Source organism: Arthrobacter yangruifuii, assembly GCF_009192775.1.
Taxonomy (GTDB): domain Bacteria; phylum Actinomycetota; class Actinomycetes; order Actinomycetales; family Micrococcaceae; genus Arthrobacter_B; species Arthrobacter_B yangruifuii.
Genome location: NZ_VTFX01000003.1, coordinates 170,341 through 273,608 on the forward strand (window position 1 = coordinate 170,341; position 103,268 = coordinate 273,608).

Consider the following 103,268-nt stretch of genomic DNA (forward strand, 5'->3'; position numbering starts at 1 on the left):
CTGGACCTGCGCTCCCGCCTGGGCAGCGAACCGGCCGTCGTGGCCGTGGCCGGTGCCTCCAACAACCGTCCCGTCGTCATTGTGGCGACCAACGAAGGTGCCCGCAGTGCCGGCGTCAAGGCCGGCGCTCTCGTCAAGGTCGCCGCCGGTGTGCTCGGCGGCGGCGGCGGCGGCAAGGATGACGTTGCCCAGGGCGGCGGCTCCGACACCGGCAAAATCGCGGAGGCCCTGACGGCCATCCGCGGAGCCGTGGCCGGGCGGGCCTAGCTTGGCCGGTCTGCGCGGCGTGAAGCTGGGCGTCGACGTCGGCCTGGTTCGGGTCGGCCTCGCCGCCAGCGACCCCGACGGCGTCCTGGCCATGCCGGTGAAGACGCTGAAACGGGACGCGAAGAAAAACAGTGACATCCGCGTGGTGGTCCGTGAAGCTGCGGAACGGGAGGCCGTTGAAATTTTCGTCGGCCTCCCGCGCAGCCTGAGCGGCGGAGAAACCGCCTCCACCCGGATGGCGCGCGACTACGCGCAGACGCTGGTCCGTGCCCTGGCCGACGCCGGGCAGGACCAGCAGGTGCGGCTCGTGGATGAACGCCTGACTACGGTTTCCGCGCACCGATCACTGCGTGAAGCTGGAATGAACAGCAGAAACCACCGTACAGTGGTGGATCAAGCGGCAGCGGTGGCCATTCTGCAGCAGTCTATTGACACACAGCGGTCCCTGAACCGGGACGTAGGGGAGCTGGTTACACTTAGCCGGCCGCACCGCCCAGGCGGAACGCCGGCCCCGACCGAGGAGTTCGACATTTCGCAGGACATCGAGCGTGAAGGCGGTATCACGCCGTGAGCCATAGACATTCCGAGTATCCGACCGCGGAGCCGGAACCCGGGCAGTCCAGCGTGGAGAACCTGCCCGTGGGCCGGTTCTTCGAAGAGACGTCCGAGCTGCCCGGCCGCGGGCTGCGGCCCGGCGAGGACAAGCAGCGGCGCCGCCGGCGCCGCACCGTCGTGATGCTCACGGTGCTGGTCGTCTTCGCCGGCGTGGTCTTCGGTCTCATCATGTTCCTGCGGGACCTGCTGGGCATGAACGAGGCCCAGGACTACGAGGGTGCAGGCAGCGGCACCGTGGCTTTTACCGTTGCAGAAGGTGACGGGCCGCTGCTGATCGGCGGCAAACTCGAGTCCGAAGACATCGTCGCCACGTCCAAGAAATTCGTGGACGCCTTCACGGCACAGTCCGACGGCCGGGAGATCCAGCCCGGCACGTACGAAATGAAGTACCAGATGTCCTCTTCGGCCGCCGTGGACGCCCTGCTGGGAGACGGCGAAAACCAGGTGCATTACGCGGCGGTGGCCCGGGACCTGCGCCAGAACGAGGTTTTCGAAGTCTTGAACACCTCCACCCGCATTCCTCTGTCCGAGTTCCAGGCGCTGGCCGCCAGTCCCCAGCAGTTCGGTCTGCCCGCCGAAGCAGTGAGCCTTGAGGGCTACCTGCACCCGGGCGAATACCGTTTCGACGTGGACAAAACCGCCACCGAAATCATCACCGAGATGGTGGACAACACCTTCGCCCAGCTCGAAGACGCCGGCATCATCGACCCCGCCGAGCAGTACCGGGTCCTGACCAAGGCCAGCATCATCCAGGCCGAAGCCGGGGAAGCCGACTACGGTTCGGTTGCCGGTTCCATTGAGAACCGCCTGGGTCCGGACAATAAGGAAACCAGCGGGCTGATCCAGTCCGATGCCACGGTGACCTACGGCCTGGGACGCAAGAGCTACGAACTCACCCCCGAGGAAAAGGACGACAAGTCCAACCCGTACAACACGTACGCGAACCCCGGCCTGCCCGTCGGCCCCATCGGCTCGCCGAGCCGTGAGGCCATCGACGCGGCAGCCAACCCGGACGACGTCCCGTACTTCTACTGGGTGACCGTCAACCTGGATACCGGCGAAACCAAGTTCTCCACCACGTACGCGGAGCACCTCGAATACGTGGAGGAATACCAGAACTGGTGCAGCAAGCAAAAACCCGGGCGGTGCGGATAAGTGGATGATCAGGCCCTGAGGCGCGCAGCCGTCCTGGGACACCCGATCGGCCATTCCAAGTCCCCCCTCCTGCACCGGGCTGCGTACGCCCATCTGGGGTTCGCCTGCAGCTACGAGGCCATAGACGTCCGCGAAGAGGAAGCCGCCGGGTTGACGGCTTCCCTCCGCGGCCAGGCGGGCTGGACCGGCCTGTCGGTGACCATGCCGCTGAAGGCCGTCATGGTGGCCCTCATGGATGAGGTTGGGCCGCTGGTGCAGGCCCTCGGGGTGCTCAATACCGTAACGTTCAGCCGCCGGAGTTCCCGCACGGTGCTGACCGGACACAACACCGATGTGGCCGGCATCGTCGGGGCCCTGCGGCACGCCGGCGCCGTGAGCCGGCCGCGCGCCGTCATTCTGGGCGCCGGCGGAACCGCGTGCGCAGCCGTGGCGGCGCTGGCCCAGCTCGACGCCGCCGGCGTGGACGTCTGCGCCCGGCGCATCCCGGAAGCGGCCGCCGGCCGGGCCGGAGTGCGTGAAGCCGGCCGGGCCACCGGAGTCACGGTGCGCACACGCCCGTGGGAGGACGCCGCGGCCGCCTGCTCCGACGCCGACGTCGTCATCTGCACGCTGCCCCCGCACGGTGCCGACACGCTGGCGGAGGCCGTCTCCGCGGTGCGCCCGGGCGCGGTTCTTCTGGACGTCGCCTACGATCCCTGGCCCAGCCGGCTCGCGGCAGCCTGGGCCGGTCTGGGCGGCACGGTGGCCCCCGGCATCGAAATGCTGCTGTACCAGGCAGTGGAGCAGGTCAAACTGTTCACCGGGGAAGCCTTTACCGATGAACCCGGCGTCACAAACGTGATGTGTGACGCCGTCGGAATCCCCCGGCGCTGAACGCCCGCGCCGGGCATGGCAGTATTGAAAGCATGTTGCGTTGGTTGACTGCCGGTGAATCCCACGGCCCTGCCCTGGTTGGAATTATTGAAGGCGTGCCCGCCGGAGTGGAAGTGGACAGCACTCTCATCTCCGAGGCCCTGAGCCGCCGGCGGCTCGGCTACGGCCGCGGCGCCCGGATGAAGTTTGAACAGGATGCCGTCCGCATCCTCGGCGGCGTCCGCCACGGTACAACCCAGGGCGGCCCCGTGGCCGTTGAAATCGGCAACACCGAGTGGCCCAAGTGGGAGCAGGTGATGGCAGCCGATCCCGTGGACCCGGAGGTCCTCGCCGATTCCGCGCGCAACGCGCCCCTCACCCGTCCCCGTCCGGGGCACGCCGACTTCACCGGCATGCAGAAATACGGCTTTGACGAGGCCCGCCCCGTCCTTGAACGCGCCAGCGCCCGGGAGACCGCCACCCGCGTGGCGCTCGGCGCGGTAGCGTCCGCCTTCCTGAAACAGCTGGGCATTGAACTGGTCAGCCACACCGTCGGCATAGCCGGCGTCATGACCCCCGGGGACGCGGCCCTGCCGCTGCCCGCCGACGTCGACGCCCTCGACGCCGACCCTCTGCGCTGCTTCGACGCGGCCGTGTCCGCGGCCATGGTGGCCGAAGTGGATGCCGCCCACAAGGAAGGCGAAACGCTCGGGGGAGTGGTGGAAGTGCTGGCGTACGGGCTGCCGCCCGGACTGGGCAGCTATGTGCACTGGGACCGCCGGCTGGACGCCCGGATTGCCGGCGCCCTGATGGGCATCCAGGCCATCAAGGGCGTGGAAGTGGGGGACGGGTTCCTCACCGCCACCCGCCGCGGTTCCGCCGCTCACGATGAAATCCTGCAGGACGCCTCCGGCCGGGTGGTCCGTTCGGGCAACCGCGCCGGCGGAATCGAAGGCGGCATGAGCATCGGCGAGCTGCTGCGGGTGCGGGCTGCCATGAAGCCCATTGCCACCGTGCCGCGGGCGCTGCGCACCGTGGACATCCGCACGTCCGAGCCGGCGCGCGCCCACCACCAGCGGTCCGACGTCTGCGCGGTCCCTGCGGCAGGAGTCGTGGCCGAAGCGATGGTGGCCCTGGTCCTGGCCGAGGCCGTGCTGGAGAAGTTCGGCGGGGACTCGGTGCCGGAGACCGCACGGAACCTGAACGCGTACCTGGCTGCCATCCCGCAGCCTCTGGAATCCACCGGTACCGATGTCCCCTAACCGCGGACGCAGGTGGAGCCCCGAAGGGCACCTGGTCCTGATGGGTTTTATGGCGGCAGGGAAGTCTGTGGTGGGACGCGGGTTCGCCAGCCGGCAGGGAATGCCGTTCGTGGACACGGATGAAGCCGTCGTGGCACGCTACGGACCCATTGCCGGCATCTTCAGCGCCTACGGCGAACACTATTTCCGGGAGGTCGAGGCGAGGACCGTTGCCGCAGCGCTTGAGGCACGGGTTCCCGCCGTGATTTCGCTGGGCGGCGGCGCGGTCCTGGACTCCGGTACCCAGCAGCTGCTGGGCCGGGCCACGGTAGTGTTTCTGGATACGGACCTTGCCACGGTGCTGCCGCGCATCACCCGTTCGGGCCACCGCCCGCTGCTGGCACCGGACCCGGTCCGGCGCTGGCAGGAGCTGGCGGACATCCGCCGTCCCATATACGAATCCCTGGCCGACATCACCATCGACACCAGGGGACTCACTGTTCCGGCCATCATTGACCGGCTGACTTCCGTCCTCACTAAAGGAGAAGACTAGATGCCCTCCGAACCGACGATCATCCCGGTGACCGGCTCCGCCCCCGCAGACAACTACGACGTGGTGGTGGGGAACGGCCTGCTGGGCCGGCTGCCGGAGATGCTCGGTGAACGCGTGCGCCGCGTCCTGGTCATCCATCCCCGCGCCCTGCGCACCACCGGAGACACCGTCCGCGATGAACTCGCCGCCACCGGGCTGGCGGCAGTGACCGCCGAGATCCCGGATGCGGAAGAGGGCAAGCACATCCAGGTGGCGTCCTTCTGCTGGCAGGTCCTGGGGCAGAACGACTTCACCCGGTCCGACGCCATTGTGGCCGTGGGCGGCGGCGCCGTCACCGACCTGGCCGGCTTTGTTGCCGCCACCTGGCTGCGCGGCATCAAGGTGGTGCACATCCCCACCTCCCTGCTCGGGATGGTGGACGCCGCCGTGGGCGGCAAGACCGGTATCAACACCGCCGAAGGCAAGAACCTGGTGGGCGCGTTCCACCCGCCGGCCGGAGTCCTGGCCGATCTTGACGCCCTGGCCACGCTGCCGAAGAACGAGCTGCTCAGCGGTATGGCCGAGGTCATCAAATGCGGTTTCATTGCCGACCCCGCCATCCTGGACCTGGTGGAAGCGAACCCGGAGGCCGTGGCGGACGGCGGCTCCGACGTCGTCCGCGAACTCGTGGAACGCTCCATCCGCGTCAAAGCGGAAATCGTCTCCGCGGACCTGCGCGAATCCGGCCGCCGTGAATTCCTGAATTACGGACACACCCTGGGCCACTCCATCGAACTGGCCGAGCGCTACCAGTGGCGCCACGGTGCGGCGGTGTCCGTGGGGCTGGTGTTCGCGGCCGAGCTGGGCCGTATGGTCGGCCGGCTCGACGACGCAACGGCGGACCGGCACAAGGAGATCCTCACCTCGCTGGGCCTGCCCGTCACGTACCGGAAGGACCGATGGTCCGCCCTGCTGGACGGCATGCGGCGGGACAAGAAATCCCGGGGCGACCTGCTGCGTTTCGTGGTCCTGGACGGGCTGGCGAAGCCCTCCATGCTCGAGGTGCCGGATACCTCGCTGCTCTTCGCCGCGTATCAGGAAATCGCCTCGGAGCCGCAGGGCGGAATCCGCCTCAGCCTGTAGGCTCCGCGCGAGCGGGTAGAATAGTCGACGGACTTGAATAAAACAGTCGACGGACCGGTTTAGAACGTGCTTCGACTAACGACTGACGGACAACGGAAGAGAAACTGTGGCGACGACCAACGACATCAAGAACGGCACCGTGCTGAAGCTTGAAGGCAACCTCTGGAGCATCATCGAGTTCCAGCACGTGAAGCCGGGCAAGGGTGGTGCGTTCGTCCGTACCAAGATGCGCAACGTGACCTCGGGCAAGGTAGTGGACAAGACGTTCAACGCCGGCATCAAGATTGAAACCGCGACGGTGGACCGCCGCGATTACCAGTACCTGTACCAGGACGGCGAAGACTACGTCTTCATGGATACCTCCGACTTCGACCAGCTCACGGTTCCGGGCAAGATTGTCGGCGACAACGCCAACTTCATGCTCGAGTCCATGATGGTCACCATCGCGATCCACGAAGGTTCGCCGCTGTACATCGAACTGCCGCCGTCGGTCACCATGGAAATCACCTACACCGAGCCGGGCCTGCAGGGCGACCGCTCCACCGGCGGCACCAAGCCGGCCACGATCGAGACCGGCTACGAGATCCAGGTGCCCCTGTTCCTGGAGCAGGGCACCAAGGTCAAGGTTGACACCCGCACCGGCGACTACCTGGGACGCGTTAACGAGTGAGCGCACGCAGTAAAGCACGGACCCGGGCACTGGAGGTCCTTTTCGAAGCCGAACAGCGTTCGGTTTCGGCCTTCGATGCCATCCGGGCCCGCCGCGAAAAGACCGACCAGACCATCAACCCCTACACCATGGACCTGGTGGAAGGCGTGGTCGCGATGCAGGAGCAGATTGACGAGTTCCTGAGCACGTATTCGCAGGGCTGGACGCTTGATCGCATGCCTTCGGTGGACCGCATCATTCTCCGCCTGGGCACGTGGGAACTTCTCTACAATGACGAGGTTCCCGACAAGGTGGCCATCAGCGAAGCCGTGGAATTGGCGAAAGCGCTCTCCACGGATGAATCCCCGGCCTTCATCAACGGACTGCTGGGACGGCTGCAGGAACTGAAGCCCTCCCTCCTGGCTTAGCCGGGACCCGCACTTTCCGGAAAAGACCGGCCCTCTGGGCCGGTCTTTTCTGCGTTGACGCCGGTCTTTTCTGCGTTGACGCCGGTACTGCCCTGCGTTGACCTCGGTACTGCCTTCGTCGCATGCGGCTGGTCAGGGCTGCCCGGCCAGCATGGCCGCCCGGATTCCGGTGACTTCTCCGAGCAGGGTCCGCTCGTATTCCTGGTTGGCGGGGACGTCACGGCCGGCGGCAATCTGCTGGCGGGTCAGCGCCAGACGGGTGGCACGCCGGATGAATTCCTTCATGGCCGGCGCCGTTCCGGTGGCCCGTGCCCACCGCATCGCCTGCCGGCGGCCGGCACCGGTGGCCAGCATCGCCACTTCAGCGGGGGCAAACCAGCCTGCAGCGGCGTATTCCTGCAGCCGGCGCAGGGTCAGGCGCTGTTCAGCACGGCGCAGCAGCCACACGCCGGTCACCGCCGCGGCGAAGAACGGAACCTGGAGCAGGAAGTAGAAGACGAAGAAGTTTCCGAACAGGAACGCGGGGCCGCCGTTCCACAGCATGTGCCCCAGAATCGCGGGAATCAGGCCGAGCACGAAGGCCGGCAGGATCCACGCGTTGCCGGCGCGGCGTGCGGCCAGGCCGAGGGCCAGCCCGGTACAGGCAGTGAACAGCACGTGGGCGAAGGGAGAGAGCAGCCCGCGGAGAATGAAGGTGAAACCGAGCTGATACACGGTCTCGGTTCCGGCAGCGAGCAGCGCCGAGCCGAAATACAGAATGTTCTCCGTAAACGCGAATCCGGCAGCCACCGCGGCCGCGAAGACTATGCCGTCCACCGGCCCGTCGAAAATCCGCCTCCGCACCACCAGAAGCAGCAGGATGCCGAGGCCCTTCGCGGTTTCCTCCACCACCGGTGCCTGGATCACCGCACCCAGAGCATCCGCGGATCCGTACGGCACCAGCTCCAGCAGGGCGAACGTGAAGTACGGCCCCACCAGCAGGGCAATCGCCACCGAAACGCCGGCACCCCAGAGGAAAGAGAACACCAGGGTGCTGCGCGGTTCAGGCTCCCACCGGTCCACCCACCAGATACCCAGCACGCAGATGCCCAGCGGCACCAGGGCCAGGAGCCCGCAGACAATGAAGGCCGGCGGGCCCAGGCTGTCCAGCAGGAACATTCCCACCCAGGCCAGGGCCGCCGCAGACAGCACAATCAGCACCACCGTGGCCACCAGCCCCTTGTCGCGGCGCAGTGCCGGAGGCGGCGTCCAGAACGCCTGCACGGGTGCCGAACCGTAGCCCGGAGGCGCGGGATGGTGCTGGCCTGGGGCAATCCGGGGTGTGCTCATGCGCTCGGTCTGTCCATAGTTGTCAGGATAGTTCCACCCCTGTCATATCCCCGTCACGGAACAGGGCCGCGGCGAGCCCTGTGATAGCTTGGTGCGGCATTCAACCTTTAAGTTCCGTCCTGTGAGGCGGGGAAGGAGGAAGCGAATATGACGGCTTCTGGTGCAGTTTCCAGCCGTACTGTTTTGTCTTCAGCTGACATTGACCGCGCCCTGACGCGTATTGCCTACGAGATCCTCGAGGCTAACAAGGGCCCCGAAGACCTGGTCCTGATGGGCATTCCCCTCCGGGGCTATCCACTGGCCCGGCGGCTCGCGGAGAAAATCGCCGCCGCGGCCCCCGGCGTCGATCCGGCGGCCATCACCGGGCAGCTCGACGTCACCATGTTCCGGGACGATCTTGCCCGCCGGCCCACCCGGCCGCCCTACGCCACACGGGTTCCGGTGACCGGCATCGATGACAAGGTCGTGGTGCTCGTGGATGACGTCCTGTACTCCGGCCGGACCATCCGCTCGGCACTGGATGCCCTCGTTGACCTCGGCCGTCCCCGCATTGTCCGGCTGGCGGTGCTGGTGGACCGCGGCCACCGGGAGCTGCCGATCCGGGCGGACCACGTGGGCAAGAACCTGCCCACCTCCTCCGCAGAACAGGTCCGGGTCCGGCTGGCCGAGTGTGACACCCCGGCAACGGATGAAGTAGTCATCGAGGGCACTGCATGAGGCACCTGCTCTCCACCGCGGACCTCAGTCACCGGGACGCCCTCGCCATTCTGGACACCGCCGAGCAGATGGCCGCGGTAGGGGAGCGGGAAGTGAAGAAGCTCCCCGCCCTGCGCGGCCGCACCGTCGTCAACCTGTTCTTCGAAGACTCCACCCGCACCCGGATTTCCTTCGAAGCCGCCGCCAAACGGCTGTCCGCCGACGTCATCAACTTCTCCGCCAAGGGCTCCTCGGTCTCCAAAGGCGAATCGCTGAAGGACACCGCGCAGACCCTGGCGGCCATGGGCGCCGACGCCGTGGTGATCCGGCACGGCTCCTCCGGGGCGCCGGCGCGACTGGCGTCCTCCGGCTGGATAGATGCCGCCGTGCTCAATGCCGGCGACGGCACCCATGAACACCCCACCCAGGCACTGCTGGATGCCTTCACCATGCGCCGGCACTGGGCACGCCTGCACGGCACCGAGTCCACCGGCACCGACCTGGCGGGCATGAAAGTACTGATTGCCGGGGACGTCCTGCATTCCCGGGTGGCCCGCTCGGACCTGTGGCTGCTGCGGACGCTGGGTGCGGAAGTCACCCTGGTGGCCCCGCCCACCCTGCTGCCGTTCGGCGTCGGGTCCTGGCCGTGCACCGTCAGCTACGACCTGGACGACGCCCTGGCCGCCCGCCCGGACGCGGTGATGATGCTGCGGGTGCAGGGGGAGCGGATGGACTCGGCCTTCTTCCCCTCCGTCCGCGAGTATTCCCGCCGGTGGGGACTGGACGATGTCCGCCTGGACCGGCTGGACACCCTGGGCCTGAAAGACACCATCATCATGCATCCGGGACCGATGAACCGCGGGCTGGAAATCTCCGCCCGGGCCGCGGATTCACCCCGGTCCACCGTGCTGGACCAGGTCCGCAACGGCGTTTCCGTCCGCATGGCTTCCCTTTACCTGCTGCTCTCCGGGGAGAACAGCACCGACCGTACAGCGCAGGAGCAGAAGCGATGAGCACCACCGGTACCTATCTGATCCGCGGAGCCGCCGTGCTCGGCGCCGAGCCCGCGGACATCCGCATCGAGAACGGCGTCATCACCGCCGTTGCGCCCGGCCTGCCGGTGCCCGGGGACGCCCAGCTGATCGAGGCGGAGGGCCTGATTGCCCTGCCCGGCATGGTGGACCTGCACACCCACCTGCGCGAACCCGGCCGCGAGGACGCCGAAACAGTCGAAACCGGAACCCGGGCTGCGGCGCTGGGCGGCTTTACGGCCGTGCACGCCATGGCCAACAGCATGCCGGTGGCGGACACGGCCGGCGTGGTGGAGCAGGTCCTTAGCCTGGGGGAACGGGCCGGGTGGGTGGATGTGCGTCCGGTGGGCGCGGTCACCGTGGGACTGGCCGGCGAAAAACTGGCTGAACTCGGCGCCATGGCCGATTCCCGCGCCCGGGTCCGCGTCTTTTCCGACGACGGCAAGTGCGTCTGGGACCCGGTGCTGATGCGCCGCGCCCTGGAATACGTCAAGGCGTTCGACGGCGTCATCGCCCAGCATGCGCAGGAACCCCGCCTGACCGAGGGTGCACAGATGAACGAAGGCGAAGTCAGCGCCGTCCTCGGGCTCGCCGGCTGGCCCGCCGTCGCCGAAGAATCCATCATTGCCCGCGACGTCCTGCTGGCCCGGCACACCGGCTCCCGCCTGCATGTCTGCCATGTTTCGACCGCCGGGTCCGTGGAGATTCTCCGCTGGGCAAAGGAACTCGGCATCCGGGTCACGGCCGAGGTCACCCCGCACCATCTGCTGCTGACCGATGAACTGGTGCGTACCTATGACCCGGTCTATAAGGTGAACCCGCCGCTGCGCACCGCCGCCGATGTGCAGGCCGTCCGCCTCGGCCTGGCTGACGGCACCATCGACATTGTCGGCACCGACCATGCCCCGCACCCCAGTGAACACAAGGAAGGGGAGTGGGCAGGCGCGGCCATGGGCATGACGGGCCTGGAAACCGCCCTGTCCGTGGTGCAGCACGCCATGATCGACACCGGGCTGATGGACTGGGCCGGTTTTGCCCGCGTCACTTCCCGGACGCCCGCCCTGATCGGACAGCTGCCGGATCAGGGCAGGCCGATCGCCGCCGGTGAACCGGCGAACGTCATATTGGTGAACCCGACTGCGTCGCGGCGGGTCGACCCTTCTAAGATGGCAACCAAGGGACGCAACAGTCCGTTCGCCGGACTGGACCTGCCCGGCGGGGTCGAAGCGGTGTTTTACGCCGGCCACCCCACCGTCCTGAACGGCAGACTGAACACGCCCCACCCCGCTGCCTCAAAGGAATTTTAGATGGAACTGGTCTTTTTCTTCGTGGGCCTGGCCGCCCTGATCATTGTTGTCCTGGGCCTGTTTGCCCTGGGCTGGCGCGGGCGGCGACGACGACAGCAGGACACGCCCCGCCCCCGGCCCCTGCCGGACACCCTGGCCGAACCGACCTTCCAGGCACTGGGCCAGTACGTGGCCACCACCACGGCCGGCGACTGGCTGGACCGCGTGGCGCTCTACGGTCTGGGCGTCAAGTCCAATGCCACCGCAGCCATCTTCCCCGAAGGCGTGCTGTTCGCCCGCTCCGGGGCAGAGGACCTCTGGATCCCGTGCGGGGACCTGCATGACGTCCGGCTGGAACGCGGCATGGCCGGAAAATTCGTCGAAAAGGACGGACTGGTCATCGTGACCTGGCAGCTGGGCCCCAAACGCGTGGACACCGGCTTCCGGACCCGCTCCGCGGATGACAAGACACCCCTTGTCCGCGCCATTAAAGAACTCCTGCCGGAATCGGCCACCCCAAGCGAGGAACAACTGTGACAGTGCACGAGATCATCAACCCCACACCGGCCGTCCTCATGCTCGAGGACGGGCGCAGCTTCCGCGGACGTGCCTACGGTGCGCAGGGGACCGCGTTGGGCGAAGCGGTGTTCGCCACCGGCATGACCGGATACCAGGAAACCATCACCGACCCCTCCTACGCCCGGCAGCTGGTGGTGCAGACGGCACCACACATCGGCAACACCGGCGTCAACGGTGACGACGCCGAGTCCCGGCGGATCTGGGTGGCCGGGTACATTGTGCGCGACGCCGCCCGCCGCCCTTCCAGCTGGCGCTCCGAACGGACCCTGGACGAGCAGCTGGCGGAACAGGGAGTGGTCGGCATCTCCGGCGTCGATACCCGCGCCGTGACCCGCCACCTGCGTGAACGCGGTGCCATGAAGGCCGGCATCTTCTCCGGCTCCGACGCCGAACGCCCTGATTCCGAACTCCTCGCCGCCGTCCAGGCCCAGCAGGGCATGGAGGGAGCCCGGCTGGCCGAAGAGGTCAGCGTGGACGACGCCTATGTAATAGACCCCGCGGACCACGGCTGGCAGGGCGAGCCGCTGGCCACCGTCGCCGCCATCGACCTGGGCATCAAATCCATGACCCCGGTACGCCTCGCCGAGCGGGGGGTGCGCACGCATGTGCTGCCCGCCGCCACCACCTTCGAGGACCTGCGGGCACTGGATCCGGACGGCGTCTTTATGTCCAACGGACCCGGCGACCCCGCCACCGCGGACGTGCAGGTGGCTCTGCTGCGCGAGGTGCTGGACGCGCGGATCCCGTTCTTTGGCATCTGCTTCGGCAACCAGATCCTCGGCCGTGCCCTGGGCTTCGGCACCTACAAGCTGCGCTACGGCCACCGCGGGATCAACCAGCCGGTCCTGGACCGCCGCACCGGCAAGGTGGAAATCACCAGCCAGAACCACGGCTTCGCCGTTGACGCCCCGCTGGACGGACCCGTCACCGCACCGGAAGCCCGCTACGGCCGGGTCGAAGTCAGCCACGTGTCCCTCAATGACGACGTCGTGGAAGGCCTCGCCTGCCTGGACATCCCCGCGTTCTCCGTGCAGTACCACCCGGAAGCGGCCGCCGGCCCGCACGATTCCGCCTACCTCTTCGACCGCTTCGTGGACCTGATGGCCGCCAGCAAGACCAAGGAAAGCCTCTAATGCCCCGCAGAACAGATCTCAAATCCGTCCTGGTCATCGGCTCCGGTCCGATCGTCATCGGCCAGGCAGCGGAATTCGACTACTCCGGCACGCAGGCCCTGCGGGTGCTCAAGGAAGAAGGCCTGCGGGTCATCCTCGTGAACTCCAACCCGGCCACCATCATGACCGATCCGGAATTTGCCGACGCCACCTACGTGGAGCCGATCACCCCCGAGGTGGTCGAAAAGATCATTGCCAAGGAACGCCCCGATGCGATCCTGCCGACCCTGGGCGGGCAGACCGCACTGAACACCGCCATTGCGCTGGATAAGAACGGCGTGCTGGAGAAGTACAACGTGGAGCTCATCGGCGCGAACATCGCGGCCATTGAGCTGGGCGAGGACCGCGAAAAGTTCAAGGGCGTCGTCGAGCGCTGCGGCGCCGAATCCGCTGATTCCATCATTGTGCACAGCATGGACGAGGCCTTCGCCGCGGCGGAGAAGCTGGGCTACCCGATGGTGGTCCGTCCCTCCTTCACCATGGGCGGACTCGGCTCCGGCCTGGCCTACAACGCCGAGGACCTGCGCCGCATCGCCGGCGCCGGCATCCAGTACAGCCCCACCTCCGAGGTATTGCTCGAAGAGAGCATCCTGGGGTGGAAGGAATACGAACTGGAAATGATGCGGGACAAGAATGACAACGTGGTGGTTGTCTGTTCCATCGAAAACTTCGATCCGGTGGGCGTGCACACCGGCGACTCCATCACCGTGGCCCCCGCCATGACCCTGACGGACCGCGAATACCAGAAGCTGCGCAACATCGCGATCGCCGTCATCCGCGAAGTCGGTGTGGACACCGGCGGCTGCAACATCCAGTTCGCGATCGAACCGGACACCGGCCGCGTGGTCGTCATTGAAATGAACCCGCGCGTCTCCCGCTCCTCGGCGCTGGCCTCCAAGGCCACCGGCTTCGCCATCGCCAAGATCGCCACCAAGCTCTCCCTGGGCTACACGCTGGACGAAATCCCCAACGACATCACCAAGAAGACCCCGGCGTCCTTCGAACCCACCCTGGACTACGTCGTGGTGAAGGTGCCGCGGTTCGCGTTCGAGAAGTTCCCGGCCGCCGACCCCACCCTCACCACCACCATGAAATCCGTGGGCGAGGCCATGGCCATCGGCCGCAACTTCACCGAAGCGCTGCAGAAGGCGCTGCGCTCCCTGGAACAGAAGGGCGCCTCCCTGTCCTTCGACCCGGTGGACGCCGCCGATGTACCCGGTCTCGTTGAAGCGTCCAAGCGTCCGACGACGGCGCGGCTGCAGCAGGTGCAGCAGGCACTGCTGGGCGGGGCGTCCATCGAGGAACTCTTCGACGCCACCGGCATCGACCCCTGGTACCTGGACCAGCTGGTGCTGATCAACGAAACGGCTGAACAGATCCGCGCCACGCCCTCCGTCAACGAGGACATCCTGCGCCTGGCCAAGCGCCACGGTTTCTCCGACGAGCAGATCGGGGCACTGACCAATACCCCCGAAGCCGTGGTGCGCGGCGTCCGGCATGCCCTGAACGTGCGCCCGGTCTACAAGACCGTGGACACCTGCGCCGCAGAATTCGCCGCCTACACCCCGTACCACTACTCCTCCTATGACGAGGAGGACGAAGTGGCCGAACACGCCAAGCCGTCCATCATCATCCTCGGCTCTGGACCCAACCGCATCGGCCAGGGCATCGAGTTCGACTACTCCTGCGTCCACGCGACCATGGCCCTGCGCGAAGCCGGCCACGAGACCGTCATGATCAACTGCAACCCGGAAACCGTGTCCACCGACTACGACATCTCGGACCGGCTCTACTTCGAGCCGCTGACCCTGGAGGATGTCCTCGAGGTGATCGCCGCGGAGCAGCGCACCGGCGGTGTCCTGGGCGTCTTCGTCCAGCTCGGCGGGCAGACGCCGCTGAAGCTGGCCCAGGCCCTGGCCGACGCCGGCGTCCCGATCCTGGGCACCTCGCCCGCGGCGATCGATTTGGCCGAACACCGCGGCGCGTTCCAGCAGGTACTGGACGAGGGCGGGCTGACCGCCCCGAAGAACGGCACCGCCGTCTCCTTCGAAGACGCCAAGCGGGTCGCGGACGAGATCGGCTACCCCGTCCTGGTCCGCCCGTCCTACGTGCTCGGCGGCCGCGGCATGGAAATCGTCTACGACGAAGCCAACCTCTCCCGCTACATCACCAACGCCACCGAGATCACCCCGGACCATCCCGTCCTGGTGGACCGGTTCCTCGAAGACGCCATCGAGATCGACGTCGATGCGCTCTTCGACGGCACCGAGCTCTACGTGGGCGGCATCATGGAGCACATTGAGGAAGCCGGCATCCATTCCGGCGACTCCGCCTGCGTGCTGCCGCCCATCACCTTCGGCACCGACGTCATCGACCGGGTCCGCGAGGCCACCCGGGTGATTGCCTCCGGCGTCGGCGTCCGCGGCCTGATCAACATCCAGTTCGCCCTGGCCTCGGACGTCCTCTACGTCATCGAAGCCAACCCGCGGGCCTCCCGCACCGTGCCGTTTGTCTCCAAGGCCACCGGCGTCCAGCTGGCCAAGGCCGCCGCCCTGATCGGCACCGGGGCCAGCATCGCCGAGCTGCGGGCCGCCGGCAAACTGACCGCCGTCGGCGACGGGTCCACCCTGCCGCTGGACGCTCCCGTGGCGGTGAAGGAAGCGGTGCTGCCGTTCAGCCGGTTCCGCACTCCCGAAGGCACCGTGGTGGACTCGCTGCTCGGCCCGGAAATGCGTTCCACAGGTGAAGTGATGGGCATCGACAAGTACTTCGACACGGCCTTTGCCAAGTCCCAGGCCGCCGCCAACAGTGCCCTGCCCACCGCCGGAAAGGTGTTTGTGTCGGTGGCGAACCGGGACAAGCGCTCCATCATCATGCCGGTGAAGCTGATGAGCGATCTCGGGTTCGAGATCCTCTCCACCGGCGGCACCGCCGAGGTGCTGCGCCGCAACGGCATCGCCGCCACGGTGGTCCGCAAGGTCGCCGAAGGAGCCGGGCCGGACGGGGAAGGAACCGTCGTCGACCTGATTACCGCCGGCGAGATCAACCTGGTGGTCAACACGCCGTCGGGCGGCCAGGCCCGCGGCGACGGCTACGAAATACGGGCCGCGGCGACCTCCATCGGCTGCCCGGTGGTCACCACCGTGTCCGAGTTCGGCGCCGCGGTGCAGGCCATCGAGGCCATGCGGTCCTACGAATGGGACGTGACCTCCCTGCAGGAACACGCAGCCCGGCTGAAGGCCGCCACCGGTGCCTGAATCCCGTCAGCCGGAACGTCCCGGTTTCGGGACCCGCCTGGCCGCGGCGATGGACCGCCGCGGCCAGCTGTGCGTCGGCATCGATCCGCACCCGGCCCTGCTGGCGCAGTGGGGGCTTAACGACGACGCCGCCGGGCTGGAGCGGTTCTCCCTCACCGTCCTGGAGGCGGCGGGGGAGCAGGCCGCAGCGCTGAAGCCGCAGGTGGCCCTGTATGAGCGGCACGGCTCCGCCGGGATGGCAGTGCTGGAACGCCTGCTGGCCGCCTGTGCGGAGGCCGGTGTCCTGAGCATTGCCGATGCCAAGCGCGGGGACATCGGTTCCACCATGGCCGCCTATGCCGACGCCTGGCTGCGGAACGGCTCGCCTTTGGCGGCCGATGCGGTGACGCTGAGTCCCTATCTCGGGTTCGAGTCCCTGCGACCTGCCCTGGACCTGGCCCGGGACACCGGGCGGGGAGTGTTTGTCCTGGCACTGACGTCGAACCCTGAAGGTGCGTCGGTGCAGCATGCCGGCGGTCCGGCCGGACGTTCCGTGGCGGCCCGGATTGTGGATGCCGCGGCGGCCGAGAATGCCGGTGCGGGGGACAGGCTGGGGTCCGTGGGGTTGGTGGTCGGCGCCACCGTAGGCACCGCACTCACTGACCTGGAAATCGGCCTGGCAGCTTCCCGGGCACCGCTGCTGGCTCCCGGCCTGGGGGCACAGGGAGCCACGGCCGCCGATCTGCGGAAAACCTTCGCCGCTGCCTATCCCCAGGTCCTGGCCACCTCCAGCCGCGGGATCCTCCGGGCCGGGCCGGATCCGCGGTCCCTGCGGGAGGCTGCGGCCCGGGCGTCGGGGGAGCTGGCAGCCGAACGGTAGCTGCGGAACGGGGTCCGCATTGCAATTCCGCTTCCATTGCGGATAGGTTCGGATCTACCAGCAGAGCCGCTGACCGCGGTCCGTCGTCGTCCGGGAGTCCGTTTTGAACCTCAAGCCCCTGACCGAAGCCGAGCGTACGCGGGCCCGCGAAAAAGCGACTGCCGCCCGGGCGTCCCGTGCAGAGGTGAAGTCACGAATCAAGTCCGGCGATCTCACCATTGAAGAGGTCATCCTGTCCCGTTCAGGGGAGGAAGCCATAGGCCGGCTGAAGGTCATGGACCTGCTCCGTGCCCTGCCTGGTGTCGGGGAGCGCCGCGCAGCTGGAATAATGGCTACCGTAGGCATTGCGCCCACCCGCCGTGTCCGGGGGCTGGGCGTCCATCAGCGCAAGGCGCTGATTGAACTGCTGGACGGCCATTGAAGGCAACGAAGTCAATAACGAGTGAATGAGGTTTACGTGTCGCAACCGCGGCTGACAGTTCTCGCAGGTCCAACCGCAGTTGGAAAAGGCACTGTATCCACCTATATCCGGGACAACTATCCCGAGGTCTGGCTTTCCGTATCCGCCACCACCCGTCCTCCCCGCCCGGGTGAAGAAGACGGCGTGCACTACTTCTTCGTCAGCGCTGAAGAGTTCGATGCCATGGTCGAACAGGACCAGATGCTGGAGTGGGCAGTAGTCCACGGCCGCAACCGGTACGGCACACTGCGCCGCACCGTGGAAGCAGCCATGGCCGAGGGGCGCAGCGTCCTGCTGGAGATCGATCTGCAGGGCGCGCGGCAGGTCAAGAAGTCCATGCCGGAGGCCAATTTCGTGTTCCTGGCCCCGCCTACGTGGGAGGAAATGGTCCGCCGTCTGGTCGGGCGCGGCACCGAAACACCCGAAGAGCAGCAGCAACGGCTGGAAACCGCTAAACTGGAACTTGCTGCCGAGTCCGAGTTCGATCACACCGTCATTAATGATGACGTCCAGCGGGCTGCAGCTGAGCTTGTATCACTCATGGGAATCAGTCCGCGCACGCGCTGACAAACCGCGAATCCCGTTCAAGAATTTTGGAGAACCCTGTGTCTGAAGGCATCATCAACCCGCCGATCGACGACCTGCTCGAAGCAGCAGATTCCAAGTACGCGCTGGTCATCTACGGTGCCAAGCGCGCCCGCCAGATCAACGCCTACTACTCCCAGCTGCACGAGGGCCTGTTCGAGTACGTCGGCCCGCTGGTGGAAACCAAGCTGAACGAAAAGCCGCTGTCCATCGCCCTGCGCGAAATCAATGACGGCATGCTCGTGGTGCGCCCGAACGAGACCGCCGAATAAGCAGCAAGGCATAACGGGGGAGCGGCAGCGTGCGCATAGTTCTGGGCGTCGGCGGCGGCATTGCCGCCTACAAGGCTGCGTCGCTGCTGCGGCTCTTCACGGAGGCCGGGCACAACGTCACCGTTGTGCCCACGGAATCCTCGAAGCAGTTTGTCGGGCCTGCCACCTGGGAGGCTCTCTCCGGCAACCCCGTCTCCTCCTCAGTCTTTGACGAGGTGGAGAAGGTCAATCACGTGCGGCTGGGCCACGACGCGGATCTGATCGTGGTGGCCCCTGCCACTGCCGACCTTTTGGCCCGGGCAGCTTCGGGTCAGGCCAACGACCTGCTGACCAACACGCTGCTCATGGCCCGTGGCCCGGTGGTGTTTGCACCGGCCATGCACACGGAAATGTGGGCCCATCCCGCCACGGTCGCCAACGTTGCCACGCTGCGCAGCCGCGGCGCCGTTGTCATTGAACCCGCCGTAGGCCGGCTCACCGGCAAGGATACCGGCCCCGGCAGGCTGCCGGACCCGGAAACCATTTTCACCGCCGCGCTGGACGCCGTTGACTCAGCCGGACCCGCAGGCCCGGGCGCGCTGGCCGGCACCACGGTCACCATTACCGCCGGCGGCACCCGTGAGCCGCTGGATCCGGTGCGGTTCCTCGGCAACCGCTCTTCCGGCAAACAGGGAACGGCCCTGGCCGCGGCTGCCTTGGCCGCCGGCGCCCGGGTACGGCTCATTGCGGCGCACATGGACGTTCCGGCACCGGAGGGTGTGGAACTGATCCGCGTCGAAACAGCCCTGGAACTTCGAGCCGCCGTGCATCGGGCCGCGGCGGACTCCGACGTCGTCATCATGGCCGCCGCCGTGGCGGACTTCCGTCCCGCCCAGGTGGTGGAGACCAAAATCAAGAAGCGCGACGACGAAGCGGATCCCGTCATCACGCTGGTCCGCAACCCGGACATCCTGCAGGAACTCGTCCGCGCCCGGGACGAGGCAGGCACCGGCACTCCAACGCTCATTGTCGGCTTCGCCGCCGAAACCGGTGATGACACCTCCGACGTACTCGAGTACGGCCGCAGCAAGCTGGCCCGTAAAGGCTGCGACCTGCTGGTCCTGAACCGCGTCGGCAGGTCTTTGGTCTTCGGCCAGGACGAAACCGAGGTGAGGATTCTCTCACCTGACGATTCCCCCGAGGCCGCGCTCGAAAGCGCCGCAGGCACCAAAGCCGAGGTCTCGGCACGCATCCTCGCGCGGATTACCGCCGAACTCGCTGCCCGCCGCTCCTGACGCGGCCCACACGGTGCCCGTGCAGGATGGTGGGTGCGGCCCGGTAGAGTAAACCCCGTGACTTCTACTTCTTCCCCCTCTAAGCCGCAGTCGAACCTGCGCCTTTTCACATCGGAATCCGTCACTGAGGGACACCCGGACAAGATCTGCGACCAGATCAGTGACGCTATCCTCGACGGCCTGCTCAAGGTTGACCCCGAGTCCCGGGTAGCCGTTGAAACCCTGGTGACCACAGGCCTCGTGCATGTAGCCGGTGAAGTGACCACCGAGGGCTACGTGGAAATTCCGCAGCTGGTCCGCGACACCATCCTCGACATCGGCTACGACTCCTCGGCCAACGGCTTCGACGGTGCCCGCTGCGGTGTGTCCGTCTCCATCGGCCAACAGTCCCCGGAAATCGCTTCCGGCGTGTTCAACTCCCTGGAAAACCGGACCGGGAAGGTCGTGGATCCCTACGACGCCCAGGGTGCGGGGGATCAGGGCATTATGTTCGGCTATGCCAGCGATGAAACCTCGGTGCTGATGCCCACGCCCATCTGGCTGGCACACCGCCTCTCCGAACGCCTCACCACGGTCCGCAAGGACGGCACCCTGCCGTACCTGCGTCCGGACGGCAAAACGCAGGTCACCATCGGCTACGACGGCGACCGCCCCGTGTCCGTTGACTCCGTGGTCGTCTCCACGCAGCACGCCGCCGAGCTGGACCTGGAGCAGCTGCGCGCCGACATGGTCCAGTACGTGGTCAACCCGGTCCTGGCCGGCACCGACCTGGACGTCTCCGCCGTCGAACACATCATCAACCCGGGCGGCCCGTTCGTTATCGGCGGTCCCGTGGGGGACGCCGGCCTCACCGGCCGCAAGATCATCGTTGACACCTATGGCGGATTCGCCCGCCACGGCGGCGGTGCCTTCAGCGGCAAGGATCCGAGCAAGGTGGACCGTTCCGCGGCCTACGCCATGCGCTGGGTGGCGAAGAACGTCGTAGCCGCCGGCCTGGCGCGGCGCGCCGAAATCCAGATCGCCTATGCCATCGGCATGGCCCGCCCGGTGGGCATCTACGTTGAAACCTTCGGCACCGAGACGGTAGATCCGGCACGGATTGCCACGGCCATCCAGGAAGTGTTCGACCTGCGTCCGCTGGGTATCATCAACGGCCTGGACCTCAAGCGCCCCATCTACCAGCGCACTGCCGCCCACGGCCACTTCGGCCGCGAGGACGAAGGCTTCACCTGGGAGCGCAAGGACAAGGTCGAGGACCTCCGCAGCTACTTCAACGTGTAGCCGCAGGCCATGGGGGAACATTCCGGAGAGGCCGTGCAGCTGTCCCTGCTGCACGGCTTCACGCCGTCGGCCAAACCGGCGGGCAAGGCACAGCCGGCGTCTTCCCTGCCGATAGCCCGTGTGCTCCTGGATTCCCCGTTGCCGCATCTGGACCGGCCCTTCGATTATCTGGTTCCCCGGGATCTGGAGGCCGACGCCGTTGCGGGCGCCCGGGTTAGGGTCCGGTTCGGGGGCCAGGAACTTCCCGGATTCATCACCGAACGGGTGGCCGAAGCGGAGACCGCCGCACGCCTGATGCCGCTGGGCAAGGTGATTTCCCCGCAGCCGGTTCTTTCGCCCCGGATCCTGCGTCTGGCCGAAGCGGTGGCGGCCCGTTATGCGGGCACGGTGCATGACGTTCTGCGGGTGGCCATTCCCCCGCGTGCGGCCCGTGTGGACAAGGAATTTACTCCGGAGGCTCGGACTGCTGCAGCTGCCGGTCCGGGTCTGCCCGGCTCCGAGGTGGCCGGGGATACTGTCCCTGGCCCCGCACTGCCCGGACCCGAAGGTGCCGGAGCCAATCCGCTGGCACGTTATCCGCACGGTCCCCGTTTCCTCACCCACCTTGCCGCCGGGCACAGCCCCCGCGCGGTTCTGTCTTCGCTCGGTGGGTACGGGCCGCAGGACTGGCCGGCCGAAATTGCCGAAGCTGTCCGCTCCACATTGATTTCCGGCCGCGGCGCCGTCGTCGTTGTTCCCGATAACAAAGACCTGGCCCGGCTGCAGTCGGCGCTGACCTCCCGGATCGGAGCCGATGCCTTTGTCCGGTTGACCGCAGAGGACGGCCCCACTCCGCGTTACCGCAGTTTTCTGCAGCTGCTCCACGGTGACGTGCGCGTGGCTATCGGGACACGCTCGGCCGCGTATGCACCCGTGCAGGATCTGGGCCTCGCGGTCATCTGGGACGATGCCGATGACCTGCATGCCGAACAGCGGGCCCCCTACCAGCATGCCCGGGACGTGCTGCTGCTGCGTGCCGAACTGGAGGATGCCGCGCTGCTTCTGGCCTCGCATTCCCGGAGCACGGAGGCGCAGCGGCTGGTGGCCAGCGGCTGGGCGGCCGGCATTGCCGCGGAACGTTCCACCGTCCGCGCGCACGCCCCGCGGGTGGTCAGCACTACGGATTCCTTCACGATGGAACGCGATCCGCTGGCCGCCCGTGCCCGGATTCCGCATGCCGCGTGGAAGGCCGCCCAGGACGGACTGACCCGTGGGCCGGTGCTGGTCCAGGTGGCCCGTACCGGTTTTTCGCCGGCCCTGTCCTGCCAGGACTGCCGCGAACCTGCCCGCTGCCGGAACTGCTCCGGACCGCTCGGGCTGGCGAGCCGCAACGGCATTCCAGCCTGCCGCTGGTGCGGCCGCCCGGAGCCGATGTGGCACTGCGGCAACTGCGGCGGAACCCATCTGCGCGGGTCCACGGCAGGTGCGGGCCGCACCGCGGAAGAGCTGGGACGGGCCTTCCCGTCCACCACGGTGATTTCCTCTGCCGGCGACCACATCAGGACCGAGGTCCCGGATGCTCCGGCGCTGGTGGTTGCCACTCCCGGCGCCGAACCCGTGGCGGCCGGCGGCTACGCTGCGGCCATCCTGCTCGACGGCAACGCGATGCTGTCACGTGAATCGCTGCGGGCAGGGGAGGACACCCTCCGCCGCTGGTTCACTGCGGCAGCACTGGTGCGCCCTGCTGCCGAAAAGGGACTGGTGGTGGTCACAGCCGACGACTCGTCCACGGTGGGGCATCTGCTGAGGTGGGACCCGGCGTCGGCAGCGGAACGGGAACTGGAGCTGCGGCGGGAACTGGGGCTGCCGCCCGCCGTCCGGTATGCCGAACTCACCGGTTCCCGTGAGGGGCTGGACGCCTTTATTACCAGGCTGGGGCTTCCCGAGGGGGTTCGGGCAGTAGGACCTGCCCCGCTTGCGGATCCCTCGGTTGCACCGCCGGGCGCCGGCGGCACCCGCCGTGACGGGCCGCCTTCGGAGGGCCAGCTCGGCGGCGCGGGCGGACGTTTCCGGACGCTGCTGTTTTTCCCCTACGCGGCAGCTCCGGGGATTACCGCGGCGCTGCGCTCCACCAAAGCTGCTGCCTCCGCGCGCCGGACCGGCGATCCCGTCTACATCCGGGTGGACGGAACCGACGTTCTGTAACCGGTGGACCTCAAGCAGTTCGACCAGGAGGGCGTAGGCAACGGGCAGGGACAGCTGCAGTCTGCTGCCCACATGACTGCCCACATGACGAAGGGCTCCGGAAATCCGGAGCCCTTCGCTAATGGCGGACGTGTTCAACTAGGCCGAAACGGCTTCCTGCTCACCGTCTTCGGAGGCTTCGCCGACGACAGCCGCATCGTCAGTTGATGTCTGGACCGCGATCTTCCGAGGCTTTGCCCGTTCAACCACCGGAATGATGACGCTCAGGACACCGTTCTCATACTGTGCGGAGATCTTTTCGGTGTCGATTCCCTGGCCCAGGTTCAACTGGCGCAGGAAGGAGCCGCTTTCACGTTCGCGGGTCAGCCACTTGACCCCGTCTGCATTCAGCAGCGTGCGCTGGGCCCGGATGGTCAGCAGCTGGCCGTCAACGTCAATGTCGATGGACCCGGGATCGATCCCGGGGAGGTCTGCTGCGAGGATGTACTGGTCGCCCTGCCGGTAGAGATCCATGGGCATGGCGCGCAGTGTTCCTTCGCCGCGCAGTGCCTGAGTCATGCGGTCCAGTTCCTGGAACGGATCAAACTTCATAGCCATGGTGGTACCAACTCCTTCAACGTGATCGCCCGTCTCCGGGCGGTGCTGAGATTCAGTTCCAAAGTTGAGTCGGTGTCACTCAACTTGCAGAAAGAGATTAGCACTCTCATGTGGCGAGTGCCAACTACTTTTTCTTCTGTGGAAGTTGTTCTCCCGCCCGGCGGACGAGGTCCTGGACGTCGCCGGGATTTCCCCGCCATGGAGCTCCGTGTCCGGGAAGCAGCCAGCCGGCCTTTATCCCCGCGAGCCGGGCCAGGGAATCCAGTGCAGCCTCCGGATCATCGGTGAACGGAGCGGGCTGGATTCCCCAGCGGCCGGTCAATACGTGGCGCGTGGTGAGTGCGTCGCCGACGAAGACGGCATCCGCGGCGGGTACATGCACGGCGATGCTGCCCGGGGAGTGGCCGGGCAGGGCTATCACCCGTGGTGCTCCCGGCAGGGGGAGGATGTCTCCGTCTGCCACTTCGTTTACCTCAGTGAGGTACTGGGTGCGCCAGCCGCGCTTACGGAGCCCGTAGAAAACGAACTGCAGCAGGGGGAAAACGCGCATGGAACCCATGGCGGCTTGAGGCTTGCTGCCGCCACGTGCCCGATCGGCATCAAGCTTGTGCACGTAGACCGGCGTGCCGCACTCGCGCCGCAGCTTTTCTGCGAAGCCAATGTGGTCGCTGTCGCCGTGCGTGAGCACTAGGCCGCGCACATCGTGGAGGGAGCGGCCTGCGGCCTGCAGTTCCGTGAGCAGGTCATCCCAGTGCCCGGGCAGTCCAGCGTCGATGACGGTAATGCCATCCTCAGTGTCGACGAAGTAGGCGGCTACTATGTCGTTGCCGATGCGGTGCAGATGCGGTCCGAGTCTCATCAGAGCTCCTTGTGCTGGTGTCCGGTTGTTGGTGCCGCCAATAGCCCCGGTGCGGGGAGGGGGATCGACCACCCGGATCGACAACCAGAATCGACAACCAGGGTCACGCTGCCCGGATCAGGTCCGCAAAAAAGGCTTCGGTGGGGGAGTCTTCTTCTCTCTTCTTCGGCATGCTAGCCGCCGGAGGATTTCCAGGTAAGGGCGGCGGATTGGATCGATAAGTGTGCCCGGTAGGAGTGCAGGTCAGAACCGCGGGGGAGACTCCGGTCCCGCCGTCGGGCCCTTCCATCCCCTTGTCAGATCCGTCCATCCCAATTCCGTCAGGCTTCATTTCCTCCGGCTTCACCGTTCGTGCGCTCCAACCGGGTGCTTGCTTCGCATGGTTGCAGGCTTCGCACAGCCCCTGACCGTTCCCTGCGCTGGTTGGTCCGCCGCGGCTGTGGGGGTGGATATGGTCCAGGTGCCGGATCGGAGCTCCACACCAGGGCATCCTGCACGTCTGGTCGCGGACGGCAACGAACCGCGCCAGGGGACGGGGAAATAAGCGTGACCGGGAATCCATCGCCACCAGCTCCCCGGTTTCCGGCGCAGTGTAAAGCCTCCGGATCCAGCGTTCGGCATGTCGATCTGATCCGCCGCGGCTGCCACCGCCGGCGTCGGCAAGAAGATCGCGTGCCCACTGGGCCGGAACCGGACCGTAGCCCAAAATGAGGGCGGGCTCCGAGTCCCCTGCCAACAGGGTGCGGTCGGTCATCACCAACTGGACTTCGACTTTCAGCTGGCCCGCTTCAGCCTGACCGGTGACGCGTTCCACCAGGGTGTCCGCCATGATCTGGCCGCGGCCCCGGGCATCGCCGGCGGCACGAAGGCGGTCTGCCTCGCGGGAAAGCGCCGCATAGACCCCCACACCTTGGGCTACGGGCAGCAGGCCCGTCAGATAAGCCATGGTGTCCGGTGCCGGACGGCAGGAAACAAAGCGTTCGGAGGCGGCCTTGGAGGAACGGTTGGCCGCTGCCCGAGGGTCCAGCCGATAGGCGGCAGCCTTGGTGCGGGCAACAATCTGACGGTCCCCGAGGGTCTCCAGAAGCAGGAGATCACCGGCCACTTCCGCGTCTACCCGCCGGCGGTCCTTGGCGGACAGGCAGGCAGTCTCGCGGACCAGCAGTGTTGCACGCCATTCGCTGATCTTTCCCATCGTCAGCGCCCGAAGCGTGTAAGGCATTTCCGTGGTGAGCGCTTTTGCGAACCCCAGCAACCGTCCGCCCTTATGAGGGGATTCCCTCCGGGCCAATGCAACCTGCGATGCCACCCCGCGCCCCAGGAGATCGGTCCGCTCACCCGAGCGCGCCTGCAGGCGGCGCTGCGAGGCATCGAAGGCAGCTGCAATCCGCGCCTGCGCAGCAGCAGCGGCGCCCTTGAGTTCCTCCAGTGCCCTGAGCTGATCGATCAGTTCCGCATCAGACAGGGTCTCCGATGTTGAGCCCGTTGAGCCCATCCTGCTGGCATAGCCCGCTGCGCCTACTGAGACTACTGAGCCTACTGAGCCCGCGGAGGACAGGCCCGATTCGGGATAAGGGCGCCCGGCTTCCGTGTCCTGCAGGGTTCCGGAAACGTCCTCGAGATACTGCACCCACGCCCCAAAAACCGCGGATCGGACCTCCGGAGGTCCTTCACGACGGTGACCGGCAGGCGGTATGTATTCGAACATGTATTCGAATATATCGGCCCGGAACCCTGCTGCGGAAGACAAAATTTACGCAATTGACTACTTGTTTTTGCCTCACGCCCACGGCGGATCGGTTCATGCATTGCCCGTGGCGCGTGACGAAGGCGGCCCACAGGAAGGCGGCCTGCAGGAAAGCCGCCTAGAGGAAAGCCGCCTACAGCAGTTCGAGCAGCACAGCCGCGGCAGCCAGCAGGCAGAGCAGCGACACCTGGGCCGCGGTGCCCAGGCGGGAAACCTTGCCCAGGAGCCCGCGCGGCACCCCATGGATCATCCTGCCGTTGCGGTTGACGGTTGGCATTCTCACCGGTTATCCCTCTCCCTTCCCCGAGGTCCTTTCCCCGTGGCGAAAAAACTCGATTACCCTCAGTTTCCCGCCGGGGGGACAGAGGTTTCGAACCGGATTCGGGTGATGTTGGCCACCAGGCCGGTCAGGGCTGCGGCTGGTCCCATCGGCTGAGTACCCACTCGAAGATCAGCCGCGCGGTATGGCGGCCGTGGCTGCGCAGCTGCGGGCTTGCCCCAACCTCCGGCGCATTGCCGGAGTTGACCATGTAGGCCAGCAGAGCGGCAAGGAATGCGTCAATATGCTCCGGCGGCACGTCACACGTGAGGGTGGACCGCCGGAGCCAGGCCTCGACGTCGATCCCTCCGCCCCGGGCGTAGGGAAGGACACCAACCCAGTCGATCCAGGCAGCTCCGGTGCCCAGGAAATTCCAGTCGCAGAACAGGGCGCGGCCGGACCGGATCAGGATGTTGTCCGGTCTGAGATCCCCGTGCAGGACGGAGGTCCCCGCCAGGGCCCGGGGGCTGTCCTCCAGGCACTGCTGGAAGCGACGTGCCCGCGCAGCAGTCATGCCGGGCAGGAACCAGGGCGCGGGGCCGCCGTCGGCCACCTCGAGGAAGGGTGAGGGGGTCGAGAGGATGTCCTCGGCCACGGAAGTACCGGCCATCCCGGGCGGGAAACCCGCGGCCAGCAGGCGGGCGGACGTTGCACAGGAACTCTCCACTGCGGCAAGGTCATCCTCGGTCCAGGGGGTGCCCGGCATTCGGCCGTCCACCGCTTCATAAACGAGTACGTGCCAGCCCGTACTGTCCCCGGAGCCGGCCGGGACATCCCCGCCGGCGCCGCCGGAGGAATCAGCCGTGACGTCCCCTGCGGCAAGGAGCCTGGGCACCGGCATGCCGTCGGGGAGCAGCGGGACCACCTCGGATTCGCGCCGGTACGCGGGGTAGACGAACGTGTCGGAGGCCGGTGCCGCCTTCGCGAAAATCCGCTTCCCGTCGGCACTTGCCAGGATGCCGGCAAAGCCGGGGGTGAAACCGCCCCCGGCAAGCATCACGGAGTCCACCTGCCCGCCAAGCTGGGCGGCGAGGTACTCCTGGACGGCCGCCGGCAGCCGGCTCCACAGGCGGCGCCGGGCCGTGCGCCGGTAATCCGTTTCCGGTACTGGGGTCGAAGACATCAGCCCAGCCTACGGTCCGTGTCCGTCCGGGTGCCGTTAGCCCCGGCCGCGTTCCGTATCCAATATTCGGTTGTGCACAATTGAATTGTGTTCTAGTGTGGCCGGATGAACGAATCTCTGCAGCGTCGGGTGTGCTTTTCGCTGTACTCCGCCTCGCGGGCGGCCACCGCCCTGTACCGTCCGATGCTCGAGGAACTCAACCTGACCTACCCCCAGTTCCTGGTGATGACTCTGCTCTGGGAGCAGGACGGCCAGAGTGTGAGTGACCTGGGGCAGTCCTTGGAACTCGATTCGGGCACCCTCTCTCCGCTGCTCAAGCGCCTGGAAGCGGCCCGGCTCCTTCAGCGCAGGCGTGCCGTTGAGGATGAGCGCCGGGTCCGCGTCTACCTGACGGATGCCGGACGCGCACTGGAACAGAAATCGAGTGACCTGCCGGACCGCGTGGCCGAATCCGCCGGCCTGGAGCCGGAGGAACTGCGCAGCCTCCAGGAAACACTGGCCAAGGTTAATGCCGCCCTGCGGCAGTCCGTGGCCAAAGACCAGCACTGATTCGTCGCCACACCCCAACAGCGTCGCCACACCCCAACAGTAAGGACCCTTCCATGAGCACATACCCCGAAACCTCCCGCGAAATCCAGCTCGCTTCCCGCCCCGAAGGCTGGCCGACGGAGGAGAACTTCCGCCTGGCCGAGGCGGCGGTGCCCGAGCTGCAGGAGGGCCAGATCCTGGTCCGCAACCTGTACATGTCCGTGGACCCCTACATGCGCGGCAGGATGAACGACGTCAAGTCCTACGTTCCGCCGTTCACGCTCGATGCACCGCTCGAAGGCGGCGCCGTCGGCGAAGTCGTGGAGTCCCGCTCCGAAAGCCACAAGCCCGGTGACAAGATCCTCCACGGCCTCGGCTGGCGGGACTACGCCGTTCTCGACGGAAAGCGCGCCCGCGTCATCGACACCGAACAGGCACCCGCCAGTGCCTACCTCGGCGTCCTGGGCATGACCGGCCTGACCGCATATGTCGGCCTGACCAAGGTCGCCGAATTCCGGGAAGGCGACGTCGTCTTCGTCTCCGGTGCCGCCGGTGCGGTGGGCTCGCTGGTCGGCCAGATCGCCAAGGCGCTGGGAGCCAAAAAGGTTATCGGCAGCGCCGGTTCGGCCGAGAAGGTCCAGCACCTGCTGGACCTCGGCTTCGATGAGGCGTTCAACTACCACGACGGTCCGGTCAAGGATTCCCTGAAAAAGGCTGCCGGAGCTGACGGCATTGACGTCTACTTCGACAACGTGGGCGGCGAGCACCTCGAAGCCGCCCTTTCGGTGATGAACAAGTTCGGCCGGATCGCCATGTGCGGTGCCATCTCGCAGTACAACGATGCACCGGTCGGCCCGCGGAACCTGGCCATCGCCATCGGCAAGGAAATCACGCTGCGCGGGTTCATCGTCGGCAGCTACAACCAGTACGCCGACGAGTTTGCCTCCCTGATGACCGGCTGGCTCCAGGAAAACAAGGTCCGCTACGACGAGACCTTCGTTGATGGCCTGGAGAACGCCCCGCAGGCCTTTATCGACCTGATGAAGGGCGCCAACAAGGGCAAAATGATCGTGACCCTGGGCTAATCCGAGCAGGGATTAACGACGACGGCGGCGGCCGGGGAACAGGCGGACAGCCTCCCCGGCCGCTTCCATGAGCTGGACCGCGGAGGCACCCCAGCTGTAGTCGGCAGCACGCTGCATCCCGGCGTCGGACGCCTTCTGCCACCGCCCCGGCCCGCCCAGATCCCGGACAGCCGCGGCGAAGGCCTCCGGATCGTCCGGATCCACGAGCAGCGCCGCACCGTCGGACACTTCACGGAAAATCGGAATATCACTGGCGATGACGGGCGTGCCCACAGCCATCGCCTCGATCACCGGGAGTCCGTAGCCTTCGGCCCTGGAGAGCGTCACCAGCGCCGTGGTGCGGCGCAGCAGCGCGTCATACTCATCATCGGTGACACCGTTGTGGAACTTCACGCTGGCACCGTCGGGGACCATCGCTTCGAGCTCAGCCCGCCGCACGTCGGAAATCCGGCTGAGCAGGTGCAGGGTGAAGTCCGGCAGGTGCTCCATCCCGCGGATGACGGTTTCCACGTTTTTGTACGGCATGAAGGACCCCATATACAGCAGCGTGGCCTCGGGGGCGGTGTCCGGGGGCCGCGGTACGGCACCTTCCCGGGGAGCATTGCCCACCATCCGCACCGGACGCTTCGTCAGCCGGTGCCCGCGCATCAGGGCGCGCGTGGTGTCGCTGATGGTGGCGACGACGTCGGCCCGGTTCAGCAGCAGCCGCTGCGGCCAGTAGGCCATGTGGTACAGCCGCCACAGCCCCCGCACCGGAAGCGGCAGGAACGACGGCGGCGTCGGGTTCGAGTAATAGATCAGGTCATGCAGGGTCAGGACGAGCGGATACTTCCGCCCCCAGCTGCCCATGGTCTGCATGGGGCAGAAGACGGCGTCCGCGCCGAGGCGGTTGATCCGAAAGGCCACAAAGAGCTCGGCGGGGGAGAGGGGGCTGTTGATTTTCACCCAGGGCAGGTCCGGGAGCAGGGCCAGCTGGCGTTCGTCCGAGATCAGCATCACGACGTCGGCATGTCCGCTCACGGCCTCGATCAGGCTGGCGCCGTACCGGCTGATGCCGTCATGGTGATCCGTCCGGGTGAACCGTGCGTCCACTGCCAGGCGCATCCTCATGAATGCCTCCGGCTCAGGAAATCCTCGATGATCCCGGCGGCCTCGGCCGGTTTTTCGTAATGCACCAGATGCCCGACGCCGGGCAGGACGTGCAGTTCCGCGTCCGGAACCAGTTCTGCAAGCCTCCGCTGGCCCGCTAATGAGCCGATGTCATCCCGTTCCGCGGCGATCAGCAGCACCGGCATGGCCAGCTGCCCGGCGACGTCGCGCACCGTGGCGGAAATCGACGCCCGGAACGCGTCCAGAACCACGCGCCGGTCGGCAAAGGCACTGAAGTACGCATCGTGCTGGCCATGGATCCACCGGCGCAGGCCGGGATCCTTCGTCTTGGCCATCAGCATGCTCATGCCGCGGACAATCACGGGGCTGCGCAGTAGCGCCATGCCGGGTTTCTCCGGCAGTGCCGCGGCCAGCCGGTAATAGAGCTCGGCGGCCTTGCTGGTGATCCCCTTGGGGCCTTCGAGCGCCGGCTCACAGATCGGGTTGACCAGCACCAGTGCACTGATCAGTTCCGGCGACTGCGCCGCCAGATGCGAGGCGATGATGGAGCCGAAGGAGTGGCCGAGCAGGACGGTGTCAGGGCCGAGGCCCAGGTTCCCCAGGGCCGCACGGACAAAGGCCGTGTACGCGGCGACGTCGTGCGGGCCGGGAAGGGCTGCACCGGCGCCGAAGCCGGGAAGATCCGGCACCAGGATCCTGTGGCAGGGGAGCGCTTCGACAATCCGCAGCAGCCCGTGATGGTCGCCCCGGAACCCGTGGACCATAAAGATCGGGGGAGCTCCGGCGCCGGCGTCTGTTGCCGGCGGAAAATCTCGGCAGACCTGCACGGTGCCGTCCACGGTGAAGGACCGCACCGCCGCCGTGCGTGAGAAGGGCGCCGGGGCGCCGGGCGGCGTCAGTTCCCGGTGTGCCGACGTGCCGGACACTCAGTTCACCTCGTCGGGATGCGAACCGGAGCGGTATCCGCGGTCCAGCCCGTTCAGGGCGGTCCGGTGTTCCTCGGCCAGCTCAAAGGACAGGAGGTCCAGGTTGCCGGCAATCCGCTCCGGGCTGCTGGCCTTGGGGATGACGATGTTGCCCAAATCCAGGTGCCAGCGCAGGATCACCTGCGCGGGGGTGCGTCCCAGATCCGCGGCGATCCGGACAACGGTCGGATCGGCCAGGACCGCTCCCCGGCCCAGGGGGCTCCAGGCGGCGGTGCGGATACCCAGCTGCCGGTGCAGCTGCCGCAGTTCCTCCTGAGCCAGCCAGGGGTGCAGCTCAATCTGGTTCACCGCCGGCACAATCCCGGTCGCATCCAGCAGCTGCTCCAGATGGGAGGGCTGGAAATTGGAGACGCCGACGGCGCGGACGCGGCCGTCGGCGTAGAGCTGCTCCAACGCCCGGTACGTATCGATGAACTGCCCCCGCTGCGGGCACGGCCAGTGAATAAGATACAAATCCAAGTAGTCCAGGCCCAGCCGGGCCAGGGACGCGTCAAAGGCCCGGAGGGTCGAGTCATAACCCTGGTCGGTGTTCCAGACCTTGGAGGTCACGAAGAGGTCGCTGCGCTCCGCACGGCCCCTGCCGGTGAAGGCCTCCACCGCCTCACCCACTCCGGCTTCGTTGCCGTACAGGGCGGCCGTGTCGATATGCCGGTAGCCGGCCTCGAGGGCGTCCAGGCACAGCCGGGCGGCGTCGTCGGCGGCAATTTTGTAGGTGCCAAAGCCGATCTGGTCAATGAGGACACCGTTATTGAGCGGGACTCGAGGTGCGGGCTGCATAGGACGACTTTACCGAGGCACGGGGCGCGGCGCCGAATCCCGCCCTGACTACCTGTTTTGCCCTACGAAGATTGGCGTGCCACCAAACAGGTCGGCTAAGGTAATGGCGCTTCTTGTTAAAGATTGGTTGCATAGAAACCGACAGTCCGCGCGCCTAATCGGGCCGCGGATGGATACGAATGATCGGAGGAGTCGATGGTGACTCTGGGCGAAGTTTTCATCAGTGAGCTGGCCGGCACGGCTATCCTCATCATTCTTGGCTGCGGTGTCGTGGCCAACGTCGCGCTTACGAAAACGAAGGGTGCCGGCGGCGGCTTCCTGATGGTCAACTGGGGGTGGGCCATCGGTGTTTTCGCCGGTGTCTACGCTGCCGCTGTGTCCGGCGCGCACATCAACCCCGCCGTCACCGTGGGCCTCTGGGCGGCAGGTAACGACGAGTTCGCCCCGGGCGTCGAGGTCTCCTTTGTCAACGCCATGGTGTACTTCGCCGGGCAGATGGTCGGTGCCATCATCGGCGCCTTCGTGGCTTGGCTCGCGTACAAAAAGCAGTTCGACGAAGAACCCGATGCCGCCAACATCCTGGGTGTTTTCTCCACCGGCCCGGCCATCCGGTCCTACGGCTGGAACGTTGTCACCGAGGTCGTAGGTACCTTCGTCCTCGTCTTCACCATTGTCGCCTTCGCCGGTACACCTTCGGGCCTCGGTCCGCTGGCCGTTGCGCTGGTTGTTCTTGGCATTGGTGCCTCCCTCGGCGGCCCCACCGGGTACGCCATCAACCCTGCACGTGACCTTGGTCCCCGCATCGTCCACGCTCTTCTGCCCATCCGCCACAAGGGCAGCAGCGACTGGGCCTATGCCTGGGTCCCCGTAGTCGGCCCGCTGATCGGCGGTGCACTGGGCGGCTTCCTCGGAGCCCAGATCCCGCTTCCGCTTCCGGTCTAAGTGCACTGCCGGCTGCCATGCCGGCCACCCCTAATTTCCCCCACCGCAAGGAGCAGAAATAATGCCTGACAAACCCAGGTACATCATCGCCATCGACCAGGGCACCACCAGCAGCAGGGCGATCGTGTTCGGCCACGACGGAAACATCGTGTCCACCGGGCAGAAGGAACACGAGCAGATCTTCCCGCATGCCGGCTGGGTTGAGCATGATCCGATGGAGATCTGGACGAACGTCCGCGAAGTGGTCGGCCTGGCGCTGTCCAAGGCCAACCTGACCCGGCACGACATTGCCGCCGTCGGCATCACGAACCAGCGCGAAACGGCAGTGGTCTGGGACCGCAATACCGGTGAGCCCGTGTACAACGCCATTGTCTGGCAGGACACCCGCACGCAGCCGATAGTCAACCAGCTGGCCGAAAACGGCGGTCTGGACCGGTTCAAGGACACGGTTGGCCTGCCGCTGGCGACGTACTTCTCGGGCACGAAGATCAAGTGGATTCTGGACAACGTGGAGGGAGCACGTGAACGGGCAGAGGCGGGGGACCTCATGTTCGGCAACACGGATTCCTGGATTGTCTGGAACCTGACCGGCGGGACCGACGGCGGCGTGCACATCACCGATGTCACCAACGCTTCGCGTACCCTCTTCATGAACCTGGAGACGCTCGCCTGGGATGAGGACATCCTCAAGGAATTCGGTGTTCCGAAGTCCATGATGCCCCAGATCCGTTCCTCGTCCGAGGTGTACGGCACGGTCGCCGGCTCGCAGCTGCTGCGGGAAACCCCGGTGGCCGGCATCCTGGGCGACCAGCAGGCCGCAACCTTCGGCCAGGCCGCCTTTGCCCAGGGCGATGCCAAGAACACCTATGGCACCGGTTGCTTCCTGATCTTCAACACGGGTGAGGAAATTGTCCGTTCCGAGAACGGCCTGATCACCACCGTGGCCTACCAGCTGGGTGACGCCAAGCCGGTTTATGCGCTGGAAGGCTCCATTGCCGTCACCGGGTCCCTGATCCAGTGGCTGCGGGACAACCTCGGCATGATCAACAGCGCCCCGGAAATCGAGGACCTGGCCCGCCAGGTGGAGGACAACGGCGGGGTGTACATCGTCCCGGCCTTCTCCGGTCTCTTCGCGCCGTACTGGCGTGCGGACGCCCGCGGAGCAATTGTGGGCCTGACCCGCTATGTGAACAAGAACCACATTGCCCGGGCCGCCCTGGAAGCCACCGCGTTCCAGACCCGCGAAGTGCTGGACGCCGTGAACGCGGACTCCGGTGTTCCGCTGAGCGAGCTGCGGGTGGACGGCGGCATGGTCGCCAACGACGCACTGATGCAGTTCCAGGCAGACATCCTCGGCGTGGACGTAGTGCGCCCCAAGGTCATCGAAACCACCGCCCTCGGCGCTGCCTACGCAGCCGGCCTGGCCGTCGGTTTCTGGAACGATACGGATGAGCTTGGGCAGAACTGGGACGAAGGCAAGCGCTGGACGCCCCAGATGGAGCAGTCCGAACGTGAGCGTCAGATGCGACTCTGGAAAAAGGCCGTCACGAAGACCTTCGACTGGGTTGATGACGACGTCCAGTAATTCCTGAACAGCAGTAGTTCATGGCTACGGCCAAGGCCCCGGCGGATCTCCGCCGGGGCCTTCGTCGTCCCGACACGGACTGAGCCTGAAGGCGGGATGTTTGACCGGAAATAGACCCTTGGGTAGCGTTTGCCCCGCATCACAGTGATGCAGGTCACAGAAACAGGTAACAAGTGCCATCCGAACTTTCCACCACACGCCCCGGGTCTCCCGTCGCCGTTATCGGAGCCGGCCCCAGCGGCCTGGCTGCCATGAGGGCCCTGTCCAAGCGGGGATTGGACTTCGTGGGCTTTGAACAGCACACCGATGTCGGCGGGCTCTGGAACATTGAGAACCCGGCCAGTACGGTCTACGAATCAGCCCACCTGATCTCCTCCAAGGACACCACACAGTTCAGCGAATTCCCGATGCCCGACGACACCCCGGACTATCCGGACCACAGGCGGCTGCAACGGTATTTCCGTGCCTACGCGGACCACTTCGACCTGCGCCGGCAGATCCGCTTCGGTACCACGGTCACGGCTGCCGTTCCAACGGACGACGGCGGCTGGACTGTCTCCTGGGACGGTCCGGACGGCGCCGGAACCGGCAGCTTCAGCGCCGTCATGGTGGCCTCGGGTACGCTGCATACTCCTTCCGTGCCCACGTTCCCCGGCAGCTTCGCGGGGGAGATCCTGCACTCGGCCCAGTACAAGAACGCTACGGAATTCGCCGGCAAACGGGTGCTGATCGTCGGCGCCGGCAACAGCGGCTGCGACATTGCCGTGGACGCCGTGCACCATGCCGCCAGCGTCGATATCAGCGTGCGCCGCGGCTACTACTTCATTCCGAAGTATGTTTTCGGACGTCCCACGGACACCCTGAATCAGGGCAGGCCGCTTCCCCGCCCCCTGAAGCAGTTCCTCGACAAGCGCCTGCTGCGGATGTTCACCGGCAACCCCCGGCGTTTCGGTTTCCCGGACCCGGACTACCGGATCTACGAATCGCATCCGGTGGTGAACTCCCTGATCCTGCACCATCTGGGGCACGGGGACCTGTCGGTGCGGGCAGATATTGCCACGCTCGACGGACACACCGTGCACTTCCGCGACGGCAGTACAGGGGAGTATGACCTGATCCTGCTCTCCACGGGATATGTGCTGGACTATCCCTTCCTGAAGCGGACGCTGCTGGGCTGGGACGGACCCTCGCCGTCGCTGTACCTGAATATCTTCAGCCGGCAGGCGCCCAACCTGCTGGTCATCGGCATGGTGGAGGCTTCGGGCCTGGGCTGGGAAGGCCGGTTCCGCCAGGCCGAGCTCGCCGCGGCCTACGTGGCTGCACAAAGGTCGGACCCCGGTTCCGCGGAAAGGTTCCGGCTCCTCATCCAAGGCAAATCACCCGATGTCACCGGTGGTTACCGCTATCTGGGCCTGGACCGGATGAGCTACTACGTGAACAAGGACGCCTACCGCAGCGAACTCGAGGCGCACCTGCAGCTGCTGGCGGGCTCCGCCGCCGCTGCACAGGTTCCCGCCGGGACGCAGCTGCGCGAGGAAGTGCACAGCTGATGCCCCTCGACGACGTCGTCCTGAATTTCACCCCGGGCTCGCTGATCCTCCTCAACGTGGTGCTGGCGGTGATCATCCTCGGCATTGCCCTCGAGGTCCGCCCCGCGGACTTCCGTGCAGTGGCGCGCAGCCCCAAAGCGGTGCTGCTGGGAATCGCTGCCCAGTACCTGGTACTGCCGGCGGTCACCGTAGGCCTGGCGCTGCTGCTGCGGGTTCCTGCTTCCATAGCGCTGGGCATGATCCTGGTGGCCTGCTGCCCGCCGGGCGGCATTTCCAATGTCCTGACCCACCGAGCACACGGCAATGTCGCCCTGTCGGCATCCATGACGGCTGTCTCCAATCTGGTGGCCATCGCCGTCATGCCGCTGAACGTTGCGCTGTGGGCGGGACTGAACCCCGCCACCGCCGGTCTGATGCGGGACTTCTCCCTGAACCGCTGGGAGATGCTGGTGCAGGTGCTTCTCATCATCGGTGTGCCCTTTGCCGTCGGGATGCCGCTGGCCCGCCGCTTCCCGGACCTCACCGGCCGCCTGCGGCCATGGGTCCAGCGGATTGGGCTGGTGGCGCTGCTGGTGTTCATCATCTCCGGCACCGCTAGCAACCTCGGACCCCTGCGTGAGCATCTTGGCACTATTTTCCTGGTGGTCCTGCTGCATGACGCGGTGGCCCTGGCCGTGGGCTACTGGACGGCCGCCGCCGTGCGGCTCGATGAACCCAGCAGGCGGGCCTTCGCCTTCGAAGTGGGCGCCCGCAACACCGGGCTCGGGCTGGGACTGACCCTGACCTTCTTCGCCGGGCTCGGCGGGATGGCCATGGTTACCGCCTGGTGGGGTATCTGGGACATCCTGGCCGGAGTGCTGCTGGCCGCCTGGTGGCGCCGGCGTGATGCCCGTGCGGGGAAAACCGGCGACAAGACCGGTACCCCCGCGGCAGCCGGGGAGGCCGGACAGTGACCCGGGTGTGCGTTACCGGGGGCAACGGCTTCCTGGGCAGTGCGGTCGTGGCCAGGCTGGCTTCGGATCCGGAGATAACACACGTGCTCAGCGTCGACATCCGCGAACCGGCGGCGGAACGCCGGCTGCACGGCGTCGAGTATGCCCTGGCCGACGTCTGCTCCCCGGACGTCGCGCGGCTGCTGCAGCAGCATCGGATCGACACTGTGGTGCATCTGGCGGCGATCGTGAATCCCGGCAAGGACACCACGCGCGAACAGGAGTTCCAGGTCGATGTGGTCGGGTCGCGGAACGTCCTTGCGGCCTGCATCTCCTCCGGCGTCAAGCACGTGGTGATTTCCTCCTCCGGAGCGGCCTACGGATACCATCCGGACAATCCCGGGTGGCTGCGCGAATCGGATCCGGTGCGGGGCAATGACGAGTTTGCCTATTCGCGGCACAAGCGCCTGGTGGAAGAGGAACTGGCCCGCGTCCGGGAGGAGCATCCCGAACTGCAACAGACCATCTTCCGGATCGGCACCATCCTGGGGGAGCGGGTACGCAACCAGATCACTGCCCTGTTTGATGCGCCCCGGCTGCTGCGGGTGGCCGGCAGCGATTCCCCCTTCGTCTTCATCTGGAACGAAGACGTCGCAGCGATCATGGTCCAGGCCGTGCTCACCGGCCGCAGCGGCATCTTCAATGTGGCCGGAGACGGCGCCCTGACCGTACGGGAGATAGCCGCACTGCTGGGCAAGGGAACCATCACCGTCCCGGCACCCGTGCTGGCCGCAGCACTTAGGCTGGGCCGGATCCTCCGGCTGACGGTGCACGGTCCGGAGCAGGTGCGGTTCCTGCGCTACCGGCCCGTGCTGGACAACACGGCACTGAAACAGGAGTTCGGCTTTACGCCGTCCAAGACCAGCCGGGAGGCGTTCCTGGCCTTCCGGGCCGCGCGGGAGGCACAGGAGGCGGCTACACGCTAGTCCTGGTCCGGCACCGCGGGGCGCGTTCCCCGCGGTGCCGGACCACGACATCAGAAGTAGGACACCCCGTTTGTCCTGAACGGCAGTTCCAGGCCGCCGGCCACTTCCGCCAGCAGCTCCGGGCAGAAGAAATACCACTTCAGTTCGCGGATCAGCGGGTCCTCGTCCACGCCGTCGGCTGCGCGCATCCGGACGACGTCGGCCACCACTTCCGCAGCGTCCGGGCTGTCCTTGGGCCGTTCCCAGAGCAGGATGACCTTCTCACCGTCGAAGTCGTGCACCGTGGCCCGGTAGGTCTGGGGCGCATCGGGGCCGAAGGTGTGGTCCAGGGAACCGGTGCGGATTTCCTCATGGCCGGTTTCACTGACGTTGCCCACCACTTCGGTGCGCCCGTTGGCCAGGAACAGGCTGACCATGGCCTCAATGTCGTAGGAATTGAACGCATCCGCCAACCGGCGCAGCAGTTCGGCGTGCCCGGCAGGAACGGCGGCGGACGCCGCGGAACTGCCGTACCCGCCGTCGGCACGGGACGGTGCCTCCTGGGCGGCGGCCAACGTACTCCGGCCCCGGTGGAGAGCTGATTTCACCGCACCGGCACTGGTCTCGAGGACATCCGCGGTTTCGGCCAGGGAATAGCCGAAGATGTCCTTGAGGACCACGCAGGCACGTTCCCGCGGGGGCAGGAGAAGCACCAGCCGGTGCAGGGCCGCCTCCACGGCCACGGCAGTGAGGGGATCGGCGGCGCCGTCGTCGGGGCGGTCCATCTCCGGAGCGCTGAAGTCCGCCACAGTGTTCCTGGCGCTGCGCCGGACGGTGTCCAGCCAGGTGTTGGTGGCAATGCGGATCAGCCAGGCCTGCAGGTTCCGGATCGGCTCGTGCCGCTGGGATGCCTCGGCCAGAGCCTTGGTGAGGGTTTCCTGCAGCAGGTCCTCGGCGTCCCAAACGGTCCCGGTGAGGCTGCGGCAGTAGCGGTAGACGGAGGGGCGGACCGGCTCCAGGGCGAGCAGGAAATCCCGCCGGACCTGCCGCAGCTCGCGGGGGATCCCGCCCAGCCCCGCAGCACCCGGATCCGTACCGTCCGGCGCCGTTGCCGGTTTCGTATCCACTGACATTTCTACGCTCCTGTTCCACGGCCGTGACGGGCCGTTCCCGAACCACCATGGCACCGCGCCATGGTCTTTAACGGGTAGACGCACGGAGCCCGCCAAAAGATACGCCACTGTGCGCAGTATGCTGACGCGGCTCACCCGGACACACTGCCTTCGGCGGGCATGCTCTGTTGTAAAGTGGAGAAATGATCGCAGTACTCCTCCTTAGCTAGCCGCGCACCGTCCGTGCGCGGCCGCCCCTTGCTTGTCGAGGGGCTTTTGTGTGTCTGGGGAGGACCCAAAATCTTAGGGCCGGATTTACCGCCGGCCCGCAGCGCGGATCGATTTTCTTTGAGGACAGAGGCGAAGCATAGTGAGCACGCAGTCACAGACTGATCAGCAGGAAGAGGCCGTCTACAGTTTCGCGGCCATCGAGCAGAAATGGCCCAAGGTCTGGGATGACCTCGGCGTTTTCACCCCTGCCGACGACGGCTCGCGCGAACGACGCTACGTACTGGACATGTTCCCGTACCCCTCCGGCGACCTGCACATGGGCCACGCCGAAGCGTTCGCGATGGGCGACGTCGTCGCCCGTTACTGGCGCCAGCTCGGGTATGACGTGCTGCACCCGATCGGCTGGGACTCGTTCGGCCTGCCTGCGGAGAACGCGGCCATCAAGAACAACGCGCACCCCAGCGACTGGACCTACCGCAACATCGAGACGCAGGCGGAGTCCTTCAAGCGCTACGCCATCAGCGTGGACTGGTCCCGCCGGATCCACACCTCTGACCCCGAATATTACCGCTGGACCCAGTGGCTGTTCACCCGGTTCTACGAGCGGGGCCTGGCCTACCGGAAGAATTCCCCGGTCAACTGGTGCCCCAAGGACCAGACCGTGCTGGCCAACGAGCAGGTAGTCAACGGCGCGTGTGAACGCTGCGGCACCCAGGTCACCAAGAAGTCGCTGAACCAGTGGTACTTCAAGATCACCGACTACGCCGACCGCCTGCTCGATGACATGGAGCAGCTCAAGGGCCACTGGCCCGAGCGCGTGCTGGCTATGCAGAAGAACTGGATCGGCCGCTCCGAGGGTGCCCACGTCCGGTTCGTCATCGAGGCTGCCGGCGGCAAGTCCGAAGAGCAGGTCACGGTCTTCACCACCCGTCCGGACACCCTGGCCGGTGCGACCTTCTTTGTGGTTGCCGCCGACGCGCCGCTGGCACTGAACCTGGTCACGGACGAGAACCGGGAGGCACTGCTGGCGTACCGCGAGCAGGTCAAGGCGCTCTCGGACATTGAACGCCAGTCCACCGAGCGCACCAAGACCGGTGTCTTTACCGGCCGTTACGCCGTGAACCCGCTGAACGGTGAAAAGCTGCCCGTCTGGGCCGCCGATTATGTGCTGGCCGATTACGGTACGGGTGCCATCATGGCCGTTCCGGCGCACGACCAGCGGGACCTGGACTTTGCCAAGACCTTCGACCTGCCCGTGAAGGCGGTCCTGGACACCGGTGAAGAGGATCCGGCCGTCAGCGGCGTGGCCACCACCGGCGAAGGCACTCTGATCAACTCCGGTGCCCTGGACGGACTGCCGAAGTCCGAAGCCATCCCGGCCGCCGTCGCCATGCTGGAGGAACAGGGGACCGGCGAGAAGTTTGTGAACTTCCGGCTGCGTGACTGGCTGCTGTCCCGCCAGCGCTTCTGGGGTACGCCCATCCCGATCATCCACTGCGAAAACTGCGGCGAAGTCCCGGTCCCGGATGACCAGCTGCCCGTCACCCTGCCCACCGGCTTGAAGGGCGAGGCCCTGGCACCGAAGGGAACGTCGCCGCTGGCCTCCGCCGAGGAATGGGTCAACGTGGCCTGCCCCAAGTGCAGCGGCCCCGCCAAGCGCGACACCGACACCATGGACACCTTCGTGGATTCGTCCTGGTACTTCATGCGCTTCGTGTCCCCGCACTTCACCGACGGTCCCTTTGATCCGGAGGCGGCAAAGAACTGGATGCCGGTGGGACAGTACGTGGGCGGCGTCGAACACGCCATCCTGCACCTGCTGTACGCGCGGTTCTTCACCAAGGTGGTCCATGACATGGGCCTGCTGGAAGCCAGCGAACCGTTCAGCTCCCTGCTGAACCAGGGACAGGTCCTCAACGGCGGCAAGGCCATGTCCAAGTCCCTGGGTAACGGCGTGGACCTGGGCCAGCAGCTGGACAAGTACGGCGTCGACGCCGTGCGCCTGACCATGGTCTTCGCCTCCCCGCCCGAGGACGACGTCGACTGGGCGGACGTCTCGCCGTCGGGCTCCGCGAAGTTCCTGGCCCGCGCCTGGCGCCTGGGACAGGACATCACCAGCGAACCCGGCGTGGACTACACGGCAGGGGATCGGAAGCTGCGCGCCCTCACGCACCGGACCGTAGCCGAGGCCACCGAGCTGCTGGAGAACAACAAGTTCAACGTTGTTGTCGCCAAGCTGATGGAGCTGGTCAACGCGACCCGCAAGGCCATCGACTCCGGCGCCGGCGGCGCCGACCCGGCCGTCCGCGAGGCTGCCGAAGCCGTGGCCGTGATCCTGAGCCTGTTCGCCCCGTACACGGCCGAGGACCTCTGGAACCTGCTGGGCCGCGACGCTTCCGTGGTGAACGCGGGCTGGCCCGCGGTCGACAAGACCCTGCTGGTCCAGGACACGGTCACCGCCGTGGTCCAGGTGCAGGGCAAGGTCCGCGACCGCCTGGAAGTTGCCGCAGACATCAGCGAAGAGGACCTGCGAGAGGCTGCGCTGGCATCCGAGGCCGTGCAGCGGTTCCTCGACGGACGCGGTATCCGCACGGTCATCGTCCGGGCGCCGAAGCTCGTCAATATCGTTCCGGCCTAAGGCTCCGGACCCGTGGACTGGCTGGAGCGGCTCGCCGCGCGGGCCCGGGGGCGGCAGCGGGAAACCGCTGCCGCCCCCGGGCCGCTTGTGGGCGTGGTGACCGATTCCGCCTCCGCCCTGCCCGCCGGCTGGGCGGAGGCAGCCCACGCCACCGGGTTTGTCCGGGTGGTCCCTATGCCGGTAATGATCGGCGACCAGATCTACGGGGAAGGCTCCGACGAGCTGATTCCTGCCCTGGCCCTGGCGATGGCCCAGGGGCACGAAGTCCGCACCTCCCGGCCGGCGCCCGGACAGTTCGAATCCGCCTACCGTGAGCTGGCCGCGGCAGGGTGCACCGCCGTGGTCTCGATCCACCTCTCCGGACAGCTGTCCGGCACCGTGGATTCTGCGCGGCTGGCCGCACGGTCCGCCGACATTCCTGTGGAGGTCATCGACAGCGCGACGGCGGCCATGGGTCTCGGATTTGCAGTGGAGGCCGCAGCGGAAAGAGCCCGGGCCGGTTCCTCCGCAGCCGAGGTGGCTTCCTGTGCCCGGGCGGCAGCCGCAGGATCCAACATTCTCTTCTATGTTCCAAGCCTGGACCAGCTGCGCCGGGGCGGGCGGATCGGCGCAGCCGCCGGCTGGCTGGGAACCCTGCTCGCCGTCAAGCCGATCCTGGTGGTCCGCGACGGCAAGGTGCTCCCGCTGGAACGCATCCGGACCGCACCCAAAGCGCTGGCACGGCTCGCCGAACTGGTCCAGCAGGATATTGCCGCGCGTCCCGGGAAGGTCCGCGCCGCCGTGCACCATTTCGGTAATGCCGCCGAAGCAGAACGGCTGGCCGGTGTCATCGGCGCGGCAGCGCCCGAGGTGGAGATCCTCATCTGCCCGCTGCCTGCGGTCCTGGCCGCACATGCAGGGCTGGGGGTGCTGGCCGTGGCAGTTGCCGAAGAAGAGGGCGGCGGGCCCGCTGTTCCCGGCACCGAAGCAGTGTTGGAGGACGGATCCGGATTACTGCCCGGCGCCGCCGCTGCCGCGGAAAGCGACACAGCCCCCGAAGCGGATAAGGCGGCGGATAAAGTGCCCGGAGGAGATGCCTTTCCGCGGGGCGCGGCCGCAGGCCCTGTGGCGAAAGCAGCCCGCCCCGGCAAGGGAAGGACGAAGGGCTGACATTCCCCGGTATAGCCGCAGGGAATGCATTTTCCCTGCCGCTAATGAGCCGGCTGCCTAACAATCCGGTGTTATAGTTGCCGAAATTCTCCTCGCAGTGAAAGGGACTATACCCATGGCTCCGTTTGGATTCGGCAAGAACAATGAAGCAGCCGCGGAGGCTCCGGCACTGGACCTCGGCAAGAAAGCCGGCACCATTTCCCTGGAAAAGGGAAACCGGGTCACCATTGCGAAAACGCCGATTATTACCGCCCGTTGTGAATGGTCATCCAATACTGACTACGACCTTTACGCGCTGGTCATTCTCCGGGACGGAACGGAGCTGGTCTGCTCGACCTTCGGTTCCGAGGCCCAGCCGGTTCCCACGCCGGAACTGCTCGACGGCGCCGTCCGGCATCTCGGTGATGTGGGCCGCGGGCAGAACGGAAAGGCGCAGGAAACCATCGAGATCCGTCTGACGGACCAGATTGAAGCAGTTGTCCCCATCGCGTATTCGGCCCAGTCCAACGGCATGGGTTCTTTCCGCAAATACGGGGTGTCCCTGGGGATTGATAACGGTTCCGGGACCAGCGTCACCATTGATTCCGCAAATGCGTCAAAGCGAATGAGCGTCTTCACAGTTGCCATCGGGGTTATCCGCAATACCGCTGACGGAGTTGTTGTGGAGTCGCTGGAAACCTATTCGAAGTCCTTGAGCGAATTCCGTCCCGCCTGGCAGAACGGCCAGGTTGTTATGGACGCAGGGTCGAAAAACATCTTCAAGTAAGCAGGTCTGCGGCTTTCATCGCCGGGATCTTGTCCTCAACAATGCTGCATTGGGCTGCGGCGCCCCGGCCCTGTCCACCGGGCCGGGGCACGGGCGGCCGCTTGGAAACAGCGGTAACTAGTTTTGCCGGATGGCACAGCATCGATGGAACACCGCCGGCACCCGTGACACTGTGGGCCCCGAGCGACCGGAGTCCACTGAGCCCCCGGAGTCCACGGAGCCTCCCGGGTTCCCGGAGGCTCCCGGACTCCGACGCCGGTGGGCTTTTTCGCTGCCCGCGGCAGTGCTTGCGGTTTGCCTGCTGCTGGGATGCGCGGCAGCAGTAGTGCTGCTTCGGGACAAGGGTCCCGTTCCGGTGGCCAAGATCGAGTTGTCCCCGCCTGCCACCGGCCAACCGACGGTCCCTGACGGCGCCGGCAGCCCGGGCGCTGCTCCGGTTCCTGCCTCCCCGGTTCCCCTGCCGTCGCCTTCCCGGCAGGGAGAGGCGGCAGGTGGCCCGGTCATTGTGGTGGTGCATATAGCCGGCGCAGTGCAGCGCCCGGGCATTGTGCGGCTGCCGCCGGGCAGCCGGATCATCGATGCGGTTGATGCCGCCGGTGGAACGGCGGCGGATGCGGACCTCGCCGCCGTCAATCTGGCCGCCCCGCTGGAGGACGGCGCCATGGTGCTCGTTCCGCGCATCGGTGAAGTTGCGCAGCCGCCCGGCAGCACTACGGGAGGCACTGCCGGCGGAGGAACAGCGGGCGGTACCGGCACTGCGGACGGTTCCGGGACGCAGGCCGACGGCGGCCCACCGGTCAGCGTCAACCTGAACACCGCCGACTCCACCGCGCTTCAGACACTGCCAAGGGTCGGCCCTGTCCTGGCCGAACGGATCATTGCGTGGCGCACCGAGCACGGAAGCTTCAGCAGCCCGGAGGATCTGGATGCAGTTCCCGGGATCGGTGAAGCCATGATGGCGGCGCTGCTGCCTCTGGTCACGGTCTAACGGGCCGCGGATGTCCGGCGGGCCCGAGAGCAGATGGTCACGGTACGTCGACTCGGCGTTGAACCTGAATACACACCCGGGTGTTCGGGAGGGAGCCGGGCAGCCGGAAGCGGGACGCGGTGCAGGCGGAAAGCAGAGGGCAGCCGAAAAGCAGAGGGCACCAGGGTGGGGCATCCGGCTGCGGGAAGCCCGGGCCACCCGTGGAACCGCCGCGGCAGATGCGCCGCAGCCGCTCCGGGAACTCCGGCTGTTGCCCGCAGCAGCAACCGTCTGGGCTGCCGCTTACGTCGTGGTCCGGCTTCCTCCGCCGGCGGGGTGGGCACTGGCCGGTGCCGCAGCTGTTCTGGCCGTTCTCCTACTGACCGCCTCACGGGTGCAGACCAGGGCGGCGGCGGACACTGACGCCCCACCGGAATCGGTCCGGAGACCGATGCCCGCGGGTCGGGGAAGACGCTTCCTGCCGCAGGGGGCTGCTGCGATCCTTCGGGGTGCCGCCGTCCCCATGGCAGCGGCGGCATTGGTCTGCGCCGGTGCAGCGGCCAGCCTCGGCGCCCGTACCGCCGGCCCGATCTCCGGACTCATCGACGACGGGGCGGCTGTCACGGCGGAGCTGCGTGCCACGTCAGACGCCCGGCCGGGAATGCCGGACCGGTTCACCGGCCGTCCCCGGTATCTCGTTGATGCCGTGGCGGAATCCGGAACCGCCGCGGGCCGGCGTTTCGGGACGTCGGCAACCCTTCTGGTGATCGGCGGAGAGGACTATGCACCCATCAGGCTGGGGGACCGGTTTACCAGTGCCGGATCCCTGCAGCCCCTGCCCGCCGGGGACCGGAACCTGGCCATGCTGCGGGCGGGCGCCCCTCCTGGCATCACGCCTGCCGGTGGGTGGTACGGAGTAACCGCGGCGCTCCGGGAAACCTTTGTCCGGACGGCCGAAGACCGCGGCGCGGCGGTTGACGGCCTTCTGCCCGGCATGGTGCTGGGCGACCGGGGAGGACTGGACCCCGGACTGGGCCAGGCGATGAAAGATACCGGCCTGACCCACCTGACGGCAGTATCGGGCGCCAACTGCAGCTACCTGCTGGCCTTCGTCTTCCTCGCAGCCCGCGCCCTGCGGCTGCCGCGGGCCCCTGCGGTATTGCTGGCCCTGGCCGGGCTGGCCGCGTTTGTGCTCCTTGTCCGGCCGGACCCCAGCGTGCTGCGCGCAGCTGTCATGGGCGGGCTGGGAACCCTCGCAGTGCTCTCCGGGCGGGGACGCCTTTCCGCCGCACTGCTCTTCCTGTCGATCACGGTCCTGTTGTGCGTGGATCCCTGGCTGTGTGGAAGTTACGCATTCATCCTGTCGGTCTGCGCAACTCTTGGCCTGGTCGTGGTGGGACCGCACCTGGTCCGGGTCCTGTCCATGCGCCTGCCCCGCTGGTTCTCAGCGGCTTTGGCCATTCCGGTGGCTGCACAGCTGTTCTGCGGCCCGGTGCTGGTGCTCCTGCAGCCGCAGCTGCCGGTGTATTCGGTCCCGGCGAATCTCGTGGCAGCCCCTGTAGTACCGGCCGTGACCGTGGCCGGCATGCTGGCCGTAGCCCTGATCGGCGTTGCTCCCGTGCTGGCTGTGCCGCCGCTTCTGTTTGCGGCCGCGGGTGCCTGGTGGGTGGCGGGAACGGCCCGGTTCTTCGGAGCCCTTCCGGGCGCCCTGGCTGGGTGGCCTGAGGGCACGCCGGGAGTAGTGCTGATGGCTGCGGGGGCGGCGGCAGCGGTGGCCGGCATCTTGTACATCTCGCTGCGCGGCACCGGCGGCATGTCCGGTACCGGTGGCCGGCGGAGGCAGGTGAACCAGCAGTATCCGGAGTCCCCGCGGTCCCCGCGGAACCCGCCGTTTCCTCCGCAGGCCGGGTTTCGGGGTTCCCGCCGCACCCGTACGGCGTCCGTTGGAGCCGCTTTGCTGGCCTTTCCGGTGGCTGCCGTCCTCACTGCGCGTGCCATGCAGGAAGAGCCCGGGCAGGTTCAGGAGTGGGAAGTGGCAGCCTGCGACGTCGGGCAGGGCGACGGGTTCGCCGTCCGTGCCGGTCCCGACAGCGCCGTGGTGATCGATGCCGGCGGGGAACCCGGTCCCATGGACGCCTGCCTGGACAGCCTTGGCGTGCGCACCGTGGAACTCCTCGTGTTCACGCACGCCCACCTGGACCATTACGGCGGAGCCGCGGGAGTTCTTTCGGGCCGCACCGTGCTGCAGATCGGCTACTCGACCGCCGGGCCTGGGCTGCCGGATGAGCTGACCGGAATACTGGATGGTTCCGCTGCGCCCCGTACACCGCTGACGGACGGGATGGCTGGAACGGCCGGCAGTGTGCAGTGGGAAGTCCTATGGCCACCGGCTGCGGAGCCTTCCCTTGCCGCAGCGGGAGACGAGGAGGAGAACAACGCCAGCGCCGTCCTGTTGCTGACCCTTGCCGCGCAGGGGCCGGGGGAAGAGCCGTTGAGGATACTGTTTACCGGCGACGCCGAGGAAGATGCTTCCACGGCCGTCCTCGCATCCCATCCGGAGCTGCGGGCAGGGGTGGATGTACTGAAGGTTCCCCACCACGGGGCACGTAACGGCGGCGACAGTTGGATCCGGACCCTGCGGCCTTCCCTGGCCCTGATCTCGGTCGGCGCCGACAATGACTACGGCCATCCGGCGCCGCAGATCCTGAGCAGCCTTGAGGCTGCGGGATCGGCTGTTGCCCGGACGGACCTGTACGGAACGGTGCTGCTAATCCACCAAGGCAACACCCTTGCCGTCCGGAGCCTGCCGCCCTGACGGGGTGTGCAGTCCGGGCCGGGACCGTCCATCCACGTCACCGGGTCGACATCCCTGACCTTGGTGACTTGGCACGGCGCGACCACTGTGACTTTGACTGAGGGGACAGAGCCTGAGCCCCTCGTCAGGGAGTTCGAAGAGAAGTACCGGGACACTCGATTCACCATCGATCTACCTCATCGCACCGGGATTCGATCCTCACACGATCCGTATTGCTTCCAGTTCCGACTGCTTCATCTGGGTGGACGACGGCAAGTATAAGCGTGGGAATTTCTCAGCGGCCCTTCCGGGAGCGAGCCGGTTGGAGGTCAACACGTCCAGCGGGAAAATTGGCCGGACCGGGCGGGCGTGGCAATCTTGGAGGGGACCTGTCAGCGGTAGGGACGGGTTCCATTCCGCATAACCCGTCAGGCCCGACCGCACCGGGCCGCCCGCACCACTCCAGGAGAACCAGCTGTGAATCCGGCCGTTCCATCCAAGCGCAGCTCCGGCAGCAAAACCTCCTCCCGTACTGTGTCCTGGCGCGACGTCGAGCCGGCGCCGTTCATCCTTCTGGCCGGCCCCGAAGACTACCTGGCCTCCCGTGCACGGGACCGGCTGCGCAGCCTGCTGCGGGAAAAGCAGCCGGACACCGAACTCGTACAGTTCGACGCCGCCACCTATGCTTCCGGGGAACTTATGCTGCAGTCGAGCCCCTCGTTATTCGGTGAAGCCAAACTCATTGAAGCAGTGAACCTGGCGTCGATGAATGAGGACTTCCTCACCGAAACCCTCACCTACCTGAAGGACCCCTCACCGGACGCCGTCCTGGTGCTGCATCACTCCGGCGGCAACCGCGGCAAGAAGCTACTGGACGCAGTGAAGGCCGCCGGTGCTCCGGTGGTGGAATGCCAGCCCTTTAAGAAGGACGCCGAGAAGCTGGACTTCGTTACCTCGGAGTTCCGCTCCGCCCGCCGCCGGATTGACCCGGCCGCGGCCCGGGCACTGGTGAACGCCGTCGGCTCCAGCCTCTCCGAACTGGCCGCCTCCTGCCAGCAGCTGATCAGCGATTCCACCGGCGAAGTCACCGAGGAGCTGGTGGAGCGGTACTACGGCGGGCGTGTAGAGGCCACCGCGTTCAAGGTCGCCGACGCCGCGCTGGCCGGCCGGGCAGCACAGGCACTGTCCATGCTCCGGCACGCCTTGGATACCGGAGTGGACCCGGTCCCGCTGGTGGGGGCCCTGGCGATGAAGGTCCGGGCCGTCGCGCGGGTGGCGAACCTGCGGGGCTCCTCCGCATCCATGGCCAAGGACCTCGGGATGGCTCCATGGCAGGTGGACCAGGCCCGCAGGGATGCCCAGCGGTTCTCCTCCGAGTCCCTGATCGAAGCCGTCCAGGCCCTGGCCGAGGCAGATGCCCAGGTCAAGGGCGCCGGCAGGGACCCCGTGTACGCCGTCGAACGCGCCGTGACGGTGATTGCGCTGGCAGCGTCGGGCCGGTAGCCATCCGGCGGCCCGCACCGGCTCCACGGTGCCGGCACGCTGCCCGGACCGGCGCCGGGCTGCAGCTTCGGGGCAAAGCAAAAGCGGCCGGTCCCCGAAAGGGACCGGCCGCTGATGTAAGTCTGTAGTGCTGCTGCTTAGAGCGCGCTGACCTTCTTGGAGATGGCCGACTTGCGGTTGGCAGCGTTGTTCTTGTGGATAACGCCCTTGCTGACGGCCTTGTCCAGCTTGCGGCTGGCAGTCTTCAGCGCTTCGGCTGCTGCGTCCTTGTCGCTGGCCTTGACTGCGGCATCAACCTTGCTGATGACGGTCTTCAGCTCGGACTTCACCGAGTTGTTACGCTGACGCGCCTTCTCGTTGGTGAGGATGCGCTTCTTCTGGGACTTAATATTGGCCACTTATAAACTCTCTTTGTATTGCGGACTTGGTCGGTGAGGGTATTTCAGCCCAGACATTGACTGAGCGGCGTGGGGATACCGTAATGGCGCCTGAACCAAAGTGCCCGTCGACCTGCGCGGACACACAGCACAAAATGTTAGCAGAGTTTGGGCTCCGGTAACGAAAGCGCCGGTTCAGTGCGCCGGACGCATCACGGCCAGCCGCCGGGCCACAGTCTGGAAAACGCTCTTGTCCATGATCGCACCTTCCCGGCGCACGCTCCCCGGCTTCAGCTGCAGCACCCGGTCCAGCTTCACTTCGCTGGGGCGCCCCTTGCTGTCCCAGGGTCCGGTGCCGACGTCGAGGTACCGCGGATCAGACCCGCTGCTGTTGTTCCGGTCCCGGCTGGTCATCATGAGGCCCAGCAGCAGAGTGCCGCTGCGCCCGATCAGCAGAACGGGACGGTCCTTGCCCTGGCTGGGATCATCCTCGTACGGCACCCAGGCCCACACCACCTCGCCGGGGTCCGGATCGCCGTCGGGCTGCGGGGCGTAGACCGGAGTCACGGGCCCGGAGTAGTCGCCGGCGTAACCCGTTCCTCCGGGAACAGAGGATGCCGGAGCGGCCGACGACGGCGAAGGCCGGGTTTTCGGGGTACGCGGGGGAGCAGGCGGGGTCCGCGGAGGAGCAGCCGGGGTGCGCGGAGGAGCAGCCGGGATCCTGGGGGAAGGGGAGGGAGCGCGGCGGGTATCCGGCGTGCGGGACTGCCTGGCGGGGCGTTCACGGCTTGTGTCGGCAGATCCGGATGCGGAGGAAGCCTGGCGCAGCAGGTTGACGGCCGAGCGGGCAAGGGAGGCAAAGGCACGGGCGTTAAAGGGCATGGCACAACGATATGCTCCCGCCGCGCGGAACCCGGGGTGCGGCCGGTTCCTGATGCGGCGGGCAAACGTGGGAGACTGTTAACTCGACAGAAGAAGACCCATCAGACCCGCCAGGACTCCAGGACACCCGCGCACCGCGCCGCGTCCGGTTCGTCCCGGAACAGTAAAGGAACCGCCACAGTGTCACCTATGGCCCGCTTCTCGCCGGTGCCTGCCGCGACGGATCCGGCGATCATCAGAAATTTCTGCATCATCGCCCATATCGACCACGGCAAGTCCACCCTGGCCGACCGCATGCTCCAGTCCACCGGCGTGGTCGAGCACCGCAACATGAAGGCCCAGTACCTGGACCGGATGGATATCGAGCGTGAGCGCGGCATCACCATCAAGTCCCAGGCCGTCCGCATGCCGTGGGAACTCGACGGTGAGTCCTACGCACTGAACATGATCGACACCCCCGGACACGTTGACTTCACCTACGAGGTCTCCCGGTCCCTCGCCGCGTGTGAAGGGGCAATCCTCCTGGTGGACGCCGCACAGGGCATCGAGGCCCAGACCCTGGCGAACCTTTACCTGGCGATGGAAAACGACCTGACCATCATCCCGGTCCTCAACAAGATCGACCTTCCGGCAGCGCAACCGGAAAAGTACGCCGAGGAACTCGCCAACCTGATCGGCGGCGACCCCGAAGATGTGCTGAAGGTCTCCGGCAAGACCGGCGTCGGCGTTGAAGCGCTGCTGGACAAGATTGTCCGCGACATCCCCGCGCCGCAGGGTGACCCCAATGCGCCGGCACGGGCCATGATCTTCGACTCCGTGTATGACACGTACCGCGGCGTCGTCACCTATGTCCGTGTGATTGACGGATCCCTGTCGCCGCGCGAACGCATTCAGATGATGTCCACGCGGGCCAGCCACGAACTCCTCGAGATCGGCGTCAGCTCGCCGGAACCCACTCCCTCCAAGGGCCTGGGCGTCGGCGAGGTGGGCTACCTGATCACCGGTGTGAAGGACGTGCGCCTGTCCAAGGTGGGGGACACCGTCACCAACCTCGCCAAGCCGGCCGAGAAGTCCCTCGAAGGCTATGCCGATCCCAAGCCCATGGTGTTCTCCGGGCTGTACCCCATCGACGGCGCAGACTACCCGGTGCTGCGTGAGGCGCTCGAAAAGCTGATGCTCAACGATGCCGCCCTGGTTTACGAACCCGAGACGTCGGCAGCGCTGGGCTTCGGCTTCCGGGTGGGCTTCCTGGGCCTGCTGCACCTGGAAATCACCCGTGAACGGCTCGAGCGCGAGTACAACCTGGACCTGATCTCCACCGCACCCAACGTGGAGTACGAGGTGACGCTGGAGGACAAGAAGGTGGTCAAGGTGACCAACCCCAGCGAGTACCCCGAAGGCAAGATCAAGGAAGTCCGCGAGCCGATGGTCTCGGCCACGATCCTGGCGCCGAGCGAATTTGTCGGAGCCATCATGGAGCTGTGCCAGGCCCGCCGAGGTGTCCTGGGCGGCATGGATTATCTGTCCGAGGATCGGGTGGAAATCCGGTACCGCCTGCCCTTGGCCGAGATCGTTTTCGACTTCTTCGACATCCTCAAGTCCAAGACCCGCGGCTACGCCTCGCTGGACTGGAAGGCCGACGGCGAGCAGGTGGCCGACCTGGTCAAGGTGGACATCCTGCTCCAGGGTGAACAGGTGGACGCCTTCAGCTCCATCACCCACAAGGACAAGGCGTACTCCTACGGTGTGATGATGACGGGCAAGCTGCGCGAACTCATTCCCCGCCAGCAGTTCGAGGTCCCCATCCAGGCTGCCATCGGCTCCCGCATCATTGCCCGCGAATCCATCCGTGCCATCCGCAAGGACGTGCTGGCCAAGTGCTACGGCGGCGACATCAGCCGTAAGCGCAAGCTGCTCGAAAAGCAGAAGGAAGGCAAGAAGCGCATGAAGATGGTGGGCCGCGTCGAAGTTCCGCAGGAAGCCTTCGTGGCGGCACTTTCCTCTGACGAATCCAAGGACAAATCCAAGAAGTGACACCCAGCGCACTGCCCCTCGGAGACCCGGCCCCCGCCGACGGCCTCCTGCCCGCCCAGGCCGCGGACGGAGCAGCGGAGCGGAACTTCGGACTCTACGTCCACATTCCGTTCTGCTCCGTCCGCTGCGGTTACTGCGATTTCAACACCTACACCGCCACCGAACTCGGCGGCGGCGCCTCGCAGGACGTCTACGGCGGCACGGCAGCGCGTGAAGTCGTCTTCGCCGCCGACGCGCTGCGGCGTTCAGGCTTGCCCGAACGCCGCATGGGCACCGTCTTCTTCGGCGGCGGCACCCCGACCCTGCTCCCGGCGGAGGACCTGGCGCTCATCCTGCGCACCGCCGTCGACCAGTGGGGCCTGGTTCCCGGCGCGGAAGTCACTACGGAAGCGAATCCGGACTCGGTCACCCCGCAGTCCCTGCAGCTGCTGGCCGACGCCGGCTTCACCCGTGTGTCCTTCGGCATGCAGTCCGCCGTGCCCCACGTGCTGGCGGTGCTGGACCGCACGCACACGCCGTCGCGCGTTCCGCAGGCCGTGCAGTGGGCCCGCGACGCCGGCCTGAACGTCAGCGTTGACCTGATCTACGGAACGCCCGGCGAATCCATGGCCGACTGGAAGCATTCCCTGGAAGAGGCACTGAGCTACGAACCGGACCACATTTCTGCCTACGCGCTGATCATCGAGGAAGGCACCAAGCTGGCTGCCCGGATGCGGCGCGGCGAAGTGCCGCCCATCGACGACGACGACCACGCCGACAAATACGTGCTGGCCGACGAGATGATGACCGCGGCCGGCCTGAACTGGTACGAGGTCAGCAACTGGGCCCGCACCCCCGCAGACCAGTGCCGGCACAATTTGGCGTACTGGCGCAGTGATGACTGGTGGGGCATCGGCCCCGGAGCCCATTCCCATGCAGGTGGTGTGCGGTGGTGGAATGCCAAGCACCCCACCGCGTACGCCCAGCGGATCGAGGCGGGGGAGTCACCCGCCGTCGGACGGGAAACCCTCGACGCCGATACCCGCTACATGGAAGACGTGATGCTCCGGACACGGCTGGCCGAGGGCCTGGCCCTGGACCGGCTGCGCGAATCCGGACGGCAGGCAGTGGCCGGGCTGATGGCCGACGGTCTGGTGGACCCCCGGGCGGCGCTCACCGGCAAGGTCATCCTCACCCCCAAGGGGCGGCTGCTGGCCGACGCCGTGGTCCGCCGGCTGCTGCCGGACTGAGGCAGGCGGCCTGCGCCTGCCTCAGCTACTTGATCCGGCGCAGGTTCAGCGGGTAGCGGTAGGGCCGGCCGCGGTTGCATTCGATGCCCGCAACCACGGAGGACACGGCAATATAGACCCAGATCAGGGCGTTGAGCACGGCGAAAAACCCGCCGATTACCGGGATGAAGGACAATGCCCAGACCGTCAGGGCCGCAAGGCTGGGCGGAAGCGTGAAGTTCAGGGCTTCCTTGGCTTCCTGGGCGGTGAACGGACCGCGGTCGCGGAACACCAGGTAAATGATCAGCGACGGAACAAAAGCAAGGATCCCGCCGAAGTGAGCCAGGGTTGCCCACTGCCGGTCCTCTGATGCCGTCAGCGGCAGCGCGTTGGCCGGAGCCCCCTGGTAGACCGGGCGCTGCGCACTGCCCTGATCTTCAGGCCGGGGGTGGTGGTTCTGGCGTGTGTTGGACACGGGGCTAATTCCTTTTGGTTCAGGGTGACACAGGGTCGGTCCGCTACTACGTATTTCTCAAGGGTACTGGTTAGGGCACTTCCGCATGGAAAGGCCACAGCCGATGCGGCGCATGTCTCATCCCGGCACGGTCAGGAAATCGATGACTTCCTCAACACGCCCAAGCAGCGACGGTTCCAGATCCGCGTAGCTGTTCACCTGCCCCAGGAGCTTCTTCCAGCCCAGGGCGACGTCGGTATGGTCGCGGTGCGGCCAGCCCAGTCCCTGCAGGATTCCGGTTTTCCAGTCCAGGTGCCGGGGAACCACAGGCCAGGCGCTGCGCCCGATCACAGAGGGCTTGATCGCCTGCCACACATCCACGTACGGGTGACCGACAATCAGCACGTTGCCCGGCGCGCCCGGGGAGGTCATGGCTTCAGCTGCGATGCGGGATTCCTTGGACCCCGGCACCAGGTGGTCCACCAGGATCCCCAGCCGCCGGCCCGGCCCCGGGGCGAACTCACGGACCGCCGAGTACAGGTCATCCACGCCGTGGAGCGGTTCGACGACGATTCCCTCCACCCGCAGATCATCGCCCCACACCTTCTCCACCAGTTCGGCATCATGCTTGCCTTCAACCCAGATGCGGCTGGCCCGGGCGGTGCGGGCCCGCTGGTTCGCCACGCGGACGGAGCCCGACGCCGTGCGGGCCGGACCCGCCTTCACCGCGGCCGCCGCTGCGGGAACCACTTCCACCGGTTCGCCCTCGAGCAGGAAACCGAAACCGAGTTCGAAGGATTTCCTTTTCCCGCGCCGGTCCTCCAGCACCATCAGGTGCAGCCCGCCGGATTTCTCCACGCGCACCACCGCACCTACCCAGCCGGAGGCAACGTCCTCCAGGACCAGGCCGGTCTCCGCGCCGACTTTGCGCAGGGCGGTACGGGCCGGCGCGGTGATGTCCTGCGGACCCCAGGAAAAGCTGGACACGAAGTTGCCTCACTTACGGTTCGTTTCGGGTGGAAACCGCAGCTGGCCACGGGTTCCTCAATGCTAGCAACGCTGCTGATCCGTATTAGACTTAGCACTTGAACATTGTGAGTGCTAAATGTACGGCGCTCCCGCCGATCAACCGCCGATCAACAGGGAGGGACAACCATGAGTGAGCCACGCCGACTCGAGGTCCTCCGCGCCATTGTTGAGGACTACGTCCATTCGCGCGAGCCGGTAGGGTCCAAGGCGCTGGTGGAACGCCACCGGCTGGGCGTTTCCTCGGCAACCATCCGCAATGACATGGCTGTCCTGGAGGAAGAGGGGCTGATTACCGCCCCGCATACGTCCGCCGGCCGGATCCCCACCGACAAGGGCTACCGGCTGTTCGTGGACCGCATCTCCGACGTCAAGCCGCTGTCCGCCGCGGAGCGCCGCGCCATCTCCTCCCTGCTGGAGGAAGCCGATGACCTCGACGACGTGATGGACCGGACGGTCCGGCTGTTGTCCCAGCTGACCAATCAGGTGGCCGTTGTGCAGTACCCGCACCTGGGCAATGCCAAGGTACGGCACATTGAATTCGTCCTCCTTGCGCCGGCACAGGTTCTGGTGGTCCTGATCTCGACCACGGGGCGCGTGGAGCAGCGCGTGATGACCGTTCCGCAGTCCGTGACCGAGCCGGACCTCATGGACCTGCGCCAGCACTTCCTCTCAGCGCTGGCGGGAACATCGCTCAGCGGTATCACCAGCCAGCTGGCCAATACCCTGGCTACCGTGCCCGCCGGCCGCCGCCTCGTGGGCAACGCCCTGGGCCACTGCCTGGAACAGCTGGCCGGCATTGACCGCGAGGACCGGCTGGTGATGGCCGGCACCGCCAATCTGGCGCGCTCCACTGTAGACTTTCCGCTGACCATCGGTCCGGTGCTCGAGGCCCTCGAAGAGCAGGTGGTCATGCTGCGGCTGCTGTCCGAAATGGAACAGGATGCCCGCGGGGTTGCCGTCCGGATCGGACGGGAAAACCCCCACGGCGGACTGTCCGAAGCATCGGTGGTGGCCACGGGGTACGGACCCGACGCCACCGCGAAGGTCGGCATCCTCGGTCCCACCCGGATGGACTATCCCACCACCATGGCGGCGGTGCGTGCAGTTGCCCGGTACCTGTCCCGAATACTTAACAACTAACGCGGTCCACGCAGTTACGGACCCGCCCGCCGGGGGAACCGGCGGGAACCCACACTCCGCCTTCAAACGCTGAAGGCACGCAATACAGGAAAGCGATGTGCACGAGTGAGCGATCACTACCAGGTTCTGGGTGTCGAACGAGACGCCACCGGTGAAGAAATCAAGAAGGCGTACCGGAAGCTTGCCCGCAAGCTGCACCCGGACGTCAACAACGCTCCCGGTGCCTCCGATGAATTCAAAGCTGTAACGCACGCCTACGAGGTGCTGTCCGATCCCGAAAAGCGGCGGATCTACGACACCACGGGCAACGAGAACGGCAATGACAACGGTTTCGGCGGAGGCGGCGGCTTCGGCGCCCAGGGCTTCGGCTTCCAGGACATCTTCGACACCTTCTTCGGCGGCGGAGCACCGGGCGGCGGACGCGGACCTGCCACCCGCAGCCGCCGTGGCCAGGACGCCCTGATCAGCGTCCGGATCGACCTGAAGGACGCCGTCTTCGGCACCAACAAAAAGATCGACATCGACACCGCCGTCGTGTGCCCCACGTGTGACGGCTCCTGCTGCCAGCCCGGCACCTCCCCGCGCACCTGCGACATCTGCCACGGCACCGGCCAGGTCCAGCGGGCCGTCCGCTCCATCCTGGGCCAGGTCATGACCTCCGCGCCCTGCGGCACCTGCAACGGCTTCGGCACCGTCATTCCCGACCCCTGCCATGAGTGCTCCGGCGAAGGCCGCGTCCGCAACCGCCGCACCCTCACCATCAAGGTCCCGGCCGGCGTTGCCACCGGCACCCGGATCCAGCTTGGCGGACAGGGTGAAGCCGGTCTGGCCGGCGGCCCCTCGGGGGATCTCTACGTGGAGATCCGGGTCAACAACGACCCCACGTTCCTGCGCGACGGCGATGACCTGCACGCCACGCTGACAGTGCCCATGACTGCGGCAGCCCTGGGCACCACAGTGACACTGGACACCTTCGACGGCGAACGGGAGATCACCGTGAAGCCGGGCACCCAGTCCGGCGAAGTCTCCGTGCTCAATGACCTGGGCGTCACCCACCTGCGCGGCCACGGCCGGGGCGATCTCCGCGTGCACCTGCACGTGGAAACCCCGCAGAAGCTGGACTCCGAGCAGGAGGAACTGCTGCGCCGGCTGGCCAAGCTGCGCGGCGAGGAATACAGCGAAGGCAGGCTCAACAGCTCCGGCACCGGTGTGTTCGCCAAGCTGCGGGACCGTCTGGGCAACCTCTGAGATGACCAACCCGATTTTCTTCGGTGACCCGGCGCAGGTTGCTGCCGCCGGGCCCGGGGCGCTTTTCCGCCTTGAGGGCCCCGAGGCCCGGCACGCCGTGTCCGTGAAGCGCCTGGGCGCAGGCGAAAGCGTGGACGTGGTTGACGGCGCCGGGCGCCGGCTCACCGGAACCGTCACGGAGACCGGTGCGTCCGTCCTGGAACTGCGGGTGGAAAACGTTCTGGATGAACCGGCAGCGTCCGAGCGGTTCATCCTGGTGCAGGCACTGGCCAAGGGGGACCGGGACGAACAGGCGGTGGAGGCAGCCACCGAGCTGGGGGTGGATGCCGTGATTCCGTGGCAGTCTGACCGCAGCATTGTCCGCTGGCGCGCGGAAAAGGCCGCCAAGGGGCAGGCGAAATGGCAGGCCCTGACCACCGCCGCGGCCAAGCAGTCCCGCCGCTCCCGCATTCCCGTCGTGGAGCCTGCACTGGACAGCCGTGCCCTGCCGGGCCGGCTGCGGGACCTGGACCTGGTCCTGGTTCTGCATGAGGAAGCGGACATGCCGCTGGCAGAGGCCGTGCACGTCCTCGAAACCCGCACTCCTGGTGTCGGCGCCGCATCCATTGCCGTGGTTGTGGGACCGGAAGGCGGTATCAGCCCCGCGGAGCTTGAGGCCCTGCGCGCTGTCGGAGCAGTGGCCGTCCGGCTGGGACCGCACGTTCTGCGGTCCTCGACCGCCGGGCCCTCGGCGCTGGCGGTGCTGAACCAGCTGCTCGGCCGCTGGTAGGAGGCTCCGCTACTGGTCCAGGGACCGGGCGGACTCGATCACCGTGATCCGTTTGGAGTCCCCGGTCGCTTCCTGCCCGCGGTAATAGACCCGAAGGCTGTATTCACCGGGGACAAGGGTGGCGGCGAAGCTGAACTCGGCGGTGTCACCGGGGGCCTTGTGCAGGTCCAGGGAACCGGAAGCAGCGGCGCTGCTGGACGGCCTGCCGTCCACAATGGGTTCGGCCCGCCACATCAGTCCCTCGGACTGCACCACTGCGGTGCCGCTGACCAGGATATCGGTGCCCCGGACCTGCGATTCCTGCGGATCGATCACCCAGATGGGCGCCACCAGCTCCGGATCCCGGTGCAGCGGTTTCTCCAGCGGAACATGGCCGAACGCCCGGTAGCCTTCCTTGCCGTCCACCAGGATCACCACACTGCTTTCCTGGCCCACGGTGGTCAGGCCTGCGTTGGCGGCGGCGGCCGTAGCGGTGTACACCAGCTGCTGCACCGCCCGGTGGGCCATGCCCGAGTCGAGGGACCCCTTAAACGCGTCCGATGAAATGTCCACCGTGATCACGTTCTTGCTGGAAATCGAAGCCGTAACGCTCTTCGCCGAGTGCCAGGGGGTGAAATAGTCCTGGTCCATCGGCTTCCCCGCACTCATGGCATGGACCGCTTCCCCGATGGGGTCACCGGTGTTGTCCGAGGAGAGGAATTCACGGTACAGACTGACCGTTGAGTCATTCAATCCCAGCCAGTACACCGGCATGAGGGTTGACGTGGGGCTCGCTTCAGCCGGCGGGGAAATGGTCATGGGAGCCGGGCCGACGGTACCGCCGTCGAAGGACGAGGGCATGGTGATGGCAGGATTCTCTGCCAGAACACCGCATCCGCCCAGCATCAATGCGGCCGCCGCCGCCAGCGGGCCGACGGAAAAACACCGGCGGCGCAGCCCGTGGAGGCAGGACGGACCGCGGGTGGTTCCGGTGTCCATCTATCCTCCTGGGGGCTGATCGCGAAAAGGTACGTCTTCCACCATTGCATACGCTTCCGGGCCCATCCGTGCTCCGGGCAGGCTCCTGCCCGGACTGAAACACGATTGAGACATCCCCGTTGCGGGGTCGAGATAAAACCAATGCTGCTCCGTCCGCCGGGGAGCGCATCAAGTAAGATTTAGGTAGCGGCGGGCGGCGGCGGGTCCGGGGACCTCAGGAAATAATCGTCTGGATCCGGGCGTTTGATCTTGCAGGACGGGTAACCCGTCCTCCAACAGGCTTTACCAGCAGACTTCAACAGCGATGTGCAACAGACTCTATAAGGGGCGATGAAAGGCCTGAGAAGGCCGTCTATATGACCGAATCTTCAATGGAAATCGGCACCATACGGCTGGATAACCAGACAATAGTCTTTGACTCCACGGAACACATGGTCGAGTCGCTGGGTGCCAATGATGAGGCACTCAGGATCATTGAGACGGCAAATCCAGAGGTAAGCCTGATGGTGCGTGGAAACGAACTGTCCGTTTCCGGCCCGGCTGCCGAAGTGGAGCAGACCGTGCGTCTGGTCAATGAAGTCCGCGTGCTGGCACGCAACTCCACCCGCGTGACCCCGCAGGTCCTTGAACAGCTGATCAGCATGCTGAAGGACCAGAGCACCCACCGCCCGGCGGACGTCCTGACCCAGAACATTCTTTCCACGCGTGGAAAGACCATCCGGCCCAAGACCCTGAACCAGAAGAACTACGTGGATGCGATTGACCGCAACACCGTTGTTTTCGGCATTGGGCCCGCCGGCACGGGTAAGACGTATCTGGCCATGGCCAAGGCCGTTCAGGCGCTGCAGCAGAAGGAGGTCAACCGGATCATCCTCACCCGTCCCGCCGTGGAAGCGGGGGAGAGGCTCGGTTTCCTGCCGGGCACGCTGAGCGACAAGATCGACCCGTACCTGCGCCCGCTCTACGACGCCCTCCACGACATGATGGACCCCGAGTCCATTCCGCGGTTGATGGCTGCCGGCACCATTGAGGTGGCCCCCCTGGCCTACATGCGCGGCCGGACCCTCAATGACGCGTTCATCATCCTGGATGAAGCCCAGAACACCACCCCCGAGCAGATGAAGATGTTCCTGACCCGCCTCGGCTTCGGCTCGAAGATGGTGGTCACCGGCGATGTCACCCAGGTGGATCTGCCCGGCGGCACCGCCTCCGGCCTGCGGATTGTCCAGGACATCCTGGGCGGCATTGACGACGTCGCGTTCTCCGAGCTGCAGGCCGTGGACGTCGTGCGCCACCGGCTCGTCGGTGACATCGTCACCGCCTACAGCGAATGGGACGAGGTGCGCCGCAGCGACGCAGCGCGCGGTGACGGCGCGCCGCGCGGCGGTGCAGTACGAAGTGACGGCCCCCGGAACGGAAGCCGCGCCAACGGCAGCGGCCGTTCCACCGGCGGCCACGGCAGGGAGGTCCGCTCATGAGCGTGGAAGTAAACAACGAATCCAGTGCACCGGCTGTCGACGAAGAGGAACTGGCCCGGCTGGGCAGGTACCTGCTGGACAGCCTGTACGTTCACCCGGAGGCGGACCTGTCCATCATCCTGGTGGACGAGGACGCCATCGAGAAGCTGCATATTGAGTGGATGGACCTGCCCGGCCCCACTGACGTGTTGTCCTTCCCGATGGACGAACTCCGCCCAGGGACCGCGGGACGCCTCACTCCCGCCGGGGTGCTCGGTGACATTGTGCTCTGCCCCCAGGTCGCGGCACGCCAGGCCCGCGACGCCGGGCACGGTACGGACGAGGAGCTGCTGCTCCTGACCACCCACGGTGTCCTGCACCTGCTGGGCTATGACCACGCCGAGCCGGAGGAAGAGAAGGAAATGTTCGGACTCCAGCGCCGGCTTCTTTCTGCGTACCTGGGCAAACAGGCACCCAAGGAGACCCGAAGTTGAGTATTGGCGTCCTCATCGTCATGGCCATGGCTTTCATGGTCCTGGCGGGCCTGCTCACCGCTGCGGAATCGGCCTACGGCTACCTGCCCCGGCAGGACGCCGAAGCGCTGCTGCACGGTAAGGCAGGAGCCCCGCTGCGCCGCATCCTGGCGCATCCGGTGGCACACATGCATGCGCTGCGGTTTTGGCGTGTGTGGTTCGAAATGGCCATGGCTGTCTCCGTGGCGACCCTTTTCCAGCTGCTGCTGGACAACATCTGGCTGGCCGGCCTGCTCGCGACGGTCACGATGGCCGGCGTCGGCTTCGTCCTCGTCGGCGTCTCCCCGCGGCAGATCGGACGCAAGCACGTCACCGCCGTCGTCGTCCTCACCGCCGGACTGGTCCGCGTGCTGCGGACGGTGCTGGGCCCGATTCCGGGCTGGCTCGTCCGCCTCGGCACCGCCGTCGCACCCGGCACGCAGGGGCCCGACGCGGCGTTCTTTACGGAAGAGGAGTTCCGGGAACTGCTGGACCGTGCCTCCGATGCGGACATGATCGAGGATACCGAGGCGGAACTGATCCACTCGGTCTTTGAACTCGGCGATACCAAGGTCCGGTCCGTCATGGTTCCGCGCACCGACATGGTGTGCATTGAGGCCGGCAGCACGCTGCGCCAGGCCATGTCGCTTTTCCTGCGCTCGGGATATTCCCGTGTCCCCGTGATCGAGGACAGTGCGGACCATCTGGTCGGGATCCTTTACCTGAAGGACGTCGCCGCACAGATGCACAGCGACCAGGAGCGCGCGTCGGTGCAGAAGGTCGAGGATTACGCCCGCAGCGTCCGCTATGTGCCCGAGTCCAAGGCCGTGAGCGAGCTGCTGCAGGAGCTGCAGCGGGAGTCCACCCACGTCGCAATCGTCATTGACGAATACGGCGGAACCGCAGGATTGGTTACGCTGGAGGACCTGATCGAGGAAATCGTCGGCGAAATCGTTGATGAATACGATTCGGAGCGTCCCGAAATCGAAGGGCTCGGCGACGGCCGCTACCGTGTCAGCTCCAGGGCCGGTATCGATGACCTCGGTGAACTGTTCGACGTCGAACTTCAGGACGATGAAGTGGACACGGTGGGCGGCCTGCTGGCCAAGGCCCTGGGCCGCGTCCCGATCGTCGGCAGTGAAGTAGTGGTCGAAGGCATTGCCCTGCACGCCGAACGGCTTGAGGGCCGGCGCAACCGTGTGTCGCATGTGCTGGCCTGGAACACCGAAAAAGAAGAATCCAGTGACGAGGGCAGAAACACGTCCCCGCGCTCCCGCTCTACAGAATTGGTACCCCGTAATGACTGAACCGCAGTTCCACGCAGGATTCGTTTCCCTGGTGGGCCGGCCCAACGCAGGCAAGTCCACCCTGACCAATGCCCTGGTTGGTTCCAAGGTGGCCATCACGTCCGCGAAGCCGCAGACGACGCGGCACACCATCCGCGGCATTGTTCACCGTGAGGATTCCCAGCTGATCCTGGTGGATACCCCCGGCCTGCACCGCCCGCGCACCCTGCTGGGCAAACGGCTCAACGAACTGGTGGCGGACACGCTCGCGGAAGTGGACGCCGTCGGCTTCTGCCTGCCCGCCAATGAGGCCATCGGGCCGGGCGACCGCTACATTGCGGCTCAGCTCGCCGCCCTGAAGCGGACCCCGGTCATCGCGTTGGTCACAAAAACCGACCTCGTGGACCGCGCCGCGCTGGCCCGGCAGTTGATGTCCGTCACCGCACTGGGCAACGAGGTCCTGGGGGAGGCGGGCTGGGCCGACGTCGTACCGGTCTCGGCTGCGGACGGATTCCAGGTGGACACCGTAGCCGATGTGCTGGTCGGTCACATGCCGGTGTCTCCGCCCCTGTATCCCGACGGTGAACTGACCGATGAACCGGAAGCGGTCATGGTGGCGGAGCTGGTCCGCGAAGCCGCGCTGGAGGGCGTCCGTGACGAGCTGCCCCACTCCCTGGCCGTGGTGGTGGAGGAGATTGTGCCCCGTGAGGGCCGCAGCGACGAGAATCCGCTTTTGGATGTCCGGGTCAACCTGTACGTAGAGCGCTCGTCACAGAAAGCCATTATTATTGGCCGCGGCGGGTCCCGGCTGCGCGATGTGGGAACCACTGCACGGCGCGGCATCGAGGCCCTGCTGGGTACCAAGGTCTACCTTGACCTGCACGTGAAAATCGCGAAGGACTGGCAGCGCGATCCCAAACAGCTGGTAAAGCTCGGGTTCTAGTCCGCCCGGACCGGTCCTTGTCCACAGGAACGGGCCGTACACTGTGAAACATTCGTTTGAGCTTATTGATTTATGAAGGGGACCGGTCATGTCATCTCGCCGTGCCGCAACGGGCGGCGGCCCCTTGGAAGAACCGACCAGCGGTTCGGGTTCAGACGAACCCGGCGGCAGGCACCTCTCCAGCAGGGCCTCCTCCGGCCGTGCCCTGCTGAAGGGGATCGCCGCAGTCCTCGCCCTGGTTCTCGTGGGAGGCGTGGTCTTCGGTGCCGTACAGCTGCTGCGGCTCAGGGGGAACTTTGATACCCAGCCACTGAACCTGGGCTCGGGCGACACCCCCGTGGAGCAGGTGGATGCCAACACGGATCCCATGCAGATCCTGGTCCTCGGCACTGACCAGCGCGACGGTCAGGACTCGAACAACTCCGACGTCATGATGCTGGTAAATCTCTCCGCGGACCGCTCAAACGTGACTGTGACCAGTTTTCCCCGCGACCTCCTGGTTCCGCTGCCTGCATGCAAGGATCCCAAAACCGGCACGGTTTATGACGCCATGGATTTGGGCCAGCTCAACGGCGCGCTGGGCAACGGCGGTCCCGGCTGCACTGTTGCTGCCATCAACAGTGTCACCGGCCTGTCGATTGACCACTTCATGATGGCCGACTTCGATGCCGTGAAGGAACTGTCCAACACCCTGGGCGGCGTGGATGTCTGCGTCAACCAGCCCGTTGACGATCCGCTTTCCGGGCTGAACCTGCCGGCCGGGGTCAGCAGCGTCCAGGGCGACCAGGCCCTCGCCTTCCTGCGGACCCGGCATGGGTTCGGCAACGGCGGCGATGAAGGACGCATCCGCGCCCAGCAAAGCTTCCTCGCTTCCATGGTCCGCAAGGTCAAGTCCGAAGGAACGCTGAACAACCTGCCTAAGCTCTATTCGATTGCCGAGACCGTCACGAAGAACCTGACGGTGGACAACGAACTCGCGAACATCCCGGATCTGGTGTCCGTAGCCACCCGTCTAAAAGACGTGGACCTGGGCAAAGTCGCCTTCGTGACCGTTCCGGTAATGCCCTACGAATACGATCCCAACCGGTTGGTCCTCGACGAAGCCAAGGCCCAGGTGCTCTTTGATGCACTGGTCTCGGACCGGGGCATCGCGGAGGCCGTGACACCGTCTCCCGCTCCCGCAGACACCGAGGCTGAAGTCCCGGCTGCCCCGGAGCCCACGGATCCCGCGGTTCCCGCCGTCGATCCGGCCGCCGTCCCGGTGACGCTGGTCAACGCCTCGGGCACCGCCGGCCGCGATGCCAAGATCCTGGCGTACCTCAAGTCCAAGGGATTCAGCCAGGCCCTCGCCGGCGGAACCGCTCCCGCCCAGAGCCCGGCCACGCAGATCTTCTATGGCTACGGATATGAAGAGATGGCGCTGGAAGTGGCCAAGACGCTGAATATCCCGGCCGTGCAGGTTTCCCAGAGTTCCGCGTACACCGGCATCTCCGTGGAGATCGGCGGGGACTTCACCAGCGGCACCGTGATGCGCGATCTGGGTGATCTGGGTGACCTCCAGGGGCAGACGGCGGCCCAGGTTACGTGCCAGTCGGCGTTTGGGAACTAGCGCTTCCTGCACCCGGCCCCCTGCGTGTTAGTCTGATCGCGTGCACGCAGAGACTCTTCTTCTTAGCTGCCGCGGCGAGGCCACACAAGCACCTGCTTAGGCCGCCCCTCGCTCGCGGAGTTTGTGTTGCCCGGCCACTCTTTCTGATGTTCGACTAGAAAAGGCCCCACCAACACCATGCGTAATGCACAGCAGTCCTCGGGTATGCCGATTGCCAAGTACGTCCCTTTCCACGAGCAGATTGCCGTGGACCTGCCGGACCGGACGTGGCCCGACAAGGTCCTCACCAAAGCTCCCCGGTGGTGCGCGGTGGATCTCCGCGACGGCAACCAGGCACTGATCGATCCCATGACGCCCGAACGCAAGCACAAGATGTTCGACCTCCTGGTGAACATGGGGTTCAAGGAGATCGAGGTCGGCTTCCCGTCCGCCTCCCAGCTGGACTTCGACTTCGTCCGCCAGCTCATCGAGGGGGACCGGATCCCCGACGATGTCACCATCCAGGTCCTGACCCAGTCCCGGGAACACCTGATTGAACGCACCTATGAATCCCTTGAGGGCGCGGACCGGGCTATTGTCCATCTCTACAATTCGACGTCGGTGCTGCAGCGGCGCGTGGTGTTCAACACGGACCGGGACGGGATCGTGGACATCGCCCTCTCCGGTGCGCGCCTGTGCAAAAAGTACGAGGAGCAGCTGCGCGGCGTCGACGTCACGTATGAATACTCACCCGAGTCCTACACCGGCACGGAACTGGATTTCGCCCTGCGCATTTCAGACGCCGTTGCCGAGGTCCTGGAAGCCTCGCCGGACCGGCAGATGATCCTGAACCTCCCCGCTACGGTGGAAATGTCCACTCCGAACGTCTATGCGGATTCGATCGAGTGGATGCACCGCAACATTGCCAACCGCGAATCCGTCATCCTTTCACTGCATCCGCACAATGACCGGGGAACCGGCGTGGCAGCTGCGGAACTGGGCTACCTGGCCGGAGCCGACCGGATCGAAGGCTGCCTGTTCGGAAACGGTGAACGGACCGGCAACGTGGACCTGGTGACGCTGGGCATGAACCTGTTCAGCCACGGCATCGACCCTCAGCTCGATTTCTCCGACATGGACGAGATCCGCCGCACCGTCGAGTACTGCAACCAGCTCCCCGTGCCCGAACGTTCCCCCTACGGCGGCGACCTGGTCTTCACCGCCTTCTCCGGCTCGCATCAGGACGCCATCAAGAAGGGCTTCGAATCCATGGAGCGGGACGCTGCCGCCGAGGGCAAGACGGTGGATGAGCTCACGTGGGGCGTGCCGTACCTGCCGATTGATCCGAAGGATATCGGCCGCAGCTACGAAGCAGTCATCCGGGTCAATTCCCAGTCCGGGAAGGGCGGGGTGGCCTACCTGCTCAAGAACGAGCACAACCTGGACCTGCCGCGCCGTGCCCAGATCGAATTCTCCGCCGTCATCCAGCGCCGCACGGACACCGGCGGCGGCGAGATCACCGGAGCGGAACTCTGGAAGGTGTTCCAGGACGAGTACCTGCCGTGCTCGCCGGATTCCGACGACGCCGCCTGGGGACACTATGAACTTGAGTCCGTGAATGCGGACACGGCATCCGACGGCCGTTTCAACCTGACCGCCACCATGGGCGTGGGCGGCGTGAAGCAGCGCCGGGTGGCCAGCGGAACCGGACCAATTGCGGCACTGCTGGCCATCCTGGAGCAGGACGGCATCGACGTCCGGCTGCTGGATTACACGGAGCATGCGCTGTCCGCCAGCGGAAACGCCCTCGCGGCGGCGTACGTTGAACTGGCCGTGGGCGAGCGGGTGCTGTGGGGCGTGGGCATCGACTCCAATACCACCATGTCCGCGTTGAAGGCCGTGATTTCGGCCGTAAACCGCGCCATCCGTGACCAGTCCTAGCTAAACCGGGGGCACGCCGGAGGACAGCGGTCCTCCGGACGTGCCCCGGCGTGGGAAAATAGCTCTTGTGGCCAAATCCTTTGCATCCCGCACCTACCGGGATGACGCAGTTGTCCTGCGCACCCACAAGCTGGGAGAAGCGGACCGCATTCTCGTCCTGCTGACCCGCGAACACGGGCAGGTGCGGGCGGTGGCCAAGGGGGTCCGGCGTACCTCAAGCAAGTTCGGCGCCCGGTTGGAACCGTTCATGGTGGCAGAACTGCTGCTCTCCCACGGCCGGAACCTGGACATCGTGACACAGGCCCAGACAAAAGGCGCCTACGGGCACGGCATCGCGGCGGACTACGCCCGTTACACCGCTGCGGCCGCCATCGCCGAAACCGCCGAGCGGCTGACCGACATTGACGGTGACTCGGCGAAGGCCCAGTACCAGCTCGTGATCGGCGCCTTTGCGGCACTCAGCCGGGGCGCGCACGCTCCGGAACTGATCCTGGATTCCTATCTCCTACGGGCCCTGGCCACTGCCGGATGGGCGCCGAGTTTCACCGACTGCGCACGCTGCGGTGCTCCCGGTCCGCACTCCGCGTTTTCCGCACCCCTGGGCGGAGCGGTCTGTCCCGCCTGCCGGCCGCCGGGCTCGGCGTCGCCGTCGCCGGAAACCATGGCGCTGCTGGCTGCGCTGCTTACCGGAGACTGGGCCGCTGCGGACGAATCCGGTCCGCAGCCCCGCCACGAGTCCGCCGGCCTGGTGGCCGGATATCTTCAGTGGCACCTGGAACGGGTGCTGCGGTCCCTTCAACATGTGGAGCGTGTCTGACCTTGCGTTCGAAGACCCCTGCTGCCAAAACGGCAGAACCCGCGAGCCGGCCTGAGCCGCACCCCTCCGGCGCGGTTCCGCCCCGGATACCGGCCGCGCTTGTGCCGGCCCACGTGGCAATCGTTATGGACGGCAACGGCCGCTGGGCCAATCAGCGGGGCCTGCCCCGGACCGAGGGCCACCGCGCCGGTGAGGCCGCGCTGCTGGACGTGATGGCCGGAGCCATCGAGATGGGCATCCACCACGTTTCCGTCTACGCGTTTTCCACGGAGAACTGGAAGCGGTCTCCCGAGGAGGTTCGGTTCCTGATGGGCTTCAGCCGGGACGTCCTGCGCCGCCAGCGGGACCAGCTGAGTGAGTGGGGTGTCCGGATCCGCTGGTCCGGCCGCCGGCCGCGGCTGTGGCAGAGCGTGGTGAAGGAACTGGAAATTGCCGAGGACGCAACGCGGAACAACACGGTCTGCACCCTGAACATGTGCGTGAACTACGGCGGCCGCGCCGAAATTGCCGATGCCGTCGCCGCGATCGCCGCCGACGTGCAGAAGGGCAGGCTGCGGCCGGGCTCCATTTCCGAGAAGACCATCCAGAAGTACCTCGATGAACCGGACCTGCCGGATGTGGACCTGTTCCTGCGCACCTCGGGGGAGCAGCGGTTTTCCAACTTCATGCTCTGGCAGTCCGCCTACGCCGAGATGGTCTTCATGGATACCCTCTGGCCGGACGTGGACCGGCGGACGCTGTGGGAAGCGGTGGAGATCTACGCCCGCCGCGACCGCCGGTACGGCGGCGCCGTGGACAGGTCCCTGGAAAACACCGGCCCCGCCGTTGACGAGGACGCCCGGGACGGCGCCGGGGCGGAAGGGCTTAGTCCGGAAGCATAAAGGCCCGTGCCCACCGTTCCATACCGGTGTAGACGCGGGTGCGGACCTGAAGTGCTGACAAAAGGGTGTCATGCAGGGCGCCCTCAAACCGGTAGACGGTGATTTCCGGACCCAGCAGTACCCCGCGCTGGACCATGAGGGACACATCCAGAACACTGTCGGTGCGCAGCATATCGGGATTCCACACGGGGGAGATGGTGGACGCCGCGGAAGCCAGCAGCAGTATCGGCACCCGGATGTCCAGGCCCTGCGCCACCCGTGCGTGGCCCGCCAGTACAGCCTTGATCCAGCCCGCACGGACGGGGAAGCTGAACGGCGGACGCCACCGCGGGTCCACCTCCCACTCGCCGTCCATCGCCGAACTGATGCTCCGGTAATAGAACCCGAACTCCGGAATTTTCAGCCGGGCTTTGGGCCGGCGCCGGGCCACCGGTTCGAGCAGTCCGTTGGTGGCGAAGCGGAGCATGGAGCTGCCGCTGAGCTCGAGCCAGGGACTGTTGAGGATCAGCGCCTGCAGCCGCCCGGGAAAGCGGTCGGCCCAGAGCGCAGCGACCAGCCCTCCGGTTGAATGCGCCATCAGGGTGGTGCGCATGCCGGTTCCGTACCGCACCCGGACGTCCTCCTCCATCGCCGCCAGCGCGGCCTCGATGTCGGCGTCGTACTCCGCCAGGTCGCTCACATACCCCTCCGATTGTCCGGGCCGCAGGCTCCGGCCGTACTTGCGCAGGTCGAGGGCATAGAAGGCGACACCCTGCCCCGCCCAGAACCGCGCCAGCCCGGCCTGAAAGAAGTAATCGCTCCATCCGTGCAGATACAGCACGGCGTCAACCGTGCCGGCAGCTGGAACAAGGGGACTGGGCGGAAGAAAGGAGACCAGGGTAGCCACCACCGGGCCTTCGTCATCCGCCTCCAGATCAAGGGTAAGACTGCGGAAACCTTCGCCGAGAACATCGGGTTTCCAGTGGGGAGCGTGCAGCATGCCCTCGACAATAGCCGACCGGCCGACGCATTAGCCCACGGGGTTTGGCACGCGCTGCCGGTTCTGGGATGTTTGACCTATGCGCATCTACCCCACCTTTTTCCGGCTGGTGTTTTCCGGCATGGACCCCGAACTGGCCCACCGCATCGGCTTTGTGCTGATCCGCGCCGCGGCCCGGACACCCGCCGGGCCGGTGATGCGCCGGCTGATGCGCCCCGCGCCCCGGCTGCGCACCGAAGCGCTGGGGCTGGAGTTTCCGTCACCGTTCGGACTCGCGGCCGGATTCGACAAGGAGGGCTCGGGCATCGCCGCCCTGAGCAACCTGGGCTTCGGGCATGTGGAAGTGGGCACTGTGACCGCCAAGGCCCAGCCCGGCAATCCCAAGCCGCGCCTGTTCCGCCTGGTCGAGGACCGGGCCGTCATCAACCGGATGGGGTTCAACAACGACGGCGCCCCCGCCGTGGCCCCCCGCCTCGACAAGGCGCGGAAAACGCTGGCGCGGACCTTCGGAACACCCCGACCGGTCATCGGCGTCAATATCGGCAAAACCAAGACGGTCGACCTTGACGACGCCGTCGAGGATTACCTTTCCAGCGCCCGGGAGCTGGCACCGCATGCCGACTATCTCGCGGTGAACGTGAGTTCACCCAACACGCCCGGACTGCGGCGGCTCCAGGACATTTCCGCTCTGCGTCCGCTGCTGGCCAGCGTAGGCAGTGCGGCAGACGAGGCTGCCGGCCGGCATGTTCCGCTGCTGGTGAAGATTGCCCCGGACCTCACCGATGCGGACATTGATGACGTCGCGGAGCTGGCCCGCTCTCTCAGGCTGGACGGAGTGATTGCCACCAACACCACTGTCACCCGGGAAAACCTGGTCACCGACCCGGAACGGGTGATTGCCTGCGGCGTGGGCGGGCTGAGCGGGGCGCCGCTGAAGAAACGATCCCTGGAAGTCCTGCGCCGGCTCCGCAGCCAGCTGGGGGAGGACGGCCCGGCCATTATTTCCGTTGGGGGAGTGGAGACCGCCGAAGACGTGCAGGAGCGGCTGGACGCCGGCGCGGTCCTGGTCCAGGGCTACACCGCATTCCTCTATGAAGGTCCCTTCTGGGCAGCGCGGATCAACCGCGGCCTGGCTCGGAACCGCGCATAGCCAAAAGTGCGTAGGAACAAAGAAGGGCCGCCCCGCGGGGCGGCCCTTCTTTTTGAATCTGTGGAAAGGAAAAGCGGAAATCAGGAGGGGTACTGTCCGCGGCGGACCTGCGCCTTGGGCAGCCGGAACCGCCGCAGCTGCAGGGACCGGGAAACCCCGTACCAGACATCGCCCGGATTGGGTCCGCCGAACTTGGCGGTGAGGCGCTTCCGGATCTGGCGGCGCAGCATAAAGCTGTCTGCGATGACCAGAAGGATGAGCACCCAGAAAACGGCCATGACAATCAGCTGGAGATCCACGTTCTGGATGAAGCTCAACACGACAAACACGAGGGCGGCGATCATGATGAACTCACCGACATTCCAGCGGGCGTCCACGATGTCCCGCACGAACCGGCGGTTGGGCCCCTTGTCCCGGAGCGGCAGGTAGCGTTCTTCGCCGGTGTCCAGGGCACGGCGGGTCTTCATCCGCTCCTCACGCAGCGCGTCCCGGTTGGCGGCCTTGGCGGCGTTGCGGTCATCCGGAACCAACGGGCGCCGGCGTGCAGCTACCTGGTCTTTGCGGCGGGGCGTGGGGGCACCTTTTCCCACCCTCGCGTTGGCTGCTTCGTTAGCAGCAGCTGCCTGGTCCACAGTTTCCTGCGCGGTGGGCGCTTCATTCTTTCGTCCGAACACATCCCAAGGATACCGTGAAAGATTGTAGGGTTTTGGCTATGACTTCCAATCCCACCCCAGACGTAACCCCCTCGTCCCCGGATATCCACGAGGACGCCCTCCGCTCAAGTGTGGCCGGTGATTTCCCCCGGACCGTGGAGCAGCTTAAGTCCCTGGTCAGCATTCCGGGCATCGCTTGGGACTCCTTCGATCCCGAGCACCTTAACCGCAGCGCCGCCGCCGTTGCGGACCTGATCCGCGAAGCTGGCATTGAAGACGTGCAGATTCTCCGCGTCGATAACAACGGCACACCCGGCGGCCCCGCCGTCGTCGCCCGCCGGCCTGCACGGGCCGGGGCGCCCACCGTCCTGCTCTATGCCCACCACGATGTCCAGCCGCCCGGAGACCCGGACCTCTGGGACTCGGAGCCCTTCACCGCCGAGGAACGCAATGGCCGGCTCTACGGCCGCGGCGCCGCCGATGATAAGGCGGGCATCATGGCGCACATCGGGGCCCTGCGTGCACTGGAGGACGTCCTGGGCGAGGAATCCGGCGTCGGCGTCACCCTGTTCATTGAGGGGGAGGAAGAAGCCGGCTCGCCGACGTTCCGCACCTTCCTGGAGACCTACCAGGATCTGCTCCGCGCAGACGTCATAGTGGTGGCGGACTCGGGTAACTGGAAAGTGGGCGTTCCGGCGCTCACCACCAGCCTGCGCGGCCTGGTGGACGGCACCGTGGAGGTCCAGGTCCTGGACCATGCAGTGCACTCGGGTATGTTCGGCGGGCCGGTGCTGGACGCGCCCACCCTGCTGGCACGGCTGATTGCCACCTTCCATGACGACGCCGGCGACGTCGCCATCGCCGGCCTGGTAGCCTCCGACGACGCCGCGGTGGATTACCCCGAAGCGGACTTCCGCGCGGATTCCTCCCTGCTCGAGGGCGTGCAGCTGGCCGGCACCGGTTCCATTGCCTCCCGCCTGTGGACCAAGCCCGCCCTCTCGATCATCGGCATCGACGTGCCGACGGTCGCCATGTCCTCCAACACCATCCAGCCCAAGGCCCGGGCGAAGTTCAGCCTGCGGCTGGCGCCCGGGCAGAGCCCCGAGGCGGCCATGGACGCGATCCGGGCGCATGTCGAGGCCCATGCACCCTTCGGCGCCAAAGTCACCTTCACCCCGGGGGAGCAGGGCAACGCCTTCGCTACCGACACCAGCGCCAGTGCCGCACGCACTGCACTCTGGGCCCTGGAACGGGCATGGGGAGTGGAACCGGTGGAATCCGGGATGGGCGGCTCCATTCCGTTCATTTCGGACCTTGTGGAGCTGTTTCCGGAAGCACAGATCCTCATCACCGGCGTCGAAGATCCCGATTCCCGTGCGCACAGCGCCAACGAGTCGCTGGACCTGAACGACTTCCGCAACGCCATCCTGGCTGAAGCGCTGCTCCTGGCCCGGCTGGGAGCCGTAGCCGGCTAGGAGAGGGGCGGGTAGATGCCGGGCGGGAATTCTTTTACGCCCGGCATCTGTTAGATCGATGGGGGTCAGTCGACGTACCATTGAGGCACTGGTCCGGCCCGTGGCAGGCGCCCAAAGTCTGCCGCGGAAAGACCAGCTGAGGAAAGAGAGAAACTATGAGCGTTTCCACCAGCGAAAACACGACCACTGCAGCCGAGGCCGAGCTGCCCGTCCATGAGGTGCTGCTGTCGGATGTAGCCGCGCAGAAGGTCCGCAGTCTGCTGGAGCAGGAAGGCCGCACAGACCTCCGTCTCCGTGTGGCAGTCCAGCCCGGAGGCTGCTCGGGACTGATCTACCAGCTGTACTTCGACGAGCGCGTCCTGGACGGCGATGCCGTCCGTGACTTCGACGGCGTGGAGGTCATCGTGGACAAGATGAGCGTCCCGTACCTGTCCGGCGCATCGATCGACTTCGAGGACACCATTTCGAAGCAGGGGTTCACCATCGACAACCCCAATGCCGGCGGCTCATGTGCCTGTGGAGATTCCTTCCACTAGGACCCGTGGCTGCGGCGGCCCGTAACAGGAGCATTAATGGCCCGGCGCGGCGGTGATCTGTCACTGGATCGCCGCGCGTACGGGTAAGCTCTACACGTAGTAGTAAAACTAATGTCCGTCACCGGGAACTTTTTTGTCCCCGGCCGGACAGCACTTGCACGCAACAAGAGGAAGGGCCGTCTGTGAGTTCGCAGGACCGAACCAGCAGCCGACGCGCCAGGATCTTAAAGATCTCAGCCGCAACGTCGGCCGGCGCGTTGTTTTTATCGGGGTGTTCATCAGAGGCTCAAACGGGCTGGTTGCCGTCGGACCGCGACACCACTAACCACACCGGCCGGATTATTGACCTGTGGGTCAACTCGTGGATTGCCGCCTTGGCGGTTGGTATCCTCACCTGGGGTTTGATCCTGTGGTGCATGGTTGCCTACCGCCGCCGCAAGAACGAGACCGGGTACCCCCGCCAGCTCAGCTACAACCTGCCGCTGGAAATCTTCTACACGGCGGTTCCGCTGTTCATGGTTCTGGTGTTGTTCTACTTCACCAATCAGGACATCAAGGCCATTAACGCCACCAGTAATGACCCGGACCGGGTCATTATTGATGTGCGCGCCAAGCAGTGGTCCTGGGACTTCAACTATGTCAATGAAGACAAGTACTACCAGGGCACGCAGGTGAACCTCGACGGCAATGAAGTGTCCGCCGACGAGTTCCCCACCCTGGTGCTCCCTGTTGACAAGACCATTGAACTGCAGCTGAACACCCGCGATGTCCAGCACTCCTTCTGGGTGCCTGCCTTCCTGCAGAAGATGGACATCTACCCCGGCCGCACCAACGTCATCACCCTCGAAACCGGCAAGACCGGCACCTTCGACGGTAAGTGCGCCGAGCTTTGCGGTGAATACCACTCCGAAATGCTCTTCAACGTCGAGGTACTCCCGGAAGACGAGTACGACGATTACGTCGCCGGGCTGCCCAGCGGTCAGGTCACCGGGGAATACGACCGCACGTACAACTCAGAATCAAGCGAAGTTAGGAGGTAGGAGGACGCTATGACTACTCTCGAATACACTTCGGAAGATTCCGGCACCAGGGTTGCACCCCGCGTAGTACCCGTCTCCAAGGGACGTATCGTCGTCAACTGGATCACCTCCACTGACCACAAGACGATCGGGTACATGTACCTGATTGCCTCATTTATTTTCTTCTGCCTCGCAGGCGTGATGGCCCTGGTCATCCGCGCGGAGCTGTTTGAGCCCGGCATGCAGATCCTGCAGACCAAGGATCAGTACAACCAGCTGTTCACGATGCACGGCACCGTGATGCTGCTGATGTTCGCCACCCCGCTGTTCTCGGGTTTCGCCAACGTCCTCATGCCCCTGCAGATCGGCGCACCGGATGTCGCCTTCCCGCGGCTGAACGCCCTGGCGTTCTGGTTCTTCCTCTTCGGCAGCACCATCGCCGTCGCCGGCTTCATCACCCCGCAGGGCGCTGCGTCCTTCGGCTGGTTTGCCTACACGCCGCTGTCCAGCACCACGTTCTCTCCGGGCGTCGGCGGTGACCTGTGGGTCTTCGGGCTGGCACTGTCCGGCTTCGGTACCATCCTCGGTGCCGTCAACTTCATCACCACCATCATCTGCATGCGTGCTCCCGGCATGACCATGTGGCGGATGCCGATTTTCACCTGGAACACCCTGGTGACGGCCATTCTGGTCCTGATGGCGTTCCCGCCCCTGGCAGCAGCACTGTTCGCCCTGGGCGCGGACCGGCGCTTCGGCGCTCACATCTTCGATCCGGAGCGCGGCGGTGCCATCCTGTGGCAGCACCTGTTCTGGTTCTTCGGCCACCCCGAGGTCTACATCATCGCGCTGCCGTTCTTCGGCATCGTGTCCGAGATCTTCCCGGTGTTCAGCCGCAAGCCGATCTTCGGCTACAAGGGCCTGGTGTACGCCACCATCGCCATTGCCGCACTGTCCGTGACGGTCTGGGCGCACCACATGTACGTGACCGGCGCCGTTATGCTGCCGTTCTTCGCCTTCATGACGATGCTGATTGCGGTGCCCACGGGCGTGAAGTTCTTCAACTGGATCGGCACCCTGTGGCGTGGCTCCATCACGTTCGAGACACCCATGCTGTGGAGCATCGGCTTCCTCATCACGTTCCTCTTCGGCGGCCTGACCGGCATCATCCTGTCTTCGCCCCCGCTGGACTTCCACGTCTCGGACACCTACTTCGTGGTGGCGCACTTCCACTACGTCATCTTCGGCACCGTGGTCTTCGCAATGTTCGCCGGCTTCTACTTCTGGTGGCCCAAGTGGACCGGAAAGATGCTCAACGAACGCCTCGGCAAGATCCACTTCTGGCTCCTGTTCATCGGCTTCCACGGCACCTTCCTCATCCAGCACTGGCTGGGTGTCCTGGGCATGCCGCGCCGTTACGCGGACTACCTGGTGGAGGACAACTTCACCGCGATGAACCAGTTCTCCACGATCGCCTCCTTCGTCCTGGGTGCCTCGATGATCCCGTTCTTCTGGAACGTGTACATCACCTGGCGCCACGGCAAGAAGGTTGAAGTGGATGACCCCTGGGGCTTCGGTGGATCGCTCGAGTGGGCTACGTCCTGCCCGCCCCCGCGCCACAACTTCACCTCCCTTCCCCGAATCCGTTCGGAGCGTCCGGCACTGGACCTGCACCACCCGGAGCTGCAGCAGCACGTCACTGACGATTCCGCCGCTGCCAAGGTCTTCGGCCCCGGCGACCGGAAGGAAAAAGCATAATGAAGGTTGAGACTAAGCTCTTTGCTTACATGACGCCGTTCTTCATCGTCGTCGGCGTGGTGTACGGATACATGGTGGAGTGGACGGAACCCGTCGGCTACCTGGCCCTGTTCCTCACCGGCGGCATGTCCGGCATGATCGCCTACTACATCGGCTTCACCGGAAAGCGGGTCGGTCCCCGTCCCGAGGACCGTCTGGACGCTGAGATCCATGAAGGCTCCGGCGAGCAGGGCTTCTTCAGCCCGTGGAGCTGGTGGCCGCTGCTGCTGGGTGCCTCCGCCGCCATTGGCTTCCTGGGCATGGCAGTGGGCTGGTGGGTACTGTACATCGGTGCCGGCCTGGCCGTCGTCGCACTGGTCGGCTGGGTCTTCGAATACAGCCGCGGTAACCACGCCCACTAGGGCTGGCAGACAACGCATAAGGGAAGGGTCCGCAGGTAACTGCGGGCCCTTCCCTTATGTCGTTAAGACTTCACGCGCCGGCAGGCACCGGGGGAGGGGGCGGGCGGTGATGCCGGTATTCTTAGACGGCAGCAGTTTTCCCAGCCGAAGGGGCGGAAGAGAAGTATGTTCAGCAATGGTCCGTCCACTATGGCTCCCGTCCTCCGGTGAGCAACCACAGGCTCCGGCTTCTCACCGAGGGCATTGACCCCGGTGCAGGCATTGCCAAACACGTGCAGCTGCAGGGGATCCTCCGGCGGTTCGTGGAGACGCATGCCGCGGCGGGGGAGATCATTCCCTCCGAGCGTGAACTCTCCGAACACTTTGCCGTCGCCCGCATGACCATCCGCCAGGCCGTGGACGCGCTGGTTGCCGACGGCGTCCTGGAGCGCGTCGTCGGACTCGGCACGTTCGTTGCCCGCCCCAAGATGGATCTCCAGGTGCAGCTGACCTCGTACTCGGAGGAGATGCACCGCCGCGGCATGGTGCCGGACGCTCACGTCCTGAGCTTCGAGCAGATCGGCGCCTCGCAGCTGGTGGCACGCGAACTCCACATCGAACCCGGCCAGCCGGTCATTCGCTTCCGGCGGCAGCTGCTGGCCGACGGCGAGCCCATGAGCGTGGATGAGAACTTCATTCCGTCGCACTATGTGCCGGGCATCCTGGAAGAGCAGCCGCCGACGTCGTTGTACAACGTCCTCAGCGAACGCTACGGGCTGGTGATGGAATGGGGCGAGGACACCATCGAGGCGACGGCGGCGTCGGCGTCCATTGCCCGCCTGCTTAACGTCGAGCTGGGTGCGCCGGTGCTGAAGATCCAGCGCCACGCCTACGTCTCACGCGCCATGGTCGACTATTCGGTGTCCTACTACCGTGCTGACCGTTACAAGCTCTGGGTGCCCCTCCAGCGGCCCGGAGTGCGCACCCCGCGTTCATACCACCCGCACCGGCACCGGCCCGCCTGAGCCTGCCCCGGGGGCCCGCAGCCCCTTACCCTAACCCCACTGCAAGGAAGAGGAACAGCACCATGATCACCATTCGGATGTACAAGCGCGACGACGCGGGAGTGCTCCATTTCCGCGAGGCACTCTATGACGAAGACGACGCCCAGCTCATGCTCACCTCCGGGACGGTCGGACACGAGGGGTCCGCAAAGGTCCAGGACGTGGCTCCGGAGGCGGCGGAGGATCTGCTGCACGCCTTCGCGGTTGCCTCGGAGGCGGACGGGTACGCAGAGATCGAACCGGAGGAGCAGCACTGGGTAATTGTCCAGTACGCGCTCAAGACCGCAGCCGGCACCGAACGGGACCGCTACCTGGAGCACAAGGCCACCCAGGCGATCTCCTCGTACTTCCTCTGGCGGGGACTGGGGGAGGTGGACCACACGGAGTTCGCGCCGCGCAAGCTGAACATCTACTGCCTGGTCCCCGACGTAAACAAGGCCGTGGCGGGGCTCAAGGTGGTCCTGCGTGATCCGCTGCTGGATTTCACCAAGCTCACCATCGGGTCCGCACCCGTGGCGGAACCGGCCGCGCTGAAGCAGCGCCATCCGCTTCCCGCCAAGCGTCCCTTCACCCTGGCCTAGCCGGGGACTGCGCCCGGCGCCTGCCGGTACCGCCTGGTAGGGGACTGTGCCGCCCGTAGGGGAGGGTGCCGCCCGCCGGAGAGGATGCCGCCCGCCGGAGCTGCGGGGCCCAGCAGGGCAGATAGAACATGCAAAGAGGGCCCGACCGGATGATCCGGTCGGGCCCTCTTTCTCTGCGTCAGCCTTTGAGGCTAGCGCTGTTCGATCGATGCGGAGTCGTCGGCCTTGGCCTCAACCTCGGCAGGCGACTCGTGGTGATGCGCGTTCTCGAGTTCGGACGGCGTCACCGGGGCAACGCGGTCCTCGAAGAAGAAGCGGGACAGCTTTGCGCGCCGCTTTTCCTTCCCGGAGACCTTGCCGTTGGCGTCCGGCTGGGCCGGAAGGGCCTTGTAGGACTCGAAGTCCACCAGACGGTAGCGCTTGTATTCGTCCAGCGGCTCGTGCACCTCGATGTACTCGCCGTGCGGGAGACGGACAATGCGTCCGCTCTCGACGCCGTGCAGGACAATCTCGCGGTCCTTGCGCTGCAGTGCCAGGGCAATGCGGCGGGCAATGATGAAGGCCAGGATCGGACCGACGAAGAACAGGACCCGCAGCCAGTACGTCACATCGTTCAGCGACACATGGAAGTGCGTGGCGATGAGGTCGGAGCTGGCAGCTGCCCACATCACGCAGTAGAACACGACGCCGGCGACGCCGACGGCAGTGCGGTACGGGGCGTTGCGCGGGCGGTCCAGAAGGTTGTGGACGCGCTTGTCCTTGGTCAGCCAGGCTTCGATCCACGGCCACGTGAAGAGCAGCGTGAAGACGAGTCCTGCCGGGCCCAGGGCGGGCAGCAGCACGTTCAGCGACAGTGTGTTGTCACCCCACGGGAACGGGATGACCCATTCCAGCGGGAACCCGCCCAGGTAGCCCGGCATCAGGCGCAGGGCGCCGTCAACCCAGCCGATGTACCAGTCAGGCTGGGTACCTGCGGACACGGGGGAGGGATCGTAGGGACCGTAGTTCCAGATCGGGTTGATGGTGAAGAAGCCCGCGATGATGGCGATCACGCCGAAGACGATGAAGAAGAAACCGCCGGCCTTGGCAGCGTAGACGGGGCCGACCGGGTAGCCGACAACGTTGTTGTTGGTCCGGCCGGGTCCGCGGAACTGGGTGTGCTTGTGGATGACCACCATGAACAGGTGAATGGCGATCATCAGCAGGATCAGGGCCGGAACCAGGAGGATGTGCAGCATGTACAGGCGACCGATGATGGCGGTTCCGGGGAACTCGCCGCCGAACAGGAAGAAGCTGATGTACGTGCCGACCACCGGAACGGACTTGATAACACCGTCGATGATGCGCAGGCCGTTGCCGGAGAGCAGGTCATCGGGGAGGGAGTAGCCGGTGAAGCCTGCAGCCAGGGACAGGATCAGCAGGACGCCGCCCACCACCCAGTTGAGTTCGCGCGGCTTGCGGAAAGCACCCGTGAAGAAGACGCGGAGCATGTGCACCGAGACGGCTGCCACGAAGAGCAGGGCCGACCAGTGGTGGACCTGGCGCATGAAGAGGCCGCCGCGGACATCGAAGGAGATGTTCAGGGAGGACTCGTAGGCGACTGACATTTCGACGCCGCGCAGCGGAACGTAGCTGCCCTGGTAATGCGTTTCTGCCATGGACGGATCGAAGAAGAACGTCAGGAACGTTCCGGTCATCAGGAGGATGACGAAGCAGTACAGCGCAACTTCGCCGAACATGAAGGACCAGTGGTCAGGGAAGACCTTGCGGCCGAACTCCTTGACCATGGCGGAACCGCTGACCCGCGAGTCAACGAAGTTCGTGATGCGGCCCAGACGGGTTTTTGCCTCGTAAGGGGTGGCGGAGGGAACACTCATGGTTAGCCACGCTCCCAGTAGCTCGGTCCAACGGGTTCAAGGAAGTCGCTCTGGGCGACAAGGTAACCCTCGGAATCAACCTCGATCGGCAGCTGCGGCAAAGGATGGCCGGCGGGACCGAAAATGACCTTGCATTCCTGCGTCACGTCGAAGGTCGACTGGTGGCAGGGGCACAGCAGGTGGTGCGTCTGCTGCTCGTAAAGAGCAACCGGGCAACCAACGTGGGTGCAGATCTTGGAGTAGGCGACAATGCCGTCCACAGCCCAGTTTTCGCGCCCGGGAGAGGGGTTCAGATCCTCCGGGTTCAGGCGCATCAGCAGGACAACAGCCTTGGCCTTCTCCTCGAGCTTGTGCTCGGGCAGATCGTTCAGGCCGTTCGGAATGACGTGGAAGGCAGAACCCAGGGTGACATCCGAAGCCTTGATGGGGGTACCGCTGGGATCGCGCACCAGGCGCGTACCCTTCTTCCACATCGTGTGGCGGAGGGTGTCTCCCGGAAGGGGACCCAGGTCGCGGAAGACCGCGATGGCGGGCAGCGGTGCCAGGACCATGGCGCCAAGGAGGGTGTTGCGGATCAGGGGACGGCGCTTGATGCCCGTTTCCTCAATGATGTCGCCAACCATCTTCTCGGCGATGACCCGGTCCTCTTCAGGACGGATTTCGTGCCGCTCTTCCGTGATCTCGTGGTCCGGCATAAGCGTCTTCGCCCAGTGGACAATGCCCACGCCGATGCCGAGCATGGCAAAGGCGGTGCCCAGTCCCAGGAGGATGTTCTGCAGCCGCAGTTCCGCGATGCTGGCATCATCCAGGTGGATGCTGAAGTACCCGATGAAAAACACGATGGTGCCGATGATGGAGATGACGAATAGAAGCGCCACCTGCCGTTCGGCCCGCTTTTCGGCGCGGGGATTTGTGTCGGCTAGACGAGGGCGGTGAGGGGGAAGTCCTGGATTCTGGAACTTCTCCTCATCTCCCTGGCCAGCCGTAGCGACGGTGCCCGAGGTGTTCGGACTGCCGTGACTATGGTCGCCCATGATCCCCCTCATCCTTCTGTGAAAACTGCATTTATAGACCTATATGTAACTGTGATGTCACCCGTGGAGGTGAGCGCGGCTGTGGTTAGGAAGACCGGGCGGTCAACCAAATGGTGAAAGCGATGATGATTCCCAGACCGGCGGTCCAGATAAACAGACCCTCGGATACCGGGCCCAGGGAACCCAGCTTGGCTCCACCGGGGGAACCCTCGGATTCGATGTCCTTCAGGAACGTGATGATGTCCTGCTTCTCCTCGGGGGAGATGTTGGTGTCATTGAAGACGGGCATGTTCTGCGGGCCGGTGACCATGGCCTCGTAGATGTGCTTTTCGCTGACGCCTTCAAGGCTCGGAGCGAACTTGCCGCGGGTCAGTGCACCGCCGGCAGCTGCTGCGTTGTGGCACATGGCGCAGTTCACGCGGAACAGCTCGCCGCCTTCGGCGGAAGCCTCTGCATCAGCGGTGTCCGGCTCCAGGTATTCCGAGTCCGGAACTGCGGGGCCGGCGCCGAGGCTGGAAACGTAGGCCGCCAGGTCAGCGGTCTGGTCCTCGTCGAACTGGACCGGCTTCTGCTGGGCCTGCGGGCCCTGCATAGCCATCGGCATGCGGCCGGTGCCTACCTGGAAGTCGACCGATGCTGCGCCGACGCCGACCAGGGACGGGCCGTTTTCCGTGCCGGAGGCCTCAATGCCGTGGCACGTTGCACAGTTGGCGACGAAGAGCTTCTCGCCCTCGCTGACGTCGTCGGCAGTGTACGTGGTGGTCGCTGCCTGGGCCTGGTTGGCTCCGTTGGCCATGGCATAGAGACCGCCCGTAACGAGAAGTCCCAACAGCAGCAGCGCGACTGCTGCGAGGGGATGACGCCGCCTTTGCGATAGTGCCTTCACTTCGTAGTTCCTAACTTATGTGGTCTTTGGGAAACTGGTGCCACTTTGAAGTATTTCGTGGGGTGCAAGTCCTCAAGCAGTGTTACTTGAGGAAGTAGATGATGACGAACAGGGCAATCCAGACCACATCAACGAAGTGCCAGTAATACGAGGTTACGATCGCCGACGTGGCTTCGAAGTGTCCGAAGCGCTTGGCGGCGTAGGCACGGCCGATGATGAAGAGGAACGCGATCAGGCCGCCGGTCACGTGCAGGCCGTGGAAACCGGTGGTCAGGTAGAACGCGGAACCGTAAGAGTTCGACGAGAGGGATACGCCTTCAGAAACAAGGGTTGCGTATTCGAAGGCCTGTACGGAGACGAAGATTGCTCCAAGTACGAAGGTCAGCAGGAACCACTCAGTCATGCCCCAGCGGGAAAGCTTCAGGAGCCCTCCGGTGCGGCGTGCCTGAAGACGTTCTGCGGCGAAGACGCCAGCCTGGCAGGTGAAGGAACTGGAAACAAGGATCACCGTGTTTACGAAAGCAAACGGGACGTTCAGCTTCTCGGTCTCCATGGCCCACAGGTCGCTCGAAGTCGAGCGAAGGGTGAAATACATGGCGAAGAGGGCAGCAAAGAACATCAGTTCGCTGGAGAGCCACACCACGGTTCCTACGGAAACCATATTGGGGCGGTTCAGCGTGGGGTGAGCCGGGGTACTGGGGGCATGGGTCGCTGTTGTCACATAGACATTATGGCGGTAAAAGTGCCCACTTCACCAACAGATCAGGGCCTGCGGCGCGTCCCGGACCGGCCTCGGCGCCCCGGATCCCTGTATTGGCGCGGAAATGGGCCTCAAGAAAGAAATCGGCTTTTTCTACGATTCGTAGATAACCTAGGGGATGTGACTACGATTCCGAGTTCCGGTGACACCTGGCCAAGCCTGATTACTGCGCTGATCGGGGGCAGGAACCTTTCCACCGAGCAGACCCGATGGGCCATGGGGACCATCATGGCCGGCAACGCCACGGACTCCCAGATCGCGGGGTTCCTGGTGGCACTGCGCGCCAAGGGAGAGACCGTGGACGAGCTCACCGGGCTTGTGGAGGCCATGGTCGCCAACGCGCGCCCCATCGATATACCGGGGGAGACCCTCGACATTGTGGGCACGGGAGGTGACCGTCACAATACGGTCAACATTTCTTCCATGGCTGCCTTGGTGTGTGCCGGCGCCGGGGCGAAGGTCGTCAAACACGGAAACCGGGCGGCGTCGTCGGCTTCCGGATCCGCCGACGTCATCGAGGCGCTGGGAGTCCGGCTGGACCTGCCCGTAAAGCGTGTTGCGCAGGCTGCCATCGAGGCGGGGATCACCTTCTGCTTCGCCCAGGTCTTCCACCCGTCCATGCGCTATGCCGCCGTGCCCCGCCGTGAGATGGGCGTGGCCACCGCTTTCAATTTCATGGGGCCGCTGACCAACCCGTCCAACCCCAGTGCGTCGGCGATCGGTGTCGCCGACGCACGGATGGCACCGCTGATGGCCGGAGTGCTTGCCCGGCGGGGCGTGCGCGCGCTGGTGTTCCGCGGCGAGGACGGGCTGGACGAGATGACCACCACCGGCGTCTCCACCGTCTGGGAAGTCCGTGACGGGGCCGTGGAGCAGTCCGTAGTGGATCCCCTGGACCTCGGCATCAGCCGCGCCACGCTGGAGGACCTGAGGGGCGGTGACGCCGCGGCGAACGCCGCAGTGGTGCGCAGCGTGCTGGCGGGGGATAAGGGGCCGGTGCGTGACGCCGTCGTCCTGAATGCGGCGGCAGCACTCGTGGCGCTTGACCGGGAGGCGGAGGGTCCGCTGATGCAGCGGCTGGCGCGCGGCCTTGCCCGTGCCTGCGAATCAATCGACAGCGGTGCTGCCCAGACGGCGCTGGACCGCTGGGTGGCCGTCACCCGCTAGGCAGGCCCGCGGGCCGTCAGCTGTCGAAGCCGAGCGAGAACGCGGCGTCGAGGTCATGCTGGGAGTAGGCGCGGAAGGCGATCTGCGTTGTCGTTCCGATCACGCCGTCCACCTTGGACAGGCGGTTGGCAATGGTGTCCGCCAGGTCCTCATGACGCTGTACGCGGGCAATGGCGATGAGGTCGCAGTCGCCGGTGACGGAGTAGACCTCGCTGATGCCCTCGAGCTCGGAGATCTCCTCGGCGCATTCCGGAATCCGGGCCGAGTCCGTCTGGATGAGTACAAAAGCGGTGATCATGGGGGGCCTTTCGATGCTGGGTCGACGCGGAGGCGTCCGTTCCCTTTGAGCCTAGTGGATTCCGCGCCGCCGGTGCCCTGCGGAGCGGGAAACGACGAGCCACACCAGCCGGTGGCCCAGCAGGAACGCACCCAGCACCGTCAGGGTCACCACTTGGAAGCTGAGGGCCGTGCCGCCGCCGGACAAGGCCCGGATAGCGAGGCCTCCGGCCACCGTGACGAGCCAGACCACGATGCCTGCGGGCCAGAGCTGCCCGGGGCGGCGCCAGGCACGCATTGCGGCCCAGGCGATGAGGCAGGCAAGGATGAAGGGCAGGGCCGTCAGGAGAATCCCCGTGACGGCAAGTCCGTGCTCATGGCTCTGCCGGCCCAGGGCAGCGAAAACGGTGATGAGGACCAGGTCCAGCCCCAGCATCCAGGGCCAGCTGCGGCGGTTCACCGCAGTCGTGGCTGTTTCGGTGTTTCGGGAGTCCGTGGAGTTCATGCTGTCCGTCCTCGTGAGTTCTCCCTCACATAGGGGCCGAGCAGCTCGCGGACGCGGGCTTCCACCGACTCTCGTCCGGTACCCGATTCGAGCAGCCGGGTGGAGGAGTGCACGATCGCGTTGATGAGCTCCGCCGTCACCGCGGGATCCTCGACGCCGAGCAGGGTCAGGGTATCCACCAGGGGTGTGAGCAGCTGCCGGTGCATCATGGCGCTCTGGTTGTCGAGTTCCTCGCCGGGGGCGACGGCGGCGAGTGCGTTGCCGACCGCATGCTCGCCCTCCGCTACCAGGGCGATGTTGGTCAGCACGTAGGCCATGATGCGGTCCGCCGGCTCGGGCTCGGCGTCCATGGCCTCCCGGACCCGCCGGGTCCAGCGGGGAAATACGTCCAGCACCAGGGCGTGGAGCAGGTCCTGGCGGGACTTGTAGTACTGATAGGCGCTGGGACGGGCGAGGCCCGCCAGCGCGGCAACTTCTGCCATGCTGGGGGCCTCACCGGTCCGGGCCAGGAGGGTGCGTGCCGCGTCAAGCAGCGCCCGCTGCTGTGCCGCCCGGTGTTCGGCCACCGTGGGGGCGTTTATTCGGGGCACTTGCCCTCCTGTTCATACCGTTCACATGTTTGCACCGTCCGGAAACGGTGCACGTCTTAGCCGACCAGACGCCCGTCCACCATTTCGACGACGCGGTCGCAGTGGTGCAGGACATCGTGATCGTGCGTCACCATAACTGTAGCAACGCCGCGCTCGTGGGTTTCCCGTGCCAGCAGGGCCACCACGTCCTGGCTGCGGGCCCGGTCCAGGGCCGCCGTGGGCTCATCCACGAGCAGCAGGGAGGGCCGGTTGACCAGTGAGCGGGCAATGCCCACGCGCTGGCGCTCACCGCCGGAAAGCTGGTCCGGGCGGCTCTTGGCTTTGTGGTCCATTCCTACGGCAGCCAGCAGCTCCAACGGGTCGAAGCCGTCCCGGCTGCCGGCCAGCTTCAGCATGAGCTTGAGCTGTTCGGCGGCGTTCAGGGCCGGGATCAGGTTACCGGACTGGAAGACGAAGCCGATTTCCTTCAAGCGGAACTTGGCCCGCTCCGCCTTGCTGAGGGTGCCCAGATCCACGCCGTTAACCTTTACGGTTCCCGAATCCGGTGTGGTCAGAGCTCCGGCGACGGCCAGCAGGCTGGATTTCCCGGCACCGGAGGGGCCCACAACGGCCACCATTTCCCCGGGCGATACGGACAGTGTGACGTTGTCGAGCGCCTGGACGGTGGCCTCGCCGTCGCCCAGTGCCAGGTTTGCTCCCGAGATCAGCAGCCCGCCGGTGCGGGTGCCGGGATTGGATGTCTGTGTTTCGGTGCTCATCGCTGTCCTCCAAGTGCCACCAGGGGATCTACGCGGGAAATCCGGACGATGGCAAGGGCGGCGCCCACCAGGCCCAGAACGATCGTCAGCACGGTTGCTGTGGCGATCGGGGCTGCTTCCAGGGCGAACGGCATGGCCGTTCCGCTCAGTCCGGCGCCCATGCCGAGTCCGGCAAGGATGCCGACCACGGTGGAGACCACCAGGATGATGGCGGCCTGGAGCAGGCCGTCGCGCAGCAGGTAGCCGGTGGAGGCGCCGACGGCGCGCAGCACGGCGAGTTCATGGCGGCGCTGGATCGTCCAGACGGTGAAGAATGCGCCGACCACCAGGGCGCAGATGGCGTACAGGAAAACCTGGATCATTTCGAGCGTCATGGTTTCGGCGGAGTAGCCGGGGGAGGCGTCGAAGGATTCCGCCAAGGTGGAGGTGACGGTTCCGGCTGCGGAATCTCCGGCGGCAAAGTCAATGTCCGCTCCGTCGGCGGCCTTCAGGGCCACGGTGCTGGCGGTGTCGAAGTCCACACTGCTCACTGCGGCCTGCGTCGGGGTGCCCGGAGAACTCTGGCCGCTGGCCACGTATTGCCAGGTGTCCAGGGGCAGGTAGGCCAGGTCTACGTGGCCGAACGTCGCCTGGCCGTCCGTGTAACCGACCACCGTGAGTTCGACGTCGATGCGCTCGAGGGTTACGACATCGCCGATGGCCAGGCCGGCGTCAGCGGCCGTGGAGGAGACCACAATCTCATCCGGCGCCTCAATGCCGCGGCCTTCGCCGATTTCGGGGGCCAGGAAGGAGTCCGGCTCGATGCCGAACAGGGCCAGGTCAACCTGGGTGCCGTTGCCGGTGGTGCCGTTCATCATGGCGGTGCCCATCAGGGCAGCGTCCTCGACGCCGGGCTGTTCCGCCCAGGTGTCTGCCTGGCCTTCATCCACCACGCTGCGTGAGAACGCGTTATCTGTTTTGGTGCCCTCATTGAAGGCAAATGCGGTGGCCGGCATGGACTTCAGGCCGGACACGCCGTCGTTGACGAGGCCTGAGGACAGGCCGGACAGCAGGACCATAAGAACGGCTATCAGGGCAACAACGCCACCCATTAGTCCGAACCTGGCCCGTGCGAAACGCAACTCGCGCAGCGCTAAAAACATCGGAACCCCTTGTTGGATTGTCTGGTTGCCGACAGCTTGTCGGTAACATACCAACATAATGTCAGAAAGATGCGCGGGGAGCCAACCGGGCTGCGGCCGGTACGGCGGGCAGCCCTGTCGGGCCCTGGTGGGGGGATGGTCTGCTTTAGCAATGGCTGGCCGGCAGGCGCCGGTGTGGGGTTCCGCGAAAACCTGGCGGGGCGGCTGAGCGCGAGCCGGACCTACGCCGCCGCAGGGGCCGTGGTACCGGTGCTCTTCGTCGTCGTTCTGGGTCTGTTTGTGGTGCTGAACGGGCACTGTGCCGCGGCAGTGCGGGCGGCCCGGGCCGTGGCGGGCGCGTTCCTCTGCCGGCGCCGGCCCTGGCCGGCTTTGGAACACCGGCCGGCGTGGCTGTCCCGGGGTGCTGTCCGGGGGGTGCTCTCCTGGCGGATCAGGCAGTGCTGCTGCCGATCCTGCTGGGCACACTGTCCTATGTCTCTCGGGGTCCTGCGGGAGGCTGCCCGCCGAGCCGGGGGATGGTTCTTCCCCGGCACCGGCGGGCAGCGGGCGGTTTAGGACCAGATGTCGTCGCCGCGCAGCGTCGCGTCGGCGCCGCCGTCGGTGTAAATGGTCTGTCCCGTGGTGTGGCTGTTCTCTTCGGACGTCAGCCAGATCAGCAGGCGGGCGATCACTTCCGGGTCCGAGTGGCCGTTCAGCGGCATCGGCACGTTCGCGTCAACCATGGCCCGGCCCTCGGGGGTGGACAGCAGATCCCGCGTCATGGCCGAGACCACGGTGCCCGGAGCAACGGCGTTCAGCGGAATGCCGTTGCCGGCGAAGGCGGGGCTGATGCTTTCGCGGCGGACCCAGCGGCTCAGTGCACGCTTGCTCGAGGGGTAGTTAAGGTATCCGGTCTGGGGGCCGCTGTCGGCGAGCGTCTGGCCGATCCGCAGGGCTTCCTCTTCGTTGCCGGCAAGCATCGCATCCACCAGCTCGGGGGAGTTGGGCTGCAGGCTGGCCATGGAGCTGACGACGGCGGCGCGGGGCGCGCTGCTCTTGGCCAGGACCGGCACCAGTGCGGTCAGGAAGTCTGTGACTCCAAAGAAGTTCACGGCAACCGTGATGGGTGCCGGTGCGGAGATGCCGGCGCAGGCGATCACAGCGTCCACGTTTCCGCCGGCGAGCTCCACGGCCTTGGCGACGGCGGCGGAGCGGCCCTCCGGCGTGCTGAGGTCCGCTTCGACATCTGCGTTGCGCAGGTCGACGCCGATGACGGTGTTGCCGCGCTCCTTCAGGATGGCGGCGGTTGCTGCTCCGATGCCCGAAGCTGATCCGGTCACAATGTAGGTTCTAGTCATGTTTACAGTGTAGACCTGCCGGATCGGATGCTGTCAGTGCAGCATCTCCTGCCAGCCTGGAGGCACCCGGTTAGCCGGGCCGGGAACGGACTGGGAATCGGGATGGTGCTCCGGCGGAGCCAGCGCGGGCCCGGCAAAGACCGAGGAATCGGCATAGTTCCAGAACCAGTCCTCGCCGGGCTCGTAGCTTTGGATGACCGGATGGCCGGTCTGCTGCTCGTGGCGGGTTGCGTGCTGGCCGGGGGAGCTGTCACAGCAGCCGATGTGCCCGCATTCGGCGCATCGGCGCAGGTGGTACCACCACCCGTCCTGCTGCGTGCATTCCACGCAGCCGGGTCCGCTGGGGGGAACCGAAACATTGATGCCGGGAATCGCGTTCATGAAGGCCTCCGTGGGGTGCATGGAACCGGTGCTGGACGGGAGCCTCGGGGCGCCCGTCCTTCCACGGTGTAGCCAGCGGGCCGCCCCCGTCAACAGGTGACGGGAGCGGCGTCCCGGTACGGCTAGGCCAGCCAGGCGGTGGTGTCCGGCGGCAGCAGGGAGCCGTCGAGTGCGGCGCTGCTGTGCAGCACGGACCCCTCGGGCAGCGCGACCGGTTCCGTGCCGAAGTTGGTGATGCTCTGCCATCCGCCGGGGCGGCGGAAATGCAGCACCGTGTCCGCGCTTCCAATCCAGTCCAGCTCCTCGGCACCCTGCTGCTTTCCGCGGAACTCCAGGGCGCGGCGGTAGAAGTTCAGGGTGGAATCCGGATCCTGCTCCTGCCGGGAAACCGACGAGGGGCCGAACTGTTCGGGCTGGGGAAGGTGCGCCGTGCCTGCCCCGAAACCAAAGGAGGGGCCTTCGGGAGTCCAGGGCAGCGGGACGCGGCACCCGTCGCGCCCCTTGTCCACCCCCGGACTGCGGTAAAACGTCGGATCCTGCCGCTCTGCGTCGGGAATCTCCGCGACTTCATGCAGGCCCAGTTCCTCGCCCTGGTACAGGTAGGCGGAACCGGGCAGCGCCAGCATCAGCAGCGTCGCGGCGCGGGCGCGGCGTAGTCCCAGTCCGCGGTCCAGGGCGGGTTCGGTGCCTCCGGAGAGCACCCAGTCCTTGCCGTCCCGGCCCTTCGCACTGCCCGTCGGCGCGGGCGGCAGGCCGTACCGCGTGGCGTGCCGGACCACGTCATGGTTGGACAATACCCAGGTGGAGGAAGCGCCGGTGGCGGCCGCCTGTTCCAGGTTGGCCGCGATGATCTGCCGGAACCGGCCGGCGTCGAAATCCGCCTGCAGCAGGTCGAAGTTGAACGCCTGGCCCAGACCGTCCGGGCTTGCGTACCGGCCCCGCCGGGAGGCATGCACCCAGGCCTCGGCCACTGCCGTGCGCGGCGGGTCATACTCGTTGAACAGCTTCCGCCACTCTGCATAGATCTCGTGGACCTCGTCGCGGTCCCAGAACGGGTGGCCGCCGTCGGTCCCCTCACCTTCAGGCGAGAGGTCGGAGCTGGAGGCCAGCGGTTCGGTCAGGTCCTTGGCCAAAGCATGGGCCACATCGATCCGGAAGCCGTCAACGCCGCGGTCGGACCAGAACCGCAGGGTGCTAAGGAACTCCTCACGGACCTCCGGATTCTCCCAGTTGAAGTCCGGCTGCTCGGCCGCGAACAAGTGCAGGTACCACTGCCCGTCCGGCACCTGCTCCCAGGCGCTGCCGCCGAAAACGGACTGCCAGTCCGACGGCGGCAGAGAGCCGCCGGGGCCCGTTCCGTCCCGGAAAATGTAACGGCTGCGGGCCGGGGACCCCTTCGGGGCGGCCAGCGCCTCCTGGAACCAGGCGTGCCGGTTGGAGGAGTGGTTGGGGACAATGTCCACAATCAGTTTGATGCCCGCGCCGTGCAGGGCCGCTGCCATGTCGTCGAAATCGTCCAGGCTCCCCAGCCGCGGATCCACGTTCCGGTAGTCGTCGACGTCGTATCCGCCGTCGGCGAGGGCCGAGGGATAGAACGGGCTGGGCCAGACCGCGTCCACGCCCAGCGCGGACAGGTACGGGACCTTGGACGTGACGCCCGGGAGGTCACCGAGACCGTCTCCGTTGGCATCGGAGAAGCTGCGCGGATAGATCTGGTACACCGCTGCCTGCCGCCACCAGTGCGGGTCCGTCGTCGGGTTGGTCCTCGGGTCTTCGGGAAGTGGCTGCGTGGAAACGGTCAAGATGGTCCTTAGGGTGAGGGAATGTTCCCTGGACTCTATCAACGGGTATGGCGGGACCCGTTCCAGACACTGCCCGCGCGGTGTTCCAGCACGTCCCGTTCACGCCGGTTTTTGGCCAGGGCGGCCGCCGCGGCAAACTCCTCCCGGGCCTCCTTCGTCCGGCCCAGCCGGGCCAGCAGTTCACCCCGGACACTGGGCAGCAGATGGGATCCGCGCAGGGCCCCCTCGTCCCCCAAACGGTTCACGATTGCCAGGGCTGCCTCCGGCCCGGTGGCCATGGACACCGCCACGGCACGGTTCAGTTCGACGACGGGGCCCGGGCTGACCCGGCCCAGTGCTTCATAAAGCACCGCGATGGCCGGCCAATCCGTCTCGTCGGCACGCCTGGCGGTGGCATGGCATTGAGCGATGGCCGCCTGCAGTGCGTAGCTCCCGCGGGACCGTCCGGCCGCTGCTGCCAGGGCGTCCGCGCGGGCCAGCGACGCGCGCCCCCGCTCAATCTGCGCCCGGTCCCACCTGGTGCGGTCCTGGTCCGGCAGCAGCACCGGCTTGCCGCCGGGACCGGTGCGGGCCGCGAAACGGGAGGCGGAGAACTCCATCAGGGCCACCAGTGCGTGGGCTTCGGGGACCGTCGGCACCAGGCCGGCCAGGATCCGGCCGATCCGCAGTGCCTCGTTGGCCAGATCAAGCCGCATCCAGGCTTCACCTCCAGTTACCGCATAGCCCTCCGTGAACATCAGGTAGACAACGTGCATCACTCCGCGCAGCCTTGGACCCCACTCGTTCGGTTCGGGGGCCTCGAACGGGACCCGGGCGGCTGCCAGCGTCTTCCTGGCCCGGAGGATCCGCTGCTGCATGGTGGCAACAGGGACGAGGAACAGCCGGGCGATCTCCTCCGCGGTGAGTGAACCGACCACCCGCAGCGTCAGTGCAGTCTGCGCTTCCGTGGACAGCACCGGGTGGCAGGCCGTGAACAGCAGCCGCAGCACGTCGTCGGGCAGCGGGTCCCACTCGGGGGCCGCCGCGTCCTGCAGTCCTCGGGCCTGCTGGGCATAACGCTCGGCCAGCCGGTGCTCCCGGCGCCACCGGTCGATGGCGCGCCGCCGGGCCGCCGTCGTGATCCAGGCACCGGGGTTCCTGGGAATTCCTCGGATACCCCACTGCAGCAGCGCCTCGGCCAGTGCATCCTGGGCGGCGTCCTCGGCCAGGCCCATGTCGCCGGTGGCACGCGCCAGGGAAGCAACAATCCGGGCACCTTCGATGCGCCACAGCGCGTCGAGGCGGCGCCGGATTGCCGCTGCCTGCCCGGGGTCCGGCGCTACCGGTGTTCCGTGCGCAGCTTCTCCTCGTCCCTGCGCCATCCTTCTTCCTTCCGGATGTACTCGTTGCCGGCGAAATCGGCGAAGTCCGCAGCCTCCGTTACCCGCCGCACTTCCAGCTTCGAACCGGGCCCGAGGGGGCAGCGGCCGGCCCATTCCGCCGCTTCCTCACGTGAGGCGGCGGAAATGATCCAGAAACCGTTGAACAGCTCGTGGGTTTCCCCGTACGGTCCGTCGGTGACCAGCGGCGGTTCTTCGGAAAAATCCACCACGAATCCGCTGTCCTGCGAGATTTCTGCAAGGCCTTCGCCGGCCAGCAGTACGCCGGCGTCGATCATGGACTCGTTGTAGGCACCCATCCTGTTAATGACTTCCTCGAAGGGGATGTCCTTGTAGGCCTGCGTGCCCGCGTCGGTGGAACGCATAATCAGCATGTACTTCATGGTGAACTCCTTCCGGCAGTTGCTGCCGCTTGTGTTGCTGCCATGGTGAAGACGCGGTGTTGCGTCTTCTACTATGGCGTCGAACGGGCGGTGCGGATATCGACAGCGGCAAGGAAAAAGTCTGTTCCGCACTCCCGCGGCGTTCTGCTCGCAAACCAAGGACGTGAGGATATGGTCGATTTCGATCCCGAGGCGGACAGCGTGATCAAAGCGAGGCTCAGGGCCATCTGGTCGCTGGGGAATTACGCGGCGGTCGCCGCCGAAACCGTTTCTCCCCTGGGTCCCGTCCTCGTCCGTGCCGCCGGCATCAGCGGCAGCGACCGGGTCCTGGACATTGCCGCGGGGACTGGAAATGCCGCAATTCCGGCGGCAGAAACCGGGGCTGATGTCACGGCTTCGGACCTGACGCCGGATTTGCTGAATTCCGGCAAGCAGCTGGCCTTGGCCCGGTACGTCCACCTGACCTGGTCCCTTGCCGATGCCGAAGACCTGCCGTATCCGGATGCGTCCTTCGACGCGGTGATTTCCTGCGTCGGCGTGATGTTCGCTCCGCACCATCGGCTGGCCGCCGCCGAACGGCTCCGCGTCTGCCGGCCCGGGGGACGCATTGGACTGATCAACTGGACTCCCGAAGGATTCATCGGCAGCCTGTTCGCCGTCCTGAAGCCGTACTCGCCTCCGCCGCCGCCGGGAACACAGTCGCCTCCCCTGTGGGGAAACCGGGAGCACATTGAATCCCTGTTGGCGGGACAGGTGCGGCAGCTCCGCACCGAGCGCCGCACCCTGCTCATTGACCGGTTCGCAGCGCCGGAGGACTTCCTGGCCTTCTTTAAGGCACACTACGGACCGCTCCTTGCGGTATACGAATCCCTCGCGCCGAGCCCGGATCGTATAAACGCACTGGATGAGGAACTGCTGGAGCTCGTGAAGAGGTACAGTGCCCGGGCAGGCGGCATGGTCATGGACTGGGAGTACCTACTGGTGACCGCCACACGGTCCTGACAAGGGCCGCCGCCCCAGGGAGGCGAGACAGGGGAGAGGGGTAGGGGGAGGAGACAGGGGAGGGGCGCCGGAACTCAGGCAGGGGCTGCGGCCAGGCCTTCGCCCGCCGGCAGCGGCAGGTGCATGAGGACCTCGTCACGGAAGTCGTCTGCACTGAGCCGCAGGGCGCGGGGCTGGCGGCCGTACTCGATCCAGCCCAGCCGGGCGTAAAAGGATTCCAGCCCCACGCCGCCGCGGACCGCGAGGACCAGCTCATCCAGCCGCAGCTCACCGCGGGCATATCGGGCGGCTTCCTGCATTAGCGCGGAGCCAATGCCCCGGCCGCGGGCGGTCAGTGCGGTCTGTACGCGGGTGATCCGGGCCCAGTGGCCGATGAGGGTGCCCGGGTTAACTGTCAGGACCAGCCAGCCGGCCAATGCGCCGTGTTCCGCGGCAATCAGCAGCCGGGAGCCTGTGGGAGCGAGGGCGGCAACGAGCGCTGCCAGCGCCGGCTCGACGTCGTCGGTACCCACCGGCAGCATCGGGAAGCCGACGGCGCCGCCGGCGTTGCTGACATCGGTCCAGCAGTGCAGCAGTTGACGGCGCATGGCAGGGGAAAGGCCGCCGGGGGAGTCAACCCAGCTGAAGTCCGTCATTTACCGGCCCCGGACCCCGGGCCTGTGACCGAAACCTTTGCCGATGGCACGGCCTGCTGCAGGCAGTCGGCAATCCGCCGGGCATCATCTGCGGTTGCTTCCGAAATCAGGGTCACGCTCATGTGGGAAGCCGGGTAGTCCGCGGACACAAACGACTCCTCAACTGACGGATCCTCCAGGCACTGCCCGTAGGATCCGGGCCCGGGATCGACGATGCTCACTGACCACTTGCTGGGCCTTCCGCCTGTGTCGCCAGATCCAGTGCCGTCACGGCCGGAAGCGCCGGCGCCGCAGCCGGCCGTGGACAGTACGACGATGCTGAGGGCTGCGGCAACGGGAAACCAGCGGTGCGTGCCCATCATGCCTCCCGTGAACACCGGACGTTTTCAGGAAGCATACCGGCTGCTGCCGGGCGCGGGTATCAGGTGCTCCAACCCGGTCCGGGGGACCTCCTTCTCAACGCTAGTTGACATAATGTGGATTATCGGCGTTTATATAGGGGGTCCGGAAGGGGGTAAAAACCCACATATGCCCGCAGGCTCCATCCAGGACAAAATGTGCCCGAATCCCCCGTTTTGCTGCTTTTCGGCAGTCTTTCTCCGGTTTTCGCTCCTCGGGAACGTCCGGCACGGCATCAGGCCCGGAGCCGGATGCTGCCGGGGACGGCCCAAAACGCCCGACCTGGTTAGATGATTTCCCGGCCCCCGCCGCCCCGATGCACTTCCCTGTTTCAGTTGACATAACGTCCCCCGGGACTCGGCCGGGCTGCCTGAACGGCTTGACATAACCGATACGCCCGCCCCTGCCCTGTCCGAAACGGCCGACCTGGTCGGACATGTTGCCGCCTCTGCCGCCAATGCAGGCCGGTCCGCAGTTGATTGACATAATGCTTTTGCCCCGCAGCGGCGAGTTGACATAACCTACCTTCGGGCGCTGCCCTCCCGGGGGTTTCCGCCGGTCCGGTACCGCGCCCTCGGCAGGGAATACAAAGTCCTGACGGGACGTTGATCACTTTCCAGCCGTATTTCGTCATTCGCGGTCCGCCGCGCCTGTACGGTTTGGTGCAGCGACTTTCGTTGCCTATATGATCTACGCTCGACCCCCCCACGACCAGGAGATACACACAAGAAAATGGCTACCGATTACGATGCCCCGCGCGTCAAGGAAGAAGACCAGCCCACAGACTCCCTGGAGGGGCTGAAAGCTCAGCAGCGCGGCGGAGCGATGACGGCCGTCATCGATGTCGAAGAGTCAGACGCCATCGACGGTTTTGACCTTCCCGGGGCAGATCTGTCCGGTGAGGAACTCCTCATCAAGGTTGTTCCGCCGCAGGCTGACGAGTTCACCTGCATGTCCTGCTTCCTCGTCCGTCACCGTTCGCAGATTGCGCGCGAAAAGAACGGCGAGGCCTACTGCGTGGACTGCGAGGGCTAGCCTCTTTCCGAGCCGCACAGCCGGGTTCCGCCAGACGGCGGCCCCGGCTGTTTGTCTTTAACACCGCGTTGTCGTTAACACGGCGCCCTCCCGTAGACTCCCCGCGTGAACACCCGACTCCCCGCATCTTTCCTTCCACTCACTCCGGCGGACCGGGAACTCGTGGATCTGGCCCGGAGAACCATTGACGCGGTCACCGACGCCGGTCCCGGCGAAGACGGCATCCACACCATGGGTGCCGCGGTCCGCACGTCCGACGGCGGCATGTACGCGGGCGTGAACCTGTATCACTTCACCGGGGGCCCCTGCGCCGAACTCGTTGCCCTCGGCGCTGCCCGGGCGGCGGGTGCCGGCGATCCCACCTGTATTGTCGCCGTCGGCAACCACGGCCGCGGGATCCAAAGTCCCTGCGGCCGGGACCGGCAGGTCCTTGCCGACTACTACCCGGGCATCCGGGTGATCCTGCCGACGGCGGACGGACCGCTCAGCATTCCCGCCGGCGAGCTGCTTCCGCTGGGCTTCGTTCCGCCTGCGGCATAGGCGGCATCATGACCGCCTCTCCCCTGCTGCGCCGACGGCGGCTTGTTCCGCCTGGGGCCCGGACACGGGAGCGACAGCCCTGCATCCTGTCGGGCGGCGGAAAACGGCGGAAAAGGCGGGTTTCCGGCTCGGAGGCTGGGTCAGTCCCCCGGCCCTTCCACGCTCTGAACCACTTCGTTGCGGCGCAGGAACCACGGCCGGAAGGGCGGATCGAAGCGGGCGAAACGCGGACGGCCGAGGGTCGTGAACCCCTCGGCGGAGACCGCCGCCAGCAGTTCGGCCAGATGGCTCTGGAAGTTCGCCTCGCTCCACCGGCCGGAAAAGGAGGCGGCCGCGGCCGCCTGGCCCGGTACGGCGACAATGCTCACGGCGGGGTCCTCGGGGATGGGAGCCGGCCCGGCGGCGGCGGGCAGGACAAAGGCCACGGTGAAGGCTCCCGGAACCGGGCTGGGTTCCAGCAGCACAGGCGCCGTCATGGCCAGCGACGTCCCGGCTGTTCCGGCGGTGTCCGTTTCCGCCGGGGACGTGTTCTGCCCGGTGATGTAGGCGAAAAGGTGCCTGAAGCCGGCGTTTCCGGCCCCTTGGAACCCCGCGTTCACTGTGACCTGGGCCAGCACATGCGCGGGGTAATGGCGTAACTCGAAACCCGGGTACTGTCCCAGGACGGTGTATGGCTGCTGCTCGGTCATGGTGGAGAGGAGGTTACGCCCTCCGGCTGCACGGGAACACCGTGGCGGCTACTAGGATAAAGCGGTGCCCACCGATTCCACCGCCCTGCTGCGCGACCTGGTCCTGCCGATGCTGGAACAGGATCTCGTGCCCATAGTCCAACTGGGGCACCCCGCCCTCCGCCGCGCCGCGCTGCCCTTCAACGGCGAACTGGACGCCGTCGAACTTGATGCCCTGATCGCGCTGATGCGCCGGGTCATGCACGCCGCTCCCGGCGTGGGCCTGGCGGCCCCCCAGCTGGGCATTCCGCTGCAGATTGCGGTACTGGAGGACACGTACGACGTCGGGGCCGAGTCTGCGGCGGTCCGGGAGCGGTCTGCCCTGCCCTTCTTCTCGATTATTAACCCGCGCTACGAGCCCGAGGGCGAGGAAACCGCCGAGTTCTTCGAAGGCTGCCTGTCCTTCGAGGGCTACCAGGGAGTGGTCCGGCGGCCGCTCTCGGTGGTGCTGCGCTACACCGATGAACAGTCCCGGCAGCGCGTGGAACGCTTCAGCGGCTGGCAGGCACGGATAGTCCAGCATGAAACGGACCACCTGGACGGGACGGTATACGTGGACCGGATGCTGCCCCGGTCGCTGTGCAGCAATGCCGAATACGCACGCCGCTGGGCCACGCCGGATATCGGCGAGGCCCGGCGGGTGCTGGGGTTCTAGGGCATAGCGGCACTCGGCCGAAGGCAGGCCACCCGGCGGCCGGCTGCTTCTAGGCCCGGGCAGGCTCCGGTTCGCGGGCCTGCTCCGGGGCCGGATTCTGCGGCGTCGGCAGCCAGCGGGACCACCAGGCCAGCAGATGCTCGAAGCGCCGGCGCCGGTGCCAGGGCGTGCCGCTGCGGGAGAGCTCATGGTTCTCGCCCGGGAAAAGCAGCATCTCGGTAGGCACGGAGCGCAGCTTCAGTGCGGTGTAATACCGCTGGGCCTGCTCCACCGGACAGCGCAGGTCCTCTTCGGAATGAACCACGAAGGTGGGGGTGCGGACAGCGTCCACACACGCCATCGGGCTCTGGGCCAGGACGGCGGCCGGGTCGGTGCCGGTGTAACCGGCGCTGAAGAACCAGCCGATGTCCGCCGAGCCGATAAAGGACAGGGGATCCAGGAAGCCGCGTTCCACCACCGCGGCGGCAAACCGGTGGTCGTGGGCAATGGTCCAGGCTGTCAGGTAGCCGCCGTAGGAACCGCCCATGATCCCCATCCGGCTTCCGTCGAGTTCCGGATGCGCGGCCAGCGTGCCGTCCACGAAGCCCAGGATGTCGGCCAGGTCATGGGTGCCCATGGCCTCCTTGATGCTCCGCCCGTGCGCCTGGCCGTAGCCCGCAGACCCCCGGGGGTTGCACATCAGCACTGCATAGCCTGCCCTGGTGTAGACCTGCGTCTCGTCGAAATACCCCCAGCCGTACTGGGAAAACGGGCCGCCGTGGATATTGAGCAGCACCGGATGCGGGCCGGGCCCCTCCGGCAGGGCCAGCCAGCCGTGCACGGGATAACCGTCCCCGGAGGGGTGGGTTTCCTCCACCGGCAGCGCTACCCGTGTTTCGCGGCGCAGCACTTCGGAAAAATCGGTGACCGTGCGGAGCCCGCCGTGCTCGACGACGGCGAGGTCCCCGGCGGACCGGGGATCGGTATAGCTGACCACGACGACGCCGTCCGCCGATCCGGCGGCTTCAATGACCAGGGGACCGGAGGCCAGCACCTCCACGCCGCCGCGGGGATCCACAGCCAGGAGTTCGCCCGCCCCGCGGGTGCGGTTGAAGACCAGTGCCTCTGCCGCCAGATGCGGCACGATGGTGCCGTCGGAGAGGTCAACCGTTTCCGGATCCGTGAGGCGGCGGACCGCCGTCGGGTCCCCTGCCGGCGCCGCATACAGGGCGGTGTTGCGGGCAACGAAGTCGGTGCCCGTGGCGGACAGCTCCTGGCCAAGGTAGAACAGCCAGAGGCCGTTGGCGCTTTGAACCGGGTCCGAGACCGTGAGCGGGTTCCCGGGATCGTGGTTGGTGAGCCGGGCCAGGCCGGTGCCGTCGGGGGCGATGCTGAAGACGTCGGAGGCAAGGGAAACGTCCTGCTCCGATGAGGAGGTGAACAGGATGCTGCTGCCGTCCGCGGAGAACACCGGCCGGAGATGGTCTGCGGCATCAAAGGTCAGCTGCACGGCTTCGGGCAGGCCGGTGCCGGAGTCGGCGTCGGCGTCGTTCTTGGCCCTGCCCCGCGGGTCGATGTGCGGCTCGGCGTCGAGGTCCGGAAGGAACAGGTGGAAGATCTGGACGGGCTTGTCGCCGGTGTAGCCGACCCCGTTCATCCGGTACTTCAAGGTGGTGATCAGACGGGGATCCTCGGCGCCGGGCCCCACGCCGTCCATGGTCCCGTACCGGCCGTCCTGAGGCACCCGGGAGGAAAACACCACGCCGGTGCCGTTCGGCGAGAACTCGAACCAGGACACTCCCAGCGGCGCATCGGTCAGCTGCACGGGCTCGGCGATGCCCGCACCCAGGACATACAACTGTGCCGGCTCCCCCGGTGCCGCCCGCAGGAACCCCAGGCTGGAACCGTCGGCACTGTACCTGGGCAAGGTATCCCGGAAACCGCGCGTGAGCCGGCGGGGCCGGCCTCCCGGTGCCAGCGGAACGCGCCACAACTGCCCGGTAGAGGAATCGGCGGTGAAGTCCGGGCGGGTCACGGAGACCACGCAGTGCGAGGCATCGGGATGCACGGCCGGAGCGGAAAGGGAATTAAGGAGAGGCAAGTCACATGGTTTCACGCTCCGAAGCCTAATGTCCCCGGCCGTGCAGGCCAACTGCCGTCTTAGGATGGAGTCATGCCTTCACTGCCGCCTCTGGTCTGCCCCGTCTGCGGGGCAGACCTTAAACCCGAGGACGGATTCCGGTCCCTCAGCTGCCCGGCAGGACATCGCTATGACGCAGCCAAGCAGGGCTACTTCAATCTGCTCACCGGCAGCGGCACCAAATTCCAGGCCGACACCGCGGACATGGTCCAGGCCCGCGCAGACTTCCTGGCCGGAGGGCATTATCAGCCCATGGCCGAAGAGCTGGCACGGCTGGTGGCCGCCGAGGCACCGGACGCGGCAGCAGTCCTCGACGCCGGCGCGGGCACCGGCTACTACCTCGGCGAGGTGCTGCGCCGGCTTCCGGACGCCGCCGCGGTGGCACTGGACATTTCGAAATACGCGCTGCGCCGTGCGGCCCGTGCACTCCCCGGAAGCTATGCCCTGGTGTGGGATGTCTGGAGGCCGCTGCCGCTGCGGGATGCGTCCGTGGATGCGCTCCTGAACGTTTTCGCGCCGCGGAACCCGGCCGAATTCCGGCGGGTCCTGGCTCCCGGCGGCATCCTGGCCGTGGTGACACCCCGGCCGGAACACCTGCAGGAAATCCGGGCCGAGGCGGCAATGCTGGGCATTGCCGGCGAAAAGGAGGAACGGATTTCCGCGTCGCTGGCGTCCGGGTTCACTGCCCTGCAGGCGGTACAGTGCACCTACACGATGCAGCTGCACCGCGCCGATGTCCGGAACGTGGTGCTGATGGGGCCCTCGGCCCGGCACCTGGACCCGGCGGCACTCGAGCGGACCCTGGCTGCCCTGCCCGATCCGGTTGCAGTGACCGCGTCCTTCACCCTGCAGGTTTTCCGCGCCGGCTGAGGCCCCAGGGGGCAAAACGTTATCCTTCCGCCGTCTGCAGCACTAGGTCTGCGGCGCCGACTCGGGCAGAATGAACTAAACGCCGGCACCTGCCCGCTGCGGTGCGGGAGCCGGGGCCCGCCGGAAAAGCAAATGCCCGCAGCAGGTTCGGATCAAACCACGGTCATCAAAAGACAAGGGGAAATCGGATGCAGGAAGTCTATGAATGGATGCTCAGCTACGGCTGGGCCCTCTGGCTGGTCCTGTTCCTGGGCTTCGCCGCCGTGGAAGCCCTCACCCTTGACCTGTTCTTCGGAATGCTGTCCGTGGGATCCCTTGCCGCCATGCTGAGCTCGTTCTTTGCCGTACCCCTGTTCCTGCAGGTGGTGGTGTTTGCGGTGGTGTCCGTCCTCATGATCGGCGTCATCCGGCCGCTGGCCCTGAAACACCTGCAGCACACCAGCAAGGACCAATTGTCCAACGTGGACCGGATTGTGGGCGCGCCGGCGCTGACGCTTGAGTCCGTGACCGGTTCCTCCGGATTGGTGAAAATCGGCGGCGATACCTGGACCGCCCGCAGCGTTGACGGGTCCAGCCTGCCGGCCGGCGTGGAGGTGAGCGTGGCGCGCATCGAGGGTGCCACCGCCCTGGTTCAGGCCGCAGGTACTGAAAAGACAGCATCGTACTGATGAACTCCGGCGGCCTGCCCGCCGAGCGAAAGCGCAGGGTCCTTCCGGGTCCTGCTGAACCAAACCGCGGGGCTCCTTGTGGGCCCGGCGGATTCAGAGGGGGAACATGAGCGCAACAGCAGTCCTTGTCATTCTTGCCGTCCTGGTGATTTTTGTCCTGGTCATCCTGGTGAAAGCAGTCAAGATCATTCCGCAGGCCCGGGCCGGAGTGGTGGAGCGACTCGGCAAATACCAGCGGACCCTGAATCCGGGGCTGACCATCCTGATTCCGTTCGTTGACCGGATGCTGCCCCTGCTGGATCTGCGCGAACAGGTGGTGTCCTTCCCCCCGCAGCAGGTGATCACCGAGGACAGCCTCGTAGTCTCCATCGACACCGTGGTGTACTTCCAAGTCACCGATGCCCGGGCCGCCACCTATGAAATTGCCAACTACATCCAGGGTGTGGAGCAGCTGACCATCACCACGCTGCGCAACGTGGTGGGCGGGTTGAACCTGGAAGAGGCACTGACGTCCCGTGACCAGATCAACGGCCAGCTGCGCGGCGTGCTGGACGAAGCCACCGGCCGCTGGGGCATCCGCGTTTCTCGGGTGGAGCTGAAGACCATTGCTCCCCCGCTGACCATCCAGGATTCGATGGAAAAGCAGATGCGTGCGGAGCGGGAACGGCGTGCAACGGTGCTGACCGCCGAAGGCAGCAAGCAGTCGCAGATCCTGACCGCGGAAGGCCGCCGCCAGGCTGCCATCCTGGCCGCCGAAGGCGATGCCAAAGCCGCGATCCTGCGGGCCGACGGCGAATCGCAGGCCATTGCCAAGGTCTTCGAAGCCATCCATAAGGGCAACCCGGACCAGAAGCTGCTCGCCTACCAGTACCTGCAGACCCTGCCGAAGCTGGCGGAAGGCACGTCCAACAAGCTGTGGATCATCCCCAGCGAACTCGGCGAAGCGCTCAAGGGCGTGGGCAGTGCGCTGGGCGACTTTGTGCCGGACGCGGCCAGGCCCTCAGCCAACGGCACCGCCCCCGCTCAGGCTGCGGACTCCGCCGAGGCCGCAGGTCCGGTCACTGCGCCGGGAAGCACCGGAAAGCTCTAGCCCGTCACGCGGCCATGGTAGGCGGCTGAGCGCGGATGCCGGTATAATTGTCTGTTTGCCGGGCAAACAATGCGGCACCGGGCGGGACCGCCGTCGGGAACAGCTGCAGCGCCGTTGGCGTTGTACTGACAGAGACAGCCGGCCTGCCGGTTCGCCGCGGTGCGGCAGACGGGGTCCGGCCCCGGCATAACAAGGGGATCCGCTCGCGGATCCAGCGGATTGAAGAGGGAGAAAAGATGAGCGATCGTAGCCTGCGGGGTATGCGCCTCGGCGCGCAGAGCATGGAGACTGAATCCGGTGTGGAGCCGGCTCCCCGCCAGCGGGTGGAATACCGCTGTGAGGACGGCGAGCGTGTTTTCGTCACTTTTGCTGCCGAAGCGGACATCCCGCCGGTGTGGATCTCCAAGACCGGTAAGGAAGCCCTTCTGGTGGACGGCGAGAAGCCTGACACCAGCAACGACAAGCCGGTGCGCACGCACTGGGACATGCTGCTGGAACGCCGCAGCATCGAGGAGCTCGAAACGACCCTCCAGGACCGCCTGACCATCCTGCGCGAACGCCGCGGAGAGCGCGCCAAATCCTAGCGGTGCTGCACCGACGGTCCAGCACGGCCGCAGAGTAGCTTAAAAGAGCGGGGCGGCTGCCGATTGGCAGCCGCCCCGCTCTGGTGGTTTTTAAAAACCCCCGTCCCGAGGGCGTCAG

Annotated in this window: 100 protein-coding genes (1 of these 100 running past the window's edge); 65 read left to right on the forward strand and 35 right to left on the reverse strand. The window is 66.2% G+C overall.

The window, feature by feature from the left end:
• The 9 genes from alaS to nusB form a co-directional block, all read left to right on the forward strand.
• Positions 1 to 267 carry the end of an alanine--tRNA ligase gene (gene alaS / locus GD627_RS07475; protein WP_146361842.1) on the forward strand. Its footprint begins 2,427 nt before the window's first position, so only the last 267 of its 2,694 coding nucleotides appear in the window; its start codon lies beyond the left edge, outside the window; the stop codon is at positions 265 to 267.
• Between the two features lies 1 nt (position 268).
• Entirely contained in the window at positions 269 to 838 is a 570-nt protein-coding gene (gene ruvX, locus GD627_RS07480; RefSeq protein WP_152271988.1) for a Holliday junction resolvase RuvX, read from the forward strand.
• A complete protein-coding gene (gene mltG / locus GD627_RS07485; protein WP_152271989.1) occupies positions 835 to 2,037 on the forward strand; it encodes an endolytic transglycosylase MltG in 1,203 nt (400 codons plus the stop codon). The genes ruvX and mltG overlap by 4 nt, the downstream gene beginning before the upstream one ends.
• Positions 2,038 to 2,910 (forward strand): shikimate dehydrogenase family protein, encoded by an 873-nt coding sequence (locus GD627_RS07490; protein ID WP_246165382.1) that lies wholly within the window; start codon positions 2,038 to 2,040, stop codon positions 2,908 to 2,910. It abuts the gene before it with no gap.
• Positions 2,911 to 2,942: 32 nt separating this feature from the next.
• The gene (gene aroC, locus GD627_RS07495; RefSeq protein ID WP_152271990.1) at positions 2,943 to 4,151 is read left to right on the forward strand and encodes a chorismate synthase; all 1,209 of its coding nucleotides are present in this window, start codon (positions 2,943 to 2,945) and stop codon (positions 4,149 to 4,151) included.
• Positions 4,141 to 4,683: a shikimate kinase gene (locus tag GD627_RS07500; protein WP_152271991.1), complete on the forward strand. Its 543-nt coding sequence runs from the start codon at positions 4,141 to 4,143 to the stop codon at positions 4,681 to 4,683. Before aroC ends, GD627_RS07500 begins: the two co-directional genes overlap by 11 nt.
• On the forward strand, positions 4,684 to 5,805 hold the full coding sequence (gene aroB / locus GD627_RS07505) for a 3-dehydroquinate synthase (protein ID WP_146361847.1): 1,122 nt from the start codon (positions 4,684 to 4,686) through the stop codon (positions 5,803 to 5,805).
• Positions 5,806 to 5,911: 106 nt separating this feature from the next.
• Positions 5,912 to 6,475: an elongation factor P gene (gene efp, locus GD627_RS07510; protein ID WP_152271992.1), complete on the forward strand. Its 564-nt coding sequence runs from the start codon at positions 5,912 to 5,914 to the stop codon at positions 6,473 to 6,475.
• A complete protein-coding gene (gene nusB / locus GD627_RS07515) occupies positions 6,472 to 6,882 on the forward strand; it encodes a transcription antitermination factor NusB (RefSeq protein ID WP_146361849.1) in 411 nt (136 codons plus the stop codon). Before efp ends, nusB begins: the two co-directional genes overlap by 4 nt.
• 132 nt (positions 6,883 to 7,014) lie before the next feature.
• Here the strand turns inward: nusB and GD627_RS07520 are convergent, their stop codons facing one another.
• Positions 7,015 to 8,211 (reverse strand): PrsW family intramembrane metalloprotease, encoded by a 1,197-nt coding sequence (locus GD627_RS07520; RefSeq protein ID WP_152271993.1) that lies wholly within the window; start codon positions 8,209 to 8,211, stop codon positions 7,015 to 7,017.
• A gap of 147 nt (positions 8,212 to 8,358) precedes the next feature.
• Here GD627_RS07520 and pyrR point away from each other — a divergent pair, with 147 nt between their 5' ends.
• The 13 genes from pyrR to GD627_RS07585 all read left to right on the forward strand — a co-directional run bounded on the left by pyrR (position 8,359) and on the right by GD627_RS07585 (position 23,147).
• Positions 8,359 to 8,928: a bifunctional pyr operon transcriptional regulator/uracil phosphoribosyltransferase PyrR gene (pyrR, locus tag GD627_RS07525; protein WP_152271994.1), complete on the forward strand. Its 570-nt coding sequence runs from the start codon at positions 8,359 to 8,361 to the stop codon at positions 8,926 to 8,928.
• Positions 8,925 to 9,920 (forward strand): aspartate carbamoyltransferase catalytic subunit, encoded by a 996-nt coding sequence (locus tag GD627_RS07530; RefSeq protein ID WP_152271995.1) that lies wholly within the window; start codon positions 8,925 to 8,927, stop codon positions 9,918 to 9,920. The genes pyrR and GD627_RS07530 overlap by 4 nt, the downstream gene beginning before the upstream one ends.
• Positions 9,917 to 11,245: a dihydroorotase gene (locus GD627_RS07535; RefSeq protein ID WP_152271996.1), complete on the forward strand. Its 1,329-nt coding sequence runs from the start codon at positions 9,917 to 9,919 to the stop codon at positions 11,243 to 11,245. Before GD627_RS07530 ends, GD627_RS07535 begins: the two co-directional genes overlap by 4 nt.
• Positions 11,246 to 11,761, forward strand: a complete 516-nt coding sequence (locus GD627_RS07540) for a PH-like domain-containing protein (protein WP_152271997.1) — start codon at positions 11,246 to 11,248, stop codon at positions 11,759 to 11,761.
• 38 nt (positions 11,762 to 11,799) lie between these two features.
• The gene (carA, locus tag GD627_RS07545; RefSeq protein ID WP_152272070.1) at positions 11,800 to 12,936 is read left to right on the forward strand and encodes a glutamine-hydrolyzing carbamoyl-phosphate synthase small subunit; all 1,137 of its coding nucleotides are present in this window, start codon (positions 11,800 to 11,802) and stop codon (positions 12,934 to 12,936) included.
• Positions 12,936 to 16,232, forward strand: coding sequence for a carbamoyl-phosphate synthase large subunit (gene carB / locus GD627_RS07550; protein WP_152271998.1), 3,297 nt, complete (start codon positions 12,936 to 12,938; stop codon positions 16,230 to 16,232). Before carA ends, carB begins: the two co-directional genes overlap by 1 nt.
• The gene (gene pyrF / locus GD627_RS07555; RefSeq protein ID WP_281349986.1) at positions 16,225 to 17,091 is read left to right on the forward strand and encodes an orotidine-5'-phosphate decarboxylase; all 867 of its coding nucleotides are present in this window, start codon (positions 16,225 to 16,227) and stop codon (positions 17,089 to 17,091) included. The genes carB and pyrF overlap by 8 nt, the downstream gene beginning before the upstream one ends.
• Positions 17,092 to 17,194: 103 nt before the next feature.
• Positions 17,195 to 17,512, forward strand: coding sequence for an integration host factor, actinobacterial type (gene mihF / locus GD627_RS07560; protein WP_146361856.1), 318 nt, complete (start codon positions 17,195 to 17,197; stop codon positions 17,510 to 17,512).
• 36 nt (positions 17,513 to 17,548) lie between these two features.
• A complete protein-coding gene (gmk, locus tag GD627_RS07565; protein ID WP_146361857.1) occupies positions 17,549 to 18,118 on the forward strand; it encodes a guanylate kinase in 570 nt (189 codons plus the stop codon).
• Positions 18,119 to 18,144: 26 nt separating this feature from the next.
• A complete protein-coding gene (rpoZ, locus tag GD627_RS07570) occupies positions 18,145 to 18,408 on the forward strand; it encodes a DNA-directed RNA polymerase subunit omega (RefSeq protein ID WP_186764241.1) in 264 nt (87 codons plus the stop codon).
• Positions 18,409 to 18,437: 29 nt separating this feature from the next.
• The gene (gene coaBC / locus GD627_RS07575) at positions 18,438 to 19,682 is read left to right on the forward strand and encodes a bifunctional phosphopantothenoylcysteine decarboxylase/phosphopantothenate--cysteine ligase CoaBC (RefSeq protein ID WP_152271999.1); all 1,245 of its coding nucleotides are present in this window, start codon (positions 18,438 to 18,440) and stop codon (positions 19,680 to 19,682) included.
• Positions 19,683 to 19,739: 57 nt separating this feature from the next.
• A complete protein-coding gene (gene metK, locus GD627_RS07580; RefSeq protein ID WP_152272000.1) occupies positions 19,740 to 20,963 on the forward strand; it encodes a methionine adenosyltransferase in 1,224 nt (407 codons plus the stop codon).
• A gap of 9 nt (positions 20,964 to 20,972) precedes the next feature.
• Positions 20,973 to 23,147 carry a primosomal protein N' gene (locus tag GD627_RS07585; RefSeq protein WP_152272001.1) on the forward strand — a complete coding sequence of 725 codons (2,175 nt, stop codon included), beginning with the start codon at positions 20,973 to 20,975 and terminating at the stop codon, positions 23,145 to 23,147.
• 138 nt (positions 23,148 to 23,285) lie between these two features.
• Here GD627_RS07585 and GD627_RS07590 read toward each other — a convergent pair whose 3' ends face one another.
• The 5 genes from GD627_RS07590 to GD627_RS07605 form a co-directional block, all read right to left on the reverse strand.
• The gene (locus GD627_RS07590) at positions 23,286 to 23,744 is read right to left on the reverse strand and encodes an Hsp20/alpha crystallin family protein (RefSeq protein WP_146361862.1); all 459 of its coding nucleotides are present in this window, start codon (positions 23,742 to 23,744) and stop codon (positions 23,286 to 23,288) included.
• Positions 23,745 to 23,868: 124 nt separating this feature from the next.
• Positions 23,869 to 24,603, reverse strand: coding sequence for an MBL fold metallo-hydrolase (locus GD627_RS07595; protein WP_152272002.1), 735 nt, complete (start codon positions 24,601 to 24,603; stop codon positions 23,869 to 23,871).
• A 103-nt stretch (positions 24,604 to 24,706) separates the two neighbouring features.
• Positions 24,707 to 26,098 (reverse strand): HNH endonuclease, encoded by a 1,392-nt coding sequence (locus tag GD627_RS07600; RefSeq protein WP_152272003.1) that lies wholly within the window; start codon positions 26,096 to 26,098, stop codon positions 24,707 to 24,709.
• Positions 26,099 to 26,483: 385 nt separating this feature from the next.
• The gene (locus tag GD627_RS16465; RefSeq protein ID WP_153297122.1) at positions 26,484 to 26,633 is read right to left on the reverse strand and encodes a hypothetical protein; all 150 of its coding nucleotides are present in this window, start codon (positions 26,631 to 26,633) and stop codon (positions 26,484 to 26,486) included.
• A gap of 124 nt (positions 26,634 to 26,757) precedes the next feature.
• On the reverse strand, positions 26,758 to 27,792 hold the full coding sequence (locus GD627_RS07605; RefSeq protein WP_152272004.1) for a phosphotransferase family protein: 1,035 nt from the start codon (positions 27,790 to 27,792) through the stop codon (positions 26,758 to 26,760).
• A 105-nt stretch (positions 27,793 to 27,897) separates the two neighbouring features.
• Here GD627_RS07605 and GD627_RS07610 point away from each other — a divergent pair, with 105 nt between their 5' ends.
• Both GD627_RS07610 and GD627_RS07615 read left to right on the forward strand, forming a co-directional pair.
• Positions 27,898 to 28,341 carry a MarR family winged helix-turn-helix transcriptional regulator gene (locus GD627_RS07610; protein WP_146361866.1) on the forward strand — a complete coding sequence of 148 codons (444 nt, stop codon included), beginning with the start codon at positions 27,898 to 27,900 and terminating at the stop codon, positions 28,339 to 28,341.
• A 53-nt stretch (positions 28,342 to 28,394) separates the two neighbouring features.
• Positions 28,395 to 29,405 carry an NADP-dependent oxidoreductase gene (locus tag GD627_RS07615; protein ID WP_152272005.1) on the forward strand — a complete coding sequence of 337 codons (1,011 nt, stop codon included), beginning with the start codon at positions 28,395 to 28,397 and terminating at the stop codon, positions 29,403 to 29,405.
• A gap of 12 nt (positions 29,406 to 29,417) precedes the next feature.
• Here GD627_RS07615 and GD627_RS07620 read toward each other — a convergent pair whose 3' ends face one another.
• From GD627_RS07620 to GD627_RS07630, 3 genes are read right to left on the reverse strand one after another with little or no spacing between them, the layout of a single operon-like run.
• Complete coding sequence (locus tag GD627_RS07620; protein WP_152272072.1) at positions 29,418 to 30,509, reverse strand: glycosyltransferase family 4 protein; 1,092 nt, start codon at positions 30,507 to 30,509, stop codon at positions 29,418 to 29,420.
• Between the two features lie 2 nt (positions 30,510 to 30,511).
• The gene (locus GD627_RS07625; protein ID WP_246165383.1) at positions 30,512 to 31,441 is read right to left on the reverse strand and encodes an alpha/beta fold hydrolase; all 930 of its coding nucleotides are present in this window, start codon (positions 31,439 to 31,441) and stop codon (positions 30,512 to 30,514) included.
• A complete protein-coding gene (locus GD627_RS07630; RefSeq protein ID WP_152272006.1) occupies positions 31,442 to 32,278 on the reverse strand; it encodes an aldo/keto reductase in 837 nt (278 codons plus the stop codon).
• A gap of 198 nt (positions 32,279 to 32,476) precedes the next feature.
• Between GD627_RS07630 and GD627_RS07635 the strand changes: the two genes are divergently transcribed.
• The 5 genes from GD627_RS07635 to GD627_RS07655 all read left to right on the forward strand — a co-directional run bounded on the left by GD627_RS07635 (position 32,477) and on the right by GD627_RS07655 (position 38,273).
• A complete protein-coding gene (locus tag GD627_RS07635) occupies positions 32,477 to 33,220 on the forward strand; it encodes an MIP/aquaporin family protein (RefSeq protein WP_146361869.1) in 744 nt (247 codons plus the stop codon).
• A gap of 61 nt (positions 33,221 to 33,281) precedes the next feature.
• The gene (glpK, locus tag GD627_RS07640; protein WP_152272007.1) at positions 33,282 to 34,805 is read left to right on the forward strand and encodes a glycerol kinase GlpK; all 1,524 of its coding nucleotides are present in this window, start codon (positions 33,282 to 33,284) and stop codon (positions 34,803 to 34,805) included.
• 173 nt (positions 34,806 to 34,978) lie between these two features.
• On the forward strand, positions 34,979 to 36,355 hold the full coding sequence (locus GD627_RS07645; protein ID WP_246165384.1) for a flavin-containing monooxygenase: 1,377 nt from the start codon (positions 34,979 to 34,981) through the stop codon (positions 36,353 to 36,355).
• On the forward strand, positions 36,355 to 37,308 hold the full coding sequence (locus tag GD627_RS07650; RefSeq protein ID WP_152272008.1) for a bile acid:sodium symporter family protein: 954 nt from the start codon (positions 36,355 to 36,357) through the stop codon (positions 37,306 to 37,308). Before GD627_RS07645 ends, GD627_RS07650 begins: the two co-directional genes overlap by 1 nt.
• A 5-nt stretch (positions 37,309 to 37,313) precedes the next feature.
• The gene (locus tag GD627_RS07655; RefSeq protein ID WP_246165385.1) at positions 37,314 to 38,273 is read left to right on the forward strand and encodes an SDR family oxidoreductase; all 960 of its coding nucleotides are present in this window, start codon (positions 37,314 to 37,316) and stop codon (positions 38,271 to 38,273) included.
• Between the two features lie 50 nt (positions 38,274 to 38,323).
• On the opposite strand, the gene GD627_RS07660 is transcribed toward GD627_RS07655, so the two are convergent.
• Positions 38,324 to 39,385, reverse strand: a complete 1,062-nt coding sequence (locus tag GD627_RS07660) for an RNA polymerase sigma factor (RefSeq protein ID WP_152272010.1) — start codon at positions 39,383 to 39,385, stop codon at positions 38,324 to 38,326.
• A gap of 346 nt (positions 39,386 to 39,731) precedes the next feature.
• Here GD627_RS07660 and leuS point away from each other — a divergent pair, with 346 nt between their 5' ends.
• The 6 genes from leuS (at position 39,732) to holA (ending at position 49,412) form a co-directional block, all read left to right on the forward strand.
• Positions 39,732 to 42,233 (forward strand): leucine--tRNA ligase, encoded by a 2,502-nt coding sequence (gene leuS / locus GD627_RS07665; RefSeq protein ID WP_152272011.1) that lies wholly within the window; start codon positions 39,732 to 39,734, stop codon positions 42,231 to 42,233.
• Between the two features lie 12 nt (positions 42,234 to 42,245).
• Complete coding sequence (locus tag GD627_RS07670; protein WP_152272012.1) at positions 42,246 to 43,382, forward strand: DegV family protein; 1,137 nt, start codon at positions 42,246 to 42,248, stop codon at positions 43,380 to 43,382.
• A 115-nt stretch (positions 43,383 to 43,497) separates the two neighbouring features.
• A complete protein-coding gene (locus tag GD627_RS07675; protein WP_152272013.1) occupies positions 43,498 to 44,148 on the forward strand; it encodes a TerD family protein in 651 nt (216 codons plus the stop codon).
• A 130-nt stretch (positions 44,149 to 44,278) separates the two neighbouring features.
• Positions 44,279 to 45,136: a helix-hairpin-helix domain-containing protein gene (locus GD627_RS07680; RefSeq protein WP_152272014.1), complete on the forward strand. Its 858-nt coding sequence runs from the start codon at positions 44,279 to 44,281 to the stop codon at positions 45,134 to 45,136.
• Positions 45,137 to 45,638: 502 nt separating this feature from the next.
• Positions 45,639 to 47,930, forward strand: coding sequence for a ComEC/Rec2 family competence protein (locus GD627_RS07685; RefSeq protein ID WP_194266001.1), 2,292 nt, complete (start codon positions 45,639 to 45,641; stop codon positions 47,928 to 47,930).
• Positions 47,931 to 48,386: 456 nt separating this feature from the next.
• Positions 48,387 to 49,412 carry a DNA polymerase III subunit delta gene (gene holA, locus GD627_RS07690; RefSeq protein ID WP_246165386.1) on the forward strand — a complete coding sequence of 342 codons (1,026 nt, stop codon included), beginning with the start codon at positions 48,387 to 48,389 and terminating at the stop codon, positions 49,410 to 49,412.
• A 137-nt stretch (positions 49,413 to 49,549) separates the two neighbouring features.
• On the opposite strand, the gene rpsT is transcribed toward holA, so the two are convergent.
• Both rpsT and GD627_RS07700 read right to left on the reverse strand, forming a co-directional pair.
• Complete coding sequence (rpsT, locus tag GD627_RS07695; RefSeq protein ID WP_146361896.1) at positions 49,550 to 49,810, reverse strand: 30S ribosomal protein S20; 261 nt, start codon at positions 49,808 to 49,810, stop codon at positions 49,550 to 49,552.
• 174 nt (positions 49,811 to 49,984) lie between these two features.
• Positions 49,985 to 50,671 (reverse strand): type II toxin-antitoxin system PemK/MazF family toxin, encoded by a 687-nt coding sequence (locus GD627_RS07700; protein ID WP_152272016.1) that lies wholly within the window; start codon positions 50,669 to 50,671, stop codon positions 49,985 to 49,987.
• Between the two features lie 180 nt (positions 50,672 to 50,851).
• On the opposite strand from GD627_RS07700, the gene lepA reads away from it, so the two are divergent.
• Complete coding sequence (gene lepA, locus GD627_RS07705; protein WP_146361898.1) at positions 50,852 to 52,705, forward strand: translation elongation factor 4; 1,854 nt, start codon at positions 50,852 to 50,854, stop codon at positions 52,703 to 52,705.
• Positions 52,702 to 53,934 (forward strand): radical SAM family heme chaperone HemW, encoded by a 1,233-nt coding sequence (gene hemW, locus GD627_RS07710; RefSeq protein WP_152272017.1) that lies wholly within the window; start codon positions 52,702 to 52,704, stop codon positions 53,932 to 53,934. The genes lepA and hemW overlap by 4 nt, the downstream gene beginning before the upstream one ends.
• Before the next feature lie 25 nt (positions 53,935 to 53,959).
• On the opposite strand, the gene GD627_RS07715 is transcribed toward hemW, so the two are convergent.
• Both GD627_RS07715 and GD627_RS07720 read right to left on the reverse strand, forming a co-directional pair.
• Positions 53,960 to 54,388 (reverse strand): DUF4870 domain-containing protein, encoded by a 429-nt coding sequence (locus GD627_RS07715; RefSeq protein ID WP_152272018.1) that lies wholly within the window; start codon positions 54,386 to 54,388, stop codon positions 53,960 to 53,962.
• 117 nt (positions 54,389 to 54,505) lie between these two features.
• Complete coding sequence (locus tag GD627_RS07720) at positions 54,506 to 55,354, reverse strand: DUF3097 family protein (protein ID WP_152272019.1); 849 nt, start codon at positions 55,352 to 55,354, stop codon at positions 54,506 to 54,508.
• 168 nt (positions 55,355 to 55,522) lie between these two features.
• Between GD627_RS07720 and hrcA the strand changes: the two genes are divergently transcribed.
• The 3 genes from hrcA to GD627_RS07735 all read left to right on the forward strand — a co-directional run bounded on the left by hrcA (position 55,523) and on the right by GD627_RS07735 (position 58,553).
• Positions 55,523 to 56,536 carry a heat-inducible transcriptional repressor HrcA gene (gene hrcA, locus GD627_RS07725; protein WP_152272020.1) on the forward strand — a complete coding sequence of 338 codons (1,014 nt, stop codon included), beginning with the start codon at positions 55,523 to 55,525 and terminating at the stop codon, positions 56,534 to 56,536.
• Between the two features lie 105 nt (positions 56,537 to 56,641).
• Complete coding sequence (gene dnaJ, locus GD627_RS07730) at positions 56,642 to 57,784, forward strand: molecular chaperone DnaJ (RefSeq protein ID WP_152272021.1); 1,143 nt, start codon at positions 56,642 to 56,644, stop codon at positions 57,782 to 57,784.
• A 1-nt stretch (position 57,785) separates the two neighbouring features.
• Complete coding sequence (locus GD627_RS07735) at positions 57,786 to 58,553, forward strand: 16S rRNA (uracil(1498)-N(3))-methyltransferase (protein ID WP_152272022.1); 768 nt, start codon at positions 57,786 to 57,788, stop codon at positions 58,551 to 58,553.
• Positions 58,554 to 58,562: 9 nt separating this feature from the next.
• On the opposite strand, the gene GD627_RS07740 is transcribed toward GD627_RS07735, so the two are convergent.
• Positions 58,563 to 59,531 carry a GerMN domain-containing protein gene (locus GD627_RS07740; RefSeq protein ID WP_152272023.1) on the reverse strand — a complete coding sequence of 323 codons (969 nt, stop codon included), beginning with the start codon at positions 59,529 to 59,531 and terminating at the stop codon, positions 58,563 to 58,565.
• Positions 59,532 to 59,902: 371 nt separating this feature from the next.
• Here GD627_RS07740 and GD627_RS07745 point away from each other — a divergent pair, with 371 nt between their 5' ends.
• The 8 genes from GD627_RS07745 to GD627_RS07780 all read left to right on the forward strand — a co-directional run bounded on the left by GD627_RS07745 (position 59,903) and on the right by GD627_RS07780 (position 68,956).
• Entirely contained in the window at positions 59,903 to 61,009 is a 1,107-nt protein-coding gene (locus tag GD627_RS07745) for a PhoH family protein (protein WP_146362401.1), read from the forward strand.
• Positions 61,006 to 61,482 carry an rRNA maturation RNase YbeY gene (gene ybeY, locus GD627_RS07750; RefSeq protein WP_146361906.1) on the forward strand — a complete coding sequence of 159 codons (477 nt, stop codon included), beginning with the start codon at positions 61,006 to 61,008 and terminating at the stop codon, positions 61,480 to 61,482. Before GD627_RS07745 ends, ybeY begins: the two co-directional genes overlap by 4 nt.
• A gap of 20 nt (positions 61,483 to 61,502) precedes the next feature.
• On the forward strand, positions 61,503 to 62,807 hold the full coding sequence (locus GD627_RS07755; RefSeq protein WP_425481901.1) for a hemolysin family protein: 1,305 nt from the start codon (positions 61,503 to 61,505) through the stop codon (positions 62,805 to 62,807).
• Positions 62,800 to 63,729, forward strand: a complete 930-nt coding sequence (era, locus tag GD627_RS07760; protein ID WP_146361908.1) for a GTPase Era — start codon at positions 62,800 to 62,802, stop codon at positions 63,727 to 63,729. Before GD627_RS07755 ends, era begins: the two co-directional genes overlap by 8 nt.
• A gap of 88 nt (positions 63,730 to 63,817) precedes the next feature.
• The gene (locus GD627_RS07765) at positions 63,818 to 65,338 is read left to right on the forward strand and encodes an LCP family glycopolymer transferase (RefSeq protein ID WP_152272024.1); all 1,521 of its coding nucleotides are present in this window, start codon (positions 63,818 to 63,820) and stop codon (positions 65,336 to 65,338) included.
• Positions 65,339 to 65,515: 177 nt separating this feature from the next.
• The gene (gene leuA / locus GD627_RS07770) at positions 65,516 to 67,258 is read left to right on the forward strand and encodes a 2-isopropylmalate synthase (protein ID WP_152272025.1); all 1,743 of its coding nucleotides are present in this window, start codon (positions 65,516 to 65,518) and stop codon (positions 67,256 to 67,258) included.
• A gap of 67 nt (positions 67,259 to 67,325) precedes the next feature.
• Positions 67,326 to 68,075, forward strand: a complete 750-nt coding sequence (gene recO / locus GD627_RS07775; RefSeq protein WP_146361911.1) for a DNA repair protein RecO — start codon at positions 67,326 to 67,328, stop codon at positions 68,073 to 68,075.
• Positions 68,072 to 68,956, forward strand: a complete 885-nt coding sequence (locus GD627_RS07780) for an isoprenyl transferase (RefSeq protein WP_152272075.1) — start codon at positions 68,072 to 68,074, stop codon at positions 68,954 to 68,956. The genes recO and GD627_RS07780 overlap by 4 nt, the downstream gene beginning before the upstream one ends.
• On the opposite strand, the gene GD627_RS07785 is transcribed toward GD627_RS07780, so the two are convergent.
• On the reverse strand, positions 68,940 to 69,935 hold the full coding sequence (locus GD627_RS07785; RefSeq protein WP_152272026.1) for an alpha/beta hydrolase: 996 nt from the start codon (positions 69,933 to 69,935) through the stop codon (positions 68,940 to 68,942). The two genes, GD627_RS07780 and GD627_RS07785, sit on opposite strands and share 17 nt — an antisense overlap.
• Positions 69,936 to 70,014: 79 nt before the next feature.
• Here GD627_RS07785 and GD627_RS07790 point away from each other — a divergent pair, with 79 nt between their 5' ends.
• Positions 70,015 to 71,085: a quinone-dependent dihydroorotate dehydrogenase gene (locus GD627_RS07790; protein WP_152272027.1), complete on the forward strand. Its 1,071-nt coding sequence runs from the start codon at positions 70,015 to 70,017 to the stop codon at positions 71,083 to 71,085.
• A gap of 80 nt (positions 71,086 to 71,165) precedes the next feature.
• Here GD627_RS07790 and GD627_RS07795 read toward each other — a convergent pair whose 3' ends face one another.
• A complete protein-coding gene (locus GD627_RS07795; protein ID WP_152272028.1) occupies positions 71,166 to 71,759 on the reverse strand; it encodes a DUF3043 domain-containing protein in 594 nt (197 codons plus the stop codon).
• A 38-nt stretch (positions 71,760 to 71,797) separates the two neighbouring features.
• Between GD627_RS07795 and GD627_RS07800 the strand changes: the two genes are divergently transcribed.
• From GD627_RS07800 to GD627_RS07830, 7 genes are all read left to right on the forward strand, one after another.
• A complete protein-coding gene (locus GD627_RS07800; RefSeq protein WP_152272029.1) occupies positions 71,798 to 73,213 on the forward strand; it encodes a dipeptidase in 1,416 nt (471 codons plus the stop codon).
• A gap of 155 nt (positions 73,214 to 73,368) precedes the next feature.
• Positions 73,369 to 73,749: a HesB/IscA family protein gene (locus tag GD627_RS07805; RefSeq protein ID WP_146361916.1), complete on the forward strand. Its 381-nt coding sequence runs from the start codon at positions 73,369 to 73,371 to the stop codon at positions 73,747 to 73,749.
• A gap of 182 nt (positions 73,750 to 73,931) precedes the next feature.
• Positions 73,932 to 74,789 carry an aa3-type cytochrome oxidase subunit II gene (ctaC, locus tag GD627_RS07810; protein WP_152272030.1) on the forward strand — a complete coding sequence of 286 codons (858 nt, stop codon included), beginning with the start codon at positions 73,932 to 73,934 and terminating at the stop codon, positions 74,787 to 74,789.
• Positions 74,790 to 74,798: 9 nt separating this feature from the next.
• Positions 74,799 to 76,523 (forward strand): aa3-type cytochrome oxidase subunit I, encoded by a 1,725-nt coding sequence (gene ctaD, locus GD627_RS07815; protein WP_152272031.1) that lies wholly within the window; start codon positions 74,799 to 74,801, stop codon positions 76,521 to 76,523.
• Positions 76,523 to 76,924, forward strand: coding sequence for a cytochrome c oxidase subunit 4 (locus GD627_RS07820; protein WP_146361919.1), 402 nt, complete (start codon positions 76,523 to 76,525; stop codon positions 76,922 to 76,924). Before ctaD ends, GD627_RS07820 begins: the two co-directional genes overlap by 1 nt.
• Positions 76,925 to 77,130: 206 nt before the next feature.
• Positions 77,131 to 77,928 carry a GntR family transcriptional regulator gene (locus GD627_RS07825; protein ID WP_425481900.1) on the forward strand — a complete coding sequence of 266 codons (798 nt, stop codon included), beginning with the start codon at positions 77,131 to 77,133 and terminating at the stop codon, positions 77,926 to 77,928.
• Positions 77,929 to 77,990: 62 nt separating this feature from the next.
• The gene (locus GD627_RS07830; RefSeq protein WP_146361920.1) at positions 77,991 to 78,548 is read left to right on the forward strand and encodes a hypothetical protein; all 558 of its coding nucleotides are present in this window, start codon (positions 77,991 to 77,993) and stop codon (positions 78,546 to 78,548) included.
• A 191-nt stretch (positions 78,549 to 78,739) separates the two neighbouring features.
• On the opposite strand, the gene qcrB is transcribed toward GD627_RS07830, so the two are convergent.
• The 4 genes from qcrB to ctaE all read right to left on the reverse strand — a co-directional run bounded on the left by qcrB (position 78,740) and on the right by ctaE (position 83,066).
• Entirely contained in the window at positions 78,740 to 80,425 is a 1,686-nt protein-coding gene (gene qcrB, locus GD627_RS07835; protein WP_152272032.1) for a cytochrome bc1 complex cytochrome b subunit, read from the reverse strand.
• 2 nt (positions 80,426 to 80,427) lie between these two features.
• The gene (qcrA, locus tag GD627_RS07840) at positions 80,428 to 81,459 is read right to left on the reverse strand and encodes a cytochrome bc1 complex Rieske iron-sulfur subunit (protein WP_146361922.1); all 1,032 of its coding nucleotides are present in this window, start codon (positions 81,457 to 81,459) and stop codon (positions 80,428 to 80,430) included.
• Positions 81,460 to 81,544: 85 nt separating this feature from the next.
• Positions 81,545 to 82,345: a cytochrome bc1 complex diheme cytochrome c subunit gene (qcrC, locus tag GD627_RS07845; protein WP_152272033.1), complete on the reverse strand. Its 801-nt coding sequence runs from the start codon at positions 82,343 to 82,345 to the stop codon at positions 81,545 to 81,547.
• Positions 82,346 to 82,427: 82 nt separating this feature from the next.
• Positions 82,428 to 83,066 carry an aa3-type cytochrome oxidase subunit III gene (ctaE, locus tag GD627_RS07850; RefSeq protein ID WP_146361924.1) on the reverse strand — a complete coding sequence of 213 codons (639 nt, stop codon included), beginning with the start codon at positions 83,064 to 83,066 and terminating at the stop codon, positions 82,428 to 82,430.
• A 159-nt stretch (positions 83,067 to 83,225) separates the two neighbouring features.
• Here ctaE and trpD point away from each other — a divergent pair, with 159 nt between their 5' ends.
• Positions 83,226 to 84,272 (forward strand): anthranilate phosphoribosyltransferase, encoded by a 1,047-nt coding sequence (gene trpD / locus GD627_RS07855; protein WP_152272034.1) that lies wholly within the window; start codon positions 83,226 to 83,228, stop codon positions 84,270 to 84,272.
• A gap of 16 nt (positions 84,273 to 84,288) precedes the next feature.
• Here the strand turns inward: trpD and GD627_RS07860 are convergent, their stop codons facing one another.
• The 10 genes from GD627_RS07860 to GD627_RS07905 form a co-directional block, all read right to left on the reverse strand.
• Positions 84,289 to 84,570, reverse strand: coding sequence for an Lrp/AsnC family transcriptional regulator (locus tag GD627_RS07860; RefSeq protein WP_146361926.1), 282 nt, complete (start codon positions 84,568 to 84,570; stop codon positions 84,289 to 84,291).
• A gap of 51 nt (positions 84,571 to 84,621) precedes the next feature.
• Complete coding sequence (locus GD627_RS07865) at positions 84,622 to 85,053, reverse strand: DUF3054 domain-containing protein (RefSeq protein WP_152272035.1); 432 nt, start codon at positions 85,051 to 85,053, stop codon at positions 84,622 to 84,624.
• Entirely contained in the window at positions 85,050 to 85,643 is a 594-nt protein-coding gene (locus GD627_RS07870; protein ID WP_152272036.1) for a TetR/AcrR family transcriptional regulator, read from the reverse strand. The genes GD627_RS07865 and GD627_RS07870 overlap by 4 nt, the downstream gene beginning before the upstream one ends.
• A gap of 56 nt (positions 85,644 to 85,699) precedes the next feature.
• On the reverse strand, positions 85,700 to 86,401 hold the full coding sequence (locus GD627_RS07875) for an ABC transporter ATP-binding protein (protein ID WP_152272037.1): 702 nt from the start codon (positions 86,399 to 86,401) through the stop codon (positions 85,700 to 85,702).
• Positions 86,398 to 87,492, reverse strand: a complete 1,095-nt coding sequence (locus GD627_RS07880; RefSeq protein ID WP_343032385.1) for an ABC transporter permease — start codon at positions 87,490 to 87,492, stop codon at positions 86,398 to 86,400. The genes GD627_RS07875 and GD627_RS07880 overlap by 4 nt, the downstream gene beginning before the upstream one ends.
• 602 nt (positions 87,493 to 88,094) lie before the next feature.
• Entirely contained in the window at positions 88,095 to 88,880 is a 786-nt protein-coding gene (locus GD627_RS07885) for an SDR family oxidoreductase (RefSeq protein WP_152272039.1), read from the reverse strand.
• A 33-nt stretch (positions 88,881 to 88,913) separates the two neighbouring features.
• Positions 88,914 to 89,261 (reverse strand): UBP-type zinc finger domain-containing protein, encoded by a 348-nt coding sequence (locus GD627_RS07890; RefSeq protein ID WP_152272040.1) that lies wholly within the window; start codon positions 89,259 to 89,261, stop codon positions 88,914 to 88,916.
• A 122-nt stretch (positions 89,262 to 89,383) separates the two neighbouring features.
• Positions 89,384 to 91,066 (reverse strand): glycoside hydrolase family 13 protein, encoded by a 1,683-nt coding sequence (locus GD627_RS07895; protein ID WP_425481902.1) that lies wholly within the window; start codon positions 91,064 to 91,066, stop codon positions 89,384 to 89,386.
• 35 nt (positions 91,067 to 91,101) lie between these two features.
• A complete protein-coding gene (locus tag GD627_RS07900; protein ID WP_152272042.1) occupies positions 91,102 to 92,424 on the reverse strand; it encodes an RNA polymerase sigma factor in 1,323 nt (440 codons plus the stop codon).
• On the reverse strand, positions 92,382 to 92,825 hold the full coding sequence (locus tag GD627_RS07905) for a YciI family protein (protein ID WP_146361935.1): 444 nt from the start codon (positions 92,823 to 92,825) through the stop codon (positions 92,382 to 92,384). The genes GD627_RS07900 and GD627_RS07905 overlap by 43 nt, the downstream gene beginning before the upstream one ends.
• Before the next feature lie 171 nt (positions 92,826 to 92,996).
• Between GD627_RS07905 and GD627_RS07910 the strand changes: the two genes are divergently transcribed.
• Entirely contained in the window at positions 92,997 to 93,827 is an 831-nt protein-coding gene (locus GD627_RS07910) for a class I SAM-dependent methyltransferase (RefSeq protein WP_152272043.1), read from the forward strand.
• Between the two features lie 74 nt (positions 93,828 to 93,901).
• Here the strand turns inward: GD627_RS07910 and GD627_RS07915 are convergent, their stop codons facing one another.
• Together GD627_RS07915 and GD627_RS07920 are read right to left on the reverse strand one after the other, a co-directional pair.
• Entirely contained in the window at positions 93,902 to 94,462 is a 561-nt protein-coding gene (locus tag GD627_RS07915) for a GNAT family N-acetyltransferase (RefSeq protein ID WP_152272044.1), read from the reverse strand.
• On the reverse strand, positions 94,459 to 94,821 hold the full coding sequence (locus tag GD627_RS07920) for a hypothetical protein (RefSeq protein ID WP_194266003.1): 363 nt from the start codon (positions 94,819 to 94,821) through the stop codon (positions 94,459 to 94,461). Before GD627_RS07920 ends, GD627_RS07915 begins: the two co-directional genes overlap by 4 nt.
• A gap of 772 nt (positions 94,822 to 95,593) precedes the next feature.
• Here GD627_RS07920 and GD627_RS07925 point away from each other — a divergent pair.
• Complete coding sequence (locus tag GD627_RS07925) at positions 95,594 to 95,896, forward strand: DUF4193 domain-containing protein (RefSeq protein ID WP_146361938.1); 303 nt, start codon at positions 95,594 to 95,596, stop codon at positions 95,894 to 95,896.
• 105 nt (positions 95,897 to 96,001) lie between these two features.
• Entirely contained in the window at positions 96,002 to 96,436 is a 435-nt protein-coding gene (locus GD627_RS07930) for a cytidine/deoxycytidylate deaminase family protein (protein WP_152272046.1), read from the forward strand.
• A 140-nt stretch (positions 96,437 to 96,576) separates the two neighbouring features.
• Here the strand turns inward: GD627_RS07930 and GD627_RS07935 are convergent, their stop codons facing one another.
• Entirely contained in the window at positions 96,577 to 97,125 is a 549-nt protein-coding gene (locus GD627_RS07935; protein ID WP_152272047.1) for an SOUL family heme-binding protein, read from the reverse strand.
• 109 nt (positions 97,126 to 97,234) lie between these two features.
• Here GD627_RS07935 and GD627_RS07940 point away from each other — a divergent pair, with 109 nt between their 5' ends.
• On the forward strand, positions 97,235 to 97,819 hold the full coding sequence (locus GD627_RS07940) for a peptide deformylase (protein WP_152272076.1): 585 nt from the start codon (positions 97,235 to 97,237) through the stop codon (positions 97,817 to 97,819).
• A 49-nt stretch (positions 97,820 to 97,868) separates the two neighbouring features.
• Here the strand turns inward: GD627_RS07940 and GD627_RS07945 are convergent, their stop codons facing one another.
• Positions 97,869 to 99,899 (reverse strand): S9 family peptidase, encoded by a 2,031-nt coding sequence (locus GD627_RS07945; RefSeq protein ID WP_343032386.1) that lies wholly within the window; start codon positions 99,897 to 99,899, stop codon positions 97,869 to 97,871.
• Between the two features lie 72 nt (positions 99,900 to 99,971).
• Here GD627_RS07945 and GD627_RS07950 point away from each other — a divergent pair, with 72 nt between their 5' ends.
• The 4 genes from GD627_RS07950 to GD627_RS07965 all read left to right on the forward strand — a co-directional run bounded on the left by GD627_RS07950 (position 99,972) and on the right by GD627_RS07965 (position 103,150).
• Positions 99,972 to 100,808, forward strand: coding sequence for a methyltransferase domain-containing protein (locus tag GD627_RS07950; protein WP_152272049.1), 837 nt, complete (start codon positions 99,972 to 99,974; stop codon positions 100,806 to 100,808).
• A gap of 188 nt (positions 100,809 to 100,996) precedes the next feature.
• Positions 100,997 to 101,476, forward strand: coding sequence for an NfeD family protein (locus GD627_RS07955; protein WP_152272050.1), 480 nt, complete (start codon positions 100,997 to 100,999; stop codon positions 101,474 to 101,476).
• Between the two features lie 106 nt (positions 101,477 to 101,582).
• Complete coding sequence (locus GD627_RS07960; protein ID WP_152272051.1) at positions 101,583 to 102,566, forward strand: SPFH domain-containing protein; 984 nt, start codon at positions 101,583 to 101,585, stop codon at positions 102,564 to 102,566.
• A 236-nt stretch (positions 102,567 to 102,802) separates the two neighbouring features.
• On the forward strand, positions 102,803 to 103,150 hold the full coding sequence (locus GD627_RS07965) for an RNA polymerase-binding protein RbpA (RefSeq protein WP_146361945.1): 348 nt from the start codon (positions 102,803 to 102,805) through the stop codon (positions 103,148 to 103,150).
• Positions 103,151 to 103,268: the final 118 nt, after the last annotated feature.

Bases quoted from the DNA above. Each gene is read 5' to 3' on its own strand.
- GD627_RS07905 (WP_146361935.1), bottom strand. From the start codon at position 92,825: ATGAAGTACATGCTGATTATGCGTTCCACCGACGCGGGCACGCAGGCC.
- GD627_RS07830 (WP_146361920.1), top strand. From the start codon at position 77,991: ATGATCACCATTCGGATGTACAAGCGCGACGACGCGGGAGTGCTCCAT.
- GD627_RS07790 (WP_152272027.1), top strand. From the start codon at position 70,015: ATGCGCATCTACCCCACCTTTTTCCGGCTGGTGTTTTCCGGCATGGAC.
- GD627_RS07885 (WP_152272039.1), bottom strand. From the start codon at position 88,880: ATGACTAGAACCTACATTGTGACCGGATCAGCTTCGGGCATCGGAGCA.
- carB (WP_152271998.1), top strand. From the start codon at position 12,936: ATGCCCCGCAGAACAGATCTCAAATCCGTCCTGGTCATCGGCTCCGGT.
- qcrB (WP_152272032.1), bottom strand. From the start codon at position 80,425: ATGAGTGTTCCCTCCGCCACCCCTTACGAGGCAAAAACCCGTCTGGGC.
- GD627_RS07660 (WP_152272010.1), bottom strand. From the start codon at position 39,385: ATGTCAGTGGATACGAAACCGGCAACGGCGCCGGACGGTACGGATCCG.
- GD627_RS07785 (WP_152272026.1), bottom strand. From the start codon at position 69,935: ATGCTGCACGCTCCCCACTGGAAACCCGATGTTCTCGGCGAAGGTTTC.
- GD627_RS07940 (WP_152272076.1), top strand. From the start codon at position 97,235: ATGCTGGAACAGGATCTCGTGCCCATAGTCCAACTGGGGCACCCCGCC.
- GD627_RS07950 (WP_152272049.1), top strand. From the start codon at position 99,972: ATGCCTTCACTGCCGCCTCTGGTCTGCCCCGTCTGCGGGGCAGACCTT.
- GD627_RS07630 (WP_152272006.1), bottom strand. From the start codon at position 32,278: ATGCAGCCCGCACCTCGAGTCCCGCTCAATAACGGTGTCCTCATTGAC.
- GD627_RS07685 (WP_194266001.1), top strand. From the start codon at position 45,639: ATGGCAGCGGCGGCATTGGTCTGCGCCGGTGCAGCGGCCAGCCTCGGC.
- GD627_RS07955 (WP_152272050.1), top strand. From the start codon at position 100,997: ATGCAGGAAGTCTATGAATGGATGCTCAGCTACGGCTGGGCCCTCTGG.
- GD627_RS07740 (WP_152272023.1), bottom strand. From the start codon at position 59,531: ATGGACACCGGAACCACCCGCGGTCCGTCCTGCCTCCACGGGCTGCGC.
- GD627_RS07530 (WP_152271995.1), top strand. From the start codon at position 8,925: ATGAGGCACCTGCTCTCCACCGCGGACCTCAGTCACCGGGACGCCCTC.
- GD627_RS07500 (WP_152271991.1), top strand. From the start codon at position 4,141: ATGTCCCCTAACCGCGGACGCAGGTGGAGCCCCGAAGGGCACCTGGTC.
- GD627_RS07680 (WP_152272014.1), top strand. From the start codon at position 44,279: ATGGCACAGCATCGATGGAACACCGCCGGCACCCGTGACACTGTGGGC.
- GD627_RS07605 (WP_152272004.1), bottom strand. From the start codon at position 27,792: ATGTCTTCGACCCCAGTACCGGAAACGGATTACCGGCGCACGGCCCGG.
- GD627_RS07765 (WP_152272024.1), top strand. From the start codon at position 63,818: ATGTCATCTCGCCGTGCCGCAACGGGCGGCGGCCCCTTGGAAGAACCG.
- glpK (WP_152272007.1), top strand. From the start codon at position 33,282: ATGCCTGACAAACCCAGGTACATCATCGCCATCGACCAGGGCACCACC.
- GD627_RS07875 (WP_152272037.1), bottom strand. From the start codon at position 86,401: ATGAGCACCGAAACACAGACATCCAATCCCGGCACCCGCACCGGCGGG.
- GD627_RS07755 (WP_425481901.1), top strand. From the start codon at position 61,503: ATGGCCATGGCTTTCATGGTCCTGGCGGGCCTGCTCACCGCTGCGGAA.
- GD627_RS07675 (WP_152272013.1), top strand. From the start codon at position 43,498: ATGGCTCCGTTTGGATTCGGCAAGAACAATGAAGCAGCCGCGGAGGCT.
- pyrR (WP_152271994.1), top strand. From the start codon at position 8,359: ATGACGGCTTCTGGTGCAGTTTCCAGCCGTACTGTTTTGTCTTCAGCT.
- GD627_RS07585 (WP_152272001.1), top strand. From the start codon at position 20,973: ATGGGGGAACATTCCGGAGAGGCCGTGCAGCTGTCCCTGCTGCACGGC.
- GD627_RS07860 (WP_146361926.1), bottom strand. From the start codon at position 84,570: ATGATCACCGCTTTTGTACTCATCCAGACGGACTCGGCCCGGATTCCG.
- qcrA (WP_146361922.1), bottom strand. From the start codon at position 81,459: ATGGGCGACCATAGTCACGGCAGTCCGAACACCTCGGGCACCGTCGCT.
- GD627_RS07800 (WP_152272029.1), top strand. From the start codon at position 71,798: ATGACTTCCAATCCCACCCCAGACGTAACCCCCTCGTCCCCGGATATC.
- GD627_RS07540 (WP_152271997.1), top strand. From the start codon at position 11,246: ATGGAACTGGTCTTTTTCTTCGTGGGCCTGGCCGCCCTGATCATTGTT.
- GD627_RS07960 (WP_152272051.1), top strand. From the start codon at position 101,583: ATGAGCGCAACAGCAGTCCTTGTCATTCTTGCCGTCCTGGTGATTTTT.
- GD627_RS07735 (WP_152272022.1), top strand. From the start codon at position 57,786: ATGACCAACCCGATTTTCTTCGGTGACCCGGCGCAGGTTGCTGCCGCC.
- GD627_RS07820 (WP_146361919.1), top strand. From the start codon at position 76,523: ATGAAGGTTGAGACTAAGCTCTTTGCTTACATGACGCCGTTCTTCATC.
- GD627_RS07620 (WP_152272072.1), bottom strand. From the start codon at position 30,509: ATGCGCCTGGCAGTGGACGCACGGTTCACCCGGACGGATCACCATGAC.
- GD627_RS07520 (WP_152271993.1), bottom strand. From the start codon at position 8,211: ATGAGCACACCCCGGATTGCCCCAGGCCAGCACCATCCCGCGCCTCCG.
- GD627_RS07590 (WP_146361862.1), bottom strand. From the start codon at position 23,744: ATGGCTATGAAGTTTGATCCGTTCCAGGAACTGGACCGCATGACTCAG.
- GD627_RS07925 (WP_146361938.1), top strand. From the start codon at position 95,594: ATGGCTACCGATTACGATGCCCCGCGCGTCAAGGAAGAAGACCAGCCC.
- leuA (WP_152272025.1), top strand. From the start codon at position 65,516: ATGCGTAATGCACAGCAGTCCTCGGGTATGCCGATTGCCAAGTACGTC.
- GD627_RS07890 (WP_152272040.1), bottom strand. From the start codon at position 89,261: ATGAACGCGATTCCCGGCATCAATGTTTCGGTTCCCCCCAGCGGACCC.
- aroC (WP_152271990.1), top strand. From the start codon at position 2,943: ATGTTGCGTTGGTTGACTGCCGGTGAATCCCACGGCCCTGCCCTGGTT.
- ctaD (WP_152272031.1), top strand. From the start codon at position 74,799: ATGACTACTCTCGAATACACTTCGGAAGATTCCGGCACCAGGGTTGCA.
- GD627_RS07965 (WP_146361945.1), top strand. From the start codon at position 102,803: ATGAGCGATCGTAGCCTGCGGGGTATGCGCCTCGGCGCGCAGAGCATG.
- GD627_RS07920 (WP_194266003.1), bottom strand. From the start codon at position 94,821: ATGGGCACGCACCGCTGGTTTCCCGTTGCCGCAGCCCTCAGCATCGTC.
- hrcA (WP_152272020.1), top strand. From the start codon at position 55,523: ATGAGTGAGCCACGCCGACTCGAGGTCCTCCGCGCCATTGTTGAGGAC.
- GD627_RS07600 (WP_152272003.1), bottom strand. From the start codon at position 26,098: ATGGGCTCAACGGGCTCAACATCGGAGACCCTGTCTGATGCGGAACTG.
- GD627_RS07880 (WP_343032385.1), bottom strand. From the start codon at position 87,492: ATGGGTGGCGTTGTTGCCCTGATAGCCGTTCTTATGGTCCTGCTGTCC.
- GD627_RS07900 (WP_152272042.1), bottom strand. From the start codon at position 92,424: ATGGCGCAGGGACGAGGAGAAGCTGCGCACGGAACACCGGTAGCGCCG.
- GD627_RS07745 (WP_146362401.1), top strand. From the start codon at position 59,903: ATGGAAATCGGCACCATACGGCTGGATAACCAGACAATAGTCTTTGAC.
- aroB (WP_146361847.1), top strand. From the start codon at position 4,684: ATGCCCTCCGAACCGACGATCATCCCGGTGACCGGCTCCGCCCCCGCA.
- carA (WP_152272070.1), top strand. From the start codon at position 11,800: ATGCTCGAGGACGGGCGCAGCTTCCGCGGACGTGCCTACGGTGCGCAG.
- GD627_RS07915 (WP_152272044.1), bottom strand. From the start codon at position 94,462: ATGACGGACTTCAGCTGGGTTGACTCCCCCGGCGGCCTTTCCCCTGCC.
- GD627_RS07535 (WP_152271996.1), top strand. From the start codon at position 9,917: ATGAGCACCACCGGTACCTATCTGATCCGCGGAGCCGCCGTGCTCGGC.
- GD627_RS07595 (WP_152272002.1), bottom strand. From the start codon at position 24,603: ATGAGACTCGGACCGCATCTGCACCGCATCGGCAACGACATAGTAGCC.
- GD627_RS07610 (WP_146361866.1), top strand. From the start codon at position 27,898: ATGAACGAATCTCTGCAGCGTCGGGTGTGCTTTTCGCTGTACTCCGCC.
- GD627_RS07935 (WP_152272047.1), bottom strand. From the start codon at position 97,125: ATGACCGAGCAGCAGCCATACACCGTCCTGGGACAGTACCCGGGTTTC.
- GD627_RS07865 (WP_152272035.1), bottom strand. From the start codon at position 85,053: ATGAACTCCACGGACTCCCGAAACACCGAAACAGCCACGACTGCGGTG.
- ybeY (WP_146361906.1), top strand. From the start codon at position 61,006: ATGAGCGTGGAAGTAAACAACGAATCCAGTGCACCGGCTGTCGACGAA.
- GD627_RS07700 (WP_152272016.1), bottom strand. From the start codon at position 50,671: ATGCCCTTTAACGCCCGTGCCTTTGCCTCCCTTGCCCGCTCGGCCGTC.
- GD627_RS07910 (WP_152272043.1), top strand. From the start codon at position 92,997: ATGGTCGATTTCGATCCCGAGGCGGACAGCGTGATCAAAGCGAGGCTC.
- GD627_RS07615 (WP_152272005.1), top strand. From the start codon at position 28,395: ATGAGCACATACCCCGAAACCTCCCGCGAAATCCAGCTCGCTTCCCGC.
- era (WP_146361908.1), top strand. From the start codon at position 62,800: ATGACTGAACCGCAGTTCCACGCAGGATTCGTTTCCCTGGTGGGCCGG.
- GD627_RS07650 (WP_152272008.1), top strand. From the start codon at position 36,355: ATGCCCCTCGACGACGTCGTCCTGAATTTCACCCCGGGCTCGCTGATC.
- GD627_RS07805 (WP_146361916.1), top strand. From the start codon at position 73,369: ATGAGCGTTTCCACCAGCGAAAACACGACCACTGCAGCCGAGGCCGAG.